General features: G+C 30.3%; 91 protein-coding genes, 6 tRNA genes and 1 pseudogene. 54 read left to right on the forward strand and 44 right to left on the reverse strand.

Features of this window, described 5'->3' with window-relative positions:
* The first annotated feature begins 241 nt into the window (after positions 1-241).
* From BM072_RS12890 to BM072_RS12970, 17 genes and pseudogenes are all read left to right on the forward strand, one after another.
* Positions 242-937, forward strand: a complete 696-nt coding sequence (locus BM072_RS12890) for an SH3 domain-containing protein (RefSeq protein WP_092909173.1) — start codon at positions 242-244, stop codon at positions 935-937.
* 250 nt (positions 938-1,187) lie between these two features.
* Positions 1,188-1,691 carry a DUF2004 domain-containing protein gene (locus BM072_RS12895; protein ID WP_092909176.1) on the forward strand — a complete coding sequence of 168 codons (504 nt, stop codon included), beginning with the start codon at positions 1,188-1,190 and terminating at the stop codon, positions 1,689-1,691.
* An 89-nt stretch (positions 1,692-1,780) separates the two neighbouring features.
* Positions 1,781-2,251, forward strand: coding sequence for a hypothetical protein (locus BM072_RS12900; protein ID WP_092909179.1), 471 nt, complete (start codon positions 1,781-1,783; stop codon positions 2,249-2,251).
* Positions 2,252-2,416: 165 nt separating this feature from the next.
* Positions 2,417-2,848 carry a hypothetical protein gene (locus tag BM072_RS12905; RefSeq protein WP_092909182.1) on the forward strand — a complete coding sequence of 144 codons (432 nt, stop codon included), beginning with the start codon at positions 2,417-2,419 and terminating at the stop codon, positions 2,846-2,848.
* 945 nt (positions 2,849-3,793) lie between these two features.
* A complete protein-coding gene (locus BM072_RS12910) occupies positions 3,794-4,279 on the forward strand; it encodes a DMP19 family protein (RefSeq protein ID WP_245752183.1) in 486 nt (161 codons plus the stop codon).
* Between the two features lie 150 nt (positions 4,280-4,429).
* Positions 4,430-5,014: a mannose-1-phosphate guanylyltransferase gene (locus BM072_RS12915; RefSeq protein ID WP_177190319.1), complete on the forward strand. Its 585-nt coding sequence runs from the start codon at positions 4,430-4,432 to the stop codon at positions 5,012-5,014.
* Between the two features lie 153 nt (positions 5,015-5,167).
* A pseudogene (locus BM072_RS12920) lies at positions 5,168-5,865 on the forward strand (DUF6994 family protein).
* Positions 5,866-6,026: 161 nt separating this feature from the next.
* Entirely contained in the window at positions 6,027-6,458 is a 432-nt protein-coding gene (locus BM072_RS15420) for a hypothetical protein (protein ID WP_125113126.1), read from the forward strand.
* A gap of 887 nt (positions 6,459-7,345) precedes the next feature.
* Positions 7,346-8,134: a DUF4290 domain-containing protein gene (locus BM072_RS12930; protein WP_092909191.1), complete on the forward strand. Its 789-nt coding sequence runs from the start codon at positions 7,346-7,348 to the stop codon at positions 8,132-8,134.
* Positions 8,135-8,158: 24 nt separating this feature from the next.
* Positions 8,159-9,469 carry a UDP-N-acetylglucosamine 1-carboxyvinyltransferase gene (gene murA, locus BM072_RS12935; protein WP_092909195.1) on the forward strand — a complete coding sequence of 437 codons (1,311 nt, stop codon included), beginning with the start codon at positions 8,159-8,161 and terminating at the stop codon, positions 9,467-9,469.
* A 10-nt stretch (positions 9,470-9,479) separates the two neighbouring features.
* The gene (locus BM072_RS12940; protein WP_092909198.1) at positions 9,480-10,157 is read left to right on the forward strand and encodes a VTT domain-containing protein; all 678 of its coding nucleotides are present in this window, start codon (positions 9,480-9,482) and stop codon (positions 10,155-10,157) included.
* Positions 10,154-10,888 carry a shikimate dehydrogenase family protein gene (locus BM072_RS12945; protein WP_092909200.1) on the forward strand — a complete coding sequence of 245 codons (735 nt, stop codon included), beginning with the start codon at positions 10,154-10,156 and terminating at the stop codon, positions 10,886-10,888. The genes BM072_RS12940 and BM072_RS12945 overlap by 4 nt, the downstream gene beginning before the upstream one ends.
* A gap of 57 nt (positions 10,889-10,945) precedes the next feature.
* On the forward strand, positions 10,946-12,808 hold the full coding sequence (locus BM072_RS12950; RefSeq protein ID WP_092909203.1) for a DUF349 domain-containing protein: 1,863 nt from the start codon (positions 10,946-10,948) through the stop codon (positions 12,806-12,808).
* An 8-nt stretch (positions 12,809-12,816) separates the two neighbouring features.
* Positions 12,817-13,869: a bifunctional diaminohydroxyphosphoribosylaminopyrimidine deaminase/5-amino-6-(5-phosphoribosylamino)uracil reductase RibD gene (gene ribD, locus BM072_RS12955; RefSeq protein ID WP_092909206.1), complete on the forward strand. Its 1,053-nt coding sequence runs from the start codon at positions 12,817-12,819 to the stop codon at positions 13,867-13,869.
* Between the two features lie 91 nt (positions 13,870-13,960).
* Complete coding sequence (locus tag BM072_RS12960; protein ID WP_092909210.1) at positions 13,961-14,566, forward strand: IMPACT family protein; 606 nt, start codon at positions 13,961-13,963, stop codon at positions 14,564-14,566.
* On the forward strand, positions 14,566-15,612 hold the full coding sequence (locus BM072_RS12965) for an acyltransferase family protein (protein WP_092909213.1): 1,047 nt from the start codon (positions 14,566-14,568) through the stop codon (positions 15,610-15,612). Before BM072_RS12960 ends, BM072_RS12965 begins: the two co-directional genes overlap by 1 nt.
* 277 nt (positions 15,613-15,889) lie before the next feature.
* Positions 15,890-18,583 carry a T9SS-dependent M36 family metallopeptidase gene (locus BM072_RS12970; protein WP_092909217.1) on the forward strand — a complete coding sequence of 898 codons (2,694 nt, stop codon included), beginning with the start codon at positions 15,890-15,892 and terminating at the stop codon, positions 18,581-18,583.
* 70 nt (positions 18,584-18,653) lie between these two features.
* On the opposite strand, the gene BM072_RS12975 is transcribed toward BM072_RS12970, so the two are convergent.
* The gene (locus BM072_RS12975) at positions 18,654-19,745 is read right to left on the reverse strand and encodes a M42 family metallopeptidase (RefSeq protein WP_092909220.1); all 1,092 of its coding nucleotides are present in this window, start codon (positions 19,743-19,745) and stop codon (positions 18,654-18,656) included.
* A gap of 60 nt (positions 19,746-19,805) precedes the next feature.
* On the opposite strand from BM072_RS12975, the gene BM072_RS12980 reads away from it, so the two are divergent.
* The 4 genes from BM072_RS12980 to BM072_RS12995 all read left to right on the forward strand — a co-directional run bounded on the left by BM072_RS12980 (position 19,806) and on the right by BM072_RS12995 (position 23,622).
* Positions 19,806-20,459, forward strand: coding sequence for a DUF4294 domain-containing protein (locus tag BM072_RS12980; protein WP_092909222.1), 654 nt, complete (start codon positions 19,806-19,808; stop codon positions 20,457-20,459).
* A 74-nt stretch (positions 20,460-20,533) separates the two neighbouring features.
* Positions 20,534-21,517, forward strand: a complete 984-nt coding sequence (gene pfkA / locus BM072_RS12985) for a 6-phosphofructokinase (RefSeq protein WP_092909224.1) — start codon at positions 20,534-20,536, stop codon at positions 21,515-21,517.
* 31 nt (positions 21,518-21,548) lie between these two features.
* Complete coding sequence (gene gap, locus BM072_RS12990; RefSeq protein WP_092909226.1) at positions 21,549-22,553, forward strand: type I glyceraldehyde-3-phosphate dehydrogenase; 1,005 nt, start codon at positions 21,549-21,551, stop codon at positions 22,551-22,553.
* 475 nt (positions 22,554-23,028) lie between these two features.
* Positions 23,029-23,622 carry an RNA polymerase sigma factor gene (locus tag BM072_RS12995; RefSeq protein ID WP_092909228.1) on the forward strand — a complete coding sequence of 198 codons (594 nt, stop codon included), beginning with the start codon at positions 23,029-23,031 and terminating at the stop codon, positions 23,620-23,622.
* A 260-nt stretch (positions 23,623-23,882) separates the two neighbouring features.
* Here BM072_RS12995 and aspS read toward each other — a convergent pair whose 3' ends face one another.
* Positions 23,883-25,643 carry an aspartate--tRNA ligase gene (gene aspS, locus BM072_RS13000; RefSeq protein ID WP_092909230.1) on the reverse strand — a complete coding sequence of 587 codons (1,761 nt, stop codon included), beginning with the start codon at positions 25,641-25,643 and terminating at the stop codon, positions 23,883-23,885.
* A gap of 151 nt (positions 25,644-25,794) precedes the next feature.
* Between aspS and BM072_RS13005 the strand changes: the two genes are divergently transcribed.
* On the forward strand, positions 25,795-27,858 hold the full coding sequence (locus BM072_RS13005; RefSeq protein WP_092909232.1) for a T9SS type B sorting domain-containing protein: 2,064 nt from the start codon (positions 25,795-25,797) through the stop codon (positions 27,856-27,858).
* Between the two features lie 38 nt (positions 27,859-27,896).
* Here the strand turns inward: BM072_RS13005 and BM072_RS13010 are convergent, their stop codons facing one another.
* Positions 27,897-29,333, reverse strand: coding sequence for a hypothetical protein (locus BM072_RS13010; RefSeq protein ID WP_092909234.1), 1,437 nt, complete (start codon positions 29,331-29,333; stop codon positions 27,897-27,899).
* A 106-nt stretch (positions 29,334-29,439) separates the two neighbouring features.
* Positions 29,440-31,341, reverse strand: coding sequence for an amino acid permease (locus BM072_RS13015; protein ID WP_092909236.1), 1,902 nt, complete (start codon positions 31,339-31,341; stop codon positions 29,440-29,442).
* Between the two features lie 140 nt (positions 31,342-31,481).
* Between BM072_RS13015 and BM072_RS13020 the strand changes: the two genes are divergently transcribed.
* Both BM072_RS13020 and BM072_RS13025 read left to right on the forward strand, forming a co-directional pair.
* Positions 31,482-32,507: a M28 family peptidase gene (locus tag BM072_RS13020; protein WP_092909238.1), complete on the forward strand. Its 1,026-nt coding sequence runs from the start codon at positions 31,482-31,484 to the stop codon at positions 32,505-32,507.
* A 207-nt stretch (positions 32,508-32,714) separates the two neighbouring features.
* Positions 32,715-34,208, forward strand: a complete 1,494-nt coding sequence (locus BM072_RS13025) for an aminoacyl-histidine dipeptidase (protein WP_092909240.1) — start codon at positions 32,715-32,717, stop codon at positions 34,206-34,208.
* A gap of 198 nt (positions 34,209-34,406) precedes the next feature.
* Here the strand turns inward: BM072_RS13025 and BM072_RS13030 are convergent, their stop codons facing one another.
* A complete protein-coding gene (locus tag BM072_RS13030; protein ID WP_092909244.1) occupies positions 34,407-36,143 on the reverse strand; it encodes a T9SS type A sorting domain-containing protein in 1,737 nt (578 codons plus the stop codon).
* A gap of 399 nt (positions 36,144-36,542) precedes the next feature.
* Between BM072_RS13030 and BM072_RS13035 the strand changes: the two genes are divergently transcribed.
* The 6 genes from BM072_RS13035 to BM072_RS13060 all read left to right on the forward strand — a co-directional run bounded on the left by BM072_RS13035 (position 36,543) and on the right by BM072_RS13060 (position 45,734).
* Entirely contained in the window at positions 36,543-38,705 is a 2,163-nt protein-coding gene (locus tag BM072_RS13035; RefSeq protein ID WP_092909247.1) for a S46 family peptidase, read from the forward strand.
* A 105-nt stretch (positions 38,706-38,810) separates the two neighbouring features.
* The gene (locus BM072_RS13040) at positions 38,811-39,392 is read left to right on the forward strand and encodes a Crp/Fnr family transcriptional regulator (protein ID WP_092909251.1); all 582 of its coding nucleotides are present in this window, start codon (positions 38,811-38,813) and stop codon (positions 39,390-39,392) included.
* 64 nt (positions 39,393-39,456) lie between these two features.
* Entirely contained in the window at positions 39,457-40,392 is a 936-nt protein-coding gene (locus tag BM072_RS13045; RefSeq protein WP_092909254.1) for a ketopantoate reductase family protein, read from the forward strand.
* 135 nt (positions 40,393-40,527) lie between these two features.
* Positions 40,528-41,694: an RsmD family RNA methyltransferase gene (locus BM072_RS13050; protein ID WP_092909258.1), complete on the forward strand. Its 1,167-nt coding sequence runs from the start codon at positions 40,528-40,530 to the stop codon at positions 41,692-41,694.
* 61 nt (positions 41,695-41,755) lie between these two features.
* Positions 41,756-43,933 carry an FUSC family membrane protein gene (locus BM072_RS13055; RefSeq protein ID WP_092909262.1) on the forward strand — a complete coding sequence of 726 codons (2,178 nt, stop codon included), beginning with the start codon at positions 41,756-41,758 and terminating at the stop codon, positions 43,931-43,933.
* A gap of 4 nt (positions 43,934-43,937) precedes the next feature.
* Entirely contained in the window at positions 43,938-45,734 is a 1,797-nt protein-coding gene (locus BM072_RS13060; protein WP_092909264.1) for an ABC transporter ATP-binding protein, read from the forward strand.
* Positions 45,735-45,780: 46 nt separating this feature from the next.
* Here BM072_RS13060 and BM072_RS13065 read toward each other — a convergent pair whose 3' ends face one another.
* From BM072_RS13065 to BM072_RS13090, 6 genes are read right to left on the reverse strand one after another with little or no spacing between them, the layout of a single operon-like run.
* Complete coding sequence (locus tag BM072_RS13065) at positions 45,781-46,038, reverse strand: hypothetical protein (RefSeq protein WP_125113127.1); 258 nt, start codon at positions 46,036-46,038, stop codon at positions 45,781-45,783.
* A gap of 5 nt (positions 46,039-46,043) precedes the next feature.
* Positions 46,044-49,196: an Ig-like domain-containing protein gene (locus BM072_RS13070; protein WP_125113128.1), complete on the reverse strand. Its 3,153-nt coding sequence runs from the start codon at positions 49,194-49,196 to the stop codon at positions 46,044-46,046.
* 13 nt (positions 49,197-49,209) lie between these two features.
* On the reverse strand, positions 49,210-50,307 hold the full coding sequence (locus BM072_RS13075) for a type 1 periplasmic-binding domain-containing protein (RefSeq protein WP_092909269.1): 1,098 nt from the start codon (positions 50,305-50,307) through the stop codon (positions 49,210-49,212).
* A gap of 8 nt (positions 50,308-50,315) precedes the next feature.
* Positions 50,316-50,855, reverse strand: coding sequence for a phage tail protein (locus tag BM072_RS13080; RefSeq protein WP_092909271.1), 540 nt, complete (start codon positions 50,853-50,855; stop codon positions 50,316-50,318).
* 33 nt (positions 50,856-50,888) lie between these two features.
* The gene (locus tag BM072_RS13085) at positions 50,889-51,434 is read right to left on the reverse strand and encodes a phage tail protein (protein ID WP_092909273.1); all 546 of its coding nucleotides are present in this window, start codon (positions 51,432-51,434) and stop codon (positions 50,889-50,891) included.
* Between the two features lie 24 nt (positions 51,435-51,458).
* Positions 51,459-52,085, reverse strand: a complete 627-nt coding sequence (locus BM072_RS13090) for a phage tail protein (protein ID WP_092909275.1) — start codon at positions 52,083-52,085, stop codon at positions 51,459-51,461.
* A gap of 362 nt (positions 52,086-52,447) precedes the next feature.
* Here BM072_RS13090 and BM072_RS13095 point away from each other — a divergent pair, with 362 nt between their 5' ends.
* Both BM072_RS13095 and BM072_RS13100 read left to right on the forward strand, forming a co-directional pair.
* Positions 52,448-53,122 (forward strand): hypothetical protein, encoded by a 675-nt coding sequence (locus BM072_RS13095; RefSeq protein ID WP_125113129.1) that lies wholly within the window; start codon positions 52,448-52,450, stop codon positions 53,120-53,122.
* Between the two features lie 167 nt (positions 53,123-53,289).
* Positions 53,290-55,170 carry an ABC-F family ATP-binding cassette domain-containing protein gene (locus BM072_RS13100; RefSeq protein WP_092909281.1) on the forward strand — a complete coding sequence of 627 codons (1,881 nt, stop codon included), beginning with the start codon at positions 53,290-53,292 and terminating at the stop codon, positions 55,168-55,170.
* A gap of 43 nt (positions 55,171-55,213) precedes the next feature.
* Here the strand turns inward: BM072_RS13100 and BM072_RS13105 are convergent, their stop codons facing one another.
* The 4 genes from BM072_RS13105 to BM072_RS13120 are packed head-to-tail and all read right to left on the reverse strand — an operon-like array spanning position 55,214 to position 57,471.
* Complete coding sequence (locus tag BM072_RS13105) at positions 55,214-55,609, reverse strand: hypothetical protein (protein WP_092909284.1); 396 nt, start codon at positions 55,607-55,609, stop codon at positions 55,214-55,216.
* Complete coding sequence (locus tag BM072_RS13110; RefSeq protein WP_092909287.1) at positions 55,593-56,348, reverse strand: class I SAM-dependent methyltransferase; 756 nt, start codon at positions 56,346-56,348, stop codon at positions 55,593-55,595. The genes BM072_RS13105 and BM072_RS13110 overlap by 17 nt, the downstream gene beginning before the upstream one ends.
* Positions 56,339-57,073 (reverse strand): DUF2071 domain-containing protein, encoded by a 735-nt coding sequence (locus BM072_RS13115; protein ID WP_092909291.1) that lies wholly within the window; start codon positions 57,071-57,073, stop codon positions 56,339-56,341. Before BM072_RS13115 ends, BM072_RS13110 begins: the two co-directional genes overlap by 10 nt.
* Positions 57,074-57,075: 2 nt before the next feature.
* Complete coding sequence (locus tag BM072_RS13120; protein WP_092909295.1) at positions 57,076-57,471, reverse strand: DoxX-like family protein; 396 nt, start codon at positions 57,469-57,471, stop codon at positions 57,076-57,078.
* Positions 57,472-57,599: 128 nt separating this feature from the next.
* Here BM072_RS13120 and BM072_RS13125 point away from each other — a divergent pair, with 128 nt between their 5' ends.
* On the forward strand, positions 57,600-57,953 hold the full coding sequence (locus tag BM072_RS13125; protein WP_092909299.1) for a hypothetical protein: 354 nt from the start codon (positions 57,600-57,602) through the stop codon (positions 57,951-57,953).
* Positions 57,954-58,025: 72 nt separating this feature from the next.
* On the opposite strand, the gene BM072_RS13130 is transcribed toward BM072_RS13125, so the two are convergent.
* Positions 58,026-59,642: a glycoside hydrolase family 10-like protein gene (locus BM072_RS13130; protein WP_092909302.1), complete on the reverse strand. Its 1,617-nt coding sequence runs from the start codon at positions 59,640-59,642 to the stop codon at positions 58,026-58,028.
* Between the two features lie 175 nt (positions 59,643-59,817).
* Here BM072_RS13130 and BM072_RS13135 point away from each other — a divergent pair, with 175 nt between their 5' ends.
* A complete protein-coding gene (locus BM072_RS13135; RefSeq protein WP_092909305.1) occupies positions 59,818-60,252 on the forward strand; it encodes a potassium channel family protein in 435 nt (144 codons plus the stop codon).
* A 42-nt stretch (positions 60,253-60,294) separates the two neighbouring features.
* On the opposite strand, the gene BM072_RS13140 is transcribed toward BM072_RS13135, so the two are convergent.
* On the reverse strand, positions 60,295-61,029 hold the full coding sequence (locus BM072_RS13140; protein WP_092909307.1) for a DUF2911 domain-containing protein: 735 nt from the start codon (positions 61,027-61,029) through the stop codon (positions 60,295-60,297).
* Position 61,030: 1 nt separating this feature from the next.
* Positions 61,031-61,192: a DUF5522 domain-containing protein gene (locus BM072_RS15500; RefSeq protein ID WP_177190320.1), complete on the reverse strand. Its 162-nt coding sequence runs from the start codon at positions 61,190-61,192 to the stop codon at positions 61,031-61,033.
* Positions 61,193-61,320: 128 nt separating this feature from the next.
* Between BM072_RS15500 and BM072_RS13145 the strand changes: the two genes are divergently transcribed.
* Genes BM072_RS13145 through BM072_RS13155 form a run of 3 tightly spaced genes read left to right on the forward strand, consistent with a single transcriptional unit; the run spans position 61,321 to position 63,723 of the window.
* The gene (locus BM072_RS13145) at positions 61,321-61,704 is read left to right on the forward strand and encodes a hypothetical protein (RefSeq protein ID WP_338061014.1); all 384 of its coding nucleotides are present in this window, start codon (positions 61,321-61,323) and stop codon (positions 61,702-61,704) included.
* Position 61,705: 1 nt separating this feature from the next.
* Positions 61,706-62,623 (forward strand): 1-aminocyclopropane-1-carboxylate deaminase/D-cysteine desulfhydrase, encoded by a 918-nt coding sequence (locus BM072_RS13150; RefSeq protein ID WP_092909310.1) that lies wholly within the window; start codon positions 61,706-61,708, stop codon positions 62,621-62,623.
* Entirely contained in the window at positions 62,620-63,723 is a 1,104-nt protein-coding gene (locus tag BM072_RS13155; RefSeq protein ID WP_092909313.1) for a glucosaminidase domain-containing protein, read from the forward strand. The genes BM072_RS13150 and BM072_RS13155 overlap by 4 nt, the downstream gene beginning before the upstream one ends.
* A gap of 68 nt (positions 63,724-63,791) precedes the next feature.
* Here the strand turns inward: BM072_RS13155 and BM072_RS13160 are convergent, their stop codons facing one another.
* Positions 63,792-64,376 (reverse strand): TlpA family protein disulfide reductase, encoded by a 585-nt coding sequence (locus tag BM072_RS13160; protein ID WP_092909316.1) that lies wholly within the window; start codon positions 64,374-64,376, stop codon positions 63,792-63,794.
* A gap of 122 nt (positions 64,377-64,498) precedes the next feature.
* Between BM072_RS13160 and queA the strand changes: the two genes are divergently transcribed.
* Genes queA through BM072_RS13180 form a run of 4 tightly spaced genes read left to right on the forward strand, consistent with a single transcriptional unit; the run spans position 64,499 to position 68,557 of the window.
* Positions 64,499-65,548: a tRNA preQ1(34) S-adenosylmethionine ribosyltransferase-isomerase QueA gene (queA, locus tag BM072_RS13165; RefSeq protein ID WP_092909405.1), complete on the forward strand. Its 1,050-nt coding sequence runs from the start codon at positions 64,499-64,501 to the stop codon at positions 65,546-65,548.
* 2 nt (positions 65,549-65,550) lie between these two features.
* Complete coding sequence (gene rlmN, locus BM072_RS13170; RefSeq protein ID WP_092909318.1) at positions 65,551-66,603, forward strand: dual-specificity RNA methyltransferase RlmN; 1,053 nt, start codon at positions 65,551-65,553, stop codon at positions 66,601-66,603.
* A gap of 10 nt (positions 66,604-66,613) precedes the next feature.
* The gene (locus BM072_RS13175) at positions 66,614-67,567 is read left to right on the forward strand and encodes a YncE family protein (protein ID WP_092909320.1); all 954 of its coding nucleotides are present in this window, start codon (positions 66,614-66,616) and stop codon (positions 67,565-67,567) included.
* Positions 67,568-67,579: 12 nt separating this feature from the next.
* Positions 67,580-68,557 (forward strand): polyprenyl synthetase family protein, encoded by a 978-nt coding sequence (locus BM072_RS13180; RefSeq protein WP_092909322.1) that lies wholly within the window; start codon positions 67,580-67,582, stop codon positions 68,555-68,557.
* Between the two features lie 56 nt (positions 68,558-68,613).
* Here the strand turns inward: BM072_RS13180 and BM072_RS13185 are convergent, their stop codons facing one another.
* Together BM072_RS13185 and BM072_RS13190 are read right to left on the reverse strand one after the other, a co-directional pair.
* Positions 68,614-69,273 carry a GNAT family N-acetyltransferase gene (locus BM072_RS13185; RefSeq protein ID WP_245752185.1) on the reverse strand — a complete coding sequence of 220 codons (660 nt, stop codon included), beginning with the start codon at positions 69,271-69,273 and terminating at the stop codon, positions 68,614-68,616.
* A gap of 3 nt (positions 69,274-69,276) precedes the next feature.
* Positions 69,277-69,468, reverse strand: a complete 192-nt coding sequence (locus tag BM072_RS13190) for a hypothetical protein (RefSeq protein ID WP_092909324.1) — start codon at positions 69,466-69,468, stop codon at positions 69,277-69,279.
* Between the two features lie 92 nt (positions 69,469-69,560).
* Between BM072_RS13190 and kbl the strand changes: the two genes are divergently transcribed.
* The 4 genes from kbl to BM072_RS13210 all read left to right on the forward strand — a co-directional run bounded on the left by kbl (position 69,561) and on the right by BM072_RS13210 (position 75,481).
* On the forward strand, positions 69,561-70,760 hold the full coding sequence (gene kbl / locus BM072_RS13195) for a glycine C-acetyltransferase (RefSeq protein WP_092909326.1): 1,200 nt from the start codon (positions 69,561-69,563) through the stop codon (positions 70,758-70,760).
* 66 nt (positions 70,761-70,826) lie between these two features.
* Positions 70,827-71,321, forward strand: coding sequence for a hypothetical protein (locus BM072_RS13200; RefSeq protein WP_092909328.1), 495 nt, complete (start codon positions 70,827-70,829; stop codon positions 71,319-71,321).
* A gap of 65 nt (positions 71,322-71,386) precedes the next feature.
* Positions 71,387-74,074 (forward strand): PD-(D/E)XK nuclease family protein, encoded by a 2,688-nt coding sequence (locus BM072_RS13205; protein WP_092909330.1) that lies wholly within the window; start codon positions 71,387-71,389, stop codon positions 74,072-74,074.
* A 138-nt stretch (positions 74,075-74,212) separates the two neighbouring features.
* Complete coding sequence (locus BM072_RS13210) at positions 74,213-75,481, forward strand: dicarboxylate/amino acid:cation symporter (protein ID WP_092909332.1); 1,269 nt, start codon at positions 74,213-74,215, stop codon at positions 75,479-75,481.
* Between the two features lie 71 nt (positions 75,482-75,552).
* On the opposite strand, the gene BM072_RS13215 is transcribed toward BM072_RS13210, so the two are convergent.
* Positions 75,553-75,870, reverse strand: coding sequence for a GNAT family N-acetyltransferase (locus BM072_RS13215; protein WP_092909335.1), 318 nt, complete (start codon positions 75,868-75,870; stop codon positions 75,553-75,555).
* A 109-nt stretch (positions 75,871-75,979) separates the two neighbouring features.
* A complete protein-coding gene (locus tag BM072_RS13220) occupies positions 75,980-77,218 on the reverse strand; it encodes a metallophosphoesterase (RefSeq protein ID WP_092909337.1) in 1,239 nt (412 codons plus the stop codon).
* 155 nt (positions 77,219-77,373) lie between these two features.
* Here BM072_RS13220 and BM072_RS13225 point away from each other — a divergent pair, with 155 nt between their 5' ends.
* Complete coding sequence (locus BM072_RS13225; protein WP_092909339.1) at positions 77,374-78,624, forward strand: GTP-binding protein; 1,251 nt, start codon at positions 77,374-77,376, stop codon at positions 78,622-78,624.
* Between the two features lie 46 nt (positions 78,625-78,670).
* Here the strand turns inward: BM072_RS13225 and BM072_RS13230 are convergent, their stop codons facing one another.
* The 7 genes from BM072_RS13230 to BM072_RS13260 form a co-directional block, all read right to left on the reverse strand.
* A complete protein-coding gene (locus tag BM072_RS13230) occupies positions 78,671-79,087 on the reverse strand; it encodes a hypothetical protein (RefSeq protein ID WP_092909341.1) in 417 nt (138 codons plus the stop codon).
* Positions 79,088-79,135: 48 nt separating this feature from the next.
* Positions 79,136-80,143: a cytochrome d ubiquinol oxidase subunit II gene (locus tag BM072_RS13235; RefSeq protein ID WP_092909343.1), complete on the reverse strand. Its 1,008-nt coding sequence runs from the start codon at positions 80,141-80,143 to the stop codon at positions 79,136-79,138.
* Between the two features lie 2 nt (positions 80,144-80,145).
* On the reverse strand, positions 80,146-81,483 hold the full coding sequence (locus BM072_RS13240) for a cytochrome ubiquinol oxidase subunit I (protein ID WP_092909346.1): 1,338 nt from the start codon (positions 81,481-81,483) through the stop codon (positions 80,146-80,148).
* Positions 81,484-81,571: 88 nt separating this feature from the next.
* Entirely contained in the window at positions 81,572-82,570 is a 999-nt protein-coding gene (locus BM072_RS13245; protein ID WP_092909348.1) for an acyl-ACP desaturase, read from the reverse strand.
* A 10-nt stretch (positions 82,571-82,580) separates the two neighbouring features.
* Entirely contained in the window at positions 82,581-83,315 is a 735-nt protein-coding gene (locus BM072_RS13250) for a lysophospholipid acyltransferase family protein (protein ID WP_092909350.1), read from the reverse strand.
* Between the two features lie 65 nt (positions 83,316-83,380).
* The gene (locus BM072_RS13255) at positions 83,381-83,782 is read right to left on the reverse strand and encodes a hypothetical protein (RefSeq protein WP_092909352.1); all 402 of its coding nucleotides are present in this window, start codon (positions 83,780-83,782) and stop codon (positions 83,381-83,383) included.
* Positions 83,782-84,288 carry a nuclear transport factor 2 family protein gene (locus BM072_RS13260; RefSeq protein ID WP_092909355.1) on the reverse strand — a complete coding sequence of 169 codons (507 nt, stop codon included), beginning with the start codon at positions 84,286-84,288 and terminating at the stop codon, positions 83,782-83,784. The genes BM072_RS13255 and BM072_RS13260 overlap by 1 nt, the downstream gene beginning before the upstream one ends.
* 156 nt (positions 84,289-84,444) lie before the next feature.
* Here BM072_RS13260 and BM072_RS13265 point away from each other — a divergent pair, with 156 nt between their 5' ends.
* Positions 84,445-84,702 carry a hypothetical protein gene (locus BM072_RS13265; protein WP_092909359.1) on the forward strand — a complete coding sequence of 86 codons (258 nt, stop codon included), beginning with the start codon at positions 84,445-84,447 and terminating at the stop codon, positions 84,700-84,702.
* A gap of 11 nt (positions 84,703-84,713) precedes the next feature.
* Here BM072_RS13265 and BM072_RS13270 read toward each other — a convergent pair whose 3' ends face one another.
* The 9 genes from BM072_RS13270 to BM072_RS13310 form a co-directional block, all read right to left on the reverse strand.
* Entirely contained in the window at positions 84,714-85,910 is a 1,197-nt protein-coding gene (locus BM072_RS13270; RefSeq protein WP_092909362.1) for a metallophosphoesterase, read from the reverse strand.
* 159 nt (positions 85,911-86,069) lie between these two features.
* The gene (locus BM072_RS13275) at positions 86,070-86,534 is read right to left on the reverse strand and encodes a DUF6428 family protein (RefSeq protein ID WP_092909365.1); all 465 of its coding nucleotides are present in this window, start codon (positions 86,532-86,534) and stop codon (positions 86,070-86,072) included.
* Between the two features lie 78 nt (positions 86,535-86,612).
* Entirely contained in the window at positions 86,613-86,942 is a 330-nt protein-coding gene (locus BM072_RS13280) for an ArsR/SmtB family transcription factor (RefSeq protein WP_092909368.1), read from the reverse strand.
* A 135-nt stretch (positions 86,943-87,077) separates the two neighbouring features.
* Positions 87,078-87,151: transfer RNA gene (locus BM072_RS13285), tRNA-Arg, on the reverse strand.
* A 27-nt stretch (positions 87,152-87,178) separates the two neighbouring features.
* A tRNA-Pro gene (locus BM072_RS13290) sits at positions 87,179-87,253 on the reverse strand.
* 25 nt (positions 87,254-87,278) lie between these two features.
* Positions 87,279-87,362: transfer RNA gene (locus tag BM072_RS13295), tRNA-Ser, on the reverse strand.
* A 41-nt stretch (positions 87,363-87,403) separates the two neighbouring features.
* Positions 87,404-87,477: transfer RNA gene (locus BM072_RS13300), tRNA-Arg, on the reverse strand.
* A gap of 27 nt (positions 87,478-87,504) precedes the next feature.
* A tRNA-Pro gene (locus BM072_RS13305) sits at positions 87,505-87,579 on the reverse strand.
* A 41-nt stretch (positions 87,580-87,620) separates the two neighbouring features.
* Positions 87,621-87,704: transfer RNA gene (locus BM072_RS13310), tRNA-Ser, on the reverse strand.
* Between the two features lie 147 nt (positions 87,705-87,851).
* On the opposite strand from BM072_RS13310, the gene BM072_RS13315 reads away from it, so the two are divergent.
* The 7 genes from BM072_RS13315 (at position 87,852) to BM072_RS13345 (ending at position 95,860) form a co-directional block, all read left to right on the forward strand.
* Positions 87,852-88,757, forward strand: a complete 906-nt coding sequence (locus BM072_RS13315; RefSeq protein WP_092909370.1) for an N-acetylmuramoyl-L-alanine amidase — start codon at positions 87,852-87,854, stop codon at positions 88,755-88,757.
* 171 nt (positions 88,758-88,928) lie between these two features.
* Positions 88,929-89,288 (forward strand): hypothetical protein, encoded by a 360-nt coding sequence (locus tag BM072_RS13320; RefSeq protein WP_143080490.1) that lies wholly within the window; start codon positions 88,929-88,931, stop codon positions 89,286-89,288.
* 26 nt (positions 89,289-89,314) lie between these two features.
* Positions 89,315-89,695: a VOC family protein gene (locus BM072_RS13325; RefSeq protein WP_092909374.1), complete on the forward strand. Its 381-nt coding sequence runs from the start codon at positions 89,315-89,317 to the stop codon at positions 89,693-89,695.
* A 60-nt stretch (positions 89,696-89,755) separates the two neighbouring features.
* Positions 89,756-90,328: a pentapeptide repeat-containing protein gene (locus tag BM072_RS13330; RefSeq protein WP_092909376.1), complete on the forward strand. Its 573-nt coding sequence runs from the start codon at positions 89,756-89,758 to the stop codon at positions 90,326-90,328.
* A 129-nt stretch (positions 90,329-90,457) separates the two neighbouring features.
* Positions 90,458-91,918, forward strand: a complete 1,461-nt coding sequence (locus BM072_RS13335; protein ID WP_092909378.1) for a DUF3375 domain-containing protein — start codon at positions 90,458-90,460, stop codon at positions 91,916-91,918.
* The gene (locus tag BM072_RS13340) at positions 91,915-92,496 is read left to right on the forward strand and encodes a DUF4194 domain-containing protein (protein ID WP_092909380.1); all 582 of its coding nucleotides are present in this window, start codon (positions 91,915-91,917) and stop codon (positions 92,494-92,496) included. Before BM072_RS13335 ends, BM072_RS13340 begins: the two co-directional genes overlap by 4 nt.
* On the forward strand, positions 92,480-95,860 hold the full coding sequence (locus BM072_RS13345) for an ATP-binding protein (RefSeq protein WP_092909382.1): 3,381 nt from the start codon (positions 92,480-92,482) through the stop codon (positions 95,858-95,860). The genes BM072_RS13340 and BM072_RS13345 overlap by 17 nt, the downstream gene beginning before the upstream one ends.
* Before the next feature lie 55 nt (positions 95,861-95,915).
* Here BM072_RS13345 and BM072_RS13350 read toward each other — a convergent pair whose 3' ends face one another.
* The 5 genes from BM072_RS13350 to BM072_RS13370 all read right to left on the reverse strand — a co-directional run bounded on the left by BM072_RS13350 (position 95,916) and on the right by BM072_RS13370 (position 100,341).
* Positions 95,916-98,102: a polyribonucleotide nucleotidyltransferase gene (locus BM072_RS13350; protein WP_092909386.1), complete on the reverse strand. Its 2,187-nt coding sequence runs from the start codon at positions 98,100-98,102 to the stop codon at positions 95,916-95,918.
* A gap of 141 nt (positions 98,103-98,243) precedes the next feature.
* Positions 98,244-98,513, reverse strand: coding sequence for a 30S ribosomal protein S15 (rpsO, locus tag BM072_RS13355; protein ID WP_092909390.1), 270 nt, complete (start codon positions 98,511-98,513; stop codon positions 98,244-98,246).
* A gap of 323 nt (positions 98,514-98,836) precedes the next feature.
* Entirely contained in the window at positions 98,837-99,655 is an 819-nt protein-coding gene (locus BM072_RS13360) for a mechanosensitive ion channel family protein (protein WP_092909395.1), read from the reverse strand.
* A gap of 16 nt (positions 99,656-99,671) precedes the next feature.
* Complete coding sequence (locus BM072_RS13365; protein ID WP_092909399.1) at positions 99,672-99,881, reverse strand: hypothetical protein; 210 nt, start codon at positions 99,879-99,881, stop codon at positions 99,672-99,674.
* Position 99,882: 1 nt separating this feature from the next.
* Positions 99,883-100,341, reverse strand: coding sequence for a sigma-70 family RNA polymerase sigma factor (locus BM072_RS13370; RefSeq protein ID WP_338061015.1), 459 nt, complete (start codon positions 100,339-100,341; stop codon positions 99,883-99,885).
* Between the last annotated feature and the right edge of the window lie 103 nt (positions 100,342-100,444).

A 100,444-nucleotide genomic window follows, 5' to 3' on the forward strand; every position in this document is an offset into this window, starting at 1 on the left:
CTCCGGAGATTTTTTTTAGTTACCATAATTTTGAATTTTAAATATCCTAAATATATGGTTTATAACGGAAAAGCTACCGGAGGTTTAGTTCAACAAGGGTTTTGCAATAGTGGGCAGGAAGTTTTTAATCGAAGTTTTGTACTTGGGTAGAAATTTGTATTTTAGTTGAAAGTTTCGGCTTCGAAACGCCCCACCATCGCAAAGCCCCAAAACGTTATAGGAAATTTTACCGATTTTACGTATGAAATCAAAGTTTCTTATTTTAATATTTTTATTCTCATTAAAATCCTTATTTGCACAAGAATTTGCTGTAATTAATGATAATGATGGGTATACTAATGTTCGAAGTGAAAATAGTATAACTTCAAAAATATTAGACAAATTAAATAAGGGACATTTGATTTGTGTAATGAATACTGAAGGAAATTGGTGGAATATTGATTATGCAACAAATAAAAATGAAATAAAAGTCGGATATGTTTATAAAGACCGTATCAAGTTAATTTCAGAATTTAATAAAATTCCTATTTTAGAAGAAAAGGAAAAGCAAATAACATTTAGCGACAAAGCTATTGAGGTCAAAGTCGTACAAGATAAATTTGATAAGATTAAACATAGTTTCAATTATGTAAAAAAATATCCAAACCAAATATTAAAAATTGATGGGAAAGATTATTGGGGAACTGATGGTGAAATGCCAAAAACTGAGTATAAAAGTATCACCATAAAATTTAATAATTCTACATTACAATTACCTGAAGAAGCTTTAGAAAATCTATATGAACCTAATCTTTCATCGACAAAGGTAAATTTTGATAAAAGTAATAATACAATCTATATTTCAGCAATGAATAGTGACGGAGCAGGAGGATATTTGGTAATTTGGAAAATTGAAAAAGGAAAATATATGGAACGATTTGTAGCGTATGGTTTCTAAAAAAAAACTGCCTATAACAATGTATTGGCAAAAGACGGGAGGAAGTTATAAGTTGTACTACTCTACTTATTTAGCCGCCGCTATTTCGTATTTTTTAAGTAAGTTTACTTCATAGAGAAATATCGGCTCAGTTCCGTTCTAAATTGAACTTTTAGTTCATTTTAGCCCGTCCTTCGCCAATACCCGCTCGTTGTGCGTCATTTTAGACAAACGCAACCAAAATAGATAACGGACACTTAAAAATAAAAAAATGACAGAATACACTTTACCACATTTCGGAAAATTGCAAGTAGAAAATTTGGAAGAATATTATAATGTTGATATTGAATTAGGAGGAAAAGAAATTCAAATCGACCTAAATTTTGAAAACAAAACTATTAACATTGAAGATTTTGACACAATAAAACATTTCATTGAAAATATAGAAAATTTTGACAAACAAAATCAACATTATATTAAAAGTGATTATGATGATGAAAATGGAAACACTGTAAAAGAATACGTAACATTTCACATTGAAGAATTAGGAGAAGAATTTTTAGAGCAAATAAATATAGACAACCAAACAGATAAAGAGCAACAATTTTTAACAAAACTCAACTTAACACGAGTTGGTATTTATCCAGACGGAAAATATGACACTTCATATTTTGCTGTTTTTGACTATACAGTTAACAAAGAATTGACAGACCAATTGATTGTTGTAAAAACTGATAATAAAGGTAATTTAGACCATTTGAGTTGGGAAAGCTAGAGAAAAAACGAACGCACAATAAGATATTGCCAAAACGTTAGCAGCAATATTATTGAAAATCCCGCTATCAAAAGAAAAACTCATAAGGAATGAATATAAAATTAACAACATTTTTTTTGCTAATAATTACTATTTCACATTCTTGCAATGGACAGAAAAAGGATAGTAATGATAAAGATGAAAGTGTAACTAAAGAATATTCAAAGGCTAAAAATATGGAAAATTCAACGTTTGAAATACAAATTAATATTTTAAAAAAATCAATGTTAGAATATATGGAAATGGCAAATCCTTCTTATTCTAAAAATGATGTTGACGAATGTGTTAAAATTTTGAATGAGTATCTTTTAGAAATTAAAAATTCAAATTCAAAAGAAGCTGGAATGAAAATAGTTGAAAACACAATAAAAAAACTAAATAAATTAAATGAAAAGTGTAATTCAGAATTAATAGAAACGTCTGAAAGAGAACAAATTGCTGAAATAATAATTTTGGCAAGTAGTGAAAAGGGTTATAATACAAAGGAAGAAGATATAACTGAAAATTGGAGGGAATGGTAAAAATACTGCTGCTAACAAGGGTTTTGCAATAGTGGGCAGGAAGTTTTTAGTTGAAGTTTTGTACTTCGATAGAAATTTGTATTTTAGTTGAAAGTTTCGGCTTCGAAATGCCCACCATCGCAAAGCCCCAAAACGTTATATGATATTATTTCAAACTTTTACCCTATGAATAGATGGTCTGAAATTGCTAAAAAAAATATTCTTACTCTCTCCAAAAATAAAAATAATTTTAATTTAGCTTTAAAAGAATGGACCTTCTCTGGAAACATTTATGATCATAAAGTAGCTGAAGAAATATGTGAATTATGTGAGAACGAAAATTTAAGATATCATTTTGAAATTTACAATGGACTAGGTAATAGATTATTGGTTGGTAGTAGTTGCATTAATAGATTTGATATTACAGTTTTTGATAAGGAAGGTATTGAAGTAACAGAAAATAAAGAATCATATCTTAAAAAGGCATTAAATGAAAAACTTATTGAAGATATCTTCTTTCAACTAAAATCTTCTAATAAAACTGGAAAATTAAAAAGATTAAAAAAAACTACAGCTAACAAGGTATTGCTAAAAGGCGGGGTTGAAGTTATAATTTGAACTTGTGTACTTCTATCAACTTTTGTACTTTAGCTGAAATGAAGTGCTTCGAAAGCCCGCCATTCAGTAATGCCCAAAACGTTGTATGTAATTTTATAATCACTCTTATGTTTGAAAATTTAACCAAATTGATTTTATTTTCTTTAATAGTTATTTCTTATAATAACCAAGAAAAACATAAAAAAAAATAATGAATATCAATGGAATCAAATCAATATTCAAAATTCTAAAGAAGAGTTAATTATTTACAAAAATGAAGACTCTGCTACATACTTAAAACCTATATGGAAACATATTAGTGGAGAATTTATTAATGCTAAATATAAACAAATCGGTATAGAGCATAAATCAATTAATTTTACTAAATCTGAAAAAGATAGTTTAGCAAAATATGTCTTGAAATCAATTCAAAATCCAATAAATTCTCAAAATTTTTGTACGATTTTGTTGGAAAAATATCGCTAACAGCTTTAAATGATAATTCTAAAGTTTCTGTTAGTTATAATTCTGTTTGTGAATTTGATTCTTTGTCTCCTAATTTCACAAAGCTTTATAAATTGATAGCTTCTAAAATTGAGTTTGATAATAAATAAAACTATATACAACATAGTGTTTGGCGAAAAACGGTCTGAAAGTAAACTTTCAGCCGTTGTTTTTTCCAACGCAAAATTGCTTTTCTCAAAACTTTAAATTAAATTAGTTTCTATAAAAAAGCAATTTGCTTGAACGGACGAACTTGAGCTTTCGCTCAATTTCTCTTACGTTCTTCACAAATAATCAACTCATTAGCGATCAGGCTAAAAAACGACAAACCAATGACAAGACGAATTATAATTATGGGACTTATAACAACAATCTTAAACTTGTTTGGCTGTTCAGGACAGACAAAGAGAGATACTGACAAAATATCAAAAGAAACAGAAGAACAGACCAATACATAAGGAATTGACTGAGCAAATTATTGACATAACTTCGGACGAAAATTTATTGCAAGTAGTTTTTGACAACTTGTCAGAAAAACAACCGACAAACTATGAAAATGAGTATGAAACCGTAATGAGTTGGAACAAGTCAAGACAAGCAATTTATATGATTTGGGTATTAGAAGGCGAAGTAAATAACGGTGGTTACAATCAATTTTATTTTAATTCTAGCAGACAGTTTTACAAACATTTACCTGACGCTTTAAAACTTGTAGGAGCGAATAAATTTTCAGACTTGACCAAACGAGCGAATGAAACTTTTGAAAAAGAAAATCCTAAAATAACTCAACACCAAGACGGAACATTGGAAGGATTTAGTAAATCATATGACGACAATCCATTAAACAAATTTGACGATGAATTTTATGCCCTTTATGAAAATGAAAATTTACAACAATTTCAAATTGATTATATAAGAAAACATAAGAACGAATTTATTGATAAATAATAAGCGGAAAAAAGCCCGAACCGCTAACAATGTATTGCCAAAAGCGGGACTGAACGGCTTCGATTTTAGCTGACCTGATTTGCTTCTAAATCCCGCCCTTTAACAATATCCAAAACGTTATCAGAAAATTTAAACAAACAAATCCCGAAAATGAAAACTGAAATAAAATATATTGAACTAAAATCAAGATTTAGTAATAATGGTCCTGCTTGGATTGGAGTTGTTTCATTTTCAAAAAGTGGAAAAACAATATATTTTAATGGAAAAGCTTTTCAAACATTAAATGGAAATGGAATTTCGGGAAACTATTACGAAATCGAATCTGGAAATGAATATTGGATTTCGGGAGTAAAGAAAAATCAACGAGATAGACACATTTATGGTAATGGGAAAATTCAAGTTGAAAAAAGAATTCTAAATGAATACTTAAAAATTGTAAATCTTGAAAGTTTAAATTCTAAATTATATGAAATTATAGAAGTTAACGAAGAAATTCCTATTTTAAAAATTAATGAAATTGAAAATCAAAAAATAGAATGTAATTCTGAAATTGATGATAAAAAAAGATTTTTAAAACCAAATGAAATGAATGATTCTGAATTAGAATTCTTCATTGAGTATTTTTACGAAAATTCAATAAATGGAAAATATCTGAAAGGAAGAAAATATTCACGTAATCAGATGAATCAATTAATTGTAGAAAAAGAATCAAGAAAACAAAAAATCTTCTGCTAACAATAAATTGGCAAAAAACGGATAAAAAGTTTTTAATTCACGTTATGTACTTCGACAGAAAGTTGTATTTTAGTTGAAAGTTTCGGCTTCGTAACGCCCACCATCGCAAAGCCCTAAAACGTTAACTGCAAGCGTTAAAACGACACCGCAAGAATGAATAAAATTGACATTTATTTTGATTTTCGTAAGGAATCTAAAGCTAGAGACCCAGATAGGTGGAGTCCCACTTTACAAGAATATCACCGAATTGTATGGAGTAAACCTTTGCCGAATGGAAAAATATTTACTTTAAATAAAATAAGTCAAAATAGACTTTACTATAAGTCAGAATTAAGCGAGTTTTATTTATCAAGTGATATGGCTTTTTATGGTTTTATACGAAAATGTCATAGAACAAAATTTATTGTTTCTCAAATATCAGAAACAGACATTAAAGAATTTGAACAGTTAACGCTAAAAACACTTGGCGGAACAATGATTTGGCCAAGTATTAGAATCGACAATAAAATGACTATTAATGGGGCAAGAGGATTTAATAGATTAATTGCCGATAGACTTGATTTAACTATCGAATGTGTAAGACGATATTATTTAGAAGAGAATAGTCCACTTTACGAAGTCTTTAAACGATATTCAAGTTTTTTTTCTTTATTCAATAACTTTAGAGAATATATAGACTTTTTTTTCTTCAAGATTTTATTGATGAAAAGGACCAAGTAAAATTTTCTCTACCATTTGATGATTTTAAAAGCCCATCATTTCTTAAAACAATAGAAGAATATTCTCAATATAAAACACATACAATCGATTTAGTTAATAAAAGAAATAGAAGAATCTTAGAAAGTATATGAAATGCCAGACGCTAACAAAGTATTTCTAAAAGGCGGGTTAAAATTATAATTTGAATTTGTGTACTTCTTCAACTTTTGTACTTTAGTAAAACTGAAGTGCTGTGAAATTCCACCCTTAATTTAATAATAAAAACGTTAGCGTAAATACATAATACATTACTATGAAATCAAAAATTTATCTATTCTTATTAATCCTTAGTTTCTTCATTCTTGGATTTTTATTGTATCAAAATTTCATAGATTTTATTTCTAATTATTTCTTAGAAACAAATAATTTGATAAATACATCTCCAAATTCTCATTTTATTGATAGATGGTTATTTTGTTTAGGTATGGCAATAATTCCTTTAATTATAAAAACTTTTAAAATTAAAAGAGACATAATATTTGCTCCTATAACTCTAGGATTAATTGCAATTTTCGTTTTATCTAGAGTGTATTTTATAAATAATAGAGTAGAAAACTTAATAACTTTCGATACTAGCGAACTGAAAATTGGATTATTTTTCACCTTAGGTGTAATCAGTGCATATTTATTAAAAATTCTTAAAAAAACATTAAACAAACACACTTCCGTTAATAGAGCATTATAAAAAGACCGGAGGAAGTTATAATTTGAACTTGCGTACTTCTATCAACTTTTGTTCTTTAGCTGATTTGCTTCGAAATTCCGCTATTCAGTAATACTCGGAACATTACAATCAATTATTTACAAAAAACCCTCAAGAAATAAAATGAAGAAATTTTTCACCATATTTATCGTCTTATTTATAGTTTTCGGTTATAAAACAATTCAAAAAGAGACTCAAAAAGGAGGAATTCAAAAAACTACACTAAAACTGAATTTCTAAAGTCATTAGGTTATGCTTCCGATTATGATAATGTTTTGACAAATGATCAAATCAATAAATTATCAAAAATATTATCAGATTATGAGTAAAAAACAACAAATGAAATTGTAATTGTTTCGATAACTAAGAATCTAAGTGAAAATAATTTTGATCAATATGTATTTAATTTATCAAATAATTGGGAAGTTAGAAAAGCAGAAAAAATAATGGATCAACTTAACCGAAGATATATGAATAAGAAAATTAAACTTATATGTTTTGCTTATTTTTGGTTTATCTTGAATTTAATACTGAAAAGCATATATAAAATAATTCAAACTACCCAGAATCATCTAAATCTAAGCCTAAAACTCTTACTCGTTTATTTCAAAAGAAAATACTATATTTGAATTCGTTTAATCTTCTTCAGATTACAACCGTTCTAATTGATACACAGGCTCAATTACAAATTCTTACTTAATTGATTTGAATGAATAAAAAAGCTGAGAGAAAAAACTTAATTTTGAAGCGTTTCAATTCTACTTTTATAAGAATAATTTAATATAAATTTATAATTCAAAACGACCATTATAAACCATAATATCGGTTATAAATTCGTAAATTTGCAAACATATACAGTATAAAATTTAATGGAATATAATACACTACGTACACAATTAATCATTCCAGAATATGGTCGACATATTCAAGAAATGGTCGATCACTGTAAAACAATCACGGACGAAAAAGAGCGCAATGGTTTTGCGGAAATTATTATCGAAGTTATGGGAGAATTAAATCCTCATTTACGTGATATACCTGATTTTCAGCACAAACTTTGGGATCAACTTTTTATCATGGCTGAGTTTGATTTAGACGTTAAATCTCCTTATCCAATTCCGACAAAAAAAGATACTATAAACAGTAAACCAAATAAAGTAGATTATCCAAAAAGTATCTACAAATACAGATATTACGGTAATAATATCCGAAAAATGATAGATGTTGCGGTAACATGGGAAGAAGGTGAAAAACGAGAAGGTTTATATTTCGCGATTGCCAATCACATGAAAAAATGTTATTTATTATGGAACAAAGATACGGTTGATGATAAAGTAATTTTTGATCATTTGTATGAACTTTCTGATGGTAAAATTGATTTAAGAAAAGCAGAAGATCAATTGGTTTCTCCTGAGCGTGTAAACAATAACAACAATACAAATTCTAACACGCATCAAAATAATCAGAATAACCAAAACAACAATCGTTCGTATACAAATAATAACCAGAACAATAACCGTTCGTATACGAATAACAACAATCAGAATTCTAACCGAAATAATACCAACCAGAATTCTACGAATCGTACACAAAATACAAACAGAAATACGAATCAACCAAATAACCGCAACCAAAACGTTCGAAATAATAAAGGTTAAATCAAAACTATTTAATACAAATAAATGGCTACATTTCAAATAAAGGGAGGGAAACCTTTGAAAGGAGAAATTACTCCACAAGGTGCTAAAAATGAAGTACTACAAATTTTATGTGCGGTTTTATTAACCAATGAACAAGTTCGTATAAAAAATATTCCAGACATCCGCGATGTAAATCGTTTGATAGAAATCTTAGGAGATTTAGGTGTTAAAACGCAAAAAAATGGAAAAGGAGATTTTACATTTCAAGCAGATGATTTACGCTTAGATTATTTAAGAGGAAAACAATTTCGTAAAGATGGCGCTGCATTACGTGGATCAATCATGTTAATGGGACCACTTTTAGCTCGTTTCGGGGAAGCTTTTATGCCAAAACCAGGAGGAGATAAAATTGGACGTCGTCGTTTAGACACACATTTCGAAGGATTTTTTGCGCTTGGTGCAAAATACCGTTTCAATCCAGACGAAGATTTTTACGGGGTTGAAGTTGACGAAAATGGCTTACAAGGTTCTTATATGTTATTAGAAGAAGCCTCTGTAACAGGAACTGCAAACATCATTATGGCTGCTGTTTTAGCAAAAGGAACAACAACAGTTTACAATGCCGCTTGCGAACCATACATTCAACAATTGTGTAAAATGTTGAACCGCATGGGTGCTAAAATTTCTGGAATTTCTTCTAATCTTTTAACGATTGAAGGTGTTGAAGTTTTAGGCGGAACAGAACATACTTGTTTACCAGATATGATTGAAATTGGATCGTGGATTGGTCTTGCAGCTATGACAAAATCTGAGTTAACAATCAAAAATGTATCTTGGGAAAACTTAGGTGTTATTCCAGATGTATTCAAAAAATTAGGCATAAAATTAGAACGTCGCGACGACGATATTTATATTCCTGCACAAGAAAATTATGAAATTGAACGATTTATCGATGGATCTATCTTAACAATTTCTGATGCACCTTGGCCTGGTTTTACACCAGATTTATTATCAATCATCTTGGTAATTGCAACACAAGCAAAAGGAAGTGTTTTAGTTCATCAAAAAATGTTTGAATCTCGCTTATTCTTTGTTGACAAATTGATAGAAATGGGCGCTCAAATTATTTTATGTGATCCGCACCGCGCAACCGTAATTGGTTTAAACCACGAAACGCCGTTGAAAGGAGCCGAATTAACTTCTCCAGACATTCGTGCGGGTATGTCGCTTTTAATTGCTGCTTTATCTGCAAAAGGTGAAACAATTATTCATAACATCGATCAAATTGACAGAGGTTACGAAGATATTGACACACGTTTGCGTGCAATTGGAGCTGATATTATAAGAGCTTAAAACTAAAAAAATGCAATCAATTATTGAGTTTATCACCAATTTTGTTCAACGTCCAGACAGAGTTTTAATGGATATCATCAATAACTACGGTTATTGGATTTACGTTATTTTGTTTGTGATAATTTTTGCAGAAACAGGTTTAATCATCATGTCATTTTTAATGCCATTTTTACCTGGTGATGCGTTGATTTTTTCAATCGGAATGATTGCTGCAAATGACCAACAAAATCATTTGCATATCGAATATATCATTCCATTATTGATGGTTGCAGCAATTCTTGGTGACAATGTAAATTACTATGTCGGAAAAAGATTTGGCGGATGGATTCTGAATCGACCTGATTCGTTTTTCTTGAAAAAGAAACACATCGAAAAGGCTTCAGAATTTTTTGAAGAGCATGGCAAAAAAGCAATTATTATTGCGCGTTTTATGCCCGTTGTTCGTACCATTATTCCATTTATTTGTGGTGTTACAAATCTAAATTACAAAACCTTTATTACCTATAGTTTTATTGGTGCTGTGCTTTGGGTAGGCGCTATTTCGTTATTAGGACATACATTGGGTCAATTTGATATTGTAAAAAATAATTTAGAGAAATTTATTTTCGGAATAATTATTTTGGCAAACATGCCTTTAATTATCCGTTTAATAAGTTCTAAACTTTCAAAAAATAAAACAGAAAAATGAGACAATTTGGATTAATCGGACGTAATATTTCATATTCATTTTCGAAATCTTATTTTGCTGAAAAATTTATAAACGAAAACATTGTAGACGCTGTCTACAATGTTTTTGATTTAAATGAAATTGCTGAAGTAGAAAATGTATTTGCAACAGAAGGTTTAGTGGGCTTCAATGTAACCATTCCTTACAAACAAGACATTATTCCGTTTTTGGACGAACTTTCTCCAGAAGCAAAAGCAATTGGTGCTGTTAACACCGTTTTAATCAAAGATGGAAAACGAATTGGTCATAATACAGATTGTTATGGTTTTCATCATTCCATTTTACCATTACTCGAAAATCATCACAAAAAAGCTTTGGTTTTAGGAAATGGTGGCGCTGCAAAAGCAGTTTATTATATTCTTGATTTACTAAAAATTGAATATAAAATAGTTTCGAGAACAAAAACAGAGAACCAATTATCGTATCACGAATTAGATGAATCGGTTATGAATGATTTTCAACTTATCATCAATTGTTCGCCCGTTGGCACTTTTCCAAATACCGAAAATGCTCCACTCCTACCTTATCAATTTATTAATGAAAAACATTTATTGTACGACTTAATTTACAATCCACCAATGACCAAATTTTTAGAAAATGGACAAAAAAATGGAGCTAAAATTAAAAATGGACACCAAATGTTAGTTCTACAAGCCGAAAAAGCTTGGGAAATATGGAATAAAGTAGACTAAATGACTTGATTTTGTTCTTTAGTTTTATTAGATTTGAGGAACAAAACATATTTACTTATGAACACAGAAATGGATAACCTGCATAATGCAGATGGAGAACAACAATCCCAACCTGTCTCTACAAACGACAATAGCACAGAATCTTACAAAACAGAAGAGACTGTAAATCAGGAAAAAGTAAGCGATATTTCGTTTAAAGATTACGAAACTTTTAGTTTTGATGTCTTGATAAATGAAGCAAAAAATCTTTTGGGCAAACATTCTGTTCAAGAAATTCGCGAACATTTCAATCAAATTCGTGATGCTTTTAAGCAAAAACTTGAAGTAGACGAAGCAGAGAAAAAAGAAGCTTTTGTAAATGAAGGTGGTGATGAAGTAGATTTTAAATACGAAACAACTTATCGTGCAAAATTTAATGCGGTTTACAATGATTTTAAACATCAATTAACTGCTTTTTACAAAGAAAACGAGAAAAAAGAATCGGATAATTTAGATGAACGTTTGGCTATTATTGACCAATTAAAAGCGTTATACCAAGAACCTGGTGAAACATCGTCTGCAATGTTCAAAAAATTTCGCGAACTAAAAACGCGTTGGCACAATGCTGGTAGAATTCCGAGTAAAAATGCCGAAAATATCTTCAAAAATTATTTCTTTCACTTAGATAATTTCTACACATATTTGGATATGAATAAGGAATTACAAACGTTAGATTATGCTCATAATCTAGAAGTTCGTCATTCTATTATCAATCGTGCAGAAGAATTAATCAAGGAAACAAATGTGCAAAAAGCACTAAATGAGTTGCAATATCTTCACCGTTTATGGAAAGAAGAAGCTGTGCCTGTGCAAGAAGATTTGCGCGAACCAACTTGGCAAAAATTCAAGGAATTAACAAATAAAATTCATGAACGTAAAGGCGAGTTAAACGAAAAAATCAAATTAGAACAAAAAGATAATCTTGAAAAGAAAAACGAGATTATTAAAAATATAAAAGAAATTGCAGCAAAAGCGGCGAGTAAATCGCACGGAGATTGGCAAAAAGCAATCAAAGATATTAATACGCTTCGCGAACAATTTATTGGATTAGGTCGAGTGCCAAAAGATAAAAATGCGGCAACTTGGGATGCTTTTAAAGAAGTGACAAGAGAATTTAATCACATTAAAAATGATTTCTATAAAACGCTAAAAACTGAACAACAAGGTAATCTTGAGAAAAAATTAGCGCTATTAGATGTTGCAAAACAACATACAGAAAGCACAGATTGGAACAATTCTGTACAAGTGATTAAACGAATTCAGAATGATTGGAAAAATATTGGCCATGTTCCAAGAAAAAATTCAGACAAAATCTGGAAAGAATTTAAAGATACATGTAATCAATTTTTTGATCGATACAAAAATCGTCACGAACAAGATAATCAAAAGTTAGAAGTTAATTTTGAGAACAAACAAGCTTTCTTAGAAGAATTTAAAACAACTGAGATTTCAGAAAACAAAGACGAAGCTTTAAAACAACTTGAAGAATTGCATGCAACTTGGGCAAGTTTAGGAAAAGTTCCTGCAGATAAATTAGCCATTAATCAAGAGTTTACAAATCTTTACAATGATAAATTAAGCGCTTTAAATTTATCAAAAGCTGAAATGAGTGATTACAAACTTCAGTCTTTTGTCAATAAAATAAAAGCAGATGGAAATGATCGTTTATTGGATGACGAAATTAGAAAAACACGTAAATCTATTGATGAATTAGAAAAAGAAATTAATCAATTGGATAACAATGTACATTTCTTTTCGAATGCCAATGCGGACAGTCCCTTATTAAAAGATGTTTACAGACAAATTGATGAAAAGCGTAACAAATTAACGGAAGCTGAAATCAAATTGAAAACGTTATTCAACATCAATTTTAATGATTAAAATTTAAAATGAAACAACAATCTATCGATGAGATGTATATGTCTCGTTGCATACAAATTGCCGCAAACGGGTTAGGAACAACGTATCCTAATCCGTTTGTTGGTTCTGTAATTGTACATAATAACAAAATTATTGGCGAAGGTTTTACATCTGAATATGGTGGACCACATGCCGAAGTAAATGCAATAAACTCGGTTAAAAATCCCGAATTATTAAAAGAAAGTACACTTTATGTGACGCTAGAACCTTGTGCACATTTTGGTAAAACACCGCCTTGCGCCGATTTGATTATCAAAAAAGAAATCAAGAGAGTTGTCATCGGAACGTTAGATCCTTTTTCTAAAGTAAACGGACAAGGTTATTTGCGTTTGCTGAAAAATGGCGTTGATGTGACTTTAAATATTTTAGAAAATGAGTGTTTAGAATTAAATAAACGTTTTTTAACTTTTCATCAAAAAAAACGACCATATATTATTCTGAAATGGGCGCAAACAGAAGATGGTTACATGGGGCGCGATGATATTCAGAAATGGATAACCAATCAATATTCCAAGCAATTGGTGCACAAATGGCGAACTGAAGAAGAAGCTATTTTGGTCGGAAAAAATACAGCTTTGATTGATAATCCGCAATTAAATTCGAGATTATGGAATGGTAAAAATCCTTTGCGAATTGCGATTGATAAAAATCTTGCAATACCAAGAAGTTTTCATCTTTTTGACCAATCTCAACCAACTGTTATTTTTAATTCGCTTGAAGATGTTGAAGAAGAAAACCTCTTCCTCAAAAAAATAGATTTCTCAGAAAAAATCATTCCACAAGTTATTGATTATTTGTATCAAAAAAACATACAATCGCTTATTATAGAAGGCGGAAGTGATACAATACAATATTTTATTGAGACAAATTTATGGGACGAAGCAAGAATTTTGAGTTCGGATACAATTTGGAACGAAGGAATTTTAGCGCCGCGAATAAAAGGAACACGAATTGGAAAATATCGTTTTCTAAATGATGAATTAAATATTTTTGAAAATAGAATACAAACTGAAGAATCTTAGAAATAAGGTTCTTTTGTTTATAAAAAGTATATCGCCTAAAATTTAGGATTAACGTATATTTACACAACTTTTATAACGCCAAAAAATAGAAATGACTGATAGTTATCGCACAATTGAAAAACCAATAGAAGATGTAATTTTTAAAGAAATGGGAAGCAAATTTATCAATTTTGCTTATCCTGTGGAAAATGAAGATGAAGTAAAACTTTATTTGGAGAATTTGTACGAAAAACATCCCGATGCAAATCATCATTGCTATGCTTATATTTTGGGTATTGACGGAAAAAATCATCGTGCAAATGATGATGGCGAACCAAGTGGTTCTGCAGGTTTACCTATTTATAATCAGATTTTATCGCACGAAATCACCAATGTTTTAGTGGTTTCGGTTCGTTATTTTGGAGGAACAAAACTAGGAATTCCGGGTTTAGTAAAAGCCTATAAATACGGTGCACAAGTTGTGTTGGAAGAAGCAAATATTGTAGAACGATTTGTTTCTAAACGTGTAAAAATGGTTTTTAATTATGATCAACAAGGAATTGTTGAACGAAATGTGGATCGCATAGAAGGCGAAATTAAAGAAAAACATTTTACGGATAAATGTATGTTTACAATTGTTGTGCGCGAAAGTAAATTGGACCAATTTATTAAAATGTTTGATGAGTATTATCAAATGGAAATTAAAATTTTAGATTAATGTTAAACAGCTTAACATCGTTACGTTTTTTCTTTGCTTTTGTCGTTTTCTTAAGCCATTTAACCTTTGTAAAAACAGATTTGGTTTGGTACAATTGGTTAAAAAACAACGTTTTTTTTGAAGGTTATTTAGGTGTTGGTTTCTTTTTTATTTTAAGCGGTTTTGTTTTAGCGCTTAACTACGAGAAAAAAGTTATTGATAATCCAAACTTTGATAAAAAGAAATTTTATATCGCTCGTTTTGCACGTATTTATCCTTTGCATGTGCTTACTTTTCTTATCATGTTACCCTTTGTTGTAATCAATGTTTGGAAAGGTATTTTTGAGTGGGATATTGCTGCTGCAAATCTATTTTTATTGCAATCTTACATTCCAATAAAAGATTTCTATTTCTCTATAAACAATGTTTCGTGGAGTATTTCTACCGAAGCTTTCTTCTATACTATGTTTCCATTTTATGTTATTTGGTTGTACAAATTCCCTAAACTGAAATATATTTTATTACTGATTATTCCAGCAATTATCGTCGCTGAACCTTATTTTTCAACAAATAGAAGTTTAGAAAAAGGTATTTTTTACATCAACCCAATTGTGCGTAGTTTTGACTTTATTTTAGGAATAATAACGTGTCAAATCTATCAAAAAGTAAAGACGAAAGAGATTAATTTAACTAAAGGAACAATGATAGAATTTGCTGCGATTGTTCTGTTAATCGGTTTTTTTATCTTTCATGAAGATGTTGCAAGAGCATTTCGTTACGGAATTTATTATTGGATTCCGATGATGATAATTGTACTAGTTTTTGCGCTTCAAAAAGGATATTTTTCTAAACTATTGCAACACAAAAGTTTGGTTTATTTGGGCGAAATTAGTTTTGCATTTTATATGATTCACATGATTGTCATCAAATACGGAAATCATTTTTTAACTACAACTCCTGACTTTTATAAAATCGGAATTTATTTTGTAATTGCTTTAATTCTAAGCGCATTAATCTTTGAATATTTTGAAAAACCTGTTGCAAAATGGATCAAACAGAAGTTTTAAATTTATACAGAATAAATATTTATTTTTCATAATCTGATAAGTCATTCATAATTTGCATGTTAAATAAAATAATAATCTAATATTTTATTTATTTTTCATCACTAAAAAACTACCGTTCGTTAGTTTTTTATTTTATGATTTTTCTTTTCACCTAATAATTTTCGTTTAAATAATTAATTACAGAATAATTAACTAATTATCAGCTATTTCTGAAATATTTTCTTGTCATTTCATCGATTTAATTAAATTAGAAAAAATTAAATTAACATTAAATAATATGAAAAAAAATCAATTTAAAGCTTTACTCCTTCTTCCTACCCTTTTATCTTTTGCATTTGTTAATGCACAAAATCATGAAGAAAATATTTCGGCATATTTTAGAAATGACAATAGTTTATCTAAAACTCCGACTGAACTAAAAGAGTTTAAAATCTCAAATGTTGATCAATCAAAATCTTTAAATGGAGATGTAGTTGTTGTTCAGCAAGAAATCGGCGGTATTCCTGTTTTTAATAAATCTGCTACTTTTTTTATTAAAGAGAACAAGATTAACTACGTTACAAACGGATTTAGCAATACGATTAGCGTAAATAAAATTGCGCAGGCAAAACCAAGTATTAATGAATTGAATGCGTTTGCTGTTTTTGCAAATTCTATGCGATTAAAAGATGTTTCGTCTTACAAACTTGATAAAGACGATACAACTAAAAATCTATTAAAAACGAGTAAACCCGAAAATATAAAAGCTGATTTGATTTATTTTGAGAAAAATAACGAAGCACGATTAGCTTATAAAATTACATTTAAAGAAAAAGGAACAGAAAACAATTGGGTTGCAATTGTAGATGCATTAAATTCAGAAATTCTGTATCAAATAAATACTACAATTTTTGACAATTTTCATGGATCTGAATTTTTACCTCAAAATTATGACGATAAATCATCTAAAAAAACAGTTTCATTTCCTTTAAATCAACCACAAAACGTTGCAAGTAATCTATTATCTACAAAAGCTTCTGCAACATATAATGTTTATAAACTGCCTACAGAAGCACCTACTTTTGGAAATAGAGCAATTGTAAATGAACCTTTTAATAATGAATATTCACCTTTGGGTTGGCACGACACAGGAAATCCAGATAATGATATTTTTAAAGAATATACGGTTGGTAATAATGTAGCGGCCTATTCTGATGAAGCTAATAAAAATACTCTTGAAGATTTAGCCCAACTTGCTTATGGAGGTCCAGAGAAAAAATTTGATTTTCCGCTAGATATAACGAAATCTGTAGATACCTATAGAGATGCGGCGATTACCAATTTATTTTACATCAATAATATGATGCATAATATTTCTTATCAATTTGGATTTACAGAAACTGCACGTAATTTTCAGTTTACAAATTTAGGAAAAGGTGGCGAAGAAAATGATTTTGTATTTGCCGAAGCAAGAGATGGCGGCGGATATGACAATGCCAATTTTCAAGTTTTTCATGATGGAAATGTTCCTACTATGCAGATGTATTTATTCTCTCCAAAATATTACAATGGAATTACAGTTAACTCACCTTCAGATTTAACAAATTTCTCTACAAATACTATTTTTCCTGCTGACATGTTGCTACTACCTAAAGAAGGTGTTACAGGTAATTTAGTTGTTGCAAATCCTTTAAATGGTTGTACAGAATTTACAAATAAGGACGAAGTAAAAGGAAATATTGTTTTGGTGCAAAGAGGCGCATGTACTTTTGCAGATAAAACTGCAAATTCTATGAATGCCGAAGCAATTGGAACTATTTATTACAATGCAGACGAAACACAACAAATTTCTGCATTTGGTTCTGGTGCTATGTTTGAATATTATTCTGCTTTAATCGATCATAAATCTGGTGAAATACTAAAAAATAAAGTTGAACAAAATCAAACAGTCAATCTAACACTTAAAAAAGATTTTTCTACAATTACACAGCCTGATGGAAGTTTAGACAACGGAATTATTGCGCACGAATATACGCACGGAATTTCTAATCGTTTAACAGGTTTAGGAAATGGTCTTTGTTTATCTCAATTAGAATCGAACGAGCAAATGGGCGAAGGTTGGTCAGATTTTATTGCCTTGATGTTAACAATGAAACCTACAGACAATGCAAGTATTGCTAGAGGAATGGGAACATATTCTCAAAACGAAGACATTAATGGTTTAGGAATTCGTTTAGCGAAATATTCAACAGATTTTGCAATAAACAACTATACATACGGAAAAACAAATGGAATGGAAATACCTGCGTCTATGTTTGGCCAATTAATTGGTACTTCTCCAGATGTTCACAGTATTGGTTTTGTTTGGGCTACAATGTTATGGGATTTGACATGGAAATATGTAGAAAAATATGGTTATAATAACGATGTAACTGCTGATAAAAATAGTGGTACAGCCAAAGTATTACAATTGGTAATGGATGGTATGAAATTACAGAAATGTAATCCTTCTTTTATAGATGGTCGTGACGCTATTTTAGCTGTTGATGAAGCACAAACTGGGGGAAAAGATAAATGTATGATTTGGGATGCATTCGCAAAAAGAGGTTTAGGTGTAAAAGCAAATCCTGGTGGATTAAACGGAAATTGGATGAATCTTTCTGGTGAACCAAATCCAGATTTATACGATCAAGTAGAAGATTTCTCTGTTCCAAAAGAATGTGAATTATCGACAAATGATGTTACTGCAAATAAAAACTTAAACATCTATCCAAATCCTGCAAAAGATGAAATTTTTATCAACTCGAAAGAATTAAAAGGAAATTATTCTATCAAAATTTATAACATGACGGGTTCTTTGGTTAAAGAAACAAGTTATAATTCTGCAAACAATAAATCTATTAGTGTTTCTAATTTACCTAATGGAGTTTATGTTCTAAAAATTGAAGGAGATAAATTTAATCAATCTCAAAAGTTAATTATCAAAAAGTAATTTTGATTTAAATATGTAATAAAAAACCACTCAAATTGAGTGGTTTTTTATTTAATTAATTCCTAAAATCTTAAAAATTATGGTATTTAAAACTTTGGTTATTTTTAATTGTTTTTACTGATTCGTAAATCAATTCAATTACATTTTTAACATCAGATTGATGCACCATTTCTACAGTCGTATGCATATAACGCAACGGCAACGAAATTAACGCAGATGGCACTCCTCCATTACTATAAGCAAAAGCATCCGTATCAGTTCCTGTTACACGAGAACTTGCCGCACGTTGAAAAGGAATTTCATTTTTCTCAGCCGCATCTATAATCAATTCTCTTACATTATTCTGAACTGCTGGTGCATAATAAATAACTGGTCCGTCACCACATTTTTGCTCACCTTCCTTCGATTTTGTAATCATTGGCGTTGTTGTATCATGCGTAACATCTGTAATAATTGCAACATTTGGTTTTATTGTTTGTGTAATCATTTCTGCACCACGCAAACCAACTTCTTCTTGCACTGCATTTACAATATACAATCCAAAATCTAATTTATCTTTATTCTCTGCAAGTTTACGCGCAACTTCTGCAATCATAAAACCTCCCATTCTATTATCAATTGCACGACAAACAAAATAACGATCGTTTAACGTAAAAAATTCATCTGGATAGGTAATAACACAACCAACATGTATACCTAATTCTAACACCTCATCTTTAGACGTACAACCCGTATCAATCCAAATTTTATCTGGCGTAGGGGCTTCATCTTTCCCAGCTTGACGTAAATGAATTGCTGGCCAACCAAAAACTCCTTTTACAATTCCTTTTTTAGTATGAATATTAACCACTTTAGATGGCGCAATCATGTGATCTGATCCACCGTTACGAATAACATAAATTAATCCATCATCAGAAATATAATTTACAAACCAAGAAATTTCATCTGCATGCGCTTCAATAACCACTTTATATTCGGCTTCTGGGTTGATAATCCCATAAGCAGAACCATAATTATCTGTTTTTATTTCGTCTACAAATGGTTTTAAGTAATCCATCCAAACTTTTTGCCCTTCGCTTTCAAAACCAGTTGGTGAAGCTGTATTTAAGTATTTTGTTAAAAAATCGATTGACTTTTCATCAAATAAATTATTTACACTCATTTTTGTTTATTTTATAACAAATGTACTAAATTTAGGAACAATTTTTGAATGAAATCGAGCATGAAATATTACATCTATCATATTACACTTTTACTCTCTTTACTTACGTTGACTAATGTAAAAGCACAAGTTTTTGGATTAGATTTGGGTGGAAAAAATCCTTCGACAGAGATAAAAAGTGATTCAATAAATTTAGATGATTTCAACTTTAATCCACTTGATACGATTCATCTTAACGAATCAAATTTTTATGCTGTAAATCTAAAAACTGATTTAGAAAAAAAGTATTATTTGTGGCTAAGAAAACGTGTTAGAGATGTTTGGCCGTACGTGCGTACAGCTGTAAAAGAGTACAATTATGTTTCGGATACAATACAAACGATGGACAAAAGACGTGACAAAAAGAAATTTATAAAAAGTCGTCAAAAAGATTTAGCCGATCAATTTGAAAATCAATTAAAAAACATGTCAAGTTCTCGTGGTCAAATCTTAACTAAGCTGATTTACAAGGAAACAGACAAAACAACATACGATATAATTAAAGAATTACGTGGCGGAATTAACGCCTTTCTTTACCAAGCTGCAAGTGGTGCTTTTGATATTGATTTGAAGCAAACGTTTGATCCTAAGCGAACTCGAGAAGATTTATACATCGCCGTTATACTGCAACGAGATTTTGCTGATGGTACTTTAAAACCCATAGATCAAGATTAATCTTTCTTTAACAACTACGCTTTACAATAATATTCTCTTTTTTTATTATATTTGATATAATAAAGGGAAAAAACGTGGCAAATAAAGTAAAAAGAATAGGTGTATTAACCTCTGGTGGTGATGCTCCTGGAATGAATGCGGCCTTACGTGCCGTAGTTAGAGCTTGTAAATATTACGATTTACAATCGGTCGGAATTCGTCAAGGATACGAAGGACTAATCAATAGTGATATGATTGAGTTAGGTCCTCGTTCTGTAAAAAATATAATCAATCAAGGTGGAACGGTTTTAAAAACTGCACGTTCAGCCGAATTTAGAACACCAGAAGGTCGTCTAAAAGCATACAAGCATTTAAAAGATAATAATATTGATGCATTAGTTGTGATTGGTGGAGATGGTTCTTTTACGGGAGCTAATATCTTTCACAAAGAGTTTGGTGTACCATTTATTGGTATTCCGGGTACAATTGACAACGATATTTTTGGAACAGATTTTACAATTGGTTACGATACCGCTTTAAATACAGTTATAGAAGCTGTTGATAAATTGCGTGATACTGCAACTTCGCACGATCGTGTATTTTTTGTAGAAGTAATGGGACGAGATGCTGGTTTTATTGCCTTAAACACAGGAATTGCATCTGGTGCACAAGATATTCTTATACCAGAACAACGCGATAGTGTACAAGAATTATGCGAATCGTTGGAGCGTTCGGAAAAATCAGGTAAAAAATCAAGTATTGTTATTGTTGCTGAAGGCGAAAAATTAGGTGGTGTTTACGAACTTGCAAAACAAGTACAACAAAAACATCCAGAATATGATATTCGCGTAACAGTTTTGGGTCATATACAACGCGGCGGTTCGCCAACTTGTCATGATCGTGTATTGGCAAGCCGATTAGGTATTGCTGCTGTGGAAGGTTTAATAGAAGGTAAAACAAATCTTATGGCGGGAATTCGCTCTAATAAAGTTGTTTTTACACCTATTGATGAAGCCATCAAAAAACACAATGAAATTGATACCGAATTGATAAAAGTTGCTAACATTTTGGCAATCTAAGTTTAAAATATAAAGGGAAATTATATATACTATGTCAAAAATTAAAATTGGAATCAACGGATTCGGAAGAATTGGTAGCCTTGTATTTGGGGTTGCTATTGAAAGAGAGGATATTGAAATTGTAGGAATCAACGATCTTATTGATGTTGATTATTTAGCTTACATCTTAAAATATGATTCTGTTCACGGAAAATTTAACGGAGAAGTTAAAGTAGAAAATGGTCATTTAGTTGTAAATGGTCAAAAAATTAGAGTTACAGCAGAAAAAGATCCTGCAAACTTAAAATGGGACGAAGTTGGTGCTGATATCGTTATTGAAGCAACAGGTTTATTCTTAACAAAAGAAACTGCTGGTAAACACATTGAAGCTGGAGCGAAAAAAGTTGTTTTAACTGGTCCTTCAAAAGACGATACACCAATGTTTGTAATGGGTGTAAATCACGATCAAGTTACAGCAGAAGACACAATCGTTTCTAATGCATCTTGTACAACAAACTGTTTAGCGCCATTAGCTAAAATTATTCACGAAAAATTCGGAATTGTAGAAGCATTAATGACAACTGTACACGCAACAACTGCAACACAAAAAACAGTTGATGGTCCATCTAACAAAGATTGGAGAGGTGGTCGTAGCGCAATGACAAACATTATTCCTTCTTCTACAGGAGCTGCAAAAGCAGTTGGTAAAGTAATTCCGGAATTGAATGGTAAATTAACTGGAATGTCTTTCCGTGTACCTACTGTAGATGTTTCTGTTGTCGATTTAACTGTAAAATTAGCAACTGAAACAAATTACGATGAAATTAAAAAAGTAATGCGTGATGCTGCCGAAGGAGAATTAAAAGGAATTGTTGGTTATACAGACGAACCTTTAGTTTCTATGGATTTCTTAGGAGATACAAGAACATGTATTTTTGATGCAGATGCTGGTATTATGCTTAATCCAACATTTGTAAAATTAGTTGCGTGGTACGATAACGAAATTGGATACTCTAACAAAGTAGTTGATTTGGTACAACACATCGCTAAAATTTAAGATTTAACAACTAATCAATACAATAAAAGTCTTCCCAAAAGGAAGGCTTTTATTTTTTATCAAAATTTTAATATTTTATGGACTAATATTTGATTTTAACTTTACAAATCACATTAACATGAAAAAAGATATAGAGTATAATAGTCCAAAAAAATCAACAATTGATAAAATATTAGCTTTTTCAAAATCAATATCAAATGTTAAAACACCTAAATTAAGATCAACTATTATTATTCATCTTAATTAACTTCTACCATTCTCTATCCTACTTCTTTATTAAATCCACAATAATGTTAATTCAATATTATGGATAAATGCGAAAATTAACAATTATTTATTTTTTTAAGAAAAATTTAAAGAAATTTAAGATTTTTTATGTTAAAATACTTGTAGCAAATATTTGTTTAACTATATTTGGGTAAACAAAAATACAGCCTATAGATTAAATTCTACTTTATAATTAACAATTGCTACTATGAACTATGAAGATGACTCTTTATTAATCCAAGATTATTTAAGAGGTAATGAAAATGCTTTAGAAACATTAATAGAGAAATACAAAGGTAGAATCTATAGTTTTATATACTCTAAAGTCTTAGATAAAGATGTAACCGAAGACGTTTTTCAGGATACATTTATCAAGGTAATCCTTACACTAAAAGGCGGACGATATAACGAAGAAGGTAAATTTTTACCTTGGGTTATGCGTATTGCTCACAATTTGACTATTGACTATTTTAGATCAAACAAAAGAATGCCAACCGTTAGCGAAACAGTTGGATATAATGAAGATTATAACATTTTTGATTTTATTGGAATTTGTGACGAATGCTCTGAAACTAAAATTATTAAATCACAAATAGAACATGATTTAAGAAATTTAGTAACACAATTACCAGAAGATCAACGAGAAGTTTTAGAATTAAGAATTTTTAAAGAACTTAGTTTTAAAGAAATTGCGGAAGAAACTGATGTTAGTATAAACACTGCTTTAGGGCGAATGCGTTATGCAATTATCAATCTTAGAAAGGTTATTGAAAATAATAACATTATTTTAACAATGGACTAAAAAATAAACCTTACAATTTAGCGTTTTAAACAAAATGTAAGTTTTATATGATTGAATTTTACTCAGAAAGTTTCGAACCAAAACAAGCTACTGTAAATAAGATATTAATGTTCTCAAAATCAATCAGAACTGTTAAATCAGAAATATTGAAAGAGAAATTAATTATAAATTTGAATTAAAAGTTATTTGTTTTTATTTCGAAAAATAAAGCCTAAAATACTAGTATTTTAGGCTTTATTATATACTATATATTCAGAAAATTATTCCTTTCCTGTAAAAGTAGTTGCAATAAATAATTCTTTCATTTGCTCAGGTGCAATTGCTGCAGGCGCATCAATCATCACATCACGACCCGAATTATTTTTAGGAAATGCAATATAATCACGAATTGTTTCTGATCCATCTAAAATAGAAACAAAACGGTCAAATCCAAATGCTAAACCTCCGTGTGGTGGCGCTCCGTATTTGAAAGCATTCATTAAGAATCCAAATTGTGCTTCTGCTTGTTCTTCCGTAAATCCTAATAAATTAAACATTTTTGCTTGTAATGTTTTATCAAAAATACGAATAGATCCTCCTCCAATTTCGTTACCATTTAAAACTAAATCGTACGCATTTGCACGAACTTCTCCTGGCGCAGTTTCAATTTTATCAAAATCTTCTGACTTTGGAGATGTAAATGGATGATGCATTGCATGATAACGTCCAGATTCTTCATCCCATTCTAATAACGGAAAATCGACAACCCAAAGTGGTGCAAATTCGTCTGATTTACGTAATCCTAAACGCTCTGCAATTTCCATACGTAACGCAGATAATTGGCCACGAACTTTAGTTGTATTACCCGACATTACCAATAATAAATCACCTGGTTTTGCATTCATACGTTCCGCCCAAGCAGCTAAATCTTCTTGCGAATAAAATTTATCTACAGATGATTTAAACGTTCCGTCTTCGTTATAACGCACCCAAACTAAGCCGGTAGCACCAACTTGCGGACGTTGAACCCATTCGATAATTTTATCAATTTCTTTACGCGTATATGTATTTAAACCTTCGGCAGCAATACCAACGATTAATTCTTGCTCATCAAATATTTTGAAATCTTTACCTTTTGCTAAATCTGTAATTTCGCCAAATTCCATTCCAAAACGAATATCTGGTTTATCATTTCCATAACGACGCATTGCATCAGCAAATGTCATACGAGGAAAATCTCCAAATTCTAAACCTTTAAAAGTTTGCAACAAATGTTTTGCTAAACCTTCAAAAACGTTCATGATATCCTCTTGTTCTACAAACGACATTTCGCAGTCAATTTGTGTAAACTCTGGTTGTCTATCGGCACGTAAATCCTCATCACGGAAACATTTTACGATTTGGAAATATTTATCCAAACCTCCAATCATTAATAATTGTTTAAATGTTTGTGGCGATTGTGGTAAAGCATAAAATTCACCTGGATTCATGCGAGATGGAACAACAAAATCACGTGCTCCTTCTGGTGTAGATTTGATTAAAACTGGTGTTTCAACTTCTACAAAATCTTGTGCATCTAAATATTTACGAACTTCTTGCGCAACTTTACTACGAAAGATTAATTTGTTTTTAACTGGATTACGACGAATATCTAAATAACGATATTTCATACGTATATCTTCTCCTCCATCCGTGTTATCATCAATTGTAAACGGTGGTAAAGCAGATTCGTTCAAAATTTTGATAGAATCAACTAAAATCTCAATCTCTCCTGTCGGAATATTTGGATTTTTTGAAGCTCTTTCGATTACAGTTCCCGAAACTTGAACAACGAATTCGCGTCCTAAACTTCTTGCTGTTTCGAATAATTCTTTTGAAGAACGATCTTCGTCTAAGATAATTTGCGTGATACCGTAACGGTCGCGTAAATCAATCCACATCATAAAACCTTTATCGCGTAGCGTTGAAACCCAACCGCTTAAAGTAACTTTTTCGTTAATGTTGGCTTGTGTAAGTTCACCACAAGTATGAGTTCTAAACATTTGTCCTCGAATTTATTGAACAAAGGTAAAGTTTTGAGCCGAAATAAAGAAGTTTAACATACATTTTGAAATTATTTTTATTCTAAAAACCTTCAAATTAATTATTTAATCTATAAATTGTACAACAAATTTAAATTACCTAAAAATTTATATGAAATACAAACTCTTATTCTTCTTAGCTACTTTAGTCTTTGGCTCTATTTTTCTTTTTGCTCAAGATCTTACTAAAGCTGATTTGAAGTACCTATGTTCTAATCAAACAATTTCTGGGCTCTCTCCACAAAAAACAATTTATGACAATCTAAAAGCAAATTGTAACACCTCAACACTTTCTAGCAGACTAGATCTTTACATTGTTAAAATTAAATCTGGTACTAAATTTACTTTTACTATAACACCTAATGAAAAAATCGATTTTGATTTTGTTTCGTGGTTAAATCCTAATTTAGAAAATGTTGGTCTTGGCGACCGCGGTTCTTCAAATAACCCACATCCTCTCGGTATTTATTCCATTGGATTAGAATTAAATAAAAGAAATTATTGTGATGATTCTGGAGCTACTTCTTCGGGTAAAGTAAAATATTATGATGTTGTTCCAGGTGATATTATTTTGATCGCTGTGGATAGATGGGAACAAATAGAATCAGATTATTCTATTTCATTCGGTGGTGATGCTATTTTAGATTGTTCCTTTAACGGAAATAATTATTCTGCTTGCGAAAATAATAATGAAGGCGAATTTAATTTGACAAATATCAAAAAAGATATTTTATTAAAGCGTCCTTCAAATTATACAGGTAAATTTTATTTGGATAAAAATGATGCAACTGAAAATAATTCTAATACAATAAATGGCACATACTTTACTGTTAATAAGTCTGAATCGCCAAAAACAATTTATTTATTACTTTTAAATGAATTAAATATTCTTGCAAGAATCGAAGAAATCACGTTAAATATTACTGAAAAATTAAATTTTACACCAATTAATTTAAGTTATTGTGCTTATTCCTCAACTCCTACTTCAATCAATTTATTAGAATCAATTCCAGCAAGCCTTCCAAATAAAGAGAATTTTAAATTTAGATTTTTTAAGAGTAAAACTGATGCAGAAACTAATCAAAATGAAATTACAAACTACACTACATACAATGCGTCATCTAATCAAATTTATATTCGAACTGAAAATTTAAATGATTCAGAATGTTATACGATTCAAGAATTTAAAATCGAAAATAAAACTACAGAAATTACAATTACTGATATTATTAATTTTTGTGAAAGCCTAGAACCAAGTGGTTTTATAGATTTAACAGAACTTAAAACTAAAGTGCCTGGATTTAACGATTATAAATTGGTTTACTACGAATCGATGAAAAATATTCAAAATAATATTTCTATAAATAATCCAGAAAGCTATAAATATACTACCACAAATGGAAATATTTATATAAAAGCAACGAAAAATAATGAATGCCCTGTAATATTTACAATAACATATAAAGTAAATACTGTTCCGACTTTAGATCTGAAACCCCTTTATTTAAAATGTAAAGGAGAATCAATCACAATTGATTTATCAAAATACAAAGGTGAAATTATCATTCAAGGGCCTCATAAACTTATTGATTTTAATGTTTTTGAAATAAATCAGCCTGGAAAATACAGTGCGACGATAACAACTGAATTTGATTGCACCTATCAATATACATTTACAGTAGAAGATAATATTGCTCCAATTCTTAAAACCATAACTATTACAAAAGACAAAGTAATATTTACGGTCAGACATCCGCACGAAAGTGAACTTTTATTTTCTATGGATAAAATTAATTGGCAAACGAGTAAAGAATTTACTTTATCTGCTTTAGAAACAAGCTTTACGATATATGCTAAGATTAGTAATTGTATTTTTGAGCTATATCATTTTGAAAATTTTGTTATATCTAATTTCTTTAGTCCAAATAATGATGGAAAAAATGATACATGGAAAATTAAATTCCCTAAAAATATTGAAGATTATTCTGTTTCTATTTTTGATCGATTTGGTAAAACTATAAAAACTATAAATTCGCCTTCAGAAATTATTTGGGACGGAAAACTCAATGGTCAAAACTTGCCTTCGGATACATATTGGTATAGAATTGATTTGAAAGAAAATTTTGAAAGTAGTCCATTAAGAATTTTATCAGGAAATATTTTACTTAAAAGATAAACAAAAAAGCGATTCTCACGAATCGCTTTTTTTGAATATTATTTACATGAGGTTTGATGTTTTTCGATCAATGTTTTTAAACCATCAACGGTTTTTAAGTCAAAATCAGCAAAATTTAAGTTACATTTTATGTATTCATTAAAATTATTTTCTAATTTATCGTCATTAGAATTTCCTAAATAAAGCGCTTTTTCTTGTTGCGGAATTTTTAAATACAATTTGTTACTTGCTGGTTCTTCTAAAATCAAATAACCTTTGTTTTCTGACAAAATTTTATAAAAATATGAGAAATCTGCACTTAGACTCATGATATTTCCTACTGCGTTAAATGCATTTCCGATGGTTTTTAAACCAATGTAACATTCGCCCGTATCAGTACAAAAATTAGCACCTGTGTTTGATTTATATCTTGTTGATTTCTCTTTTCCTTTTTCATTCAACGCTTTTACAAAAACAGATTTTCCCATGTTTTCGGGTAATTCTTGTACGTTACCTTCTTTAATTCCTTGTTTTACACCTTCAAAATTAATTGATAATTTACCGACAACTTTGTTTCCTTTTTCATCAATCAAATAACCTGGAACATCATAAAGATTAGATGAATTTAATTTATTCTCATTAATCTGATTTTCTACAGCTTCTTGATTTTCTTGAATTGCATTATTTTTTTGCTCAAGTTTTTTATTATATAATTGATTTTCTAATGTATAACCTTCTAGCAAAGCGTAACCAACCATTGTATTCAAAAAATCATTTTCTTTTGACAAAGGAGCCGTTGGATTTGCTAAAGGATTTGTACTTTCTTTTAACGAAAATTTCTTCCCGTTATCTAAAACCAATGTATTATCACTCCATTTTCCAACAATTAACCCATTATTTTCTACAATTTCGTAAGTATTTGCATATCCATTTTTCGAGATTTTTATAGTCCCGATAAATTTGTTTTCATTATTTTTTGTCGAAATAATGTTTCCTTTTTTATCTACATTAATGCTATTTTCGCCAGTAATTTTTAAAGCATCAGCTTCTAATTTTTTAATAGCTTCTAATTCAGCTTTAAAATCAGCAGTGTAATCTTTTTTATTTGTAGAAACCAATTGTTTTATAACTTCTTGATCTACTCCACTTGTTTTGAAAATTTTATATTCTCCTTCGGTAAAAGTTTTTACGGTATTTTTTTCAAGACTTAAAGATGAGCCAAGTTCTTCTGTAATAAATTCGTTAGATTCATTGGTCGATAAATCTGTAATTGTATACCATTTTCTGACTTCACCATTTGGTAAAGATTCTAAATTATATTTAATAGAAAACAGTGGTTTATTCTGTAAATCAGAGAATGTATACACTCTTTTTTTACCATCAACTAAACCAATTTCTTTTTTGTCAAGTAAAATTTTTCCTTTCTTAATATCTATTTCTTGGGCAGAAGAGTAGATTGCGCCTAAAATAAATAGGCTAAATAGTAGTTTTTTCATAGGTAGTTTTTAAAAATGAACACAAAAATATACTTATAAAAACAAATTACTCGATTATAAATACTTATAATCGAGTAATTTGAAAACTATTTTTAAAAAGTAATAACTATACTTTTTTCAGCTTGCTATGTCTGTATCCGTATGCAAAGTAAATGATAAGCCCGATTAATAACCAGATTAAGAAAATCAACCAGTTTTTTAAACCTAATTGCGCCATCATATAAAAACAACATAACATACCTGCAAGCGGAATGATTGATGTACGTTTGAAAAAACAACGAATTGTCATATAAACATAAATCAAAATAAAAATATACATCGGGATTTTGTGTTTAAAAACATCCCATCCTTTTTCTGCTTTTTTATCTTCGTAAACAGGTAATTTACTTAAAGTTTCTTTGTATTTATCTGGTGTTAAAGTTGATAAATAATCATTCAAAAATTCAACTTCATTTCCAGTTAATGCGTTTACAGTTGTGTAAGAATCTTTTAATTCTTTTGGAGTTAATGAACTTACAAATTTTTCTACCGGCATTGGTTGTGGTTGATTTGTAAAGAAATCTGCCGTATCATTTTTAAACGTTGTAGAACATAAAACAACAATCAAAACCGTAACAATTGGCATAATATATTTTGCATTTATAAAAGGAGTTTTAAAGTTTCCTCGTAAAGCATTTGGATTAGCATCCATCTTAATAACAGCCGCACAAACCAATACAAAAGCAAATAAAGTTCCGATAGAACATGCATCTACAACCAATTCTAAATCGGTAAATAAAATAGGTACACCAACTACAAATCCTGTAAAAATAGTTGCAAATGAAGGTGTTTTATATTTTGGATGAATCTTAGAAAATTTCTTTGGTAATAATCCATCTCGAGACATTGTCATCCAAATACGTGGTTGTCCAATTTGAAATACAATAAAAACACTCGCCATAGCAATCACTGCAGAAAATGCAATAATCCCAGCAAGCCATCTCAAATCTTTTATTTTTTCAAAAACGTAAGCCAAAGGATCACCAACATTTAGTTCAGAATAATGAACCATTCCGGTAATTACCAACGCAATTAAAATATATAAAATAGTACAAATTATAATTGATGCAAAAATTCCGCGTGGTAAATCACGTTTCGGATCTTTACATTCTTCGGCAGTTGTGCTAATCGCATCAAAACCAATATATGCATAGAAAACCGAGCTAACACCAGCTAAAACACCTGTAACTCCGTTTGGTGCAAAAGGATTCCAATTGTCAGGATTCACATAAAAAGCACCTACAATAATCACCAAGAAAACAACTGCAATTTTTAAAATAACCATTGCATTACTTGCTTTTCTAGACTCGTTAATTCCTCTATAAACCAATGCAGTAATCAAAAATGTAATAACTAAAGCTGGAATATCAACCACCAAATTAAATCCTAAATTTGGTGCATTTTTAAATGCTAAATACTTCGGAATTTCTTGCGCATAAGGAGAATTTGCGATACCTGCTAATGTTTTTCCTTTCGCTAATTCATTCGAAATGAATTCGAAACCTGATTTTGCAGTAAAATAATCCATTGTCATCCATTCAGGAATATGAATTCCCAAACCGGAGAGTAAGGAGGTAAAATAATCACTCCACGAAATAGCAAGTACAATGTTTCCAATTGCATATTCCATAATCAATGCCCAACCAATAACCCATGCAAACAGTTCGCCAAAAGCAACATAACTGTATGTATATGCACTTCCGGAAACGGGAACTAATGATGCAAATTCGGCATACGCAAAAGCAGTAAAACCACATGCAATTGCAGTAAATATAAATAAGAAAATAACGGCTGGACCACCTTCAAAGCTGGCTCTACCAATGGTACTAAAAATACCGGCTCCAACAATGGCGGCGATTCCAAAACCTGTTAAATCCCGAACTCCTAAAGTTCTTTTTAGAGAAGCAGAATTTTTCTCTGATTCTGCTAAAATAGATTCAACAGATTTTTTTCTGAATAATTGTGACATAATTTATTTAAAAACGGGCAAATATATAAAAGAGATCTCCAAAACTAAGGTGTTTTAGTATAAATATTGGTTTTTTATTCAAAATTTCTTTTTTCTTTTGCTGAGTTAGATTAATTTTAAATTTAATTCAAAAATTTAACATGAGACAATTTTTATTTGCAATTACACTTGCTGCAACTTTGGTAAGTTGTAACAACTCGAAGCCTTTATCGACCGAAAAGTATGAAAAACACTTAGTAAAATATACCGATAAAATTTCGGAAGCTGAGCTTAAAAAACAATTATACACGATTGCTGGTCCCGAAATGGAAGGACGAAATGCAGGAAGCGAAGGAGAAATAAAAGCAGGAAATTATATTGCAAATTATTATAAAGAGTTAGGAATTAATGGTCCAAACAACAATTATTTTCAACTTATACCAGCTGCAACATTTAGCCGAGTAAAAGGAGAAATGCGTAATGTGATGGGATTTATCAAAGGTTCGGAAAAACCAGAAGAGATTGTCGTAATTTCTGCTCATTATGATCACGAAGGTATAAAAGATGGAAAATTATATGCTGGCGCGGATGATGATGGTTCGGGAACTGTTGCTGTGATGGAAATTGGACGTATTTTACGTGAAGCTGAAAAAAAAGGAATTAGTCCAAAACGTTCAGTTTTATTATTACACGTTTCTGGAGAAGAAAAAGGACTTTTAGGTTCTAAATATTATTCAGAACACCCAATTTTTCCTTTAGCCAATACAATTGCTAATGTTAATATTGACATGATTGGTCGTGTAGATTATGAACACAATGACGCTACAAGAGATTTTGTTTATGTAATTGGTTCGGAAATGTTATCGTCAGATTTGCACAAAGCAGTTTTAGCAGCAAATGATGGTTTGGGAATTAATTTGGATATGCGTTACAATACGCCAGATGATCCAAATCGTTTTTATTACCGTTCTGATCATTACAATTTTGCAAAACACAACATTCCTTCAGTTTTCTTTTTTAATGGTGTGCACGATGATTATCACAAACCAGGTGATACACCAGATAAAATTGAATATGATTTGTTAACAAGACGTACAAAATTAGCTTTCAATACGATTTGGAAATTAGCTAACGCAGAAAATAGACCTGTTGTGGACAAAGAATCTCCAATGCCGTCAACACGATAAAATTTAAATAAATATATTTACAAAAGCCTCTATTATTTAGAGGCTTTTTTTTATGAAAATATCATTCAGAACAAAGTGAAGAATCTAACATATCCTTATAAAATCTACAAACTCAAGATTATTTAAAACACTAAAAATTTAAAATTCCTTTCCTATACTTAATTTCGAGCAAATCCGTAACTTTGTTCAACTAAAAAATAACAAACAATGAATAACGATATTCTTAATTTGGAACCAAAAGCAATCTGGAAAAATTTTTCTGCATTAAATTCTGTTCCAAGACCATCTAAAAAAGAAGAAAAAGTTCGTCAGTTTATCATCAAATTTGGAGAAGATTTAGGTTTGAAAGTTGAAACAGATGAAGTTGGAAATGTTTTAATCAAAAAAGCGGCTTATCCAGGAATGGAAGACCGTAAAACAATTGTGATGCAATCGCATTTGGATATGGTTTGTCAAAAAAACAACGATGTAGAGTTTGATTTTGATACACAAGGAATTGAAATGTACATTGAAGATGATAAATTTGTTACTGCAAATGGAACAACTTTAGGTGCTGACAACGGAATTGGTGTTGCAACAATTATGTCTATTTTAGAGTCAAAAGATATTCCTCATCCAGCTGTTGAAGCTTTTTTTACAATTGATGAAGAAACAGGAATGACTGGTGCTTTAGGTCTAAAAGGAGGTTTTTTATCAGGAAAAATCTTATTAAACTTAGATACTGAAGAAGATGACGAATTAGACATTGGTTGTGCTGGTGGTGTAGATGTAACTGCAACAAAAACATATACAGCAGAAAATGTAGATGGAACTTCTTTTCTTTTAACTTTAAAAGGTTTAAACGGAGGACATTCTGGAATTCAAATTAACGAAGGTTTAGGAAATTCAAACAAATTAATTGCTCGTTTATTAAACTTAGGTTTAGAATTTGGTTTACAAATCGCACACATGGAAGGTGGTAGTTTACGTAACGCTATTCCGCGCGAATCTTGGGCTAAAATTGTAGTTCCTACTGCAAACGTTGCTGCTTTTAAAACAGCTTACGAAACATTAAGAGCTGATATTATTGAAGAATATCAAACAATAGAGCCAAAAATGACGATTACTTTAGAAGATACTGACGCTATTGCAACTGCAATGTCTGCGGATGATTCTAAGATTTTTGTTCAAACTATTATGGCTGCTTTCAATGGTGTTTACAGAATGAGTCCTGATGTTACAGATTTAGTTGAAACGTCTAACAATGTTGCGCGTGTTGAAGTAATTGACGGAAAAGTTAGAATTTTATGTTTAACACGTTCTTCTGTAGAATCTAATAAAACTGCATTAGCTGAAACATTAAAAGCTGGTTTTGAATTAGGAGGTTTTGAGGTAACTTTTTCTGGAACTTATCCAGGTTGGAAAGCAAATCCAAAATCTGAAATTCTTGATGTAATGAAAGCTTTATATGTTGAAAAATACGGAGAAGAGCCAAAAGTAGTTGCTTGTCATGCAGGTTTAGAGTGTGGTATTATTGGCACAAATTATCCTGGTTTGGATATGATTTCTTTTGGACCAAATATTACGGGTGCACATTCACCTGACGAAAGAGTTGAAATAAAATCTGTTCAGAAATTCTGGTCATATTTATTGGATATTTTAAAACAAATTCCTTTAGATGGTCCAGTTGATTATAGCTGTGCAAATTCTAAAAATATATAATTTATAAAAGCTCATTCTTAAAAATGAGCTTTTATTTTTGGATTTTATCCAGAAAAATAATGTCATTCAGAACGAACTAAAGAATCTTAAATTTCTCTACAAGTTTTTGAATGACATTTTTAAATAAATAAAAGAAAAATCAATAACGATTTCTCTTTTATTTGATAATTAGTGGAAAATTAAATTGAGCAATTCATATTATTTTTTTATTATTTTCTTTTCAATAGGTAATCCTTTTTCTGGATAAATTTTTAAGATATAAATACCTTTTGGAAAAGCATCTAAATAAATTTTATTAGTATTATTTTCTTTTACTTTTTTACCTGTTAAATCGTATAATTCAATTTTATTTATTTTTGAATTTGCATCAATCGTAACTTCGTTAGTTGTTGGATTTGGGTAAACTTTTAAAGATAAATCTTTCTCAAAATCAATTGTACTAAGTGTAGAGATTTGCGCTACATCTGATGCAACAGAATAGACTTTTGAGGCATCAATTGTTTTTACGGTCCAATAAATTTGCTCTGGAAGATTATCTTTTAAAAGCATCCAATTTGTAGTATTTACTGTGTACTTTGCTAAATCTGCTTTTCCTTTTTCGGTTCCGATTGAAATCTCATATAGCAAAGCTTTTTGGGGAGTTTTATCATCCGATGCTCCATCCCAATTGAAATGAATATAATTATCTTTTACTTCAGTATTTAATACCATTGGTGGTAATGGTTTTTGATTAATTGATTTTTCTGAATTTTTATACAACGCAGTTTTAGATTCATAGTTTTCATCTTGACTAGAAACCAATACATCTAATTGATTATCATTATCATAATCTAATAAAACCAAACTTGTACTTACTGAGAAATTTGCAATTCCAAAATCATTTTCAACTTTATCAAATGTTTGTTTTAAAGGATTATATAGCAGAATTGTTGACGAAGCATTTCCATTTTCATCATCTCCCGCCATTATAATATCGTAATAGCCATCATTATTTAGATCGCCTGCATCAATAGATTTTACAATACTATAATTTACAGCCGCAGTTGGTAAAAAATTTTGAGAAAATTGACCTTTTCCATCATTTATAAGATACATTGTAGTTGGAGATTCGTAAATATCTATACCTGTTGCTACAATATCCATAAAACCATCTGCATTAAAATCAGCAGCAACCATTGATCCAAATAACATACCATCCAAATCTTGATTCAAATCAAATGTACCTTGCTTATTTTGTAAATAAATTTTAAAAAAAGCACCGTAGGCATCTTCGGTTTCATTTTCTCCATTTATTCCAAAAACGACTAAATCTAAACGTCCATCATTATTAAAATCAGAAACAATCATATCTCCATTTTGACTACCTCCTACTTTTTGATTAAACTCTATTCCATTCGGATTAAAAGTCAATAAATCTACGCTATAAGCTACATCTTCATCGTGACCAGAATTGTTAATTCCGTTTAAAAAAACATCTATTTTTCCATCATTATTAAAATCTCCATTAGCAAAAGAACCATATATTTTTCCTTTTTCAATTATTTCTTTAATTTCAAATCCATTATTTTTATCGAATATATAATGATACGTTTTATAATTTTTAATATCAGCACGATTTTGTCCGGTAATCAATAAATCATATGTGTTATTATTACTAAGATTGGCAAAAATAATGTCGCCAAGATATGCTGAGTACGTCAAGTTTTGATAAAAATTAAACTCACCATTGTCATTTTTATAAATATCACATTGTGTGTTATAGTACAAATCATCTCCACAAACAACAAAATCTACAAAGTTATCATTGTCAAAATCTACAGCTTTTACAGTAGAATAGCCATAATTCTTAATATTTGTTGTTACTTCTTCGAAAGACTGAGCATGTAGTTGTGGTAAAATACACAAAACAGTTAAAGGGAATAAAAATCTTTTCATTATTTATTTATATTTAGTCTAAATTAATATTGTAAAACTAGATATAATATTTTTAACTGAACAACTATTTTTATTTCATCTATAAACAACAAAAACTTAGTTGCTTAAAAACAAGCAATATAAATAACATACAAGTGATAAAAGTCAATAAATAACGCATATAAAATTTTATAAAAACAATATTTCTTAATTAATAAAACTTCATAATATTGAATATTTATACGGAAATTTAAAAAATATAAATAAAGCAGATTAAGACTAAAAAATGCTCCTAATTTCTTAAAACAAACAGTTATTTATCTAGAAATACACAATAAAAAACGATTAATTACTTAAACATTAGGAGAACAAACTATAATCAATTATTTTAGCATTTCGTAAAATTGAAGACAAACAAAAATGAAAAAATTTTTATTATCCACTCTTTTAGTGGTTATGCTTTTTCCTTTTCAAGTAAAAGCTGACGAAGGAATGTGGTTCTTGATGTTCATCGAACGATTGAATCACCGCGATATGCAAAAACAAGGTTTACAATTAACTTCAGAAGAAATTTATAGCATCAATAACAATTCATTAAAAGATGCAATTGTTCAATTTGGTGGTGGTTGTACTGCCGAAATCGTTTCTAATCAAGGTTTAGTTTTAACAAATCACCACTGTGGTTATGGTAATATTGCAGAATTATCTGCACCAGAACATGACTATTTAAAAGATGGTTTTTGGGCAAAAACTAAAGCTGACGAATTAAAACCAAAAAGTTTAAAAGTACGTTTCTTTGTTCGTATGGACGATGTTTCTAAACGTATTTTAGGTGTTGTTAACGATAAAATGTCTGAAGCTGATCGCGAAAAAACGATCAACCAAGAGATTGCAAAAATTGAAAAAGAAAATAGCGAAAACGGAAAATATGTTGTTTCTGTTCGCCCATTTTTTCAAGGAAATGAGTATTATTACTTTGTTTACCAAGATTACGAAGATGTACGTTTAGTTGGTACGCCTCCAAGCTCTATCGGTAAATTTGGTGGAGATACAGATAACTGGGAATGGCCACGTCATACCGGAGATTTCTCTATGTTTCGTGTTTATGCAGATAAAGATGGTAATCCTGCTGCATATTCTGCAAACAATGTTCCTTTAAAACCTAAACATCATTTACCTGTTTCTTTAAAAGGTTATGAAGTTGATGATTTTGCAATGATTTTAGGATATCCAGGTCGTACAAACCGTTGGATGCCTGCTCAAGGTGTAGCGCAAAACGTAGAATTTGCTTATCCTGCATGGGTAGAAGCGTCTAAAGTTACAATGGATCAGATGAAAAAATACATGGACAAAGATCAAAAAGTAAATATTGATTATGCGTCTAAGTATGCTGGTGTTGCTAACTATTGGAAAAATCGTGATGGAATGATCGAAGCTTTAAAACTTCATGGTACTGTTGCAAAGAAAACAAAAGAAGAAGAAAAATTTAACAAATGGGCTAATAAAGCGAAAAACAAGGCTGAATATGGTGATGTTGTTAAAAATTTAAATAATTATTACGCAAAAACTAATTTAGATGCGCGTCATAATAATTACATCAATATCTTATTGCGTTATTCAACTTTTGCAAGTGCGCCTTATTCTATTGGTAAAGCATTAGAAAATTACGCTGCTGCTAATGAAGCGAAACGTAACGAAATGCGTCCAAAAATTCAGAATGCGATTAACGCGTATTACGAAAAAATGTATTTACCGTTAGAAAAAGATTTATTAGCTGCTCAATTAGGTTTATATGCTTCTAAAGCAAAAGAAGCTGGTTTAGCTCCTTATGTTGCTGAATTGGCAAAATCTAATAACAACAATTTTACTACTTATGTAAATGATGCGGTTGAAAGAAGTTTCTTCGCTGATCAAAAACAAGTAGAAAATTTCTTAATTTCTCCAGACGTAGAGGTTCTTAAAAAAGATCCATTATATATTTTATCTAGTGCTTTGGTAGAAAGAGCTTCTAAACAAACAGAAGATCAAAAAACATTGAATGATGCTTATTCTAAAAACTTCCGTTTATTAGTAAAAGGATTACGCGAATCTAAAGTTGGTAATATTTTATATCCAGATGCAAACTCTACTTTACGTTTAACTTACGGTTCTGTACAACCATTACCAAAAAGTGCAAATCCAAAACGTCAACCAGATGTTGCGTCTAACTATTTTACAACGTTAGAAGGTACAGTTGCAAAACACATTGCAGGTGATGAAGAATTCGAAAATCCACAACGCTTATTAGATTTAGCAAAAACAAAAGATTACGGACAATATGCTGATAAAGACGGATATTTACACGTAAACTTCTTATCTAATAATGACATTACAGGTGGAAACTCTGGTTCTCCAGTAATGAATGGTAAAGGTGAATTAATTGGTATTGCATTTGATGGAAACATCGAGGCTATGGCTGGTGACGTTATCTTTGATGCAAAATTACAACGTACAATTTCTGTAGACATTCGTTATGTTTTATGGGTTGTTGATAAATTTGCAGATGCAAAACATATTGTTGATGAAATGACAATTGTAAAATAAAGAATCATATTTTTTTAATATAAATTATTGCAGAAATTATAGTTCATTCTATATTTTCTGCAATTTTTTTATACACATATTAATCATTTACAAAGGCAAATTTTCATGGATAAATCAATTATAAATAATTATTTTAAGTCTTTATTTCCGATAGAAAATGATGTTGTTGAGAAAATTACAGCAACTTTTTGTGAATTTGAATTAGATAAAAATCAAATTTTAATCGATCAAAATACAATCAGCACAAAAACTTATTTTTTAGAAAAAGGATATGTGCGTTCGTACACGTTAAATGAGGATAATGAAGAGGTGACGACAAATATTTTTTATGCGCCGTGTTTTGTAAATGACTTTTTATCTTTTTTTAGAAAAGAGCCTACAAAAGAAGTATATCAAACGATTTCTACTTGTTCTTTTTGGGAAACAAGCTTAGAAAATGTTCAGAATAATTTTCATAATATTCCAGATTTCAGAGAGTTTAGTCGACTTTTATTTGTCATAAATTATTATAAATTAAATGATCGTGTAATCGCGTTAACGAGTCAAAAAGCCGAAACGAGATATTTAAATTTACTTAAAAAACATCCAGATATTTTTCAACAAGTTCCGCTAAAAATCATTGCTTCGTATTTAGGTATCACCAATAGTTCTTTGAGTAGAATTAGAAAAGAAATCGTTAAATCTTAATTATTTGTCATTTGGCAATTTATAATGAAAGCGATTATTCTACTTTTATCAAAAATAAATCACAATGAATAAAAAACAGATTACAATTGTTGGACTTGGTGGAGTTGGCGGATATTTTGGTTTCAAAATTAATCAGTTTAATGAAAAAGATAACGAATTCTCAGTTTCATTTGTTGCAAGAAACGAAACTTATACTATTGTCAAAGAAAATGGTTTAACGCTACTTTCTCCAGAACATACGGAAAGCGTAACAAAACCTACCGCAGTTTCTCAAACTATTAGCGAAATAAATAACCCAGATTTGATTCTAATTTGTGTAAAAGAATATGATTTAGAAAATGTATGTAAACAATTACAACACGTTATTACAGAAAACACAATTCTGCTTCCTTTGATGAATGGAGTTGATATTTATGACAGAATCAGAAAAATTATTCCGAATAATACGATTTTACCTTCTTGCGTGTATGTTGCGTCTCATATAAAAGCAAAAGGAGTTGTTGAACATAAAGGTAAAGCAGGAAAAATAATCATCGGAAAAGATCCAAACCATCCTTCAGAAAATGTAGATTGGATAATCAATTTACTTCAAAATAGTAAAATTGACTTCGATTTTAAAGATAATTCGTTTGTAGATATTTGGACAAAATTTATTTTTATTGCAAGTTTTGGTTTAGTTACTGCAAAACATAATTCGTCTATCGGAACGGTTTGTACAGACGAAATTCAAAAACAAGAAGCCACAAATATTATGGTAGAATTAAAATCTATTGCAGATAAAAAAGGAATTATTCTTGATGATAATATTATTCAAAATACATTCGAAAAGGCGATAACTTTTCCTTTTAATACACCAACTTCTTTGCAATTAGACATCAATTCGAAAAAAGAAAATAATGAATTAGAATTATTTGCTGGTGCTATTATCAACTATGGAAAAGAAGTAAATATTGAAACGCCATTTACAGAGAAAATATACTCGGAATTAAAATCAATTTAGAAATTAAAGCGAGAAATTTAGATTATTATCACTTCAAAATCTTCTCAATTATTTTGATTTCCGTAATTTCGTCATTTCTATTTTTATTGCGTAAAATATAGAAGTGACGAAATTAATTTATAAAAACACAACAAATTGAATAGTGCAATTTTAACTCCTGAATTTCAGGACTATTTAAAAACAATCGAACACGAAGATATTAAGTCAATTGGATTAAAAAAATCACTTTTTTCTTCAATTACTCCAGCCGAAGTTGCACAACAATTAAAAGGTTTACATGTTTCCAAACATAAATTTCCGACGCTTTATAAAACCGAAAATATATTTTTTCCGCCTTCAATTAATTTAGAACAAGCAAGTTCTGAAGCTACAGCAAATTACAAAGCAAGTTTGATAAAAGGTAAAACTTTAATCGATTTAACGGCTGGTTTCGGAATTGACACAATGGCTTTTGCGCAAAATTTTGAGAAAGTTTATCATATTGAACAAAACGAAGAATTAAGCGAAATTGTAAAACATAATGCTTCAATTTTAGCACCAAATCTTGAAACATTTACAGGTACATTTCAAGATTTTTTAGAACAAAATCCATCATTAAAACTCGATGTAGTTTACCTAGATCCTGCACGAAGAAATACAAGTGGAAGAAAATTTATTTTAGAAGATTTAGAGCCAAATATTCTAGAATGGTTGCCTATTTTCTTTGAGAAATCTGACAAAATAATCATTAAACTTTCGCCTTTATTAGATATCACTTCTACTCTACAACAAATTAATTATATTTCTGAAATACATATTGTTGCACTAAAAAACGAAGTAAAGGATTTTCTACTTATTTTAGATAAAAATCAATCTTCAAAAAATCCAATAATCAAAGCTGTTAATTTAGAAAATAATCAATCTGATTTTGAGTTTTTGTATGAAGACGAACACTACGCAAATGCAAAATTTGGAGATGTTTCTAAGTACATTTACGAGCCAAATGTTGCGATTTTAAAAACTGGAGCATTTAAATTATTGAGTGAAAAGTTTGATTTAATCAAACTTCATCCAAACACACAATTATATACTTCAGATCAAATTATTGAAGATTTTCCTGGTAAAATTTATCACGTTGAAAATCATATCAATAATCCTAAAAAAGAAATTCTAAAAACAAAAGCTAATCTTTTGGTCAAAAACTTTAATCAACCGATTGATGTCATCAAAAAGAAGTTTAAAATTGTAGATGGTGGCGCTACAACTTTAATTTTTACACAAAGTATAGAAGGTTTCCGAATTCTAAAAACTTCGCGTATTTAGTTGGCTTTCGTTAAAAGTTATCTTATTTTTATAAAGTAATTCAACTTTTAAAAACACACGTTTGGAACTCAAAAATAAAATTGAAAACTTTATCTACGGCGAAGCACTTTCGGACGGTCTAAAAACATCTTTAGCTATTGTTATTCCGCCTTTAATTGCAAGTTTTTTTGGAGATTTACACGCAGGTGTTACCATCAGTTTAGGTGCTATTTTAGCGCACATGACGGACACTCCTGGTCCATTTAAAGAAAGACGAAACCTTATGTGGCTTTCGGTTCTTTTAATTTTTGTTGTTTCATTTTTCACAAAAAGCATCAATAGTTTTCCAATTATCTTAGGAATTTGCCTAACAATTATCGTATTTCTTTCAAATATGTTAACCGTTTGGGGGCAACGTACAAGTGCGCTCGGAATGGTTATTATGATGACAATGGTAATGAATATGAATGACCTAAGAGCAGAGTTTAGCCCATTTCATATTGCCTTGTTTGTGTCTGCTGGTGCGGTTTGGTATTCAATTTTTAGTTTAGCAATTAGTACATTTCGTCCGTACCGAATGGCGCAACAAAATTTGGCTGATGCGATGATTCATATCTCCGAATATATTCGAATTAAAGCATCTATGTTTGATAAAGATTCAGAATATGATGATATTATAAAAAAACTGATTGACGAGCATGTTTTGATAAGTGAGAAACAAAATTTGGTTAGAGAATTAGTTTTTACAAACAAAAAATTAGTAAAAGATCAAACTCCTATCGGCCGATCTATTGTATTTATTTTTTCGGATTTGATTGATATTTTCGAGAATATAACTGCAAATCAATACGATTACAAAAAAATACGAGAAGTTTACGGCGATACAAAAGCCATGCGCAAGATTTATAATATGATGAATAAAATTGCGCATGAATTAAAAATGATTGCTTATCACATCAACTCAAATAAGAAACCAAAACAACCAACATTTGATTTTGACGTTGAATTAAAAAAGATTGATGACGCGATAAAAGAATTGTATGCAGAAGGTAAAAAACCAATTGTTTTGTCTAAAATTTACATCAATTTAAAGCAAATTGTCTATAAAATTGAGTTTATTCATAAATTTTTCTACGATGATTCTTTTACCGAAAAAAAGAAAAATCCATTAGATCACGTCGAACATTTTCAGCCAACCGTCGATTATTCTTTCCGAAAATTACGCGATCATCTCAATCTAAAATCTCCAATCTTTAGACACGCTTTGCGTGCTTCTATCGTCATGATTTTGGCATACGGCGTCACCTTTATTATCCCAATGACTTATCACAGTTATTGGATTTTGATGACCGTTTTAGTTATCTTAAAACCTGGTTTTAGTGTGACTAAAAAACGAAATTTACAGCGTTTAAAAGGAACAATTGGTGGTGGATTAATTGGTATTTTAATATTATTCGTCATTCCACAACATAGTATTCGTTTTGTTTTAATGCTATTTTTTATGTTAATGGCGTATACATTTATTCGTCAAAAATACGCTATCGGAACGTTTTATTTAACCGCTTATATTCTGATTTCGTTTAGTTTTTATTCGGACAAAGATTCCATTTATATTATACAAGAACGCCTTGTAGATACGCTAATTGGTGGTTTTATGGCGTTTATTTCGTGTTACATTATCTTCCCAACTTGGGAAAAAAATAACATGAATGAATACATTCAAAAAGCATTGATTGCAGATTATGAATTTATCTTTTTAATCTTTAAAAAATTAGCTGATAATGACGTTTCTACAACTGATTATAAACTTGCACGCAAAGATGTTTTTATTGCAATGGCCAATATAAATTCGGTATTTCAACGGGTAATTTCCGAACCAAAAGACAAACAGGCAAACGCAAAAGAATTGAATAAATTTACAATTTTCAATCAATCATTTGTTTCCTATTCGGTTGGTTTAGTAAAAGTTATTCAAAAAAATAATTCGGTTATTTTAACTTCAGAACATATCCGATTAATGAAGAAAATTTTGCAATTATTATTACAAAATATTCGAATATACGGCAAATATGAAACTGAAAATTTAGCCAAAACGATTCAATTTCAAGAAAAAACAATTGCTTATTCTGAAATCGAAACAGAAGCGTTACAAAATGAATCTGAGTTAATTGAAGATTTATTAGAGTATTTGTACGAAATTGTCTACGATTTTACAAAAGTTGGACATGTTTTTGTGAAAGATGAACCTCTAAAAGATTAATTGAATGAATTTAGTTCAGCTGTTCAAAAATTTAAAACCTTTTGTAAAACCTTATCGTCCGTTAGTTATTGCAACTTTGCTTTTAACCTTAGTTGGTTCGCTTACTTCTCAGGTTAACGCAATTATTTTACAATATACCGTAGATTCTATTAACGGTTTAGTTGAAGCCGGAAAAGGTCTAAAAGAAGGTTTAAAAATCATTGTATTTATTTCGGCTGTTTTAATGACCAAAGAAATTCTAAATGCTTTTATCACGTTTGGACAGAAATATTACGGTGAAAAACTTCGAATATTTGTTTCGCAAGATTTAGCTCAAGCCATAATCGAAAAAATATTGACATATCGAATGGCTTTTTATACCAATCAAGATAATCAAGCAGGTAAATTACAAACCCGTATTGATCGCGGAATAGAAAGTTTAACACGTTTGGTTCAGAATTTTTTCATCGATATTCTTCCACTTTTCGCCAATTCAATCGTTGCATTAATTTTAATGTTTAATGCTAATTTTTACGTTGGTTTGGTCGGACTTTGCATCGTTCCAATTTATTTTATAATTACACAACAACAAGCCAAAAAACTGAGCGGTTGGCGAAGAAATTTAAGAGGTTATCGCGAACAAAAATCGCAAGGAATTATTAGTATTATTGATTCTATTACCGTTATAAAATCGTTTAATAGAGAAGATATTGAAGGCAAAAAACAACTCGATTTACAAAAAGAGTTGACCAATAATCAAATGCAAACGCGAAAAACGAGTTTCTTTTTTGATGGTTTAAAATCTTTTATCGAGCAATTTGGCGTGGTTATTATTATTATTTTGACTTCGTATTTAGTGCTTGATGGACAAATGACGATTGGAGCAATTATGTTTCATATCCTTTTGTTTAACAATGTTTCGGCGCCAATTCGACAATTGCATCGTATTTATGACGAAATGAATGATGCGATGATTTATTCTGAAAGCTTTTTTGGAATTCTGAAAGCTGATGACGAAAAAGAATCTTCGGGAAATTATATTCCAACAGAGTTAAAAGGAAAGTTTGAAATAAAAGATGTTAATTTCTCTTACCCAAATGGTTACAAAGCTTTAAAAAATATAAATATGACCGTGCAACCAAATAAAATTACGGCTTTGGTTGGATTATCTGGTGCAGGAAAAAGTACAATTATTAATCTATTAGATAAATTTTATCAACCAGATTCGGGTAAAATTCTTTTGGATGGAATTGATTTAGAAGAATATGATACGCAATATTTACGTGAAAATATTGGTTTAGTTTTGCAAAAAAATCACATTTTTAATGGAACAATCGAAGAAAATATTCGGTACGGAAATGTAAATGCAAGCTTTGATGAGATTAGAAATGCAGCTGAAAAAGCATATATCCACGAACAAATTATGGATTTGCCCGAACAATATCAGTCAAAAGCATTATTGCTTTCGGGTGGACAACAACAACGTATTGCGATTGCGCGTATGTTTCTAAAAAATCCGCCAATTATTTTCTTAGACGAGCCTACTGCAAGTTTGGATGCGATTGCGACAGAACAAATTAAAAATAGTTTAGATGCGATTAAAAAAGATCGTACAGTAATTATTATTTCGCATAGTATTTCTCAAATTATAGATTCTGATTATACTTATGTGATGAAGCAAGGCGAAGTTGTGGAGCACGGTGTACACGAGGATGTGTATAAAATGCATGGAACTTATAAAGAAATTTTTGATGCAATGGCAAAAAGTTTGAACATTGATAAAATTGCCAAAACTTTTGACGACGAAGAAGAAAATTATTAGAAATAAAAAAGCGGCTAAATTTAGCCGCTTTTTTATTTTTGTTAAGTTAAATTTTATTCTGAATTAATTTATTTCTAAATCGATAAGCGACAAATACGCCCGCTACGATAAGCAAAATAAGATAACCATCTATTGGTGCAGTAACTGGATCTTGACCAGCATCATGACCTCCAGGATCTGTAGAAGAAGATTCGCTTCCACTAAAAAAACTTACTTCAACTTCATCATTTTGAGCAGCTAAAAAAGAATTTGAACAGATGAACATTGTTAAACATATTCCGAACGTTTTTATTAATTTTTTCATACTGATTATTTTATGATTATTTTTTTAGATGTATTTGTACCATTTATCAATTCTACCCAAACAACTAAAACTTGTCCTTTTGCATTTGTTTGAATAGCTGTTTCTAACGTATTAAGATTTGTAACTAATTTTATTAGTTTTCCGTCTAAATCATAGATTTTAACTGATTTTAATTTTTCGTTAGATTTTATAACAACTGTACTTTCTTTGGTATAAATATCTACTCCATTCACCTTATCTAATTCGTTTGTTGACAATAAAGCACTGTTATAAATAATTTCGAAACGATTTTTATAATATCCTTTATCACTAATAAAATGATAGTCTTCTTTTGATAAATCAGTGTAAGATTTTGTTTCGTTATCAATTAAATAAATAGATTGTTCTTGTGAAAATAATCCATTCGTTTTTGCGCGTTTTATCGTATAATTTCCAGGCGTTAAGAATTTTACTGCTAATCCAAATCTATCATCCAAATCAAATTGATTTCCTCTTCCTTGAATTGACATTTCTTTGTCTTTAATTAATGAGTAAATTCCTGGGTAAACTTGCATTGGTTCCGAATCAAAATTACTTTCATATTCTTTTGTAGAACCTTCTTTATAAGCGATTAGTGTTGAATTTAAAATCATTGATTCATTTGTTAGGCTTAGCCAAAACTTATCATCTTCTGTTTGATTTTTATAACTAATTATTGGAGTATTACCACTTGGTGCTACTCGTATAGAATTATTAAACATGATAAGTCCTTGGTTTTGTATTTGTACTATAAACCCTTGTCCAACATCTAAAATATTACTTGTTATTGACGGATCGTCCCAACCAAGTGTTGGATTATAAACAGCCCAATTATTCCCATTAAATTCTCCATTTACAATTGGTTTACTATGTGTCCAAACAAATACTTTAGAAATATTAAGAGGTTGATTAAGATTTACAAAACGTGACAAATCAATTGGAGAAGGATATGGATTTCCTATTGCATTATTACCAAAATTACTTTTAAAAGCTGGTTTAATAAAAAGTCCATTTATTGGTATACCTGTAAAAGTTCCTTCAAATACTCTTGAAGGTCCATTACCATAATCATTAAAATCATTTGGCGCTCTAAAAGCAATATACTCACCTTCTAAAAATAAATCTGGAGACTTAATGTTGTTTACCCAAGCGTTTGTTTTTTCATCATAACGATAAAATCTATTTGGTAATGTATTTGGCGATAATGCAAGAATATTTTGCCCTAAAACTGGCGAAGACCAATCCATTGTTTCAAGCCTATAAACAGGTTTAGACTTGCGTTTAAAACTAATGATTGCGTTGTTCTTTAACAAATCATTTCTTTGAATTAAATATGCTCCGTGTTCAAATACAACTTGATGAGTTGTATTATTTACTTCTTCTAAAATATCATAAACAACTCCTTTTGGCACAACAACATCCGCTTCAAATGTTAACGACTTTGCAGTTATATTAGCTGGATAGGATGCTCTTAAAATTGCTTTTTTCGTTACATCCGGAGATCCATTATTCCATTGTCCGTTTTCCCAAATTGTTGTTTTACTTATTACAAATTTTATAGTTGTACTATTGCCTGCAATATCAGTTACAATTAATGTATAATTACCTTCTGCTACTAGAATTGTTCCATTTGAAAATGATGCATCATTAAGTGTAGCGAAACCTTCGTTAAAAGTAGGCATAACATCTTCACTATAAATACCATTATTTACAACTCCAGTAACTATTGGTGCAAATGTGTCTATTGTTATATTTACAGGATTTGTTGCTAAGCTTATATTACCACTATTATTAATTGCTTTTGCAGTAATCGTATGTGAGCCTTCTGCTAATACTGATGTAGTTATTGTCCAATTACCATTATTAGCTAAACCATTTCCTATTTGTGTAGTTCCGTCAGTATCATAAAGAAATACATTACTACCTGCTTCTGCTGTTCCTGAGAAAATAAGAGAATTAAGTTTTGTTATATTATCTGAATTACTATTCCCTGTATCAGAATTTGCACTAAGAACTGGTGTACTTGGTTTAGCAGTTCTAATTCCATTTACAACAATATTTTTATTTGCTCCTAATGATTCACTACTTCCGGGTGTAGCTAATGTTAAAATAGCATTATTACCATTAGAATCTTTTATACTACCTCCATTTAAACTTAATGCGGTAGCTGATGTATAGTCTAAATCTTGAGAAATATCTCCTTCTTGAACGGTGTATTTAAACGTTAATATATTTGTTCCAGATCCACTACTGTAATTAATTACTCGGTCTATAGCTCCCGTTTCTAGTGTCAATTGCGGTGTTCCTACAACAGTTATAAATTTATCAAAAGCTACATTTATATTTAATTCTTGTCCTATTATATATGTACCATTAGCATTTAGAGAATTAACCAAAATAACTTTGGGATAATTTACCATTATACCTATAATATCCGGTGGTAAAACAACCTCATCTACATTTAAACTCGTTTTTATTGTAAAACTAGAAGCATTTATTGCTGATATAATATCAGTAATACCACTATAATTAACCTGTGTAATTACTCCTTGATAAGCGTCTCTTGTTGTGTTTGAAACAATCGCTTCTTGCTTTTTTGATTTATCTAAATTAGGTTTTAATGAACTTGATGAAGATAAATTTGGCATTAAATTATCCCAATTTGGTCTATTAATTAACATTGCAGCTTCTAATCCTTTTGCAGCCAAATTAGTGTAAGCAAACAATTGATCACCGGCAATACCTAACTCTATTTGATTTGTTATATTTATCACCGTACCTATTGATGCTATTGGATAGGGTGCCAATGTAATTTTAATAGAAGTTCCTTTTTTTAATTCCGAAGTACGACTCCATTCTATAATTCCATCGGTTTTTGAATCTGTAGGTGTTTGTAATACGATTGAAGGTGAATTTACTTTCACTCCAAAATCTGTAAAATAAACAGGTGTAGCAGCTGGTAAATCTTCTAACAGAACAAATGAAAATTCATCATTTCTATCATAAGAGTTGGCATTATTAACAATTTTGTAACCTGTAAATGCCAAAATTCCAGATGAATTCTGCGCTTGCAAGCCAAGTGGTACTATAAGGAGGAGAATAAATAAGTGAATCTTAACGAAAGTGTAGATTTTTTTCATATAATATTTTTTTTTATGAACACAAGTAGGTGTTTATCCAACCTGCTTGATTAGGTGATTGGTTGGCAAGCTTAAAATTTTGCCAAGCTTCGTAGGTATCTTCGCTACTTAATTGTTCTATCAATAATTGTTTATTTTGGATAGACAAATAAGAAGCAGGCGTAATGATTGATTGAAAATCGTCATCATATTTAACACTTCCTCTTGTAAGTTGAAGCTCATCAAATTGATAATTATTTTGCTTTATGATATGATTAATCACGATTCCTAAATCCCATCCCAAAGCAGAAAAACAATTGGCTGAACGATTATATTTTTCTTCAAAATTTTGAATAAATTCTTTATTTACAGCATTATCTAAAGTTTTGTCCCAGGCAATAAAACCTTTACTGTTACTCGCAATCAAAATATCATGTTGGACAGCTATAGATTCCATTAAAAATGTAGAACTTCCGAAGATGGAAACCAGTTGTTTATGTTCTAATTTTTTCCATTCTTCCCAAAAAACATTGGTTAATGGTGATGAATAAAAACATAACATAGCAGTTTCTGTTGTTTGTTCTTTTAATATTTCATCTAAAATATCCATTTCAAGAATTGGAGAAACTGTATGCGGAATAAAATTGTAGATAATTTCGCCACCTTTATTCATAAAAGCATCAGACATTATTTGACAAGGCGAATAACCACCTTCATAATAATTAGCCATAACAATTGCTTGCTTTTGCGTTATCTTTTGCCCAGTCATGTAACTCAAAAAAGTTTCTTGTAAATTCAAGAAAAATAGATGTTTATGACCTTCCCAATTTATAGGCATTTTGGCTCCCATATTTACTACAAAAAGATTGGTATTGGTTGTTTCTAATAAGTTTGTTAAACATTCAACTTTTGGAAAATCGACAAATGCAACCAATAAATCAATTTGCTTATTTAAGATAAAATCTTCTGCTTTTGATAGTATATCATTTTCATCAGTTCCAAAACCTATTGATGCACTGTACCATTCAATAACTTCATCATGAAACTGTAAACACTGTTGTAGTGCAAGATAAAAATCATACCCTAACTGCGGATGCGTAGTTGATTGAGGCAATAAAACTGCTATTTTCATACGTAAAATTAAGGTCGTGATGGAAAAATACCTTCTAGTGCTATAATAAAATTTAGAGCAACAGAAGGCATCATATTATTATGTGGTAGATTACCGCCCGTGACATTTAATGCGGAAGTATACATTGTGTTTGTCGTCTCATTTCCTTTTATGTTTCCAAATCTTTCTGTGGTAGGATCTATTGCCATAAACTTACCCTCTGGGCTTGTACTATTACCAGAACGAGAGGCTTGTACATATCCTGTACTTTTAGTAACTGCATGCGTATGCGTTGGTATATTATTAGTATTTAAAGCAACAATTTCTGCACCTCCAGTTTGCCCTAAAACATAATTAGTTCCTCCGCTTAGCCCTTGATGTATAGGTACCCTTCCTTTAAGATCTGGCAATCCAAATTTATTTACACCATCTCCACCATAGGTAGTACCTATTAAAGTATAAAGAGCTTGATATTGACTAATATCTAATAATTGTCCACCGCAAAAAGCCCATCCTAAAGGAGCAAAATTTCCACCAAACATTCTAATTTCACCTATATATTGATCCATATCTCAAAATAATTTATTTAAAAAATTCATTTACTAAAACCTTTGTGGATAAATCCCATATAAGGCAATACAAAAATTTAAAGCTAAATAGGGCTGCATATTATTGTGTGATTGATTACCGCCTATATATGATGATTCTATTTTAAGTTCACTATTACTTACATCTACACTTTTTAATAAAGCTGTACTAAAATGTTTATCTCCATTTACCTTTACTAATGACGCATTAGTAGGATTAGTTGTATCTGCAACTGTAGCAACAGATTGCTTTACTCCTATTTCATGGTTATGCGCTGGAAATTCATTAACTGATAATGTTTCACTTTCACTACCTATCTTTTCTCCTAATACTCTAGGGGAAAGTCCTGGACCTTGACCAAAACCTATAGGTACACTTCCTTGTAGATTAGGTAATGCAAAAGTAGTCCGACCATCTCCACCATACATAGTACCTAATAAAGAAAATAGAGCTGTGTTTTGATTAATTTGTAAAAGTTGGCCATTACAACTAGCCCAATATAGTGGAGGAAAATTAAATCCGAAAATATGTATTTCTCCTAAGTATGGTTCAGCACTCATTGTTATAAAATTTTTAAAAATTAATTAATTTCGAGATGGAAAAATCCCATATAATGCAATACAAAAATTTAAAGCCAAATAGGGCTGCATATTATTGTGTGGTTGATTGCCTCCTACATTTGTTACATTAGAAATCAATTCTATTTCTTCATCATAACTATCCGAATACTGTTTGCTTGCATTTGGATTATCAACCAAATAATTATTGACAGGATTATCTGTTAAAAAATTAGGATTTCCAATATTTTTTTTAGCAGAAGTTGTAACACCATGATTATGAATAGGTATTTCGTTTATTGATAGTTGATGAGTTGCACTACCTCCAGTATTACCTAAATCACTTAGTTGACTAAAATGCATTGGTGCTCTTCCTTGTAAATTAGGTAATGCAAATGTATTTACTCCATCTCCTCCATACCTAATGCCTAATAAGGCAAATAGTGCTTGGTTTTGCTTAATTGATAAAAGTTGACCATTACAAGACATCCAATTTTTTGGGGCAAAAGAAAAAGAGAAAATACATATCTCTCCAATAAAAGCTTCTGTACCCCCTAACACATTATTTCCTATTGCAAAGGCTTTATTTGTAGATAAAGCAAGAGCACCTAATAAAAGTCCTCCCTTTTTTATAAAATCACGGCGATTGTTCATCGTTATTCTTTTTATGTTTTTAAAAACTTGAGGTATTTAGGTAGAAAGTATGTGCTACAAATAAAATAAATAATAAGCTTATTCTCTAGTTTTGAAAGAGGACATTAGGGTGGACAAATTCGTTTATTAATTGATTATATACAATTAATTAAATCACATAAATAATTAATATAAAAATATTTACACTTCAAAATAAAAGAAAAAAATAACGATTTTATAAAAATTAAAATCGTTTAAATTAAAGTTTACTTGTAATTAATTTCAGTACTGATATATTCGAGAAAAAAGAAGAAAATTATTAAATATTTTTTGTCATTCCAATTACATAAATCATTAACTTTAAAGATGTAATAGAGGTTAACATGAAAAAAAATATTTGTTTCGTTATTATTTTTTTCTCCGTCATGCAATCATGTGAGAAAAAAAAGGAAGACAGCAAGGTTTTAGCACTAAATAATGCAACTTACGAAAATGCATTAGACGTTCCGGTGGATAAAGTTGGTGTAATTATTAATATAGATTCATTGGGATTTTTTAACCATAATTCGCAAAATTTAGAAGAAAACATCAATTCAGAAGTGATACAAAATCAAATTAAATTATTAAATACAAAGTTTGATGTTGCGCAATTGATAAAAGATAAATCGGTAAAAATTTTAGATGAAAATAATTATAAATACGACATGATTCATCAATTTAATCAAAACGAAATTCCGAAAGATTTGGTAACAAAAGAAAACGTGAAAAACGTAAATTTTGACCAATTACAAAAGAATTTTAACCAAGATGATTTAGTCGTGCTTAATGTAAAATCTGGTTTAGATTATAACCCAGATAATAAACAGAAATATGTAGCAAAAACCTATGTTTACCTTAATATTTTAGATTTAAAAAACAAGAAATTAAAATACAGCGAAACTATTGGTGGTACAAAATATATAGACGAAGTAGCGAGCAAAATTTCGACTAGTAATTTAGAGAAAAAACTAAAAGAATCTTTAACAGAAACATTAGAAATTATTGATAATAAATATTAAAATACATTGAACTATGCCGCCAAATTTATTTGGCAATTTTTGGAAGTCCTGACTCTTACTAGATTCAGGATTTTGTTTTGATATGGATTTCAAATAAGATTAGCTTATCTTTGGACATCAAATTCAAGTGAAGTCAACTTGAGTTGTTAAAATCTTAAAATTTCAAAATGAATTTTCTAACAGTCGAAAATCTAACCAAATCATACGGTATTCGTACACTTTTCAAAGATGTTAATTTCCATGTAAACGAAGGCGATCAAATTGCTTTTGTTGCTAAAAATGGTAGTGGAAAATCTACTTTACTTAAAATTTTATCAGGATTAGAAACCCAAGATTCTGGTGATATTCGTATTAACAAAGGTGTAAAAATATTGATGTTAGATCAAAGCGATGACTTTGACGAAAATTTGAAAGGTGAAGAATATATTTTTAATCACTCTAACGAAGTTTTAGATATCGTTCATCAATACGATAACATGATTGAGAATGATCCTACAAATCCAGAACTAATGGATTTGATGAGTAAAATGGATTTGTTAGACGCTTGGAAAGTAGAACCTACAATTAGAGAAATTCTTTCTAAACTTAAAATTGATTTCTTAGATCAAAAAATTGGTAAACTTTCGGGTGGACAACGCAAACGTATTTCTTTAGCAAAATTTTTAATTGATTTAAGTTTTGAGACTGGATATGTTTTATTGATTTTAGATGAGCCTACCAACCACTTGGATATTGAGATGGTAGAATGGCTAGAATATTTCTTAAACAAAGAAAATAAAACCCTAATTCTTGTAACACACGACCGTTATTTTTTGGATGCAATTTGCACAAAAATCTTAGAGATGGAAGACAAAATGCTTTACGTGCATTCGGGTAATTACGAAACATATATTACCAACAAAGCTTCTCGTGTAGACAATCAAAATGCAACGATTGACAAAGCAAAAAACTTATACCGCAAAGAAATTGAATGGATGCGTCGCCAACCAAAAGCGCGTACAACAAAATCTAAATCGAGAATTGATGCTTTTTATGATACAGAAGAAGCAGCAAAACGTAAAATCGTTGATCAAAAAGTAAAATTAGAGATGGTGATGACACGTTTAGGTCAAAAAATCATCGAAATGGAACATGTTTCGAAAGCTTTTGGTCAGAAAAAAATTCTAGACGATTTCTCTTACATTTTTGCTCGTGGAGCTAAAATTGGTTTAGTTGGAAAAAATGGTGTTGGTAAAACAACTTTTTTACGCATTTTAGAAGGAATTGAAGAAGCTGATTCTGGAATTATTGAACGTGGTGAAACATTAAACATCGGACATTTTAAACAAGAAGGTTTAAAGTTTAACGAAGATATGCGCGTGATAGAATTTGTAAAAGATATTGCAGAATTCTTCCCGTTATCAAACGGAAAAGAAATGCGCGCTGAACAATTCTTAGAAATGTTCTTATTTTCTCCAGAACAACAACATACACAAATCGGAAGATTGAGTGGTGGTGAGAAAAAACGTTTGCAATTATTAGCAATTTTATACCGAAATCCAAACTTTTTAATTTTAGATGAGCCTACAAATGATTTAGATTTACCTACTTTAACGGTTTTAGAAGATTTCTTAGAAAGTTACCAAGGTTGTCTTTTAGTTGTTTCTCACGACCGTTATTTTATGGATAAAGTGGTTGATGAATTAATGATTTTTGAAGGAGAAGGAATTCTTTCTCGTTACATGGGAACGTATACTGAATACTATATTGACAATAAAAATAGACCAGAAACTGAAACAAAAAAAGTAGAAGTTATTGAAGAAGTTAAAATTGTTGAACCAGTTAAAACTCAAACAAAAACAAAAAAACTACCTTATAAAGAGCAACGCGAATTAGAAGATATTAATAAAACATTGCCAACTTTAGAAGCGAAAAAAGAAGAATTAACAGCCTTATTAACTGATCCAAATTTGGGATATGATAAGATTGCATCAATTGGAGAAGATTTACAAAAAGTAGTCGACGAGATTGAAGAAAAAGAACTTCGCTGGTTAGAATTATCAGAATAAATAACAAAAAAGCCTTTCAAATTGAAAGGCTTTTTTTATGATATTAATTGATTGCACATAAAATGAAAAATACAGATAAATAAAACCAAATCATAGAGAATATAATATGAATAATTGTTTCAAATCGTTTTCCTTTCCAAAGTTTTGGTGAATACACAAAAAACTGAAAAACTAAACGGAAAGTCCAAAAAATTCCAAATCCAAAACAGATTTTTTTACCCAAACTTGTTTCTAAAAGGTCGTTCGAATTCATCAAACACAAAACTCCCATTAATAAAACTGTTAGCGCAATAAAAAATGTATGAACAATCATCATTTGACGATTGACTAAAAGTAATGGTTTCAAATCGTGTTTCCAGTTAAAATACGTTGGAAAAATAGAATGAATTAATGCTAAAATGATTAATGAAATTCCAATTATTTTAAGCTGTACTTCCATCCTTTCTTAGTATAAATGTTGTGATAAATGGTGTTGTTTTTATTTCTTTATTAACTATCAAATTTGATTCACGAAAAGTTTTTAACCATGTTTTTCGCGAATGAAAGTGAAAAAAACCAATTGTATAAGCCATAAAATTATTAAAATCTCGTAAATGTTCCGTTATTATAATTTCTCCAGAAGATTTTGTAATTCGATTAAGTTCTTTAAAAAATAATATTCTTTCTTCTTCATTTCTAATTTCGTGAGCCGATAAAATTGCAACAGTCAAATCAAATGTTTCGTCTGCAAATGGTAAATAATTTGTCTGCACAGAAGTTGTATTTGAAAATGGCGGATATACTTTTCTTGCTCTTTTAATTGAAACTTCAGTATGTTTTTTTTCCTCATAAAAATCACAAACTGTTAAGTCAATTTTCGGATTTATTTGTTTGATCAATTCACTTGTTTCATCAAAACCAGCATTAATATTGATTATTTTTTTGTTTCCAGAAATTTTAATCCATTTCAATTGATATAAATCTGAAACATCATAAATATAATACGAAACTAAAAGTGAGATAGCAGTTATAGCTAACATTATAAATGCGCCAATTTGTAAAATGATTTGATAATTAACGGATAAAAAACCTTTAAAAAGAAATACTAAACTAAAAACAAGTAAAACAATGGCATAAAAATGCCAATTAAATCGGATAATATTCCAAACACCTTGAAATGGTTTTCTTCTTATTTCCATACCTCTTTCTTTCCTTTTTTCCAGAAATACGGAATATTTTTTAACTCAAAAGCATTTGCTAAAACTACATTTTTAAAGTTTAAATCATCCAAAAACTTAAATCGATAATCTACAATATCAATTGGTTTCGGAATCCAATTTGAGCGAACACCTTCTATAATTAAAACAGTTTTATTTGCATTATTATATGTAAAAGTAAATGGCAAAGGTCCTGCAAAACGGCGCGCTTCTTTCCAAGATTCAAAGGGAGAATTTATTGGTAACGGAATTTCAGTTTCAACTTCGTTAAATATCAGTTCAAAATCTGAATGCTTAGACAAAATTTCTCTCTTATTATTTTCTTCTTTTTGTTTAATATCTGTAGTTGTATAATTATAATGCGTGAAAATATTTCCGAAGAATTCCATTTTCTTTTTATTTGTTTCTGATTTAATAATATACAAACCTCGCAATCGCTTGCCCGCTTGATTTGTGTAACGCACAAAAATTCTATAACCTATCAAAAAGAAATTATTTCCCATAAACTTTGGAAAACCTTTAGGTCGTAAACCATTTGTTTGCACCATTGCAACTGCTATAAAAGCCCATTTATCCTGAAAAATATCTAATTCTAAACATGACGGAATTAGCTGCGCTAACTGTTCTTTTGGAACAGCAAAAGTTAAAACAACAGAAGATTCAAAAAATGCTTCTACCGCAAACGGATGATTTTTAAGAAACTCCATAATTACGAAATTTTAGTAATTTTCTTATTCAAAACGAATTCATTGTAATAAACTAAAGCAATGAAAAGCATCGCAAAAAAGAAATTTAATTTTCCCCAAAGTAATAATTCTGGAGCAAGTGAAAACTCTAAAACATTCATTACAAAAACAATAATCATTTGTAAAATTGCATTTAATCGAGATTTATAGCGCGACAAAATCCAAATTGCCATTACAATTTCTGAACACCCGATTAAAATAATCAATAAATGAGAAAATTCATTGCCCAAAATCTTCGCTACAATTTGTTCGTGTCTTGGTACAAAATTTAATATTTTACAAAATAATCCATTTGAAAACCATACAAATGCAATAAAATAAGTAATTAATTTATGTTGAGAAATCTCCAATTTATTCATTTTTAGATTACTCATTAAATTTAATTATTATATTACAATAACCGTTATGATAACCAATAAATAAAATTGATTTTTTAAGCTCATTTTTACTTTTATAAAAATCCTATATTTATCAAAAATTAAAACCTATGAAAAAAATAGCTTTGCTTTTTAGTATTATTATAAGTTCGGTTTCGTTTGCACAAACGGTAAATGATGTTCCGATTAAAGATATTAATGTAGATTATGTTCAAATAATTGGAACTGGTCGCGGATTAAGTACAAAATTGAATGTTCGATTAGATTTTGGTCAAGATACAAAGTCATTTTCTTTGAAAAATGGTTTAAAAATTAAAGACGAACGTGGAATTGCTGTAAAATTTAATTCGATGATGGATGCACTAAATTTCATGTCATCAAATGGCTTTGATTTTCAATTTGCATATACATCAAAAGAGAATGACGATGATGCGATTTATTATATTTTAAAGAAAAGAAAGTAATTATTTATATCACAAAAAAAAGCTCAATTTACAAATGTAAACTGAGCTTTTTTTAATGTAAGAATTTTATTCTTAATTGATTTTTTCTGCGCTATAATCGCTTTCGTTTCCTAAACGATCAACGGCTTTTAATGCAACTGCATTTAGTGTTTTACCATTTTTAAATTTAGAAATCGTTTGATTTGTTTTAGTCGCTTCTACAATTGTTGTTTCCCAATCGTTGTTATAACGTGTATATAAAATCCATTTCGCAACATTCGCATTTGTTTTATTGTCATTCCAATTCATAACCACATCTGTAGATTTAGAATTGATATACAAACTAGGTTTTGTCAAACGATCTGCTTTTATCCAATTCATCGTCGGTACCAACGCTTTGTTTTTGTATGGACCTTCTTTTAAATAGCTTAACATTGTCGGATTTTTTGACAATCCAGCAATACTCCAATGTATTGCGCCAACATTATTTTGCAAAATATCGCCTGCCATTTTTACTTGATTTACAATTTCTGAATTACGATCAGATGATTTTACCTCGACTGTATTAAGACCTGGCCAAAGGTGACGATTATGTGTATTTTCTGATTTCCACCACTCTAATAATTTCGGAAAACTTTGTCCTGTCGAGTTAATTGGCCAATATAATTGAGGCGAAAAATAATCGACCCAACCTTTATTTAACCATAATTTTGCATCTGCATACAATTCATCATATTGCGACGAACCTGTAATACCAGCCGGATAACCAGGTTTCCAAATTCCGAAAGGACTAATACCAAACTTAACGAAAGGTTTTTCTGCTTTTATTTCTTTGTAAACACGCTCTATAATTGTATTTACATTTTGACGACGCCAATCGGCGCGAGACAAAGATCCACCTTTATTTTTATAAGCGTTCCAAGTTGTGTTATCTGGAAAATCTGCACCACCATTGTACGATGCATACGGATAAAAATAATCATCAAAATGAACGCCATCTATATCATATCTCGAAACAATATCTTTTACAACATCCGAAACGTGATCTTGCGTTTTTTGATCTGCAGGATCAAACCAATACATTCCATTTTTTAATCGAACAATGTTTTCTGGCGAACGTCTAACCATAGATTCGTTATTGATAGCTCCTCCACTCGAATGATGCGCGCGATAAGGATTTAACCAAACATGCAATTCGATACCACGTTTATGCGCTTCCTCAACCCAAAATTCTAATGGATCATAATATGGAAAAGGCGCTTTACCTTCGGTTCCTGTTAAAAAATAAGACCATGGCTCAAAATTACTTTTATATAACGCATCTCCTGCTGGACGAACTTGAAAAATAACCGCATTAAAATTATTAGCTTCTAACATATCCAATAAATTTATTGCTTCTTGCTTTTGTTGATCTGTTGTTAAATCTTTTTTAGAAGGCCAATTAATATTAGCTACAGACGCAACCCAAGCTGCACGAAACTCTCTATTTACCTCTGGTAACGTTACTTTAAAAACTTCTTCTTTAACAACTTTAGAAAGTTCTGTTTTAGTTACAACTGGCGGAGTTTTTTTAGGTTCGGTAGTTTTTGGAGTAGTTGTTTCAACTCTTTTATAAACTATTTTTTTTGAACTTTTATTTGAGCTACAAGAAGATAATGTAATCAAAACAAAAGCTAAAAAAGTGATAATATATTTAAATTTCAAATTCATCAAAAAGGGTTTAGTATATTTAAGAATTACAAAATTAAGAAATAAGCCAATAGGAAACGGTTTTTTATGGATTCTTTATGAATTATATGCTCAATCTTTATTAAAAAGATGTTTTTTCTGCTTATTCCTTTGAAAAATTTCATGAAAAGAATACATTTACACGAAGTATTTATTTATGTTTTTAATTATTCTTATTGGTGTTTTTATTATTTGTATTAATGTTGTTTTACAATCAATAATCACTGTTTTTTCTTTAAAATACTTGCATCAATTTAATTCTAAAAAGAACAGAATTTCAATCAAAGCCGTTTTATTACAAATGTCTTTATCAGTTTCTCTTTTAACTTTATTGCATGGCGCGCAATGTACAATTTGGGCAGCTGCATTTTATTTTAATCCAGAAATTGATAATTTATATAATTTTAAAGAAGCAATATATTTTTCGTTAATCACTTTTACAACGGTTGGTTATGGAGATGTTGTAATTGATAGCGATTGGAAAATTTTAGGAGGTTTAGAAGCTATCAACGGAATAATGATGGTTGGTTGGTCTACGGCTCTTATGTTTTCCTACTTGCAAATTATCTTGAAAAAGAATATCTCAAAATAAATTAAACAAAAAAGCTTCCAAAATCGGAAGCTTTTTAAATTCTTAATATTTTTCTTTTTCTAATTTTTCTTTCAATTCTTTGTAATAATCTGGCGCTTTCGCATCTTTTTCTAAGGCAATATTTACCCATTTCAAAGCTTGATTACGGTCTAATTTATTACTGTAATAAAAGTTTGCAGAATTATAAAAATCACGTGCAGAAGAATTTTCATTTAACTGCTCACCAATCATTTTTAAAACAGAACTAACAGTATTTGTTTCAATATTTAGAACAACATTTACATTATCCCAAGCCAAAACCAAATCTGCTTTTTGTTGCGTAACATTTGTAAAACGAATCTCAAATGTTTCTACTTTATTATTCATCGATTTTGTTGCAACAGCTTTCACTTTTAGTGCAACATTCGACTCTTTCCACTCTTTTGGATTTCCCCAATTTTTGGTGTCTTTATAAAAAATCACATCCCATTCGTCCTTATTTGGAATAGAATACAACGCATATTCGCCCGCTGCTAAGTCTTTTCCATTTACTTTAATTGGTTGATTAAATTTAATCACTGTATTTTCATTAGCACCAGTTCGCCAAACTTCTCCATAAGGAACTAATTTGCCAAAAACTTTACGTTCGCTAACATTTGGACGATTATATTCAACCTCAAATTCTGTTAAACCAACTTTTTGTTCAATCTCAGAATGGCTACTAACAGCAGGAAATTTCAATTGTGCAAAAGCACAACTTCCAATCAATACTGCTAAAATTGTCGATGTAATTTTCATATTATTCTTTCTTTTTTATCTTATCAGTTTTTTTATCATATCCGTACGGACAATGTTTACAACCACTTTTACAACAATATCCACGACGTTTTAGATATTGTGCTGTAAAAATCCGAAAACCTTCTGGAGACAAGTAATAATCTCCTTCTTCAAACTTTTTCATTTTATAATTGATGTGAAAATAGTTATAAAATTTCAACCAAAATCAATCCACTTTTATGATTCTAATTAGGATTTTGTTTGATAAAGTTACGCCAAATCTAAAACTGTTTTGATGAAACTTTTACAAAAATGAATGATTTGATTGATATAATTTATAATTTTGCAGTAAAATCAAGTCATTTTACAATGTTTATAGTAATTTTTAGTCACTTGTTTCGAAAGAATTTTATTGGAATTACAATTTTTCCTTTCATTTTTTTGAGAGATCCAAAATTGAAGGAAGATAAAACCTTAATTAATCACGAAACAATACATATTATACAACAAGTTGAACTCTTGGTTATTCCTTTCTATATTTGGTATTTCACCGAATATGCTTACCGATTAATACAATACAAAGATCAACACAAAGCATATCGCAACATTAGTTTTGAGCGCGAAGCTTATGCCAACGAAAACAATCCAAATTATCTGAAAGAACGCAAGTTCTACAATTTTTTAAAATACGTTTAAAATGATTTGGAACGATCACAAAAGTATAATTCAATCAATTGATATAAGTAAAATTACGTCACAAAATATTCAACTTTCAATTTTAAGAGAAGATTTAATTCATCCCGAAATTTCAGGAAATAAATACCGTAAATTAAAGTATAATTTTTTAGAAGCTGAAAAACTTGGTTTCAAAAAAATCATCACATTTGGCGGTGCATTTTCTAATCATATTTCCGCTACTGCAGCCGCGGGAAAAGAATATGGTTTTGAAACAATTGGTATTATTCGTGGTGAAGAATTAGCAGATAAAATTGAGGAAAATGCAACTTTACGATTTGCAAAAAATTGCGGAATGCAACTGCATTTTATTTCGCGAGAAGATTACAGAAAAAAAGAAGAAAATGATTTTCTTGAAACTTTAAATAATAAATTTCCAAATAGTTACGTTATTCCAGAAGGCGGCACAAATGATTTAGCTATAAGTGGTTGCAAAGAAATTTTACACGAAAATTGTGCTGAATATGATTTTATAGCTACTGCAATTGGAACATCTGGAACAATTGCGGGATTGATGGAAAGCACAAAACCTCATCAACATATTTTAGGTTTTCCGAGTTTGAAAGGTGATTTTATACAAAATGACATTAAAAATCTAACAAAAAAGCAAAATTTCACTATTTTTAATGAATATCATTTTGGTGGATATGGAAAAGTTTCGGAGGAATTAATTAATTTTGTAAATTATTTTAAACAAACAAACCAAATTCAATTGGAACCAATTTATACAGGAAAAATGGTTTTTGGTATTTTCGAATTAATTAAAAATCATTATTTTAGAGATTATTCTAAGATTTTAATGATTCATACTGGCGGTCTGCAAGGCATTGAAGGAATGAATCAACACTTAAAAAAGAAAAACAAAATTACTATAGAATGAAAAAATTATTATTAGTTTTTGGTTTTGTTATATCAATTGCTCTACAAGCACAAGAATCTAGAGATGTTTCGTATATCCGAAAACACGCGATTTTAGCCGTAGAAGAAATGCAATTGTACAAAGTACCAGCAAGTATTACGCTTGCGCAAGGTTTATTAGAAACTGGTGGCGGACAAAGTAAATTGGCGGATCAAGCAAATAATCACTTTGGTATAAAATGTAAAGGTCCGGAAGAATGGCCAAATGATATGCCGAGAATTTACCATGATGATGATGCGCGAGGCGAATGTTTCAGAAAATATGGATCGGTTGAAGAAAGTTACCGCGATCATTCTAAATTTTTAGCTTTAAGACCTTATTATAAAGCTCTTTTTAATTTAAATCAAACAGATTATAAAGCTTGGGCAAACGGACTTAAAAAATCGGGTTACGCAACAGATCCAAGTTATGCTTCTAAATTAATCTCTAGAATTGAAAAATATAATTTAGATCAATTTGATCAAATTTCTACAGAAGAAGTTTATGCAAAATTATATCATTTATACAACAATCAAGATGATAATTTATTGGCAAAAAACTCTTCAAAACAGCTTAAAAAAGAGGAACGTAAAGAAGAACGAAACGAAATTAAAGATTTAAAAAACGAAGTTTCTTTAGCATCTAATAAATCAATTGATGTTGTTTCTACAACAGATAATTCGCAAATAAATAACAGAACTGTAACGTACGAAACACGACCAATGAACCCGACGTTACGTATAAAAAGACATAAAAATAACATACCATACATTGTTGCATTAGCGGGAGAATCTATTGGTACAATTGCAAAAACGTACAACAAAGCACCTTCGGATTTGGCGAGTTTTAATGAAATACAAATGGGTTCTAAATTATATGATGGACAAATTGTATTCTTCGGAAAAAAGAAAGCAAAAGGATCTGAAACAACTTATAAAGTACAAAACGGTGATGATATGTATACGATTTCGCAGCGTTTTGGTGTAAAAATTAATAGCTTGTATAAATTAAATAAAATGGAGCCTGGTGATCAACCAAAAATTGGGCAACGTATAAATTTAAAAACAAAAGTGAGAAGTTAATTCACTCAAATAAACATAAAAAAAGCTTCCAAAATTGGAAGCTTTTTTTATGTTTATTATGTTTAATCTTATTTCATTTCTCTAAATAAATCAACTAATTGCGTATTAACTTCGCCCGTTTGATAATCCATCGGCGCTGGTGCATTTGCGTTTATTATGTTACCTTCTTTATCTAAAATAATAAAAGTTGGTATCACTTGAATTTGATAATCGTGTCCAAAATTATTTTCTCGTCCAGCAAATAGTTGCACACCCGACATTTGATTTTCTCTTACCATTTTCGCCCAAACTGGTTTGTCATCTTCATTATCTACAGATATACTCACAAAATGAATTGGCGCATCACGAAATTCTTCTTCCAATTGTTTCATAAACGGAATCTGAACTTTACAAGGTCCGCACCAAGTTGCCCAAATATCCATGTAAACATATTTTCCTTTAAAATCGGCTAAATCAAATCGTTTTCCATTTATATCAGCCAAAGAAAAATCGGGCGCTTTAACTAAATCTGTTGATGTATTTTGTATTAAAGAATCCTTTACAGCAACAGAATCTATGGCTTCTACTTCTTTTTGTTCTTCTATTTTTTTCTCTGAATTATTACAATTAAAAAGTGTAAATAATGCAACTAGTACTAAAAATATCTTTTTCATTTGTCTTGTATAAACCTCCAAAAATAAACAAATAAAGTTAGCAATATCATAAAAAGCACGTTTATACTTGACAAAGGGGTACGGAGAGTCGTATATTTGTAAAAATTTGTACAATTATGAAAATGAAAACTTCTGATTTCGACTTTAATTTACCTGAAGAACTTTTAGCAGAGCATCCTTCTGAAAATAGAGACGAATCTCGACTAATGGTTATTCACCGTGATACGGGAGTAATTGAGCATAAATTATTCAAAGATGTTATCGATTATTTTGAAGAAGGAGATGTAATGATTCGTAATAATACGAAAGTTTTTCCTGCTCGTTTAATGGGTAATAAAGAAAAAACAGGTGCTCAAATCGAAGTTTTCTTATTGAGAGAATTAGATGCAGAAACTCGTTTATGGGATGTTTTAGTAGATCCTGCTCGTAAAATCCGTATCGGAAATAAATTATTTTTTGACAACGATGATACATTAGTTGCAGAAGTAGTTGACAATACAACCTCTCGTGGTCGTACTTTACGTTTCTTATTTGATGGTTCTTACGAAGAATTTCGTGCAAAATTGAAAGAATTGGGAGAAACTCCACTTCCTAAATATATTTTACGAGATGTTGAGCCAGAAGATGCAGAACGTTACCAAACAATATATGCAAAACACGAAGGTGCTGTTGCAGCGCCAACAGCTGGTTTACACTTTTCTAAACATTTATTAAAGCGTTTAGAAATTAAAGGTGTAGAATTTGCTGAATTAACTTTACATATTGGTTTAGGAACTTTTCAGGCTGTTGAAGTTGAAGATTTATCTAAACATAAAATGGAATCTGAGCAAGTTATTATTCCTCAAATTACAGCAGATATTGTAAACCGTGCAATTGACGATAAGAAAAGAGTTTGTGCTATTGGTACAAGTTCTATGCGATCTATAGAATCTGCAGTTTCTGCGGACGGACATTTAAATGCATTAGATAGTTGGACAAATAAATTTGTTCATCCACCTTACGATTTTTCTATCGCAAATTGTATGATTACAAATTTCCACACACCAAAATCAACTTTAATTATGATGATTTCTGCGTTTGCTGGACACGATTTAACAATGAAAGCGTATAACGAAGCAGTAAAAGAAGGATACAGATTCTACTCTTACGGTGATGCAATGTTAATTCTATAAGTTTGACTACAACAAAAAAAGACATACGAAAGCTATCACAAGCTGAGATTGAAGATTATTTCAAAGAAATTGGAGAAAAATCATTTCGTGCAAAACAAGTGTACGAATGGTTATGGAAAAAAAATGCGCATCAATTTGATGACATGACAAACATTTCTAAAGCTTTGCGAGAGCAAATCGGAGAATCGTTCCAAATCCAACCTGTTGAAGTTGATCTTCTTCAAAAATCTAACGACGGAACCATCAAGAATGCTGTTAAGCTTCATGATGGTAACATCGTAGAATCTGTTTTAATTCCTACTGATACACGTACAACTGCCTGCGTTTCTTCGCAAGTTGGTTGTAGTTTAGATTGTACTTTTTGTGCAACAGCGCAATTAAAACGTATGCGTAATTTAACCGCAGCAGAAATCGTAGACCAAGTTGTTATTATTGATGATGAAAGTAAACGATTTTTTAATCGACCATTAAGTAATATTGTTTTTATGGGAATGGGAGAACCTTTGTTAAACTATAACGAAGTAATTTCTGCCATCAAAAAAATAACATTGCCCGAAGGTTTAGGAATGTCACCGAAACGTATTACAGTTTCTACTTCTGGTATTCCGAAAATGATTGAAAAACTTGCTGACGAAGATTTACGCGTTAATTTGGCAGTATCCTTACATTCGGCTCGAGAAGAAGTTCGTAATGTGATTATGCCGTTTACCGTTAAATTTCCGTTGACGGATTTAATGGAAAGTCTTCAATATTGGTACCAACAAACCGGCTTACGTATTACGTTTGAATATATTGTTTGGGGAGGTGTTAACGATAAAAAAGAAGATATTGATGCTTTGGTAAGCTTCTGTAAAAAAATTCCATCTAAAATAAATATTATCGAGTATAACGCGATTGAGGAAGACGGAATGTACAAACAAGCATCAGAGCAAGCAATTAACAGTTATATAAAAGCATTAGAAGCCAACAATATTGTGGTAAATGTTCGTAGAAGTCGTGGTAAAGATATCGACGCTGCATGTGGACAATTAGCCAATAAAACGGGGAATGCATAGATAAAATCAAATGAAATATTTAGCCATATTTTTATTTTTTATTCTGACTAATCACAGTTTCGCGCAAGTAGTAGAAAACATCGATACATTATCTATTGATGATTATAAAATGGAAACATTGTACTTACCTCCTACTTTAAACGAAATCTCGGCATTAGAATATGAAAAAGAAGATAAAAATGTGGCTTCTTTTTGGGGTTTAAATGATAGTGGAAATAAGCCAGAATTGTATCGTTTTGATGCAAAAACGGGCGAAATAATCAACACTATTTTTATTACAAATGCGCCAAATATTGATTGGGAAGAAATTTCTACAGACGATAATCGTATTTATTTTGCTGATTTTGGAAATAATATGGGAAATAGAAAAAATTTAGCCATTTATTTTATTGACAAAAAGCAAGTTGATTTTTCTAATCCAAAACAAGAGTTAAAAGCGCAGAAAATTGAATTTTATTATCCTGAACAAGCTATTTTTCAGTTCAAAAATTTGACTACAAATTGGGATGCCGAAGCTTTTTTTATCTATAATGATAAAATTCATATTTTCACAAAAGAGTGGTCTAATTTACAAACCACACATTACGTTGTACCAATTGATACAACAAAAAAACATGCAGCACAAAAGCTTGAAACTTTTAAGACAAATTATGCTGTAACAGCGGCTTATATCAATACTGATAAAAATAATGCTACAAACGGAATTTATTTATTGGGTTATACCAAAGATGCTTTAGCGTTTATTAATTGGTTTGATTTGCCAAAAAATAACGAGGATTTATTCTTCACTTCTCAAGTTAAAAAAATAAGTTTACCTTTGGGTTTCACAACTCAGTTGGGACAATTAGAAGGAATTTCTGTTTTAGCAACAGAAAATAAAATCTGTTTTAGTGGAGAAGAATTTAATTTTAAAGGCTTTTACGCAAAACAAGTTATGCATTGTATCAACAATTTTACAAATTAAAAAAACAAAATTTTGAGTAACACGGTAGATTTGATTAAAGCTCCGATTGCGGAGGAAATGAAATTATTTGAGCAAAAATTCTTCGAATCAATGAAGAGTAATGTTTCACTTTTAGACCGTATTACACATTATATTGTTCGTAGAAAAGGAAAACAAATGCGTCCTATGTTTGTTTTTTTAACTGCAAAATTAAACGGGCAAGTACAAGAAAGAACTTATCGTGCAGCCTCGTTTATCGAGCTGATACATACCGCAACTTTGGTACATGATGATGTGGTTGATGATAGTACACTACGTCGAGGATTTTTCTCTTTAAATGCGATCTGGAAAAATAAAGTTGCTGTTTTGGTTGGAGATTATTTCTTATCAAAAACATTAATTATTTCGACAAAAAATAAAGATTTTGATTTATTAGAAGTCGTTTCTGTTGCGATACAAGAAATTTCTGAAGGTGAATTATTACAAATAGAAAAAGCTCGAAAATTAGATATCACAGAAGATATTTATTTCGAAATTATCCGAATGAAAACCGCTACGCTTATTGCGGCATGTTGCGAAGCTGGCGCGCGTTCTGTAGGTTGTACAGAGGAAGTTGCCAAGAAAATGCACAAGTTTGGTGAATTGGTTGGAATTGCTTTTCAGATAAAAGATGATTTGTTTGATTATACAACTTCTAACGCAATTGGAAAACCTGTCGGAATTGATATAAAAGAACAAAAAATGACGTTGCCTTTGATTTATTCGATTAATACCGCGAATGAAAAGGATAAAAAATGGTTAATCAATTCGGTTAAGCGTTACAACAACGATAAAAAACGTGTGCGAGAAATTATTCAATATGTAAAGGATAATGGAGGAATTGAGTACACGCAAAAAATGATGAAACAATATAGCCAAGAGGCTTTAGATATATTATACGAATTTCCCGAAAATGAATACCGAAATTCATTAGAAACAATGGTGAAATACGTGATGGAAAGAGAAAAATAACAAAAAAAGCTGTTACAAAAATGTAACAGCTTTTTTATTATAACAAGAATAAATTCTTAAATATTTTTCTGGAAAATAAAATCATCCATAATATATCCGTTTCCGATATCAAAAGTTTTAGATTCTATGTTCTTAAATCCATTCTTTTCGTAAAAACGAATTGCTTTTGCATTGTTTTTATTTACTGTTAAATGAACAGCTTTTGCATTTTTATCAATTGCATAATCCACCACTCTATTCAACATCAATTGCCCAATTCCTTTAAACTGTGTATCTTCTTTCAAATAAATTTTAGATAAGAAAACGGTATTATCTTCCTCTAATTTATAATGTAAATATCCAGCCGGAATGTTATCAACTTTCAGAATTTCCCAAACATCACCATTTGCAATTCCTTCGTTAATTTTTTCGTTACTGTACATCATCTCAATCATATAATTGATTTGATCTTCTGATAACAAATCTTTGTAACATTCGTTCCAAATTGTATGCGCTAAAGGCTGAATCAAATGTATATTTTTATCATTAACAGTATGAAAATGACAATAAACATTTGCTTTTACAGGATTTATATTTTCAGGTTCTACCGTATTCAAAGTCGCTTCTTTTCTACGTTCTAATTCACCTTCAATCATTTCTGTTGTCCATTTACGCTTTAAATAATTGTAATAAACAAACGATAAAAGCACAAATAAAACCAAATCCGGAACCATCATCCATTAAGACTGTGTTAGCTCTTGTAAATCGGCTTTTATAACACCAAAAGTAACCAATAAGGCAATATTTAAGGCTATAACAACAATCCCTAAAAAGTATAAACCTACAACTGATATGATTAATTTTAATTTGTCTTTATTGAATAATTTACCTAGAAAATAATATTGAAAGATTAAAATAAGTATTGTAATCACTTTAATTAAATTTTATGTCTTACAAAAATACGGAAAAATCTACCCTTTTCATTTATATTTGTAAAAAACATACACAACAAAAGTGATTTATTATGTATAGCGATAAATTTCAAGATTACTTACAAACACAACTTAATGATTTAGAAGAACAAGGATTGTTCAAGAAAGAAAGAATCATTGCTTCTCCACAAAGTGCAGAAATTACATTAGAAAATGGTCAAACTTTATTAAATTTTTGTGCAAACAATTATTTAGGTTTATCAGACAATAAAGATGTTATTGCAGCTTCACAAAAAATGTTAGACGATAGAGGATACGGAATGTCATCTGTTCGTTTTATTTGTGGAACGCAAGATGTACACAAACAATTGGAGAAGAAAATTGCAGACTTCTTAGGAATGGAAGACACTATTTTATACGCAGCAGCTTTTGATGCGAATGGTGGTGTTTTTGAACCTTTATTTACAGAAGACGATGCAATTATTTCGGATGAGTTAAACCATGCATCTATTATTGATGGTGTGCGTTTATGTAAAGCAGCCCGATACCGTTACAAAAACAATAATATGGCAGATTTAGAAGCGCAATTAATTGCTGCTTCAGAAAAAGGTCACCGTTTCAAAATTATTGTAACAGATGGTGTTTTCTCTATGGACGGAATTGTTGCAGATTTAAAAGGTGTTTGTGATTTAGCAGATAAATACGATGCTTTGGTTATGGTTGATGATTCTCATGCAACTGGTTTTATTGGTAAAACTGGTCGTGGAACGCACGAACATAACGATGTTATGGGACGCGTTGATATTATTACCTCAACTTTAGGAAAAGCATTAGGTGGTGCAATGGGTGGATTTACTTCTGGTAAAAAAGAAGTAATCGAAATGTTACGCCAAAAATCTCGTCCTTACTTATTCTCTAACTCTTTGGCTCCAGGAATTGTTGGTGCTGCATTACAAGTGTTAGAAATGTTAGAAAGTGACACAACTTTACGTGACCAAGTAATATGGAACGCAAACTATTTCCGTAAAGAAATGGTGGCCGCAGGTTTTGATATTCCCGAAGGTGATGCTGCAATTGTACCAGTAATGTTGTACGATGCAAAATTATCGCAAACAATGGCAGATAAATTATTAAACGAAGGCGTTTATGTTATCGGCTTCTTTTTTCCTGTTGTTCCTCGCGATAAAGCGCGTATTCGTGTACAATTATCAGCTGCACATACCAAAGAACAATTAGACCATACAATTGCAGCTTTTATAAAAGTTGGAAAAGAATTAGGTGTTATTAAATAAAAATATATTCTTTGATAAATACAAAGCGACTAAGTAATTTTAGTCGTTTTTTTTTATATTTAAATTATGCTTTTCAAAAACAAAAAATATCAATTAACGACAAAACTTTCTGAACAAGAGATTTTTAAAATACTGAATGAAAATACAACAAAGGAACAATTAATTAGTTTTACAAAATCAAATACATTTTTTGTAGGTAAAATCGAAAATAACTATTTCAAATTAAAAAAAGTTGTAGATGGTCAAAATAATTTTGTCCCTATTCTCAGTGGAAGAATTTCAACTAAAAATAACCAAACTTTTATTGATCTCTCATTTCAACAAAATAGTACGGTTGATATTTTCATAGGTCTTTATATTTTTGTAACAAGTATTTTTCTAATCTTTGCTTCAATTATGATTGTAAATGACAATCTTCACCCTAAAGCAATCATTCTGATTCCTTTTCCTATTTTATTTTTTGGGATAATTATTTACGAAGTTAATAGCTCTGAAATCAAGAAAGAGTCAATTAATTTTTTTGAAAAGTTATTTCAAGAAAAAGTTGATATTGTTAAATAACAACGTCACCAATTGTCTTTTAAATTTTATACTTTTACTTCAACTCAATTTTAGAATATAAAATAATGGCCAAATTCATCGAAAGTGTTGTAACTGATTTACTAGAAAAACAAACAAATTTTCTTAATACAACGCTGATTTTACCAGGAAAACGTCCAATGTTATTTTTCAGAGAAGAATTTCAGCGTCAAGCTAAAAATATCATTCTGCCACAAATGAAAAGTATCGAAGAATTAATGAGCGATCTTTCTGGTTTAGAAATTATTTCTGGAATTAATTTATGGTTCAAAGCTTATCAAGCCTATAAAAAAGTTGTTACAAAACCCGATACTTTCGAAGAATTTATAAAATGGGGACCAACTGTTCTCAAAGATTTTGATGATATAGACGCTTCGTTAGAACCTGCAAATAAAATTTTAGATTATTTGGTTTCCGTTGAGCGAATTAATCAATGGGGAGAAGGAAAAATTGAGATTGGTAAAAATGAAGTGATTCAAAATCATTTGACATTTTGGGGAATTGTTTCAAAGTTATATTTTCAATTACAACAAGATTTAATTGATGCAAAAGAAGGTTATGCAGGAATGGTTTTTCGCATTGCAAGCGAAAAAGTTAACGAAATAGTAGAAGATCGTTCGCAACATTATATTTTCGCAGGTTTTAATGCGTTGACTAAAGCCGAACAAGCTCTTATTTTTAGATTAGAAAAAGAAAATATTGCAACGCTTTATTGGGATGTAGACCGTTATTATTACACTAATCCAAACCAAGAAGCAGGTTCTTTTCTAAGAAAATACAAAGAAAAAATAAAACCAATTAATTGGATTGTAGATGAGTTTTCAAAACCGAAAAACCTGAATACAATTGGTGTTGCAAAACAAGTTGGACAAGCAAAATATATTGCCGATTTAATTAAAAATCTATCAGAAGAAGAAATTAAAAATACGGCTTTAATTTTGGCTGATGAAGCAATTTTACCAGCAATTTTAAACTCTTTACCCGATAATATTTCGCATCTAAATATTTCGATGGGAATTCCGTTGCGTTCGGTTCCGTTAGCGCAATTTTTTAAATCAATTTTTGAGTTACAAATGAACCGAGAAAAACTAGGAAAAGGTTCATTATTTTACTTCAAAAACGTTTTGCAAATACTCGAAAATAAAACATTATCACATTATAGTTCAGACGAAAGTCGAAAATTAATACACGATATTCGAACTCAAAATCGAATTTTTAATTCACCAAATTCGATACAATCTGCCTTAGGCGAATCAATTTTTAAGAGTTTATTTCAGATTCCGACCAATATCACGTCGTTTATTCATCATTTAAAAGATTGGACGGATCAATTGCTTCATCATCCTGCGATGAATGATTTATTGACAAAAGAATATCTTTTCTATTTTAAGAAAGTTTTCAATCAATTACACGAAAATCTGTTACAAGTTGATGATATCAAAGATTACAGAACCTTATTTTTATTGTATAATAAAATTGTACAATCAGAATCAGTTGCATTTATTGGAGAACCACTAAAAGGACTGCAATTAATGGGATTATTAGAAACAAGGTTGTTAAATTTTGATACCATAATCATGACTTCTGTTAACGATCAAATTTTGCCTTTGGGACGACAAAATAATACGTTTATACCGTATGATATTCGTAAACAGATGAAATTAAATACGTTTACCGAAAATGATTCTATTTATGCATATCACTTTTATCGATTAGTTCAACGCGCTAAAAATGCATATTTTGTATATGATACAGAAGCTGATGGAATGGGTACTGGAGAAAAATCGAGGTTTTTAGCGCAAATTAAATTTGAAAGTCAACATAAATTAAACGAAAGTTTTGCTGCTCCAAATTTCATCTCAAAACCGTTAAAAGAAATCATTGTTCCAAAAACAGATGAAACAATGAAAAAATTATGGAGTTGGGCAGATTATGGTATTTCGCCTTCGTCACTTTCTACCTATTTGCGCAATCCATTGGATTTTTATGAACAACGCGTTTTTAATGTCAAAGATGTTGAGGAAGCTGAAGAAACTGTAAGCGCGCGTACTTTAGGAAATATTGTACACGGCGCATTAGAAGATTTGTATTTGCCTTATTTAAGTAAAATTTTGACCGAAAATGATTTCAAAATCATCGAAAAAAGTAAAAATAATGCGTTGCAAGAGCATTTTAGAAAAGAATATAAAGATGGACATTTAGATAAAGGTCCTAATTATTTGATTTATAAAATTGCTGAACGAATTGTTGATGGTGTTTTAACAAAAGATGCTAAAACAGCAAAAGAAAATGAGTTTATAATTCGTGCATTAGAAAGTAAACATGAAGTAGATTTTCCGCTTACAAATGGTAAAACTGTCAAATTAAGAGGAATTATTGACCGCATTGATTCGGTAAATAATCAATTAAGAATTATTGATTATAAAACTGGTTTTGCCAAAGATATTTCGGTAAAAACGGAAGAAATAGAAGTTGTTTATCAAAAAGAAGATAAAGCAAAACAATTGCAATTGATTTTTTATGCACATTTATTTTATGGTGATATAAAATATCAAAATCAACCAATAGAATTGTGCATTTATCCTATAAAATTCCCGAATAAAGAGCTGATTAAATTGTCGGTAGATAAAAATACGACCATCGATTATTCGATTGTAGAAAATTCTACCATTCCAATGGCATTATTGATTGAGGAAATTTTGAATCAAGAAATACCATTTAAACAACTTGATTAGTAAGATGTACACCGAAAAAAAACAGACCACAAACAGCAGATAATTAACGCTTTATAGTTTGACTGGTGTATTAATGTCTTTTAAATCTTAATAGTTTATTAAAAAAATAGTAGTTTTGGAAAAGTTTAAAATCGTATAATGAAAAACAACAAACTTTTTGTAGCAATTATCGTTGCACTTATTATAGGTGTAGCACTTGGTGGCTATGTGCACTACAATACCTCTCCAGAATTTATTAAATCGTTTTCGACGAATATAAAACTCTTAGGTACAATTTTTATTCGTTTAATACAAATGATTATTGCGCCATTAGTCTTCTCAACTTTAGTAGTTGGTATTGCTAAAATGGGTGATATGAAAATGGTAGGTCGTGTTGGTGGACGCGCTTTAGGTTGGTTTCTTACAGCATCTTTAACTTCTTTAGTTATTGGATGTATTGTTGTAAATATTATGAAACCTGGTGAAGGCTTAAACATTGAAATGGACGCAAGTTCTGCTCAAGATTTATTAAAAAATCAAGCATCACTTACTTTAGAACACTTTGTAAATCACATGATTCCAAAGTCTGTTTTTGAAGCATTTTCTACGAATGAAATTTTACAAATTGTTGTATTCTCTATCTTTTTTGGAGTAGCATTAGCTGCATACGGAAAACAAGGAGAAATGATTACGAAAGCATTAGACAAAATTTCGCATGTTGTATTAATTATGGTTGGTTACGTTATGTGGACTGCGCCATTAGGAGTTTTAGGAACAATTTCTGCTGCTGTTGCAACTTACGGATTTGGTATTTTTGCCTTATATGTAAAATATTTAGTAGCCTTTGTACTTGGTATTTTATTACTTTGGATTGTACTTTGTTTGGTTGGATATTTAATCTTAGGAAAAAGATTATTCGACTTATTACGTCACATAAAAGCACCATTATTAATCGCTTTTTCTACAACTTCGTCAGAAGCAGTTTTCCCTAAATTAGTAGAAGAATTAGAAAAATTTGGCGCTCAACCAAAAATTATTTCATTTACATTACCGCTCGGTTATTCGTTTAACTTAGATGGATCGATGATGTACATGACCTTTGCCTCATTATTTATTGCGCAAGTTTACGGTATACACATGCCAATAGAAAAGCAAATATTAATGTTGTTGGTATTAATGTTAACCTCAAAAGGTGTTGCAGGTGTACCACGCGCTTCTCTAATTGTAGTTGTTGCAACTTGTTCTATGTTTGGTATTCCACCAGAAGGAATCGCTTTAATCTTACCTATTGACCATTTCTGTGATATGGCACGTTCTATGACAAATGTTTTAGGAAATGCATTATCTACAGTTGCAGTTGACAAATGGGAAGGACACATTGCTGTAGAGCAAGAATATACGCACGATGATGATCATCACAAAGCATAAAACTTTATAAAATAAAATTAAAAAAGCGACCAAAATTGGTCGCTTTTTTAATTTATGAGATTCAATAGATTCTATAACTCATTGTATTTTACAAAAGACGAATCTACAATTCTTTTCCATTCAGGATGTCTTTTGATGTATGCAAAAACATAAGGACAATACGGAAACAAACTATTTTTATGTTCTTCTAAATAAACCAATGTTTTTTCTACCAAAGCAGCAGCAATTCCTTTACCAGCCAATTCTTCTGGCACTTCGGTATGGATTAATTTTATTGCTTCTCCTTCTTGCTTATAATCTATAAAAGCAATATATCCGTCAACTGTTAACTCAAAACGAGCAGTTTTTTCATTTTTAATGACTTCTAATGTAATTAATTCTTCGTTCATTTTACTCTATTTTTGTTGGATTATTTTAACTCAAATTTCGAACAAAACAAATTAATATTCATTAACCTACATCAAAAAAAGCAACCAAAAATTGATTGCTTTTTATTATTTATACCGTTGTACTTTTCAATTCTATTACCGTAATTTCTGGCCAAACACCTACTCTACCAGGATAAAAATGATAACCAAAACCTCTGTTTACATTAATTATTCTTCCTTCGTATGCATAAAAACCTGCCCATTGCGGATACACATATTGCGCAGGACTCCATCTAAAACCTATACTCGGAACTTCAATTCCTAATTGCATACCGTGTGTATGTCCAGAAAGCGTCAAATCGTAATGTTTCTTATCTTTCTTTACAATTTCATCCCAATGCGAAGGATCATGTGACATTAATATTTTAAAATCTCTAAAATCAACTCCAACAGAAGCTTTATCAATATCACCTAATTTCTTGAAACGTGTTCCCCAATTCTGAACACCAACTAACGAAATTTTTTCACCATTTTTTTCGATAAAACGATTTTCATTCAATAAAAGTTCCATTCCAATTTTAGGAAAAATAGCTTTTATTTTCTCAAAATTTTCTTGTTTATCTTCTTCTGATTTCCAATCCGAATATTCACCATAATCATGATTTCCCAAAACAGCAAAATTACCATAAGGTGCTTTTTTTATCTTAGAAAAAACATCATACCATTTGTCCATTTCCCAATAAAAATTATTGACAATATCTCCCGTAAAAAGCAAAATATCAAACTCTTGCTCATTTATCAAATCAATTGCATATTCAATTTTTTCGCGATTATCTAAACTACCCGAATGAATATCAGTAATGTGTAGAATTTTAAAACCGTCAAATGATTTTGGTAAACGATCAAAAACTAATTTTTTCTTGATTACTTTAAAGTTATACTTTCCTAAGGTCATTCCATAAATCAAACTAAAAAATGGAACAGCCGCAACTGCTAAACCAGAAATCATTACAAATTTTCTTCGCGAAGGCAAATAAGTATTTTCTGATGTTTGATGATTTGTTGTACGATTAAATAACCAACCAAATCCTCTAAAAATATCTTGAATTAAAAAGAAAACAAGTAAAATTAATCTCGGAAAACCAAAAAGCATAAACAAACCAACACTCCACATTGTGGTTTGTGTTTGTCCTACATTTCGGTCAAAAAATACCATATTATAGCCTAAATTAGCCAAAACTAAGGCAAATAAAATGACATTTAAGATTAAGAAAAACTTATTTTTTATAAACTTTTTAAAGTTAAAATAAAGGTAGATTTCAAGAAATATTGAAATAATTATTAGCGTAATAACACTGCTTGCAAACATAGTTTGAATTGATTTTGAACAAAATTAAAATAATTCTTAACATAAGTTGCTTTTCTGTAAATTCTTAACAGATTATTATAATAATTATAGCGCATACAAAACTATATTTTGAGTTAGAATAACGTAACTTTGTAAACATTTTTAAGCAAAAAATTATGGAAAAAAGACTACCAGTAACGGTACTTTCTGGATTTCTTGGAAGCGGAAAAACGACACTTCTTAATCATATATTACACAATAAAAAAGGTTTAAAAGTTGCTGTTATCGTTAACGATATGGGCGCTGTAAATATCGATGCACAAATGATTGCGCGCGAAAATAACCTTATTCAAACCGATGAAAAATTAATCGAATTAAGCAACGGTTGCGTTTGTTGCGAATTGCGTGAAGATTTAATTATCGAGATAGAAAAATTAGCAAAATCAGGCAAATACGATTATTTAGTGATTGAAAGTTCTGGAATTTCAGATCCTGGACCAATTGCGCAATCATTGGATTTTGTTTCGCCTGATGGTAAAATTGATCTTCCAAAATATGCGCGTTTAGACACATTGGTAACTGTGGTTGATACCTTAAATTTCTTTCAGAATTTAGGAACAGATGAAAATGTTTTTGATCGTGGATATAGCAAAAATAATGAAGATGATCGCCCGATTGTTAATCTTTTAATTGATCAAATTGAGTTTTCGAATGTTATTATTTTGAATAAAATGGATTTGATTGATGAAGAAGCGTTAATCAATATTGAGGCATTTGTGAGAAAACTTAATCCAACGGCAAAAATAATTCCGGCAAGTTTTTCTCACATCGAATTAAATGAGATTTTAAATACAAATCTTTTTGATTTTGAGAAAATACAAGACATGGATGCTTGGGTAAAATTATTGGAAGAACAAGAAAAAGAAGCGCATCATCATGAGCATCACCACGAACATAATCATGAATGTGGAGCAAATTGTACACACGAGCATCACGATCATTTAGAAGAAAAATATGGAATGACTTCTTTTGTGTATCGTCAACAAATTCCATTTCATGCAGAGCGTTTTTTAACGTATATGAACGATGATTTTCCTGCAACTGTTTACCGTTCTAAAGGTTTATTTTGGTTGGCGAATCGTCCTGATGAAGCAATATTTTTAAGTCAAGCTGGTGGTAGTATTCGTATTGATCCTGCTGGCGCTTGGTGGTGTTCTATGCCTTTTAAAGAAAGAATTCAGTTTGCGGCTTATCAAGTTAATCAAAAGCAAATTGATGAAAAATGGTCAAAAGAATGGGGTGATCGTATTATAGAAATCGTATTTATTGGTCAAGGAATTGATAAAGAAAAAATAACTGCAGAATTAAATGCATGTTTGTTAAATGAGCAAGAAATTGCAGAATGGCAACAAAAGCACAATAATTAAGCAATAAATTAAAATAAGAAAAGGCTTCCAAATTGGAAGCCTTTTCTTATTTTCTATACAATATAAATTTATTTTCGCCTTTATTATCTTTATACAAATGTCCATCATCGTTCAGCAAACTAAGATTTCCATTTTCCTCTAAAAATCGATATGCAGAAGCATCTGTACCATAAACTACATAAAAATTACCATCTGTAATCCAAGTTCCTTCCTGTATTTCTATCGGTTTTTCGCCTACACGATCTATTTTTACAACATAGGTATTATCCTTGTAAAAACTAAATGTATAAATGGTCGAATCTTTATTATTTAGCGTAATTATTCCTTCGTATTTACTCAAAAGATTATTTTCGTTTTTTGAAAAACCAGAATTATTAATTATTTCAAATTTTGCAACTGGATCTTTATAACTACAACTTAATAGCAACAAAGAAAATATAATGGTAGGTAGAAAAGATTTCATTTTAAAAGAATTACTCAGAATTCTTAAATCAAGTTACGTACCAAAATATTAAATTTTCTGTTTTTTATTAAATGAATACATCAAATAGAAAAAGAATGGTAAAATAAATACCGAACCTAATAACAATGCCCATCCTAACATATTTATCGTACTTATTGCACCAATGTCTCTGATTAACGATAATGTAGAGCCATCTTTGAACAATACTAGATTAGGAAAATGCGAATATGAAACGGCAAATAATATCATCATAACAATCAAAGCTGCATATACTTTTGTAAAACTATCTTTTCCTTTTCTTAAATCTTTAATTAAAAGTAGAATCGAAATTGTAGCTAAGCCAACGGCTATAAATCCATAAATTTCAGAAGTAATCCAATCAAATAATGGAATGTTTTTCCAGATTGAAACGATAAAAACAATTGCTCCTCCAACAAAAATTAATCCTGTATAAATTTGAGCTCTTTTTCTTAATTTAACTTTGTCTTCTTCTTTTTTAACCGATTGAATTGAATAAACCGAAGCCAAAAATGCACAAATAATTACCGTAAATATTCCGACAGAAACGTTAAACCAACTTAACCACGAATAAATATAAGCATCCAAAAAAGTTGTTGCATTATTATCTATACTTCCAGAAACTAGCGAACCTGCAATAATTCCTAAAAACAAAGGCGTTACAACACTAGAATAGGTAAAAATAACCGCATATAATTTGTGCCATTCATCTTTTATAACATCATAATTTCGGAATGTAAAAGATGTTCCGCGCGCAATAATTCCCAATAACATCAAGACCAACGGAATATGTAAATAATTGGAAACTTGGGCATACATTTTCGGAAAACCAACAAATAAAATAACAATCGCGATAATTAACCACATGTGATTGGCTTCCCAAATTGGACCAATTGAATTGTACATTATTTTTCGAGTTCGCTCTTTAAAATCCTTTTTAGAAAATAATTCGACAATTCCAGCTCCAAAATCAGCTCCACCTAAAATTAAATATAAACAAGTCGAAACCCATAAAAAGGCTGTTACAACGTAAATCATAATTAATGTTTTTCTGGTTTATAATTTGGATCTTCGGTATCGTAAAGCTTTGCAACCATTTGTATTTGACGATTCATCAAGAAAACTAAAATAATTGAAAGCGTGATAAACACAAATGTAAAAATGTAAAATGAATATTGAATTCCTGGCATTGGCGTTATAGAATCTACAGTTCGCATGATACCATAAATAATCCAAGGTTGTCGTCCAACCTCAGTAACCGTCCAGCCTGCTTCTAAAGCAATATAACCGAAAGGTGTGGCAATCATAAACATTTTATAGAACCAGCGTTTAGACAGCCAATCTTTTTTAAAGAAATGCGCAATTAAAAAGATAACTGCAATTGCCATCATCAACATTCCAAATGCAATCATAATCTGAAATGCATAATGCACAATAGCTACTGGAGGCCATTCGTCCCGAGGAAATTCTTCTAAACCTTTTACTTCTGTATTAAAATCCGAATGAACTAAAAAGCTTAAAACTCCAGGAATTTTTAAAGCATAATCTAGCTTCATATTCTCCTCATCAGGAATACCTCCTAAAACAAAAGCTGCCGATTTTTCAGTCTTGAAATGTGCTTCCATCGCCGCCAACTTTATTGGTTGACGTTCTGCAACTGATTTTGCCGAAACATCGCCACTTAATGGCGCTAACAAAGCCGCAACAATTGCCATAACAGCACTAATTTTAAAAGCTTCTTTATGAAAATTTACATTTTTACCTTTTAAAATTAAATAAGCGTGTAAACCAGCAACAGCAAATCCTGTGGCACAAAAAGCAGCAATTGTCATGTGTAATGCTTGTGAAAACCACGCATCGTTAAACATTGCTTTTATTGGATCAATATTTAGATATTCGCCATTTACAAAATCAAAGCCAGTAGGCGAATTCATCCAAGCATTAGCTGCAACAACTAAAATACCTGAAGCTAATCCACTAATCCCTACTATAACACCACAAATCCAATGAAACCATTTATTAAACTTATCCCAACCATACAGAAAAAATCCAAGCGCAATAGCTTCTATAAAAAAAGCGGTTCCTTCTAACGAAAAAGGCATACCGAAAATTGGTCCTGCATGTTCCATAAATTTAGGAAACAATAATCCTAACTCAAACGAAAGCATTGTACCAGAAACGGCTCCTGTTGCAAATAAAATTGCAACACCTTTGCTCCACGCTTTGGTTAATCCTTTGTAAATTTCTTTTTTGGTCGTGAGGTATTTGTAATGTGCAATCGCCATCATGAAAGGCATAACCATGCCCACACAAGAAAAAACTATGTGAAAGGCTAAGGACATTGCCATTTGACTTCGCGCAGCAATAAAATCGTCCATAAGAAGTGTTTTAAAATTTTCTATGTTAAAGTTAGTGATTAAAAAAAGGCAACTCGAGATTGAGTTGCCTTTTTTTATATGATATAAATTACTTAGTTGCTGGAATTAACCATTTAAATTGTGGTCCTGCTTCTGGAATAACGATACGTTGCGAAATACGATCCATTCTATCCGGAAATTTCATAATAAAATCTCTTGCTTTTTCCGCTTCTTCATTCAATCCTGTGATTTTATCAATTTGCCAAGCTTCAATTAACTTGCGCATAATATCAATATAATCGTGTGCTGTGTAAACGCCAATTCGTTGTGCAGAATCAGAAAAAGCATCAAATAAACTTCCTCTATCCTCTCCTGAAGCACGTAAAAAATGTGCTGGCATTACAATTTTAAGTTTAAACATATATTGTACTGCTTTCATCATTTCTGACGGATCAGCTTCAAAAATTCGGCGTACAAATTCTGTGTAAGCTAAGTGGTGACGCATTTCATCTCCCGCAATAATTTTACACATTCTTGATAATTTCTTTGCTCCATATTGTTTTGCAATTGCAGATACATTATTATGAGAAACGTATGTTGCTAATTCCTGAAAACTTGTGTATACAAAGTTTTTATAAGGATCATGAGATGTACCGATATCAAAACCATCACTAATCAAATGTTGTGTCGAAACTTCTACTTCGCGCATATTAATACGACCTGATAAGTACAAAAATTTATTCAAAACATCACCGTGGCGATTTTCTTCTCCAGTCCAATGACGAATCCATTTTGACCATCCATTTTCTATATATTCTCCAGACTCATCAACAACACCTTCCATCTGCAATAACCAAGATTCGTACGTTGGCAAAGCTTCCTCCGTAATTGTATCTCCAATTAATGTAATCCAGAAATCATCTGGTAAATCTTTCGAAAGTTCTTGTAATTCTTTAATTTCTTCGAAAAAAGAATCGTGTTGAGAATTGGGTAAAAAGTCAGTTGGTTGCCAAATTTTATCGGCCGGAACTAAGAATTTATCCATATAAGCATCAATATCTTTCTCAAGAAATTGCATTACTTCCAGGCGAACATTTTTTATTGACATGTTTTTATTTTTATGCGGTTATACTACTTTTTACGGTTTGCTCGGTAAGTTCAAATAATTCATCAAATTTATAATCACTTACTTTCAGCGGTTTATGATATTGTATGGTTACTTTTGCGCCTAAATACATCGGAAATTTACCATATTTAGACAATTTCCACGAATTATTTAGCGTAACTGGAACAATATAAGCGTCTTTTGCATATTTTGCTAAGACCTTCAATCCATTTTCTTTAAACGATTTCGGAACTCCATTTGCACTTCTTGTACCTTCTGGAAAAATAATTGCTGAGTAATTATTTTTCTGAATGTATTGTGCTAATTTCTTAATTTCCTCTATTGCTTGTTTTCCATTTCTACGATCAATCAACGCAGATCCTCCATTTCTTAAATTAAATGAAACACTTGGAATTCCTTTTCCTAACTCTATTTTAGAAATAAATTTTGGATGATATTCTGCCAAATCATATTCTAAAGGAGATATATCAAACATGCTTTGATGATTTGAAACAAAAATCAAAGGCACGTTTTTAATTAAATTTTCGCGACCAGAATACGTATAAGTTGTTCCTAAAACTTTAGTTAAAACAACCAAAATACCATTCATTATTTTTACACTTTTATGATGCGTTTTATAACCTCCTAAATGGTAGCTCAACCATTGCGCTACATGCATAATTAACAACGTTAAACCATATAATAAATAGAAAATAATGGATAACGGGTAACTTAAAATTTTCTTCAACGTTCGAAATTTAGACAAATTTAATAAAAAATTATGCTAAGCATAATATATTTTGGATTGATGATTTATTTCATCAAATTTAAGGTTAACATTTCTTGATTTGCTTCATCAAAAAAAGTAATCTGATTTGATGTATTTACTTTAAAATAAGCAGTTTTCTTTATTTTTTGCAATAAACCTTCTGGAATTTCACATTCAGAATTTACTTGTTTTAAATGATTAAAAATTATTGCTTGATTAATTTTTGTGTAATCCGCAGTAATTAATCCACATTCGGTTTTTAATACCATTTTTTTTGTTGTGTCTTCAAAAATAATATAATCCGAGCCTTTATTTACGTTCCATTTACCAGATAAATCATTTATTTCTAAAACTGTAACTTTTGGCTCTGCAACAGTTTTTGTAGGTAAACAACTTGTTAAACCAAATAAAAAAATGAATACAATAGTTGATACAAAAAATTTCATTATTTTTTTCTTAATTCGTTCAACATTACATCTTGCTTTGGCGAAATAACGTCCAACACATTTTTTACATCATCATTCGGAATCGTCATCGACAAAACATATTGCTTCAATTTCCATTCATTTCCTACTTTCACCAAAACGCCAGAACCTCTACAAATTTTCATAGATGTATCTAACAATTCATCAAACCAAGCCATATTTCCAGTTTCATCAAAAAAGATATTTCGCTCCAAAGGCTTCATCACCCAACCACGTTTTTGCTCAAAAGGTTTTTTAGCATAACTTTTTAATTGATCCATTGTCCAATTTTCTGTAGGATCTGTGCCAATAAAAATCGCATCTTTTGTATAAAACGTAAAATAATGATCAAATTCCGAATTTGCTGCAGCTTGATGATAAGCATTTAAGGTTTTATTGATCGCTGATTTTTGAAGAGTCAAATCTGTTTGCGCATTTGTATAAGAAAATACAGCTAAACAAACGATTGATACTACTGATTTTGTCATGGTTTTAACTTTGTAACGAAGTTAAAGATATTTTCAGTTTTATGGATAAGCAATCGATAATTATTTAGACTAAATCTTGAGATATTGTAAAAATCTAAGGTTAAGTTTGCAGAATAATAATTATAAAGCATTTAATAAACGTAAATTATTCATATTATGGCAAATACACGAAAAGCAGAAGTTTTTACGGACAATAATGGAACTAAAAAGGTGAAGATAGAGCGAAAACCAAGTTTTCCGAAGATTTATATTTTGACAGATGATTGCCAAAAAACCGAAGATGGTTTGTACGAATTAGATTTTTTTGAAACTCCTAGTGTAGAAAATTTTAGCTCAGAATTAAATCCAACTATTCCAGCAATTAACTTTAAGCAGTTAAGCGAAAAAGGGCTAGATTTTATTAAAAATAAATAATAAAAATAATGTTATGAGGACTGTTTTAGTTCACATTTTTTTAAAACAATTACTGTAATTTCTGGCCACACACCTATGCGACCTTTCAAACCGTGATAACCAAAACCACGATTTACATACAGATATTTTTTTCCTTTTTGATATAAACCAGCCCATTGTTTATAAAAATATTGAATTGGACTCCATTTTATTCCTAAAAAATCTATGCCAAATTGCATTCCATGTGTGTGTCCAGCTAACGTAAGATGAATATGATGCGAATGATTTAAAGTGACCAAATCCCAATGAGAAGGATCGTGTGATAATAAAATATTGAACGAATTATTGGATAAATTAGCAGTTGCTTTATTCAAATCTCCATATTGATGAAAACCGCCTTTACCCCAATTTTCTACTCCAATTAAATTAATATATTCACCATCTTTTGTGATTTTAACTGATTCATTTAATAGTAATCGAAAACCCATTTCTTGATGTATTTCTTTAAGCCTTTTGAGATTTGTGGCTTTGGCTGAGGCATTTTCCCAACTTGTATAATCGCCATAATCATGATTACCTAAAATAGAAAACTTGCCAAATGATGCGTTTAGTTTGCTAAAATCTGCAATCCATGGCTCCATTTCGTTTGCAGAATTATTAACTAAATCTCCCGTAAACAGCAAAAGATTGCTATTTTGCGCATTTGCTAATTCAATTCCCTTTCGCACTCCTTTTCGATTAGAAAAACTACCAACATGAATGTCTGATAATTGAGTAATTGTAAATCCATCAAATGCCTGTGGTAAATCTGAGAAATAAAGAACTTCTTTTTTTACTTGATACAAAAATCGACCTTTGGTTAATCCAAATACAATAATGAGTAAAATCAAAACTGATAAAATCAAGACAAATTCGCTAAAAAAAATATTTCTTGCCGGAAATCCTCTAAATAATCGAATAATATCTTCTATAAAAAGTAATGGAAAGGTAAGTAATTGTGGAATAAATACAACTAAAAAAGTAGTCATTAAACCTGAAGAAAATTTTTGAACCTCTACTCCTTTTTGTCGAAGAAATATAATCGCGAATATGCTTACAAACAATAATACATCAACTGTCCAATATAAAATATGAGCCGTTTTGTTATGAAAAACTGTACTAAACGCTTGATAGAAATATATATTACCAATAATAAATAGCACTACAATTAAAATAACTCTTTTTTTCATATTTTGAATACCTGCAATCCTTTATGGCGAATGTCGTGCCAAAAGACAATGCAAAACTTAGAAGTTAATAAAGGAAAAATATTACTATAATAAATTTAATTGGTGAAAGATTTTAATACTTTTTAAAAAATTTAAAAACCTTAATTTTACTTAAAATGCCTAACAACATCCCGAATTTGGCGTGCAACAAGAAGTACCAACATCAGCTAAATTTACCTTTACTTTAGCTTGTGGAATTCTACAAGCATCTTGCGCCAAACAAGCTGTTTGTTTATTTTTTAGGATAAAATGTTTTCCATTAAACTCCAAATCGTACTTACCAATTGTTTCACTTTGAAATTCTACTTCAATTTCACCATCTTCCATTCCTAATTTATCTTCGGATAATTGAATGATATTTAATAATTTATTCGGTTTTAAGCGATGTTCAAAATCATCTGCATTCCATAATTGAAAGTTCACAACTTTTTCAGTTCTAATTGTTCCACCACAATCAATAAAATTCTTTATGATTTGACCAACTTCTGTTACATGAAAATGTTCTGGAACAAATGTTCCGTTTTCTAATTGAAATTCAACATTATCTAATGTTGGTAAAATGGTTTTAATTTCTGATAGTTTCATATCTAATAAATTTAATTTTTACTTATTTCTGAATGTAATATTGCAATATAACGATGCATATAATTATAAGAAATGCGTTTAACAGCATTGATTCGTTTTTACATCTTGATTAAAAAATACATTAAATTCTTGCTGAATTTCTTGCCAAACTTTTTCCTCAATGCAATAACAAACCGATTTTCCTTCTATCGTTCCTTGAATAATACCAATGTTTTTTAACTCTTTTAAATGCTGCGAAATGGTTGCTTGAGCCAAACCTAACTCTTCTACCAAATCATTGCAAATACACGTTTTTTGATTGATAATATGTTGTAGAATAGCAATTCGTGCAGGATGTCCCAAAACTTTAAAAAGCGTCGCTAATTTGTTTTGTTTATCAGTAAACATTTCAGTTTTTGTAATTCCCATATCATTAATTATTACATTGCAATATTACGATGATATTTTTTAAATGCAAAAAAATCAATTATAAATTACGCTTAAAAAAAATATTATTTACAGTTATATAAAGAAAAAAGCCACCTAGTAAACTAAGTGGCTTTGTGACCCAATCAGGATTCGAACCTGAGACCTACTGCTTAGAAGGCAGTTGCTCTATCCAGCTGAGCTATTGGGCCATTCCAAAATTTTATTACTAAAATTCGTCGGGGTGGCAGGATTCGAACCTGCGACCTCCTGCTCCCAAAGCAGGCGCGATGACCGGGCTACGCTACACCCCGAAAGGTAATTCAAATTCAAAAAAAGCGGAGAGACAGGGACTCGAACCCTGGCATCGGTTACCCGATGACAGATTAGCAATCTGCTCCATTACCACTCTGGCACCTCTCCTAAACTCTTTCGAATTGTATTTTTATCATTACAAGATTTTGTGACCCAATCAGGATTCGAACCTGAGACCTACTGCTTAGAAGGCAGTTGCTCTATCCAGCTGAGCTATTGGGCCATTCCAAAATTTTACTACTAAAATTCGTCGGGGTGGCAGGATTCGAACCTGCGACCTCCTGCTCCCAAAGCAGGCGCGATGACCGGGCTACGCTACACCCCGAATTTAGTCTTGTAAATAATAAATATTTTAATGAACTACTGCGGAGAGACAGGGACTCGAACCCTGGCATCGGTTACCCGATGACAGATTAGCAATCTGCTCCGTTACCACTCCGGCACCTCTCCTTCTCTACTTTCTCGTAACCGTGATTACTTCTGTAAAGCGGTTGCAAATATAGAGTGAGATTTATTGCAAAACAAGTCTTTTTTGAAAAAAATTTAAAATATTTGGCTTAATTTTGGTGATTCTAAAGACTAAATAGAACTAAAAGAATGAATGTTAAAGGATTAGTATTTTCAGGAATTTCTTGTTTTTTTTTATTGACAAGTTGTGCGACTTCAAAAGTGCAACCAAAAACGATTACAAAGGTCATTCGTGACACTGTTATCATCAATTCTAAAACAGATAAACCAGAAATGACTCGTGCGGCAAAGTTAGAAAATTACAAAGTAACGACTGATTATTACCCCTCAATTTCGCAAGACGAACGTGTACGATTTTTAGTATTACACTATACGGCAATCAATACAGAGTTATCGTTAAAAGTATTAACGCAAAAAGATGTTAGTGCGCATTATCTTGTGAATGATTATGATGATAAACAAATTAACTTATTGGTAGACGAAACAAAACGTGCTTGGCATGCTGGTGTTAGTAAATGGAAGGGTTTAGACAATTTAAACTTTTCGTCAATTGGTATCGAAATTGTAAATCTTGGGAATAATGGTACTTTAAATTATCAACATTATCCAGATTATCAAATCAAAAAAGTAGGCGAATTATCACGCGATATTGTAAATCGTTACAATATTTTACCTTTCAATGTGGTTGGGCATGCGGATATTGCGCCAGGTCGTAAACCAGATCCAGGTCCACTTTTCCCATGGAAAAAGCTATATACCGATTATGGTGTTGGTGCTTGGTATGATGATACAGACAAGTATGTATTTATGCAACAATATCCTTGGGACACGACAAGCTCTATTTTTATAACACAGGTTCAAACTGATTTAAAAAAATATGGTTACGAAGTTCCTGCAAATGGAATGATTGATACGCTAACTAAAAATGCAATTATTGCTTTTCAGATGCATTTTCGTCCAGAAAAATATGATGGTGTTGTAGATGCCGAAACTTGGGCTATTTTAAAAGCTTTAAACAAAAAATACAACCCATAAAACAATATAAATTGTACTTTTAAGCTCCTATTTTAGGAGCTTTTTTATTATATAATTATGCAGAATTTTATTATTTCTAAAAACATCTATCTCGAAGAATTAAAGTCATTTATCCAATTATTTTTTAATGAATATAGAAACGATGATGAACTATATTCGGTAAAGATTCTTATGAAAAATTCAAGAACATATTATCTTCTTCTTTCCGAAAATATTACGGTAGAAATGTTGCAGAAATTATTGATTTATTTGTATCAATCTAAAGAAATCACACAACGAGAACCCATTTTAGAGGCTTATTTTACAACTAATCATCTTCAATCAAAATTCTATCATATTGCAGAAGATTTTTATTGTTTAAATTCGAATCAAGAACTTTTTAAATGGATTGAAGTTGATTTTATACAACAAAAGAATAAAGTGCAACCAACTTTCGAAATTCCTCCGTTTCCGAAACCATTACACGAAATGGAAAATCTAGATTCTTCTATCGAAATTAAAAAAACATGGTGGAAATTTTGGAAAAATTAGCCTATTTTTACACCAAATAAATAACTATGGCTTTTAAAAGTTTGCGCCCAATAATTTGGACAGAAGATTTACAAAAAACAATTAAATTTTACAAAAAATTAGGATTCAAAATTCAAGATCAAAACGAAGATTTGATTTGGTCAACATTAAAAAAAGATAATGTCGAAATTTTGATTGCAAATCCAAATGAGTCTGCTGATTTTGAACGTCCAAAATTTACAGGTTCATTGTATTTTACGGTTGATAATGTAGACGAATTATGGGATTTGGTAAAAAGTGATTGCGAAGTTGTTTACGAAATCGAAACGTTTGAATGGGATATGCGCGAGTTTGCTATTTATGACAACAATGGGTATGTCTTACAATTTGGTGAAGAAGTCGAAATCGAATATGATTTAGAAGATTAAACATAAAAAATATAAAATTAAAACGTATTCTTTCTAAATTTGGAACGAATACGTTTTTTTATGGAATCTAATTATCATTTTGAAGAGGAATTTTACCAAGTTAATTTTACAGAAAATCAAACTTTATACGGCGATTACGAAAGTTGTAAATTTTCGCATTGCAATTTTAATGCAATTGACTTAAGCAATCTAAAATTTATTGATTGTGAGTTTATCGAATGTAATTTAAGTTTGGTTAAACTCAACGAAACAAGCTTTCAGCAAGTTTTATTTAAAGATTGCAAAATGATTGGTTTTAATCTCGAAACATGCAATCAATTTGCGCTAAATATCTCTTTTGAAAACTGTGTTTTAAACGATTCTTCTTTTTATCTACTTCCACTCAAAAAAACAAAATTTAGCAATACAACTTTACACAATGTTGATTTTTCTAATACTGATTTAAGCCTTTCATTTTTTATGAATTGTGATTTTTCGAATGCAATTTTTGATCAAACAGATTTAAGGCAAGCCAATTTAAAAACGTCTTATAATTTCAGAATCAATCCAAACGAAAATCAATTAAAAGGTGCTATTTTTTCGAAAGATAATTTAGAAGGATTAGTCCAACATCTCGGAATTAAAATCCAGTAACATCAACACGAAAACTTTTGAATTTTTAACGTTAACAATCATTTAATAACCGATTAAAAAAGCCTAAATTGGCGCTCCAACTTGCATTTTAACAGCAAAATCGCATCAATCTAATTTTTAATCATTTATATGTTAGACGGTTCAAAAATCGATTCAATTTTACAACGTTCTCCAAGCGTAGAAATCTTAAAATTGCGAAATCGTGAACTTATTATTCTGTTTTTAGCAGAACAATTTTCTGAAAAACAAACCATACTTTCGTCGGAAATTATTCATTCTCGATTGGCTGATTATTTAGAATTTCGTCAAATCGAGCAAGATGATGAAGCTGAAATTAACACATTTGATTCGTTTGAATTAAAAGCAAAAAAGTACATTCAGAATTGGACAAACAGAGGTTTTTTAACTAATTTTCAGACAGAAAATGGTGAAATTTTCTATGAAATTTCTTCTCATACAAACAAAACTTTAGATTGGTTAAATAGTTTAGAAAAGACAGAATATGTCGGAACTGAATCAAAATTCAAGACAATTGTTACACAATTAAAAGAATTGGTCGAATATTCTAACGATAACAAAGAGCAGCGTTTGGCTATTTTAGAGCAACGAAAAGCAGATTTAGAGCAAGAAATTTTGCATCTAAAACTTGGCGAAAGTTTGAAAGTCTACGAAGATTATGAAATTGTGCCGCGCGTTAATCAAATTACAATTGCCGCAAAAGAATTGATTTCTGATTTTAAAGAAGTTGAAGATAACTTTAAGCAAATTACGAAAGAAATTTATCAGAAACATACTGAAGGAAATTTGAGTAAAAGTGAAATTTTAGATTTTACTTTTAATTCTTTGGATGGATTGAAAGAAAGTTCGCAAGGAAAAAGTTTTTATGCTTTTTGGAATTTTTTATTAAATCCGAATCTTCAAAAAGATTGGGAAACACTAACGCAAGAACTTTATGCAACTTTAGAACATAAAGAAATTATTCTGGATGATTTATTTTTGAAAGGAATGAAAAAACAGTTGCATTCTGCGGGTCAAAAAGTGTACAAAGCCAATGATAAAATGGCCGAAAAATTGAGTAAAATTATTCGAGAAACACAAGTTTCTAACACAAAAGCTACAAAGAAAACAATTCAGGATATTAAGAAATCGCTGATTGCAATTAGTAAAAGTAAAACTACGCCAGATATTTCGTTAGAAGTTGACGATTTTATCCAATTTAATCTTCCTTTTGATCGAAAATTAACTTTAGATCAAACCCCTGAAATCAATTATTCTGCGACTCCAAAATTAGCAGAATCAGATTTAACAACATCAGAACATTTAGAAAAAATATTTAGTAAATACGCTATTGATAAAGCAATAATTAAGCAAAAACTTAATGCTATTTTAGAAGATAATCACGCGATTACTTTAGCAGAAATCATTAATAAAACAGGCGATTTACAAAAAGGTTTACCTGAATTGTTTGCTTACATCACTATTGCAAACGAGTACAACACAACATCAGATTCTGATAAAAAAGAAGAAGTTGTATTCAACAAAAAACTTAAAAAAACAATTGAAATTCCAACAATTCAATTCGAAAAATGAAAAATTTAGAACAACATATAAAACCATATTCAAAAGCAGTTGTAAAATTATTGCGACAACCTATCGAAAGTCCAATGTCACTTTGGAATGATGTACTTAATTATCAAGTAGAAATCCAAGATTATTTAACCGTTATTGGTTTAGAATTGGTCGTAAAAAAAGAGGATGGTTTTGCCTATTTAAAAGAATTAGAAGACAGCGAAGGCAATACATTAGGAATTATTTCTAAACGAAAAATTGGTTTCGAGGCTTCAATTATTATTGTCGTTCTTCGTCAAACTTTAGAAGAATTTGACCAAAATCCGAATCAATTTGATGTGAATGAAAAATTTATTTCTTTTCAAGAAATTAAAGACGAAATAGAACTTTTTCTTCCCGAAACGTACAATAAAGTGAAGCTGATGAAAGATTTAGAAATCAATATTCGTCGAATTGTAGAATTGGGTTATTTACGCGAAATTTCTCGTGATGATTTTGATACAACATACCAAATTCATCGAATTATTAAAGAAAAAATTTCATTGGATCAATTGCAAGAATTTAAAAATAAATTAGAAAATTATGTTGAATCTCTTTAGTACATTAACCAACAAACCAGGTTATCGCCTGCAATACATGGAAGTTTACAATTGGGGAACTTTCAACGATCGTATTTTTAAAATTGAGCCAAAAGGAAATAATTCGTTGTTAACTGGAGCAAATGCTTCGGGAAAAAGCACATTTATTGATGCACTTTTAACGTTGTTAGTTCCTGCCAAAAAAGATCGTTTTTACAATCAATCTTCGGGTGTTGATAAAAAAGGAGATCGAACTGAAGAAACGTATGTTTTAGGAAATTATGCAACAATTCAGCGCGATGGAGATTTGGGAACATTGACAAAATCGCTGCGAGATAAAAATTGTTTTTCTATTATTTTAGCAAATTTTCAGAATGCAGAAGAAAAATCAATTACTGTTTTTCAAGTTCGTTGGTATTCAAATGACGAGTTAAGACGATCGTTCGGAATTGCGCATCTTCCCTTAAATATTGAACGAGATTTTCAGCATTTTGATCAAAAAGGAAATTGGAAAAAAACCTTAGATAAAATCTATAATTCGAATACAACTAAAAAGAAAATAGAATTTATGGACGGTCCGATTGCTTATGCGGATCGTTTGGCTGATCTTTTCGGAATGCGTTCTACCAAAGCACTTTCGTTGTTTAATCAAGTTGTTGGAGTGAAAGTTTTAGAAGATTTAGACGAATTTATTCGTACAAATATGCTCGAAGAATTAGATGCTGAATCAGAATTTCTTGCGCTAAAAGATAGTTTCAATACGTTGATGGAAGCAAAAATCAATATTGAAAAAGTAAAAGATCAACTTAAATACCTTGAACCAATTCATGATTTTTCAGTAAAAATTGAAGATTACGCAACTCAGCTCAAAACGCTTTATCATTCTAAAGAAACCTCTGTTTTTTGGTTTGCACAAAAAGGTTTGCAATTGGCAAATGATGAATTGTCAAAAACAACAAATCAGTTTGATTTATTGCACCAAGAATTAAATCGTTTGCATGAAAAGGAATCGAAATTAAAAGATCAGGAAACAAATTTGACTGTTCAAATTAAATCGGATAACGTCGGAAATCAAGTTGAACAACTGAAAAATGAAATCAATCAACTTGAAAAAACGATACAAAATCAGCAAGAAAAACGAGAAAATTATAACACAATTTGCCGTTTAATTAATTTATCTGAAAATCCAGATTTAGTTCTTTTTAATCAAAATAAAAGTGATTCTTTCCTTTTAAAAGAGAACATAAATCAACAGATTGACAAATTAAACGAAGAATTAAGAAACGAGAAAAATCAACTTGAAACAATCATTTCTAAGCAAAAAGAAATTGAAAATACACTTGATTTTTTAGCACAAAATAAAAATAATATTACTGGAAATATTGCAACAATTCGAGATGAAATTGTTCAACTTTGTCATTCTTCTAAAGATGAAATTCCGTTTGTAGCAGAATTAATTAAGATAAATAATGAAACTTTTGAACCAGCAATTGAAAAGCTTTTACATCAATTTGCACATCAAATTATTGTTCCAGAAAAATATACCGAACAAGTTAAAAATTACTTAACCGAGAATAATTACGACGCAATTTGTTCAATTTTAACTTATAAAGGTTTTACTTCTTTAGACAGTTTAAAAACGGAAATAAATCCAATTCATTTGGTTTACCAATTGGATTTTAAAGCTGAAAGCATCTATTCTAAATGGATTAAAGAGATTATTGAACAACAATTTGATTTGATTTGTGTTGAAGAAATTATCGAAAACCAAAATTGTTTACTTAAAAATGGTTTGATTATTTATCAAAACGGAAATTTAGTAAAAGATAATCGTGTTGAATTTTCGAAGAAAGAAAATTACATTTTAGGTTGGGAAAATACGCAGAAAATTAAAGTTTTTTATGAAGATTTAAAACTTTTGAAAACGCAAGTTGAAGAATCTGAACAACAAATAGGACAAATAAAAAACCAGATTTCTGAACAACAAAAACAAAACGAAGCGATTTTCAATCTTCAAAATAGTTTTGAGAAATTTGAATTAATTGATGATTCTTCATTTGTTTCAGATCTTGAAAATAAACAAAGATTCATCGAAATTATTTCTTCAGAAAATGATTCGACAGAAGATTTACAAAACGAATTAGCTCGAATTCAAGCCGAATTAAAAGATGTTTCTCAAAAAGAAATAAACGATAAAAACCGTGAAATTTTTAAGCTAGAAACTCAATTACAACAAATTAAAAACGAAATTAAACGAAACGAAGATTTAATTTCTCAAAATAAAACCATTCAAATTGATCAATTTGAAATAATTCATCCTGATTTATTAAGTGTTGATTATTATTCGATTAAATTAAAACAAACTGAATTTCAGAAAGAATTAGAAACTCAAATCAAAAGTTTAGAGTATTCTAAACGTTTAACTGAGGATAAAATCAAGCTAAAAATTAATGAATTTAAAAATCCAAAAGAAGAAATTATTACAAAATACAAAGATTGGCGTTCGGACGTTTCGGCACTTCCCGACTCTATTCACATCGAATTAATTTCTGAATATCAGGATTTTTATCAAAAGTTAAACGAAGAAAATTTACCACGTTTCGAAACGAAATTTGAGGCTTATTTACAAGAAACAATTATTAATAAAATTGGTGATTTTAGAATGTTTTTTGAAAATTGGTCGGATGATATTTTAGAAAACATTAATTCTTTGAATGAATCTCTTTCTGAAATTGATTACAATACAAAAGATTACACGACTTATATACAGCTCGTTGGTTCTAAATTACACAATCAAGAAATTTTAGAGTTTAAGAATTTATTGAATCGTGCAATTTCTATCGGAAATGAATCGTTGTTGTTATTTGAAGAAAAACGTGATCATTTTAATGAAAACATTGCGCCTTTAATTAAAAAATTAAGCAAAGAAGACTGGCGAAATAAAGTGATGGATGTGCGTTATTGGTTTAATTACAAAGCCGAAGAATTTCGTCGTGACACCAATGAAAAAGAGAAAACGCACGAACATATGGGTGCACTTTCTGGTGGAGAAAAAGCGCAATTAACCTATACTATTTTAGGTGCGGCGATTGCTTATCAATTTAATTTGACAAATAATCAAAAGAATAATGCGTTCCGTTTTATTGCAATTGACGAAGCTTTTAAAGCGCAAGATGAAGACAAAGCACGCTATTTACTGCGTTTGTGTAAGCAATTAAATTTACAATTGTTGGTTGTTACACCAAGTGATAATATCCATATTGTGGAAAATGATATTTCGTTTGTACATTATGTGGAACGAAAAGAAGAAAAATATTCGTGGTTATACGATATGCCGATTGCGCAATATCAAAGCCAAAAAGAATTATTTGATGCTTTTGCATAAAACAAAAAAGTCCGAGAAATTTCTCGGACTTTTTATTTAATATTTTGAAAACTAATTAAGCTTCTGTATTATCTTGAGATTTTTCTTCTCTATTTTCTGCAGGTTTAATTGGTCTTTCTGTTCTTTCTGGTTTTGGCAATAAAGCTTTACGAGATAATTTCATTTTCTTTTTATCATCGTAACCTAAGAATTTAACGTCAATTTTATCACCAACATTTAATGCATCTTCTACTTTCTCTAAACGTTTATGTTCAATTTCAGAAATATGCACTAAACCTTCAACTCCTTTCGCAATTTCTACGAAAGCACCAAATGGTTTGATTGATTTAACAACTGCGTTATAAATACCGTCAACTTCTGGTACAAATGCAATTTGCTTAATTCTTTCGATAACACGATCGATATTTGCTTGTATCACACCATTGATTTCTACACGTCCAAAGTTTTCTTCTTCTGTAATAGCAATTACAGTTTCAGTTTCTTTTTGCATTTCTTGAATCACTTTTCCACCAGGTCCGATAATTGCTCCAATAAATTCCTTAGGAACTTCGATAACAACAACTTTCGGTGCATTTGGTTTCAATTGTGGACGAGGCTCAGCCAATGTATCTGTAATTTTACCTAAGATATGTAAACGACCGTCTTTTGCTTGTAATAAGGCAGTTTCCATGATTTCCATAGATAAACCTTGTACTTTGATGTCCATTTGACAAGCAGTGATACCGTCAGCAGTACCTGTTACTTTAAAATCCATATCTCCTAAGTGATCTTCATCACCTAAGATATCAGATAATACAGTGAATTTTCCAGATTTAGTATCTGTAATTAATCCCATTGCAATACCCGAAACTGGTTTTTTAATTTGTAAACCTGCATCCATCAAAGCTAATGTACCTGCACAAACAGTTGCCATAGAAGAAGATCCGTTAGATTCTAAAACTTCAGAAACGATACGTACTGTGTAAGGACAATCGTCTGGTAATATTTGAGCTAAAGCACGTTGTGCTAAGTTTCCGTGACCAACTTCGCGACGAGAAGTTCCTCTTAATGGACGAGCTTCACCTGTTGAGAATGGAGGGAAATTATAGTGTAAAAAGAATTTTTCGTCAAAGTTATTTACAACACCATCTACCATATTTGCATCTTTAGAAGATCCTAAAGTTACTGTAGCTAATGCTTGTGTTTCTCCACGTGTAAATACTGCAGAACCGTGTGTAGAAGGTAAATAATCAACTTCTGTCCAAATTGGACGAATAGTTTTAGGATCACGACCATCTAAACGGATTCCTTCGTTCAAGATTAACTGACGAACAGCTTCTTTTTGAACATCGTGGAAATAATATTTAACAAAAGGTGTAACACGAGCTAATTCTTCTTCGTCATTCGAGTATTCTACTAAAAATGCTTCGATAACTTCGTTAAATTTATCTCCTCTTACTGTTTTATCTGAAGGTGATTTAGCGATTTCGTAATATTTATCATATCCAAAAGCCCACACTTTTTCGCGAATTTCTTCGTCATGTGATTCGTGATTATATTCACGTTTTGGGAAAGATTTTCCTACTTTTTCAGCTAAACGTTCTTGTGCTTCAATTTGTTTTTTGATTTCTGCGTGAGCAAATTCAATTGCGTCTAACATTTCACGCTCAGAAATTTCGCTCATTTCTCCTTCTACCATAACAACTGAGTCCTTAGACGCACCTACCATGATATCGATATCAGCTCTTTTTAATTGCTCTAATGAAGGATTAACCATCAACTCACCATCTAAACGAATAACGCGAGCTTCTGAAATTAATGTGAAAGGAATATCTGTAATTGCAATGGCAGCAGATGCTGCTAAACCAGCTAATGCTTCTGGCATTACTTCTTTATCATAAGAAATAAGAGAAATCATCACTTGAACCTCTGCATGGAAATCTTCTGGGAACATTGGGCGTAAAACACGGTCTACTAAACGCATTGTTAAAATCTCATCATCTGATGGTCTTGCCTCTCTTCTAAAAAAGTTTCCTGGGATGCGTCCACCTGCGTAAAACTTTTCTCTATAATCTACCGTTAATGGTAAAAAGTCTACACCTGGATTAGCATTTTTATTTGCTACAACGGTAGCTAATAACATGGTATCGCCCATGCGTACAACCACAGATCCGTCAGCTTGTTTTGCTAATTTCCCTGTTTCAATTGTAATTTCTCTTCCGTCTGCAAGAGTAATTTTTTCTGTGATCGCCTGTGGAATCATTCGTCTTTTTAGTATTTAATTCGTCTAAAATTAAAGCCGTTTGCTTTAACTGGATTTTTATAAATGTATGTATCTTATTTCGATTTCTAACAAAAAAAAAGGCAATTTTAACACAATTGCCCTTTTTATTATAAAGTTTAATTACTTACGTAATCCTAATTCAGCGATAATCGCACGATATCTTGTAATATCTGTTTTCTTTAAGTAGTTTAATAAAGCTTTACGCTTTCCTACTAACATAACTAGAGATCTCTCTGTGTTATAATCGTGAATATTCTTTCTTAAGTGACCAGTTAAATGGTTGATACGAAATGTGAATAATGCGATTTGTCCTTCAGATGACCCTGTGTCTTTTGCTGATTTACCGTGTTTTGCGAATAATTCGCTTTTTACTTCTGATGTTAAGTACATGCCAATATTGGTTTAATAATTATTATGTAATGAGGTGCAAATGTACAATTAATTTATGATTTATAACACATAAATTAAAAATAAAAAAGTGATCGATTTGGTTGGTTCGATCACTTTTTACAATTGGTTTGGTTTAGTTTGATTTAATAGATAATAGAAAGTGATATTATAGGTTTATCGTCTATTAAATCTAGGTTTTGGTTTGGTTGTAAAAGCAAAGCTTTCACGGTTTGGTTGGTAGGTTAAAAGTCGGCTTAATTTTTTTTGAATACACTAATTTAGGTTGGTTAGTAATCAATTGGTTTTGGTTTAAGTTATTTAGGTTAATCCGCTATAATTCGAATTTTTTTGTTAGTTATCATTTTTATCGGATACACAATTTTTTCGTCTTTTGTTTGTATCGTCATACATATATTGTTTATGGCAAGTATCACCCCTTCTACATTTTCATCTATTATTACGCGTTGTCCAATTTCAAAATTTCTGTTGGTGTAAAACGATAATAATAATCTGTAAATAATATCTTTAGAACCTAACCCAAAAGCTATTGCCAAGGTTAAAAATATGGATCCTAGTATAAGTGATAAATTATTTGTAATCAAATCTGTATTTACGCCAGCTTGGTTTAGGGCTGTGATGATTGTAAAAATTAAGATGATATAAAAAATTACACTTCCTATGATATTTGCACCGTTTAAATCAATCGATTTGATTAATCCTCTGATGATACTTTTTATATAATTTGCCAAATAAAATCCTCCTGCAAATATCAATACTGCGCTAAAAAATTGGGGTAAATAATCGATTATTCGACCAATTTGAATAGATACTACTGATAATCCAAAAATATCTGATCCGATAATAATGATTAATAAAATGACAAAACATTTTACAAATTGCATAATTATTCTGGCTGGATCAATTTCCATGGATGTGTTTTTTAACGCATCGCTGTTGTTTAAAGCTTTCTTTAAATTTTCTATTTTAGATAACTTCAATACATATTTTGTAATGAATACAATCAATTTTAAAATTAAGTACGAAAGAATGATAAATACTATTCCTCCTATTATTTTAGGAAAAATGATGATTAATTCTTGATACAAACTTTCTAATAAACTAAAATTTAAACCTATATTCATGTATATATTTACTTAGTTAATCTTCTTTCTCTTTTTTATTATTTTGCTCTTTGGTAGATTTCTTACCAATTCCAAAAAAATTTCCGATGGCACTTGGATATTTTACCGAAACTAAATCTGCTACTTCTAACGATAATTTTATTAAAGCGATATCATCCATTACTTTTTGTTTCATCGTTTCTGGAAGTGTTTCGCTGGCTATAATAGTCTTAAAAGGATTCTCCATATTACAATGCATTATAAATTTTAAGTAAACGACTTTTGGCTCTGTTTAATCTCATTTTTGTTGCGCTTTCTCCAATCTCCAAAGATTCTGAAATTTCTTTTATAGAAAATTCATCTTGATATTTCATCAATAAAATTGATTTATCTTCAACTTCTAATTCTTTCAACGATTGGTTTAGTTTTTCGATTCTTAATTCAAATATCTCTTTATCATCAATTATTTCTTCATTATAATTATCAATCAAATTATCCGTTACCGAATAATTTCTTCTCTCCTCTTTCAATTTTCGTTGTATATGATTGACGCAAAAATTATATGTAAAAGAAAAAAGCCACGTCGAAAATTTAGATTTTGACTGATATGTTTTAAGTTTTACAAACAACTTTATAAATATATCGTGCGTCATATCTTGCGCCTCTTCTTTATCTTCTACAAAACTTAAACACTTGTTGTAAATTATATTTGCATACCAATAGCGTCCTAAACGTTTAAAAAAAGTTCAAAAAAAGAGGGTTGAATTTTGTATCTCAAATTATCTTTGAGTTGCAAAACAAAAACTCACC

Source organism: Algoriella xinjiangensis (assembly GCF_900115015.1).
GTDB classification, from domain to species: Bacteria; Bacteroidota; Bacteroidia; order Flavobacteriales; family Weeksellaceae; genus Empedobacter; species Empedobacter xinjiangensis.

Excerpts from the sequence above, each read along its gene's own strand:
- BM072_RS13315 (WP_092909370.1), top strand. The coding sequence starts at position 87,852 with ATGAATGTTAAAGGATTAGTATTTTCAGGAATTTCTTGTTTTTTTTTA.
- BM072_RS12950 (WP_092909203.1), top strand. The coding sequence starts at position 10,946 with ATGAACACAGAAATGGATAACCTGCATAATGCAGATGGAGAACAACAA.
- BM072_RS13070 (WP_125113128.1), bottom strand. The coding sequence starts at position 49,196 with ATGAAAAAAATCTACACTTTCGTTAAGATTCACTTATTTATTCTCCTC.
- BM072_RS13270 (WP_092909362.1), bottom strand. The coding sequence starts at position 85,910 with ATGAAAAAAAGAGTTATTTTAATTGTAGTGCTATTTATTATTGGTAAT.
- BM072_RS13335 (WP_092909378.1), top strand. The coding sequence starts at position 90,458 with ATGTTAGACGGTTCAAAAATCGATTCAATTTTACAACGTTCTCCAAGC.
- BM072_RS13365 (WP_092909399.1), bottom strand. The coding sequence starts at position 99,881 with ATGGAGAATCCTTTTAAGACTATTATAGCCAGCGAAACACTTCCAGAA.
- BM072_RS12945 (WP_092909200.1), top strand. The coding sequence starts at position 10,154 with ATGAGACAATTTGGATTAATCGGACGTAATATTTCATATTCATTTTCG.
- BM072_RS13105 (WP_092909284.1), bottom strand. The coding sequence starts at position 55,609 with ATGGAAGTACAGCTTAAAATAATTGGAATTTCATTAATCATTTTAGCA.
- BM072_RS13010 (WP_092909234.1), bottom strand. The coding sequence starts at position 29,333 with ATGAAAAAACTACTATTTAGCCTATTTATTTTAGGCGCAATCTACTCT.
- BM072_RS12890 (WP_092909173.1), top strand. The coding sequence starts at position 242 with ATGAAATCAAAGTTTCTTATTTTAATATTTTTATTCTCATTAAAATCC.
- BM072_RS13350 (WP_092909386.1), bottom strand. The coding sequence starts at position 98,102 with ATGATTCCACAGGCGATCACAGAAAAAATTACTCTTGCAGACGGAAGA.
- BM072_RS13135 (WP_092909305.1), top strand. The coding sequence starts at position 59,818 with ATGTTTTTAATTATTCTTATTGGTGTTTTTATTATTTGTATTAATGTT.
- BM072_RS13235 (WP_092909343.1), bottom strand. The coding sequence starts at position 80,143 with ATGATTTACGTTGTAACAGCCTTTTTATGGGTTTCGACTTGTTTATAT.
- BM072_RS13200 (WP_092909328.1), top strand. The coding sequence starts at position 70,827 with ATGCTTTTCAAAAACAAAAAATATCAATTAACGACAAAACTTTCTGAA.
- BM072_RS13060 (WP_092909264.1), top strand. The coding sequence starts at position 43,938 with ATGAATTTAGTTCAGCTGTTCAAAAATTTAAAACCTTTTGTAAAACCT.
- kbl (WP_092909326.1), top strand. The coding sequence starts at position 69,561 with ATGTATAGCGATAAATTTCAAGATTACTTACAAACACAACTTAATGAT.
- aspS (WP_092909230.1), bottom strand. The coding sequence starts at position 25,643 with ATGTTTAGAACTCATACTTGTGGTGAACTTACACAAGCCAACATTAAC.
- BM072_RS13110 (WP_092909287.1), bottom strand. The coding sequence starts at position 56,348 with ATGGAAATAAGAAGAAAACCATTTCAAGGTGTTTGGAATATTATCCGA.
- BM072_RS13220 (WP_092909337.1), bottom strand. The coding sequence starts at position 77,218 with ATGTTTGCAAGCAGTGTTATTACGCTAATAATTATTTCAATATTTCTT.
- BM072_RS13265 (WP_092909359.1), top strand. The coding sequence starts at position 84,445 with ATGGCAAATACACGAAAAGCAGAAGTTTTTACGGACAATAATGGAACT.
- murA (WP_092909195.1), top strand. The coding sequence starts at position 8,159 with ATGGCTACATTTCAAATAAAGGGAGGGAAACCTTTGAAAGGAGAAATT.
- BM072_RS13025 (WP_092909240.1), top strand. The coding sequence starts at position 32,715 with ATGAATAACGATATTCTTAATTTGGAACCAAAAGCAATCTGGAAAAAT.
- BM072_RS12960 (WP_092909210.1), top strand. The coding sequence starts at position 13,961 with ATGACTGATAGTTATCGCACAATTGAAAAACCAATAGAAGATGTAATT.
- BM072_RS13150 (WP_092909310.1), top strand. The coding sequence starts at position 61,706 with ATGATTTGGAACGATCACAAAAGTATAATTCAATCAATTGATATAAGT.
- BM072_RS13155 (WP_092909313.1), top strand. The coding sequence starts at position 62,620 with ATGAAAAAATTATTATTAGTTTTTGGTTTTGTTATATCAATTGCTCTA.
- BM072_RS13225 (WP_092909339.1), top strand. The coding sequence starts at position 77,374 with ATGGAAAAAAGACTACCAGTAACGGTACTTTCTGGATTTCTTGGAAGC.
- BM072_RS13120 (WP_092909295.1), bottom strand. The coding sequence starts at position 57,471 with ATGAATAAATTGGAGATTTCTCAACATAAATTAATTACTTATTTTATT.
- BM072_RS13255 (WP_092909352.1), bottom strand. The coding sequence starts at position 83,782 with ATGAAATTTTTTGTATCAACTATTGTATTCATTTTTTTATTTGGTTTA.
- BM072_RS12915 (WP_177190319.1), top strand. The coding sequence starts at position 4,430 with ATGAAAACTGAAATAAAATATATTGAACTAAAATCAAGATTTAGTAAT.
- BM072_RS13210 (WP_092909332.1), top strand. The coding sequence starts at position 74,213 with ATGAAAAACAACAAACTTTTTGTAGCAATTATCGTTGCACTTATTATA.
- BM072_RS13065 (WP_125113127.1), bottom strand. The coding sequence starts at position 46,038 with ATGAAAAAATTAATAAAAACGTTCGGAATATGTTTAACAATGTTCATC.
- BM072_RS13260 (WP_092909355.1), bottom strand. The coding sequence starts at position 84,288 with ATGACAAAATCAGTAGTATCAATCGTTTGTTTAGCTGTATTTTCTTAT.
- BM072_RS13075 (WP_092909269.1), bottom strand. The coding sequence starts at position 50,307 with ATGAAAATAGCAGTTTTATTGCCTCAATCAACTACGCATCCGCAGTTA.
- BM072_RS13340 (WP_092909380.1), top strand. The coding sequence starts at position 91,915 with ATGAAAAATTTAGAACAACATATAAAACCATATTCAAAAGCAGTTGTA.
- BM072_RS13130 (WP_092909302.1), bottom strand. The coding sequence starts at position 59,642 with ATGAATTTGAAATTTAAATATATTATCACTTTTTTAGCTTTTGTTTTG.
- BM072_RS13080 (WP_092909271.1), bottom strand. The coding sequence starts at position 50,855 with ATGGATCAATATATAGGTGAAATTAGAATGTTTGGTGGAAATTTTGCT.
- BM072_RS12900 (WP_092909179.1), top strand. The coding sequence starts at position 1,781 with ATGAATATAAAATTAACAACATTTTTTTTGCTAATAATTACTATTTCA.
- BM072_RS13275 (WP_092909365.1), bottom strand. The coding sequence starts at position 86,534 with ATGAAACTATCAGAAATTAAAACCATTTTACCAACATTAGATAATGTT.
- BM072_RS13125 (WP_092909299.1), top strand. The coding sequence starts at position 57,600 with ATGAAAAAAATAGCTTTGCTTTTTAGTATTATTATAAGTTCGGTTTCG.
- BM072_RS13240 (WP_092909346.1), bottom strand. The coding sequence starts at position 81,483 with ATGGACGATTTTATTGCTGCGCGAAGTCAAATGGCAATGTCCTTAGCC.
- gap (WP_092909226.1), top strand. The coding sequence starts at position 21,549 with ATGTCAAAAATTAAAATTGGAATCAACGGATTCGGAAGAATTGGTAGC.
- ribD (WP_092909206.1), top strand. The coding sequence starts at position 12,817 with ATGAAACAACAATCTATCGATGAGATGTATATGTCTCGTTGCATACAA.
- BM072_RS13360 (WP_092909395.1), bottom strand. The coding sequence starts at position 99,655 with ATGAATATAGGTTTAAATTTTAGTTTATTAGAAAGTTTGTATCAAGAA.
- BM072_RS12930 (WP_092909191.1), top strand. The coding sequence starts at position 7,346 with ATGGAATATAATACACTACGTACACAATTAATCATTCCAGAATATGGT.
- BM072_RS13020 (WP_092909238.1), top strand. The coding sequence starts at position 31,482 with ATGAGACAATTTTTATTTGCAATTACACTTGCTGCAACTTTGGTAAGT.
- BM072_RS15500 (WP_177190320.1), bottom strand. The coding sequence starts at position 61,192 with ATGAAAAAGTTTGAAGAAGGAGATTATTACTTGTCTCCAGAAGGTTTT.
- queA (WP_092909405.1), top strand. The coding sequence starts at position 64,499 with ATGAAAACTTCTGATTTCGACTTTAATTTACCTGAAGAACTTTTAGCA.
- BM072_RS13185 (WP_245752185.1), bottom strand. The coding sequence starts at position 69,273 with ATGATGGTTCCGGATTTGGTTTTATTTGTGCTTTTATCGTTTGTTTAT.
- BM072_RS13345 (WP_092909382.1), top strand. The coding sequence starts at position 92,480 with ATGTTGAATCTCTTTAGTACATTAACCAACAAACCAGGTTATCGCCTG.
- BM072_RS13245 (WP_092909348.1), bottom strand. The coding sequence starts at position 82,570 with ATGTCAATAAAAAATGTTCGCCTGGAAGTAATGCAATTTCTTGAGAAA.
- BM072_RS12995 (WP_092909228.1), top strand. The coding sequence starts at position 23,029 with ATGAACTATGAAGATGACTCTTTATTAATCCAAGATTATTTAAGAGGT.
- BM072_RS13320 (WP_143080490.1), top strand. The coding sequence starts at position 88,929 with ATGAAAAATTCAAGAACATATTATCTTCTTCTTTCCGAAAATATTACG.
- BM072_RS12905 (WP_092909182.1), top strand. The coding sequence starts at position 2,417 with ATGAATAGATGGTCTGAAATTGCTAAAAAAAATATTCTTACTCTCTCC.
- BM072_RS13145 (WP_338061014.1), top strand. The coding sequence starts at position 61,321 with ATGAATGATTTGATTGATATAATTTATAATTTTGCAGTAAAATCAAGT.
- rpsO (WP_092909390.1), bottom strand. The coding sequence starts at position 98,513 with ATGTACTTAACATCAGAAGTAAAAAGCGAATTATTCGCAAAACACGGT.
- BM072_RS13045 (WP_092909254.1), top strand. The coding sequence starts at position 39,457 with ATGAATAAAAAACAGATTACAATTGTTGGACTTGGTGGAGTTGGCGGA.
- BM072_RS13160 (WP_092909316.1), bottom strand. The coding sequence starts at position 64,376 with ATGAAAAAGATATTTTTAGTACTAGTTGCATTATTTACACTTTTTAAT.
- BM072_RS13100 (WP_092909281.1), top strand. The coding sequence starts at position 53,290 with ATGAATTTTCTAACAGTCGAAAATCTAACCAAATCATACGGTATTCGT.
- BM072_RS13005 (WP_092909232.1), top strand. The coding sequence starts at position 25,795 with ATGAAATACAAACTCTTATTCTTCTTAGCTACTTTAGTCTTTGGCTCT.
- BM072_RS12970 (WP_092909217.1), top strand. The coding sequence starts at position 15,890 with ATGAAAAAAAATCAATTTAAAGCTTTACTCCTTCTTCCTACCCTTTTA.
- BM072_RS13115 (WP_092909291.1), bottom strand. The coding sequence starts at position 57,073 with ATGGAGTTTCTTAAAAATCATCCGTTTGCGGTAGAAGCATTTTTTGAA.
- BM072_RS12965 (WP_092909213.1), top strand. The coding sequence starts at position 14,566 with ATGTTAAACAGCTTAACATCGTTACGTTTTTTCTTTGCTTTTGTCGTT.
- BM072_RS13085 (WP_092909273.1), bottom strand. The coding sequence starts at position 51,434 with ATGAGTGCTGAACCATACTTAGGAGAAATACATATTTTCGGATTTAAT.
- BM072_RS13030 (WP_092909244.1), bottom strand. The coding sequence starts at position 36,143 with ATGAAAAGATTTTTATTCCCTTTAACTGTTTTGTGTATTTTACCACAA.
- BM072_RS13040 (WP_092909251.1), top strand. The coding sequence starts at position 38,811 with ATGGATAAATCAATTATAAATAATTATTTTAAGTCTTTATTTCCGATA.
- BM072_RS12895 (WP_092909176.1), top strand. The coding sequence starts at position 1,188 with ATGACAGAATACACTTTACCACATTTCGGAAAATTGCAAGTAGAAAAT.
- BM072_RS13205 (WP_092909330.1), top strand. The coding sequence starts at position 71,387 with ATGGCCAAATTCATCGAAAGTGTTGTAACTGATTTACTAGAAAAACAA.
- BM072_RS12975 (WP_092909220.1), bottom strand. The coding sequence starts at position 19,745 with ATGAGTGTAAATAATTTATTTGATGAAAAGTCAATCGATTTTTTAACA.
- BM072_RS13035 (WP_092909247.1), top strand. The coding sequence starts at position 36,543 with ATGAAAAAATTTTTATTATCCACTCTTTTAGTGGTTATGCTTTTTCCT.
- BM072_RS12980 (WP_092909222.1), top strand. The coding sequence starts at position 19,806 with ATGAAATATTACATCTATCATATTACACTTTTACTCTCTTTACTTACG.
- BM072_RS13015 (WP_092909236.1), bottom strand. The coding sequence starts at position 31,341 with ATGTCACAATTATTCAGAAAAAAATCTGTTGAATCTATTTTAGCAGAA.
- BM072_RS13280 (WP_092909368.1), bottom strand. The coding sequence starts at position 86,942 with ATGGGAATTACAAAAACTGAAATGTTTACTGATAAACAAAACAAATTA.
- BM072_RS13175 (WP_092909320.1), top strand. The coding sequence starts at position 66,614 with ATGAAATATTTAGCCATATTTTTATTTTTTATTCTGACTAATCACAGT.
- BM072_RS13330 (WP_092909376.1), top strand. The coding sequence starts at position 89,756 with ATGGAATCTAATTATCATTTTGAAGAGGAATTTTACCAAGTTAATTTT.
- BM072_RS15420 (WP_125113126.1), top strand. The coding sequence starts at position 6,027 with ATGAAATCAAAAATTTATCTATTCTTATTAATCCTTAGTTTCTTCATT.
- BM072_RS13325 (WP_092909374.1), top strand. The coding sequence starts at position 89,315 with ATGGCTTTTAAAAGTTTGCGCCCAATAATTTGGACAGAAGATTTACAA.
- BM072_RS13140 (WP_092909307.1), bottom strand. The coding sequence starts at position 61,029 with ATGAAAATTACATCGACAATTTTAGCAGTATTGATTGGAAGTTGTGCT.
- BM072_RS13230 (WP_092909341.1), bottom strand. The coding sequence starts at position 79,087 with ATGAAATCTTTTCTACCTACCATTATATTTTCTTTGTTGCTATTAAGT.
- BM072_RS13215 (WP_092909335.1), bottom strand. The coding sequence starts at position 75,870 with ATGAACGAAGAATTAATTACATTAGAAGTCATTAAAAATGAAAAAACT.
- BM072_RS13095 (WP_125113129.1), top strand. The coding sequence starts at position 52,448 with ATGAAAAAAAATATTTGTTTCGTTATTATTTTTTTCTCCGTCATGCAA.
- BM072_RS13090 (WP_092909275.1), bottom strand. The coding sequence starts at position 52,085 with ATGAACAATCGCCGTGATTTTATAAAAAAGGGAGGACTTTTATTAGGT.
- BM072_RS12940 (WP_092909198.1), top strand. The coding sequence starts at position 9,480 with ATGCAATCAATTATTGAGTTTATCACCAATTTTGTTCAACGTCCAGAC.